At 46.2% G+C, this 93,123-nt stretch carries 115 protein-coding genes; 30 read left to right on the top strand and 85 right to left on the bottom strand.

Annotation, left to right across the window (positions count from 1 at the left end; genetic code table 11):
* Positions 1-254: helix-turn-helix transcriptional regulator (locus R7F67_RS18725; RefSeq protein WP_318057305.1), on the bottom strand; the 254-nt coding region annotated here is incomplete at its 3' end.
* Positions 229-660, bottom strand: a complete 432-nt coding sequence (locus R7F67_RS18720; RefSeq protein WP_161441356.1) for a hypothetical protein — start codon at positions 658-660, stop codon at positions 229-231. The genes R7F67_RS18720 and R7F67_RS18725, both read right to left, overlap by 26 nt.
* A gap of 139 nt (positions 661-799) precedes the next feature.
* On the opposite strand from R7F67_RS18720, the gene R7F67_RS18715 reads away from it, so the two are divergent.
* A complete protein-coding gene (locus R7F67_RS18715) occupies positions 800-1,033 on the top strand; it encodes a hypothetical protein (protein ID WP_206954369.1) in 234 nt (77 codons plus the stop codon).
* Positions 1,034-2,759: 1,726 nt separating this feature from the next.
* On the opposite strand, the gene R7F67_RS18710 is transcribed toward R7F67_RS18715, so the two are convergent.
* Entirely contained in the window at positions 2,760-3,836 is a 1,077-nt protein-coding gene (locus R7F67_RS18710; RefSeq protein WP_054577229.1) for a replication initiation protein, read from the bottom strand.
* An 89-nt stretch (positions 3,837-3,925) separates the two neighbouring features.
* Entirely contained in the window at positions 3,926-4,846 is a 921-nt protein-coding gene (locus R7F67_RS18705) for a hypothetical protein (RefSeq protein WP_206954370.1), read from the bottom strand.
* Positions 4,847-5,385: 539 nt separating this feature from the next.
* On the opposite strand from R7F67_RS18705, the gene R7F67_RS18700 reads away from it, so the two are divergent.
* A complete protein-coding gene (locus R7F67_RS18700; protein ID WP_155604287.1) occupies positions 5,386-5,742 on the top strand; it encodes a hypothetical protein in 357 nt (118 codons plus the stop codon).
* Positions 5,743-5,833: 91 nt separating this feature from the next.
* Here R7F67_RS18700 and R7F67_RS18695 read toward each other — a convergent pair whose 3' ends face one another.
* Together R7F67_RS18695 and R7F67_RS18690 are read right to left on the bottom strand one after the other, a co-directional pair.
* Entirely contained in the window at positions 5,834-6,787 is a 954-nt protein-coding gene (locus R7F67_RS18695) for a head processing protein (RefSeq protein WP_206954268.1), read from the bottom strand.
* Positions 6,788-6,800: 13 nt separating this feature from the next.
* Positions 6,801-8,474 carry a portal protein gene (locus tag R7F67_RS18690; protein WP_206954271.1) on the bottom strand — a complete coding sequence of 558 codons (1,674 nt, stop codon included), beginning with the start codon at positions 8,472-8,474 and terminating at the stop codon, positions 6,801-6,803.
* Positions 8,475-8,855: 381 nt separating this feature from the next.
* On the opposite strand from R7F67_RS18690, the gene R7F67_RS18685 reads away from it, so the two are divergent.
* The 5 genes from R7F67_RS18685 to R7F67_RS18665 all read left to right on the top strand — a co-directional run bounded on the left by R7F67_RS18685 (position 8,856) and on the right by R7F67_RS18665 (position 18,523).
* Positions 8,856-15,575: an SNF2-related protein gene (locus R7F67_RS18685; RefSeq protein WP_206954273.1), complete on the top strand. Its 6,720-nt coding sequence runs from the start codon at positions 8,856-8,858 to the stop codon at positions 15,573-15,575.
* 38 nt (positions 15,576-15,613) lie between these two features.
* Positions 15,614-16,039: a hypothetical protein gene (locus tag R7F67_RS18680; protein WP_206954274.1), complete on the top strand. Its 426-nt coding sequence runs from the start codon at positions 15,614-15,616 to the stop codon at positions 16,037-16,039.
* Between the two features lie 553 nt (positions 16,040-16,592).
* Positions 16,593-16,832: a hypothetical protein gene (locus R7F67_RS18675; protein WP_017634062.1), complete on the top strand. Its 240-nt coding sequence runs from the start codon at positions 16,593-16,595 to the stop codon at positions 16,830-16,832.
* 3 nt (positions 16,833-16,835) lie between these two features.
* On the top strand, positions 16,836-17,609 hold the full coding sequence (locus R7F67_RS18670) for a ParA family protein (protein WP_017634061.1): 774 nt from the start codon (positions 16,836-16,838) through the stop codon (positions 17,607-17,609).
* Positions 17,606-18,523, top strand: a complete 918-nt coding sequence (locus tag R7F67_RS18665; RefSeq protein ID WP_206954275.1) for a ParB/RepB/Spo0J family partition protein — start codon at positions 17,606-17,608, stop codon at positions 18,521-18,523. Before R7F67_RS18670 ends, R7F67_RS18665 begins: the two co-directional genes overlap by 4 nt.
* Positions 18,524-18,544: 21 nt before the next feature.
* Here R7F67_RS18665 and R7F67_RS18660 read toward each other — a convergent pair whose 3' ends face one another.
* The 23 genes from R7F67_RS18660 to R7F67_RS18550 all read right to left on the bottom strand — a co-directional run bounded on the left by R7F67_RS18660 (position 18,545) and on the right by R7F67_RS18550 (position 43,675).
* On the bottom strand, positions 18,545-18,877 hold the full coding sequence (locus tag R7F67_RS18660) for a hypothetical protein (RefSeq protein WP_079878982.1): 333 nt from the start codon (positions 18,875-18,877) through the stop codon (positions 18,545-18,547).
* Positions 18,878-18,969: 92 nt separating this feature from the next.
* Positions 18,970-20,379 (bottom strand): hypothetical protein, encoded by a 1,410-nt coding sequence (locus R7F67_RS18655; RefSeq protein ID WP_238952807.1) that lies wholly within the window; start codon positions 20,377-20,379, stop codon positions 18,970-18,972.
* A gap of 318 nt (positions 20,380-20,697) precedes the next feature.
* Entirely contained in the window at positions 20,698-21,381 is a 684-nt protein-coding gene (locus R7F67_RS18650) for a hypothetical protein (RefSeq protein ID WP_206954276.1), read from the bottom strand.
* Between the two features lie 68 nt (positions 21,382-21,449).
* The gene (locus R7F67_RS18645; RefSeq protein WP_318057304.1) at positions 21,450-26,243 is read right to left on the bottom strand and encodes a hypothetical protein; all 4,794 of its coding nucleotides are present in this window, start codon (positions 26,241-26,243) and stop codon (positions 21,450-21,452) included.
* On the bottom strand, positions 26,240-26,866 hold the full coding sequence (locus R7F67_RS18640; RefSeq protein ID WP_033905426.1) for a hypothetical protein: 627 nt from the start codon (positions 26,864-26,866) through the stop codon (positions 26,240-26,242). Before R7F67_RS18640 ends, R7F67_RS18645 begins: the two co-directional genes overlap by 4 nt.
* On the bottom strand, positions 26,859-27,272 hold the full coding sequence (locus tag R7F67_RS18635) for a hypothetical protein (RefSeq protein WP_206954278.1): 414 nt from the start codon (positions 27,270-27,272) through the stop codon (positions 26,859-26,861). Before R7F67_RS18635 ends, R7F67_RS18640 begins: the two co-directional genes overlap by 8 nt.
* Complete coding sequence (locus tag R7F67_RS18630) at positions 27,269-27,592, bottom strand: hypothetical protein (protein WP_017634052.1); 324 nt, start codon at positions 27,590-27,592, stop codon at positions 27,269-27,271. Before R7F67_RS18630 ends, R7F67_RS18635 begins: the two co-directional genes overlap by 4 nt.
* Positions 27,593-27,992: 400 nt before the next feature.
* The gene (locus R7F67_RS18625; protein WP_206954377.1) at positions 27,993-30,620 is read right to left on the bottom strand and encodes a hypothetical protein; all 2,628 of its coding nucleotides are present in this window, start codon (positions 30,618-30,620) and stop codon (positions 27,993-27,995) included.
* 94 nt (positions 30,621-30,714) lie between these two features.
* Complete coding sequence (locus R7F67_RS18620) at positions 30,715-31,833, bottom strand: hypothetical protein (RefSeq protein ID WP_206954279.1); 1,119 nt, start codon at positions 31,831-31,833, stop codon at positions 30,715-30,717.
* A gap of 71 nt (positions 31,834-31,904) precedes the next feature.
* Positions 31,905-33,164, bottom strand: a complete 1,260-nt coding sequence (locus R7F67_RS18615) for a hypothetical protein (RefSeq protein ID WP_140203103.1) — start codon at positions 33,162-33,164, stop codon at positions 31,905-31,907.
* Positions 33,164-33,625 (bottom strand): hypothetical protein, encoded by a 462-nt coding sequence (locus tag R7F67_RS18610; RefSeq protein WP_033905433.1) that lies wholly within the window; start codon positions 33,623-33,625, stop codon positions 33,164-33,166. Before R7F67_RS18610 ends, R7F67_RS18615 begins: the two co-directional genes overlap by 1 nt.
* 56 nt (positions 33,626-33,681) lie before the next feature.
* Positions 33,682-34,521 (bottom strand): hypothetical protein, encoded by an 840-nt coding sequence (locus tag R7F67_RS18605; RefSeq protein ID WP_054579128.1) that lies wholly within the window; start codon positions 34,519-34,521, stop codon positions 33,682-33,684.
* A gap of 115 nt (positions 34,522-34,636) precedes the next feature.
* A complete protein-coding gene (locus tag R7F67_RS18600; RefSeq protein WP_206954281.1) occupies positions 34,637-36,034 on the bottom strand; it encodes a hypothetical protein in 1,398 nt (465 codons plus the stop codon).
* Positions 36,031-36,378, bottom strand: a complete 348-nt coding sequence (locus tag R7F67_RS18595) for a hypothetical protein (protein ID WP_033905435.1) — start codon at positions 36,376-36,378, stop codon at positions 36,031-36,033. The genes R7F67_RS18600 and R7F67_RS18595 overlap by 4 nt, the downstream gene beginning before the upstream one ends.
* A 3-nt stretch (positions 36,379-36,381) precedes the next feature.
* Entirely contained in the window at positions 36,382-39,054 is a 2,673-nt protein-coding gene (locus tag R7F67_RS18590; RefSeq protein WP_206954282.1) for a hypothetical protein, read from the bottom strand.
* Complete coding sequence (locus tag R7F67_RS18585) at positions 39,029-39,196, bottom strand: hypothetical protein (protein ID WP_206954284.1); 168 nt, start codon at positions 39,194-39,196, stop codon at positions 39,029-39,031. The genes R7F67_RS18590 and R7F67_RS18585 overlap by 26 nt, the downstream gene beginning before the upstream one ends.
* Positions 39,183-39,995 (bottom strand): hypothetical protein, encoded by an 813-nt coding sequence (locus R7F67_RS18580; RefSeq protein ID WP_206954285.1) that lies wholly within the window; start codon positions 39,993-39,995, stop codon positions 39,183-39,185. Before R7F67_RS18580 ends, R7F67_RS18585 begins: the two co-directional genes overlap by 14 nt.
* Positions 39,995-40,510 (bottom strand): hypothetical protein, encoded by a 516-nt coding sequence (locus tag R7F67_RS18575; protein ID WP_170894054.1) that lies wholly within the window; start codon positions 40,508-40,510, stop codon positions 39,995-39,997. Before R7F67_RS18575 ends, R7F67_RS18580 begins: the two co-directional genes overlap by 1 nt.
* Before the next feature lie 11 nt (positions 40,511-40,521).
* On the bottom strand, positions 40,522-41,082 hold the full coding sequence (locus R7F67_RS18570; protein ID WP_206954286.1) for a hypothetical protein: 561 nt from the start codon (positions 41,080-41,082) through the stop codon (positions 40,522-40,524).
* A 263-nt stretch (positions 41,083-41,345) separates the two neighbouring features.
* On the bottom strand, positions 41,346-41,726 hold the full coding sequence (locus R7F67_RS18565; protein WP_158174282.1) for an Hpt domain-containing protein: 381 nt from the start codon (positions 41,724-41,726) through the stop codon (positions 41,346-41,348).
* Between the two features lie 16 nt (positions 41,727-41,742).
* On the bottom strand, positions 41,743-42,138 hold the full coding sequence (locus R7F67_RS18560) for a hypothetical protein (RefSeq protein ID WP_017634038.1): 396 nt from the start codon (positions 42,136-42,138) through the stop codon (positions 41,743-41,745).
* Positions 42,139-42,194: 56 nt separating this feature from the next.
* On the bottom strand, positions 42,195-42,863 hold the full coding sequence (locus tag R7F67_RS18555) for a hypothetical protein (RefSeq protein ID WP_176311772.1): 669 nt from the start codon (positions 42,861-42,863) through the stop codon (positions 42,195-42,197).
* Complete coding sequence (locus R7F67_RS18550) at positions 42,860-43,675, bottom strand: CsgG/HfaB family protein (RefSeq protein ID WP_017634036.1); 816 nt, start codon at positions 43,673-43,675, stop codon at positions 42,860-42,862. The genes R7F67_RS18555 and R7F67_RS18550 overlap by 4 nt, the downstream gene beginning before the upstream one ends.
* Before the next feature lie 732 nt (positions 43,676-44,407).
* Here R7F67_RS18550 and R7F67_RS18545 point away from each other — a divergent pair.
* Both R7F67_RS18545 and R7F67_RS18540 read left to right on the top strand, forming a co-directional pair.
* Positions 44,408-44,656, top strand: coding sequence for a hypothetical protein (locus R7F67_RS18545; protein ID WP_017635630.1), 249 nt, complete (start codon positions 44,408-44,410; stop codon positions 44,654-44,656).
* Positions 44,657-44,898: 242 nt separating this feature from the next.
* Positions 44,899-46,230: a Fic family protein gene (locus R7F67_RS18540; protein ID WP_206954287.1), complete on the top strand. Its 1,332-nt coding sequence runs from the start codon at positions 44,899-44,901 to the stop codon at positions 46,228-46,230.
* 65 nt (positions 46,231-46,295) lie between these two features.
* On the opposite strand, the gene R7F67_RS18535 is transcribed toward R7F67_RS18540, so the two are convergent.
* The 23 genes from R7F67_RS18535 to R7F67_RS18425 all read right to left on the bottom strand — a co-directional run bounded on the left by R7F67_RS18535 (position 46,296) and on the right by R7F67_RS18425 (position 62,605).
* Positions 46,296-46,793: a hypothetical protein gene (locus tag R7F67_RS18535; RefSeq protein WP_042522736.1), complete on the bottom strand. Its 498-nt coding sequence runs from the start codon at positions 46,791-46,793 to the stop codon at positions 46,296-46,298.
* Between the two features lie 13 nt (positions 46,794-46,806).
* Positions 46,807-47,415: a hypothetical protein gene (locus R7F67_RS18530; protein WP_017635635.1), complete on the bottom strand. Its 609-nt coding sequence runs from the start codon at positions 47,413-47,415 to the stop codon at positions 46,807-46,809.
* Between the two features lie 9 nt (positions 47,416-47,424).
* Complete coding sequence (locus tag R7F67_RS18525) at positions 47,425-48,093, bottom strand: hypothetical protein (RefSeq protein ID WP_206954288.1); 669 nt, start codon at positions 48,091-48,093, stop codon at positions 47,425-47,427.
* Positions 48,094-48,115: 22 nt separating this feature from the next.
* Positions 48,116-49,690: a hypothetical protein gene (locus R7F67_RS18520; RefSeq protein ID WP_206954289.1), complete on the bottom strand. Its 1,575-nt coding sequence runs from the start codon at positions 49,688-49,690 to the stop codon at positions 48,116-48,118.
* The gene (locus R7F67_RS18515) at positions 49,683-50,114 is read right to left on the bottom strand and encodes a DNA-directed RNA polymerase subunit alpha C-terminal domain-containing protein (RefSeq protein ID WP_206954290.1); all 432 of its coding nucleotides are present in this window, start codon (positions 50,112-50,114) and stop codon (positions 49,683-49,685) included. Before R7F67_RS18515 ends, R7F67_RS18520 begins: the two co-directional genes overlap by 8 nt.
* A 46-nt stretch (positions 50,115-50,160) precedes the next feature.
* Positions 50,161-51,810: a hypothetical protein gene (locus tag R7F67_RS18510; protein WP_206954291.1), complete on the bottom strand. Its 1,650-nt coding sequence runs from the start codon at positions 51,808-51,810 to the stop codon at positions 50,161-50,163.
* A 282-nt stretch (positions 51,811-52,092) separates the two neighbouring features.
* A complete protein-coding gene (locus R7F67_RS18505) occupies positions 52,093-52,443 on the bottom strand; it encodes a hypothetical protein (protein ID WP_042522741.1) in 351 nt (116 codons plus the stop codon).
* On the bottom strand, positions 52,443-52,994 hold the full coding sequence (locus R7F67_RS18500; protein ID WP_206954293.1) for an N-acetylmuramoyl-L-alanine amidase: 552 nt from the start codon (positions 52,992-52,994) through the stop codon (positions 52,443-52,445). The genes R7F67_RS18505 and R7F67_RS18500 overlap by 1 nt, the downstream gene beginning before the upstream one ends.
* A gap of 233 nt (positions 52,995-53,227) precedes the next feature.
* Positions 53,228-53,389, bottom strand: coding sequence for a hypothetical protein (locus R7F67_RS18495; RefSeq protein ID WP_155396901.1), 162 nt, complete (start codon positions 53,387-53,389; stop codon positions 53,228-53,230).
* Positions 53,390-53,620: 231 nt separating this feature from the next.
* Positions 53,621-54,376, bottom strand: coding sequence for a hypothetical protein (locus R7F67_RS18490; RefSeq protein WP_206954295.1), 756 nt, complete (start codon positions 54,374-54,376; stop codon positions 53,621-53,623).
* Between the two features lie 9 nt (positions 54,377-54,385).
* Positions 54,386-54,670, bottom strand: a complete 285-nt coding sequence (locus R7F67_RS18485) for a PAAR domain-containing protein (protein ID WP_042522745.1) — start codon at positions 54,668-54,670, stop codon at positions 54,386-54,388.
* Between the two features lie 6 nt (positions 54,671-54,676).
* Positions 54,677-55,447, bottom strand: coding sequence for a hypothetical protein (locus tag R7F67_RS18480; RefSeq protein ID WP_206954297.1), 771 nt, complete (start codon positions 55,445-55,447; stop codon positions 54,677-54,679).
* On the bottom strand, positions 55,444-56,421 hold the full coding sequence (locus tag R7F67_RS18475; RefSeq protein ID WP_206954299.1) for a hypothetical protein: 978 nt from the start codon (positions 56,419-56,421) through the stop codon (positions 55,444-55,446). The genes R7F67_RS18480 and R7F67_RS18475 overlap by 4 nt, the downstream gene beginning before the upstream one ends.
* The gene (locus R7F67_RS18470) at positions 56,414-57,175 is read right to left on the bottom strand and encodes a hypothetical protein (protein ID WP_206954301.1); all 762 of its coding nucleotides are present in this window, start codon (positions 57,173-57,175) and stop codon (positions 56,414-56,416) included. The genes R7F67_RS18475 and R7F67_RS18470 overlap by 8 nt, the downstream gene beginning before the upstream one ends.
* 2 nt (positions 57,176-57,177) lie before the next feature.
* Complete coding sequence (locus R7F67_RS18465) at positions 57,178-57,717, bottom strand: hypothetical protein (RefSeq protein ID WP_069497720.1); 540 nt, start codon at positions 57,715-57,717, stop codon at positions 57,178-57,180.
* A gap of 60 nt (positions 57,718-57,777) precedes the next feature.
* Positions 57,778-58,404 carry a hypothetical protein gene (locus R7F67_RS18460; RefSeq protein ID WP_206954303.1) on the bottom strand — a complete coding sequence of 209 codons (627 nt, stop codon included), beginning with the start codon at positions 58,402-58,404 and terminating at the stop codon, positions 57,778-57,780.
* Positions 58,401-59,552, bottom strand: coding sequence for a phage tail protein (locus tag R7F67_RS18455; protein ID WP_206954305.1), 1,152 nt, complete (start codon positions 59,550-59,552; stop codon positions 58,401-58,403). The genes R7F67_RS18460 and R7F67_RS18455 overlap by 4 nt, the downstream gene beginning before the upstream one ends.
* 3 nt (positions 59,553-59,555) lie before the next feature.
* Positions 59,556-59,879, bottom strand: coding sequence for a hypothetical protein (locus R7F67_RS18450; RefSeq protein WP_206954307.1), 324 nt, complete (start codon positions 59,877-59,879; stop codon positions 59,556-59,558).
* On the bottom strand, positions 59,872-60,504 hold the full coding sequence (locus R7F67_RS18445; protein WP_169629031.1) for a hypothetical protein: 633 nt from the start codon (positions 60,502-60,504) through the stop codon (positions 59,872-59,874). Before R7F67_RS18445 ends, R7F67_RS18450 begins: the two co-directional genes overlap by 8 nt.
* Positions 60,505-60,601: 97 nt before the next feature.
* On the bottom strand, positions 60,602-61,267 hold the full coding sequence (locus R7F67_RS18440) for a Ref family recombination enhancement nuclease (protein WP_206954309.1): 666 nt from the start codon (positions 61,265-61,267) through the stop codon (positions 60,602-60,604).
* A 144-nt stretch (positions 61,268-61,411) separates the two neighbouring features.
* Complete coding sequence (locus tag R7F67_RS18435; protein ID WP_104968909.1) at positions 61,412-61,600, bottom strand: hypothetical protein; 189 nt, start codon at positions 61,598-61,600, stop codon at positions 61,412-61,414.
* Positions 61,597-62,130, bottom strand: a complete 534-nt coding sequence (locus R7F67_RS18430) for a PadR family transcriptional regulator (protein ID WP_054866672.1) — start codon at positions 62,128-62,130, stop codon at positions 61,597-61,599. The genes R7F67_RS18435 and R7F67_RS18430 overlap by 4 nt, the downstream gene beginning before the upstream one ends.
* Positions 62,131-62,146: 16 nt before the next feature.
* Positions 62,147-62,605, bottom strand: coding sequence for a hypothetical protein (locus tag R7F67_RS18425; RefSeq protein WP_048626724.1), 459 nt, complete (start codon positions 62,603-62,605; stop codon positions 62,147-62,149).
* Between the two features lie 449 nt (positions 62,606-63,054).
* On the opposite strand from R7F67_RS18425, the gene R7F67_RS18420 reads away from it, so the two are divergent.
* From R7F67_RS18420 to R7F67_RS18335, 18 genes are all read left to right on the top strand, one after another.
* On the top strand, positions 63,055-63,483 hold the full coding sequence (locus R7F67_RS18420) for a hypothetical protein (protein ID WP_206954311.1): 429 nt from the start codon (positions 63,055-63,057) through the stop codon (positions 63,481-63,483).
* Between the two features lie 248 nt (positions 63,484-63,731).
* Entirely contained in the window at positions 63,732-64,172 is a 441-nt protein-coding gene (locus tag R7F67_RS18415; RefSeq protein ID WP_206954313.1) for a hypothetical protein, read from the top strand.
* Positions 64,162-64,605, top strand: coding sequence for a hypothetical protein (locus R7F67_RS18410; RefSeq protein WP_206954315.1), 444 nt, complete (start codon positions 64,162-64,164; stop codon positions 64,603-64,605). Before R7F67_RS18415 ends, R7F67_RS18410 begins: the two co-directional genes overlap by 11 nt.
* Before the next feature lie 53 nt (positions 64,606-64,658).
* Positions 64,659-65,183, top strand: coding sequence for a DUF4262 domain-containing protein (locus R7F67_RS18405; protein WP_206954317.1), 525 nt, complete (start codon positions 64,659-64,661; stop codon positions 65,181-65,183).
* A 29-nt stretch (positions 65,184-65,212) separates the two neighbouring features.
* Positions 65,213-65,479, top strand: a complete 267-nt coding sequence (locus R7F67_RS18400; protein ID WP_206954319.1) for a hypothetical protein — start codon at positions 65,213-65,215, stop codon at positions 65,477-65,479.
* A gap of 469 nt (positions 65,480-65,948) precedes the next feature.
* Positions 65,949-66,488 (top strand): helix-turn-helix transcriptional regulator, encoded by a 540-nt coding sequence (locus R7F67_RS18395; protein WP_169629026.1) that lies wholly within the window; start codon positions 65,949-65,951, stop codon positions 66,486-66,488.
* 118 nt (positions 66,489-66,606) lie between these two features.
* Complete coding sequence (locus R7F67_RS18390) at positions 66,607-66,855, top strand: hypothetical protein (RefSeq protein ID WP_206954321.1); 249 nt, start codon at positions 66,607-66,609, stop codon at positions 66,853-66,855.
* Between the two features lie 13 nt (positions 66,856-66,868).
* Positions 66,869-67,117, top strand: coding sequence for a hypothetical protein (locus R7F67_RS18385; protein WP_206954323.1), 249 nt, complete (start codon positions 66,869-66,871; stop codon positions 67,115-67,117).
* Between the two features lie 219 nt (positions 67,118-67,336).
* The gene (locus tag R7F67_RS18380; protein ID WP_158174315.1) at positions 67,337-67,585 is read left to right on the top strand and encodes a hypothetical protein; all 249 of its coding nucleotides are present in this window, start codon (positions 67,337-67,339) and stop codon (positions 67,583-67,585) included.
* Between the two features lie 184 nt (positions 67,586-67,769).
* A complete protein-coding gene (locus R7F67_RS18375) occupies positions 67,770-68,516 on the top strand; it encodes a hypothetical protein (RefSeq protein ID WP_206954325.1) in 747 nt (248 codons plus the stop codon).
* Positions 68,517-68,553: 37 nt separating this feature from the next.
* Positions 68,554-68,784 carry a hypothetical protein gene (locus R7F67_RS18370; RefSeq protein WP_206954327.1) on the top strand — a complete coding sequence of 77 codons (231 nt, stop codon included), beginning with the start codon at positions 68,554-68,556 and terminating at the stop codon, positions 68,782-68,784.
* On the top strand, positions 68,784-69,023 hold the full coding sequence (locus tag R7F67_RS18365) for a hypothetical protein (protein WP_206954329.1): 240 nt from the start codon (positions 68,784-68,786) through the stop codon (positions 69,021-69,023). The genes R7F67_RS18370 and R7F67_RS18365 overlap by 1 nt, the downstream gene beginning before the upstream one ends.
* Positions 69,017-69,376, top strand: coding sequence for an ASCH domain-containing protein (locus R7F67_RS18360; protein WP_206954331.1), 360 nt, complete (start codon positions 69,017-69,019; stop codon positions 69,374-69,376). The genes R7F67_RS18365 and R7F67_RS18360 overlap by 7 nt, the downstream gene beginning before the upstream one ends.
* Before the next feature lie 10 nt (positions 69,377-69,386).
* The gene (locus R7F67_RS18355) at positions 69,387-69,629 is read left to right on the top strand and encodes a hypothetical protein (protein WP_206954333.1); all 243 of its coding nucleotides are present in this window, start codon (positions 69,387-69,389) and stop codon (positions 69,627-69,629) included.
* 161 nt (positions 69,630-69,790) lie between these two features.
* Positions 69,791-70,288 (top strand): hypothetical protein, encoded by a 498-nt coding sequence (locus R7F67_RS18350; RefSeq protein WP_158174320.1) that lies wholly within the window; start codon positions 69,791-69,793, stop codon positions 70,286-70,288.
* 163 nt (positions 70,289-70,451) lie between these two features.
* Entirely contained in the window at positions 70,452-70,655 is a 204-nt protein-coding gene (locus tag R7F67_RS18345) for a type II toxin-antitoxin system HigA family antitoxin (protein ID WP_242542070.1), read from the top strand.
* Between the two features lie 162 nt (positions 70,656-70,817).
* Positions 70,818-71,240, top strand: a complete 423-nt coding sequence (locus R7F67_RS18340) for a hypothetical protein (RefSeq protein ID WP_140051843.1) — start codon at positions 70,818-70,820, stop codon at positions 71,238-71,240.
* Positions 71,241-71,432: 192 nt separating this feature from the next.
* Positions 71,433-71,927, top strand: coding sequence for a hypothetical protein (locus R7F67_RS18335; protein WP_206954335.1), 495 nt, complete (start codon positions 71,433-71,435; stop codon positions 71,925-71,927).
* A 251-nt stretch (positions 71,928-72,178) separates the two neighbouring features.
* On the opposite strand, the gene R7F67_RS18330 is transcribed toward R7F67_RS18335, so the two are convergent.
* The 13 genes from R7F67_RS18330 to R7F67_RS18275 form a co-directional block, all read right to left on the bottom strand.
* A complete protein-coding gene (locus R7F67_RS18330) occupies positions 72,179-72,586 on the bottom strand; it encodes a hypothetical protein (protein ID WP_206954337.1) in 408 nt (135 codons plus the stop codon).
* Positions 72,574-72,825, bottom strand: coding sequence for a hypothetical protein (locus tag R7F67_RS18325; RefSeq protein WP_206954339.1), 252 nt, complete (start codon positions 72,823-72,825; stop codon positions 72,574-72,576). The genes R7F67_RS18330 and R7F67_RS18325 overlap by 13 nt, the downstream gene beginning before the upstream one ends.
* 77 nt (positions 72,826-72,902) lie before the next feature.
* Entirely contained in the window at positions 72,903-73,244 is a 342-nt protein-coding gene (locus tag R7F67_RS18320) for a hypothetical protein (protein WP_206954340.1), read from the bottom strand.
* On the bottom strand, positions 73,234-73,470 hold the full coding sequence (locus R7F67_RS25170) for a DUF4236 domain-containing protein (protein WP_140203140.1): 237 nt from the start codon (positions 73,468-73,470) through the stop codon (positions 73,234-73,236). The genes R7F67_RS18320 and R7F67_RS25170 overlap by 11 nt, the downstream gene beginning before the upstream one ends.
* Positions 73,416-73,919 (bottom strand): hypothetical protein, encoded by a 504-nt coding sequence (locus R7F67_RS18315; protein ID WP_206954342.1) that lies wholly within the window; start codon positions 73,917-73,919, stop codon positions 73,416-73,418. The genes R7F67_RS25170 and R7F67_RS18315 overlap by 55 nt, the downstream gene beginning before the upstream one ends.
* A 194-nt stretch (positions 73,920-74,113) precedes the next feature.
* Positions 74,114-74,572: a hypothetical protein gene (locus tag R7F67_RS18310; RefSeq protein WP_206954347.1), complete on the bottom strand. Its 459-nt coding sequence runs from the start codon at positions 74,570-74,572 to the stop codon at positions 74,114-74,116.
* Positions 74,569-74,967: a hypothetical protein gene (locus tag R7F67_RS18305; protein WP_206954348.1), complete on the bottom strand. Its 399-nt coding sequence runs from the start codon at positions 74,965-74,967 to the stop codon at positions 74,569-74,571. The genes R7F67_RS18310 and R7F67_RS18305 overlap by 4 nt, the downstream gene beginning before the upstream one ends.
* A gap of 73 nt (positions 74,968-75,040) precedes the next feature.
* The gene (locus R7F67_RS18300) at positions 75,041-75,274 is read right to left on the bottom strand and encodes a hypothetical protein (protein WP_206954350.1); all 234 of its coding nucleotides are present in this window, start codon (positions 75,272-75,274) and stop codon (positions 75,041-75,043) included.
* A gap of 67 nt (positions 75,275-75,341) precedes the next feature.
* Entirely contained in the window at positions 75,342-75,599 is a 258-nt protein-coding gene (locus R7F67_RS18295; protein ID WP_206954352.1) for a hypothetical protein, read from the bottom strand.
* 118 nt (positions 75,600-75,717) lie between these two features.
* Positions 75,718-76,239, bottom strand: a complete 522-nt coding sequence (locus R7F67_RS18290) for a Fe3+-citrate ABC transporter substrate-binding protein (protein ID WP_212668980.1) — start codon at positions 76,237-76,239, stop codon at positions 75,718-75,720.
* A gap of 94 nt (positions 76,240-76,333) precedes the next feature.
* A complete protein-coding gene (locus R7F67_RS18285) occupies positions 76,334-76,534 on the bottom strand; it encodes a hypothetical protein (protein WP_176311803.1) in 201 nt (66 codons plus the stop codon).
* A gap of 14 nt (positions 76,535-76,548) precedes the next feature.
* Positions 76,549-77,178, bottom strand: coding sequence for a tyrosine-type recombinase/integrase (locus R7F67_RS18280; RefSeq protein WP_054866453.1), 630 nt, complete (start codon positions 77,176-77,178; stop codon positions 76,549-76,551).
* On the bottom strand, positions 77,178-77,636 hold the full coding sequence (locus tag R7F67_RS18275) for a hypothetical protein (protein WP_064369724.1): 459 nt from the start codon (positions 77,634-77,636) through the stop codon (positions 77,178-77,180). The genes R7F67_RS18280 and R7F67_RS18275 overlap by 1 nt, the downstream gene beginning before the upstream one ends.
* Positions 77,637-78,681: 1,045 nt before the next feature.
* Between R7F67_RS18275 and R7F67_RS18270 the strand changes: the two genes are divergently transcribed.
* Positions 78,682-79,569, top strand: coding sequence for a hypothetical protein (locus R7F67_RS18270; protein ID WP_017634088.1), 888 nt, complete (start codon positions 78,682-78,684; stop codon positions 79,567-79,569).
* Between the two features lie 108 nt (positions 79,570-79,677).
* Here the strand turns inward: R7F67_RS18270 and R7F67_RS18265 are convergent, their stop codons facing one another.
* Together R7F67_RS18265 and R7F67_RS18260 are read right to left on the bottom strand one after the other, a co-directional pair.
* Complete coding sequence (locus tag R7F67_RS18265) at positions 79,678-81,174, bottom strand: hypothetical protein (protein WP_017634087.1); 1,497 nt, start codon at positions 81,172-81,174, stop codon at positions 79,678-79,680.
* On the bottom strand, positions 81,167-82,561 hold the full coding sequence (locus R7F67_RS18260) for a hypothetical protein (protein ID WP_017634086.1): 1,395 nt from the start codon (positions 82,559-82,561) through the stop codon (positions 81,167-81,169). Before R7F67_RS18260 ends, R7F67_RS18265 begins: the two co-directional genes overlap by 8 nt.
* A gap of 308 nt (positions 82,562-82,869) precedes the next feature.
* Between R7F67_RS18260 and R7F67_RS18255 the strand changes: the two genes are divergently transcribed.
* Together R7F67_RS18255 and R7F67_RS18250 are read left to right on the top strand one after the other, a co-directional pair.
* Positions 82,870-83,265: a hypothetical protein gene (locus R7F67_RS18255; protein WP_206954353.1), complete on the top strand. Its 396-nt coding sequence runs from the start codon at positions 82,870-82,872 to the stop codon at positions 83,263-83,265.
* Positions 83,262-83,777: a hypothetical protein gene (locus R7F67_RS18250; protein ID WP_206954354.1), complete on the top strand. Its 516-nt coding sequence runs from the start codon at positions 83,262-83,264 to the stop codon at positions 83,775-83,777. The genes R7F67_RS18255 and R7F67_RS18250 overlap by 4 nt, the downstream gene beginning before the upstream one ends.
* 414 nt (positions 83,778-84,191) lie before the next feature.
* Here R7F67_RS18250 and R7F67_RS18245 read toward each other — a convergent pair whose 3' ends face one another.
* From R7F67_RS18245 to ssb, 18 genes are all read right to left on the bottom strand, one after another.
* The gene (locus R7F67_RS18245) at positions 84,192-84,380 is read right to left on the bottom strand and encodes a hypothetical protein (protein WP_206954357.1); all 189 of its coding nucleotides are present in this window, start codon (positions 84,378-84,380) and stop codon (positions 84,192-84,194) included.
* Positions 84,381-84,620: 240 nt separating this feature from the next.
* Positions 84,621-84,890 carry a hypothetical protein gene (locus R7F67_RS18240; protein WP_206954359.1) on the bottom strand — a complete coding sequence of 90 codons (270 nt, stop codon included), beginning with the start codon at positions 84,888-84,890 and terminating at the stop codon, positions 84,621-84,623.
* Positions 84,883-85,368 carry a hypothetical protein gene (locus R7F67_RS18235; RefSeq protein ID WP_161607483.1) on the bottom strand — a complete coding sequence of 162 codons (486 nt, stop codon included), beginning with the start codon at positions 85,366-85,368 and terminating at the stop codon, positions 84,883-84,885. Before R7F67_RS18235 ends, R7F67_RS18240 begins: the two co-directional genes overlap by 8 nt.
* A gap of 14 nt (positions 85,369-85,382) precedes the next feature.
* Positions 85,383-86,021, bottom strand: a complete 639-nt coding sequence (locus R7F67_RS18230) for a DNA N-6-adenine-methyltransferase (RefSeq protein WP_025558929.1) — start codon at positions 86,019-86,021, stop codon at positions 85,383-85,385.
* Positions 85,999-86,241, bottom strand: coding sequence for a hypothetical protein (locus R7F67_RS18225; protein ID WP_017634081.1), 243 nt, complete (start codon positions 86,239-86,241; stop codon positions 85,999-86,001). The genes R7F67_RS18230 and R7F67_RS18225 overlap by 23 nt, the downstream gene beginning before the upstream one ends.
* Entirely contained in the window at positions 86,234-86,530 is a 297-nt protein-coding gene (locus R7F67_RS18220; protein WP_158159308.1) for an HU family DNA-binding protein, read from the bottom strand. Before R7F67_RS18220 ends, R7F67_RS18225 begins: the two co-directional genes overlap by 8 nt.
* Positions 86,530-86,853, bottom strand: a complete 324-nt coding sequence (locus tag R7F67_RS18215) for an HU family DNA-binding protein (RefSeq protein ID WP_238952810.1) — start codon at positions 86,851-86,853, stop codon at positions 86,530-86,532. The genes R7F67_RS18220 and R7F67_RS18215 overlap by 1 nt, the downstream gene beginning before the upstream one ends.
* Positions 86,832-87,101, bottom strand: coding sequence for a hypothetical protein (locus tag R7F67_RS18210; protein ID WP_169628924.1), 270 nt, complete (start codon positions 87,099-87,101; stop codon positions 86,832-86,834). The genes R7F67_RS18215 and R7F67_RS18210 overlap by 22 nt, the downstream gene beginning before the upstream one ends.
* Before the next feature lie 119 nt (positions 87,102-87,220).
* Entirely contained in the window at positions 87,221-87,919 is a 699-nt protein-coding gene (locus R7F67_RS18205; protein WP_017634077.1) for a hypothetical protein, read from the bottom strand.
* Between the two features lie 26 nt (positions 87,920-87,945).
* Positions 87,946-88,674 (bottom strand): VRR-NUC domain-containing protein, encoded by a 729-nt coding sequence (locus tag R7F67_RS18200; protein WP_206954361.1) that lies wholly within the window; start codon positions 88,672-88,674, stop codon positions 87,946-87,948.
* A 2-nt stretch (positions 88,675-88,676) separates the two neighbouring features.
* On the bottom strand, positions 88,677-89,141 hold the full coding sequence (locus R7F67_RS18195; protein ID WP_238952809.1) for a hypothetical protein: 465 nt from the start codon (positions 89,139-89,141) through the stop codon (positions 88,677-88,679).
* A 64-nt stretch (positions 89,142-89,205) separates the two neighbouring features.
* On the bottom strand, positions 89,206-89,706 hold the full coding sequence (locus R7F67_RS18190) for a hypothetical protein (protein ID WP_206954363.1): 501 nt from the start codon (positions 89,704-89,706) through the stop codon (positions 89,206-89,208).
* Between the two features lie 4 nt (positions 89,707-89,710).
* Positions 89,711-90,169 (bottom strand): hypothetical protein, encoded by a 459-nt coding sequence (locus R7F67_RS18185; protein WP_169628926.1) that lies wholly within the window; start codon positions 90,167-90,169, stop codon positions 89,711-89,713.
* On the bottom strand, positions 90,169-90,750 hold the full coding sequence (locus R7F67_RS18180; RefSeq protein ID WP_206954365.1) for a hypothetical protein: 582 nt from the start codon (positions 90,748-90,750) through the stop codon (positions 90,169-90,171). Before R7F67_RS18180 ends, R7F67_RS18185 begins: the two co-directional genes overlap by 1 nt.
* A gap of 86 nt (positions 90,751-90,836) precedes the next feature.
* Positions 90,837-91,034 carry a hypothetical protein gene (locus R7F67_RS18175; RefSeq protein ID WP_169628928.1) on the bottom strand — a complete coding sequence of 66 codons (198 nt, stop codon included), beginning with the start codon at positions 91,032-91,034 and terminating at the stop codon, positions 90,837-90,839.
* Positions 91,031-92,434, bottom strand: a complete 1,404-nt coding sequence (locus R7F67_RS18170; RefSeq protein WP_206954366.1) for a hypothetical protein — start codon at positions 92,432-92,434, stop codon at positions 91,031-91,033. Before R7F67_RS18170 ends, R7F67_RS18175 begins: the two co-directional genes overlap by 4 nt.
* A 56-nt stretch (positions 92,435-92,490) precedes the next feature.
* Entirely contained in the window at positions 92,491-92,790 is a 300-nt protein-coding gene (locus R7F67_RS18165; RefSeq protein WP_206954367.1) for a hypothetical protein, read from the bottom strand.
* Positions 92,791-92,793: 3 nt separating this feature from the next.
* The coding region (gene ssb, locus R7F67_RS18160) for a single-stranded DNA-binding protein (protein WP_318057303.1) at positions 92,794-93,123 on the bottom strand (330 nt) is incomplete at its 5' end.

The raw sequence follows: 93,123 nt of genomic DNA, 5'->3' as shown, positions 1-93,123 counted from the left end.
TCACCAAAGAACAAATAACCCACGTCTGTACTTGTGTAGACCGCTATCAGTTCTAGGTTTTGCACCCTTGGGTTCACTTCGCCATTCTCGATTTTTCGATAAGTGTCTGGTGATAACCCGATTAACCTGCTCATTTCGAGTATGGTTAAATCTGCATGCCGTCTCGCTCGCTTGATTCGCGCTGCACGTTGCTGTCGATATTCAAGCGATTGGATTCGAGCGGCCTGTTTAGTCTTTGCGTCTCGCATTTTCATAGAAGCTCTCCACTTCACTTGCTAGTCGTTCTTCCTCGGTTGTGGTCGCCTTAATCAAGGCAACGCGATATTCATGTAACCGATTCTTTGACCAATCGAGGCAGAGCTTTTGCCACTTGATAACGGCAACCGGATCGGAAAGGTCGTAACCCGTCCCAAAACAGCTACAGCACTCCCACTTGCTAAATAACGACTTGGTGTAACCAGTGCCATTGCAAGTCGGGCAGCGATCCGGCTTGTCATCCAATGTCACATCGGCATCTTGTAACCGGTTCGCCAGAGCTTCGCGTTCGTCCGTAAGCTCTATGCCCTCGAATGTATCCAGGATTGATGGTGAGCTTTTGTCTCGCTCTCTTTGCCGTTGTTCCAGTTGAGATCGCTTAATTTCAGAAATTTCCTCACTCATCTTTCATTCCGAACACATCAATTTTATGCGGAGTATAAACCCACTTAAAAAACAATGCAAAAAGTATTGATACAAAAAACGAAACGATGTATTTTTGTCTCAGCAAACAGGCAAACAGACTCATATGAGGAATCAGCAAATGTCAGAGAACAACAGCAAAAAAGTTCACGACCAAATCCAAGCAGACGTTAAAGAGTACATGACCAACACCTCGAACAGCGTCTTAGACTTCGCTTTGGCCAATGCAATTAAGAGCGGTCAGAACAACCTATATGACTTGTGTAAAAAGTGGAAAATCCCAGTAGATAAGCTACTTAGCAAGATAAACACTTCTCTTTTCAAAGTGGATGATGATAAAATCCACCTCGCATAGACGGATACGTTTAGCTATCGGGATAAGAGTAATGAAAAGCTTCGGGGAAACTCGAAGCTTTTTTTCGCTTCAATACTTAATCCGAACGTTCAAGAATTTAAGGCATAAAAAAAGCACCTACTCATAGAGCAAAAGCTTATCGTTCGGAAACCCATTAAAACATCCACCAGCAACAAAAATAAACAAAAACCAACAAAATTAAACAACAACACTGTCGCTTTATAAAAGAAAAATAGAAATTAGAAAGCATCAATCGCGAAAGATAGTTTGAACTGATTCATCAAGAAACCTCGTCCGTAAGGTTCTGTTAGCACGCATTCCATTTAAAATCGCGGTATAGTGAAAAATAAACGCCTTATGTGATACCGGATCGTTTAGCGTCTTATCACCGTCAAATAGTTGTGTTTAATGCTGCTAACGGATAACTTGATGAGAGCCCAAGCTGAGCAACTGAATAGATAATGACCAAATTTGTCTTATGGGACGAGATGATTTCCGGTTTAAATTTAAGGTGTTATATAATCGGCCTAGTTTGAGTATGACGGAGCTATATACACAACGTCGAATCTTTATAGACAAACACAAAGACGTTCATTAACCTCGGTGATGTACAGAAAGCAAACAAACACAAAGCCATCTCAGGGCTATTTTTTACGAGATGCAATAGAATGAATCCATTCGCGGCAAAGAAGGTTTTATACCATTTCGCCGTTTGCAAAATGGGCTAAGAGTCTGAAATACTAAGTTCAGCAAGGATTGGAACAAAACGTTCCCCCACAACCATTGCTGGTGTGAAGAATATAAAAAAAGGCTGGATTCGAAGAACCCAACCTTTAATTAATTAGGAGGTAATTATGTAATCACCAACCAAGCTCGAAGCAGCTAGAAAGCTTCACTTCGTGCATGCGGGTAAACGATGGCGGCCACCATCAAAAACCCTTGTGCGTTGTCTTTAACCATAAGCCTTTGGAGAGGTAGATATGGTCAAGTTAGTTGATCTCTTGATTGCTTTAATCAAGTTAGTCACAGCCATAGTGCAAGCACTATTCGGCTAGACAACGTTGTCGCTCTAGAAGTACATTGTTGCTTCTAGAGCACACTTACAACTATCCAATAATTAATATTTCCTGTCAATTCGTGTTTTTGTCAAGAACTCACACAAATGCGGTCGTTATTCGTTGTAGCATGCCGTTGTCTATAGCTAGGATCATTAACTCATCCAAACAACAAAAACTTGTTGTGTATGTGGGAAACTGTGTAAATCTTTGATTTTCCAGTTATCCACATACGCTATAAAGATCTATATTTAACTATATCAATCTATGAGAACTATAGAACTATAAGATCTATAGGAACCGTAACGTATTGATTTAAATTGGTTTTAACTCGTTTAAAGATCTTTTTTTAGGTCTTTAAGTAACAAGATCTAGGTTTAATTGATCATTTATTAGGTGTTTGTGATCTTCTTACAGGCTTTAGTGCTACATAATCTAGGTGAAAGTGATCATATATCAGGTGATTGGATAACAGGTTTTAGGTGTTTCTGTTCTTAAATGACATATTTTAGGTGTGTGAGATGGTTGTATAGGAGTCTTGTCCGGTTTTTTCTACTTTCGAGTCAATGATCACGTCGAATTCCCTCCCATATACCTAAAATGTGTCACATAGCTCATTTCAACCTAGAAAATGTCATCTATCGAGCCCATGACCTAAAACTTGTTAGCTATCAGTAATCGTGTGTATCGGTTAGTTCTGAAAGGGTATCTATCTTTTCCATTAACGACTCTAATTCATGCATTCCATCATCATGCTTTTGTTGCTCTTTTTCTGAGTGTCGCTTTGACAAGCTAGCTTCAACTTTAAGAGCGTGGTCTTCTTTACCCACATAGCGGTACGCGATGGCAAGTGATTCTAGTTCAGACTCGGTGAGTCTGACTTGGTTTTGAAGCCTTTTCAATTCAAGTTGTCGAATTGTCTTAAGAGCATCGTGTTGATTTAGTTCATCAATTGAACCTAGTTTAACCCACCGGAAGAGAAACTTGATTCCAGTAATGGTTCTACCTTTCTTTACAACCTCAAAACCCTTATCACCTTGGCTGCTTTCTAAAAATAGAAGCTCTTTGCTAATCTGAGGGTGTTCAGAAAGTTCTTTAATGCTTTCCCTGATACAACGTTTCATAAATACGCTGTTGTTTTTGAAGGAACTTTTATCTTTTTTCAGCTTCCCTGATTCGTCCAAAAGCCCAAATATTCCTTTCAGTTCACTAAGCTTTTGCGCATGCATTTCAAAGCCCTTGTCTTTGAAGCGACTAAGCAGTTCGTACAAGCGCTTAGAATACTCCTTTTTCACCTCAAAGAAATTGCGAGTATTAATCAGAGCAAATCCTTGATTATATTCAATATACTCAGGTTTGAGCATATCGTTAGGAACCATCGTAAGTATGCCGTGTTTATAAGCGATATGTTTAAAAAGAGGTCTATAGTCGAATTCAATATCACCTTTCGGGGTTTCCACCTTTATCCCGATTTTTCGACTAGCTAGGCGGTTCGCTACTGGACTTAAGTTGCTACCGATATGTTTAGACTCAACACCTAACCACTCTGATAATTGATGTGAAGTAAACTCATAGTGTGGTGTTTTCTGTTCCCAATCACTTGGTTTCATATGTGCAATCATCAACGCAAACATATCTGCTTCCCTAGCGGATAGATCTTGACGACTAAAGACCAGTTGATGGCCTTTTTTGATATGTTTCGGGAGGTTATCGCTTACCGCAGGGTAGAAATATTCTTCATCACTCATGCAAATGCACATCCATAAATAACAAGATTTAGGTAATTATGACACATTTTAGGTCACGCATGTATAGAAATACTCACATCAAGCAGTGATTACAGATACCTGACTTGTACTCGCCCAACTGCGTCACGATAGTATTCAACTAAGCCTTGAGACTCTTTCTCGGAAATGGTGTTCATGTACTCTGCTAACATGGTGGCTGTATCACGAACCTTGTTCACGCTAGCTTTCACGGCGCTTGCAGCCTTGTTGTGCCAGCTAGCAATTACAAACTTAAGGTATGACATGAACTTAGGCGCTAAAGGCTGTTGGTGCTTGTTGTACAGCTTGATAACACGACGAGCTCCACTAGCTGATAGGCGGCCTTGCTTAGCAGCTAGTTGAAGTTCTTTCACCTCGTTAGCGTCACGTTTGAAGATTTTCAAAAACCAAGAATCAGACGGGATACCGTTATTAATTTTATTTTTACTCTCTGTAGAGAGATCTTTTGTATTTATGCTGCAATTTTTGTTTTTGTCTGATTGCTCGCAAGCCTTGTCAGCACTGGCTTCAAGAGGTTTTTCCACAGAAGCCCCCCCTAAATGCAATTTTTGTCTATTACAAAACTTCTCTGCCGCTTGTAGCGCGTATTTGTATGCACCAGTGAACATGTTTTGGATGCCATCAACGCATAGAGTGATGTGACGTTGACTCTGACCTGTTGCATTGTTTGGCTTTGGCTGGCCATAAGCGATCAGGCCAAGCTCTTTTGCGCTTTTGATGTAGTTATCAATAGTGCGCTTTATGATTGGCTTACAACCGTAACGGTGACAGTTCTCGTTGTAGGTGCGCGCTAAGGTATCGCTTGATGCAAAGCAAGTGTGACCATGCTTAAGGATAAAGCTTGAGATAGTTTCTAGTAGGCAAGCAAGCTTACGTTGTGCCAATGGTTTATTGGCTTTGATATTGGAAGCTTGTGTTCTGAATCCTGACTTCCAGTAACGAGGATTCAGCAAAAGAGGTGTAATTTGCATAAAATTCGCTCAAAAAAAAGACGCAAAAATTTGCCACCGATCTCTTTGAACGTTATACTTACACCTGCTTCAGTGTGGTGTAAGTAACGCTCGCTGAGATTGATGTTCTAAATCGCTTAAAAACATTCAATCTAAATGAGACTTCTTGGCTGCCAACCTCGTTGTCTCACCTGATTAGGCTTCGGTCTAATTCATTACGGCATAATGACTTTCCTTAAGTTCGTTTGTCGTGACGCTTTAAGTTTGCCGCTTAAAGCTCGATTTGAGTAAGAAAGCCCGCTCGCCAAAGCGGGCTTTTTTATTTTCTGTTGCCCGAAATCGAATCACTTTCTCTCTATCACGGTATCGTCATGATCTAATTACAGAAAAACTCCCCTATTATTGATCGTAAATGGTTGATCAAACAAGTCCCTGTATCAAAGTGATTCCGAACAAGGGGCGTTACCATCTGGCGCTAGAGTTTACCAAAAATTTTATCTATTTAAACTCCTTTTGGACGTGTTAATATTCCGAACACACCTAATTTTGTGGATAACTCTGTGATGAAATTTACTCCCCCACCAAGTGCTGAACAGCAATTAGAAACTCAAGTTAACCAATTAAAACAACAATTTAAGCGCCGACAGTTCCCAAAAAAGAACGCCCCAGCGCTACCGTTGGATTTGTTAGTAACAATCTCAGGTTGCACCTTTGGTTTGCATAGCCAAAAAGACGGCAGACTCGTTCTAAAGGCCGATAAGGCGATTAACTTTGATAAGGGTGTCAATGTGTTGCGCTCAGTGTCGTATATTGCTGGCGCGCGAGATAGCGTATCTATCGCTGGTTGGGACTGGCGACCAACGCACTTCAAGAAAGATAAACTCTACTTGCGTCCTGTCGCGCCTAGTGATTTATAAAATTCCGAATTGGCCACCAGAATTTTCGATTTAATTGAGTGTTTTTTGTACTTAATTACTAATCGCTGGTGGCGCTTTTTAATTGATCAACTTATTGGAATTTTCGTGATGAAGATCCGAAGTTGACGAATTGCTGTTTAATTTGAGGCGCAACACTCACTTTTTGCTCTACTGGAACGTAGCTATTTGTCGGTAAAGTTGCCATTTTTCGGGAACCTAGCGACTCAAACATAGCTCGCACCACTTGATGATCTTCCTTGGTGGCCATGTTGGCGATCGCTCTGCGCTGCGCATCGGTTACATAGATAGGTAAAGAGTCCACAACATCAAGCAGCATCGAGGTTGCCTTAGCGTTTTGCTCTACCTTTTCACGCAACTCTGCATTCACGCTTTCTAGGTACATAAGCTGGTTAGTAAGATCACCGACAAGCTCAACATTGGTCTGTTGAGTCATGTTCGCGTAGATATTACGCGCGGATTCCTCATCAAAACCTTGTTCCTGTAGCGATTCGAGGATCATTTGCTTGCTGTTCGCACTTTCCATCATCATGGCCGGATGGTCTAGGCTGATATAGTTCGGCTGCAACACGTAGTCCATACCGTGATATGAAGTCGTGATCGATGCCTCGCGTGTATCTTGGCCACCAGTCGCCCAACTCCAACCACCAGCACGGCTATTGTGCAAACCTAAAGCGATACGGCCTGTATCGGTATCTAAAAACTCTTGAGTGTGTTCAACAATACCGTCATCTGAACAGGTGATAGAGACTGTGCGGTTAGATGGCACGTTTTCTACCACAACCGGACGACCATTAATCATGATCACCTCAGTTTCACCGATTGAGAGCTTATTAGCGCGTTGGCGGGATTGATGGCCATAGTAACCATACGCTTCGCCTAGTCGTAGTAGCTCTTGAGTTCGTGGGCTGTTGATCATCGCTTGCACGGCTTTGATGATGTAATTGCGCTTGTTGGCGCTAAGCTTGCGACCGTCATTGAATAGGCTGAAACGGTCGGATACTTGTTTAAGTGCTTTTGCTGTCACTTTCTTTTCTCCATTAATGGCTTTGGATTTCGGTTAGTAGGTCGAGAACTACGTCTCTAACGAATCGTTCCGCTTCGCTTTGGTCAGTCATGCCAATGGATTCCATCATTTTGTCGTTCTTGGCCACTTGAGCCGCGAGCTCGGAAATGACTTCATTGGCCAGCTCGGAATCGAGGCCAACAACGGACGTGTAAAGATGGTTTTTGAGTTTCGGAGACTTGCCGATTGGGGATTGCTCGATAAGGTCAAGCACGGTAGTCAGCATGGTTGCGTAGTTCGCTTGCGACTCCATTGCGGCCAACTTCTCTTGCTCGATAGCTGTGTTGAGAGAGTTAAATTGGATCTCGAATGGCATATCGTTGTCATTCCACACCTTGCCGTCTCGGTAGATGGTGTGAATGTCGATAGCGCGCTTAACGAACGCCACCACGGCTGCGCGGATTTGGTTGGCGCGTAGTGCAGATTGAATCGAAGTGCGGAAGAAGCCGCCCTCGCCTAGTCCACCAGAAAGAAGATCACCAAACCCAAGCATGGATGGGTCTACGCCAAGCGTTCCGGCTAAGCGTTTAAGGTGAAACATAATGTCTTCGATGTGGGAGATATTCGGGTCAGTGGTAAAGGTATCGATCTGCAAGCCACCTTTAGCGCCGCCCATAAATGGCAATAGCGTGTTGATGACGGTTGGAATGAAACCTAGCTTGCGGGAACGGTCTACCACCTCTTGACGGTCTTGCTTCATCTGGTCAGCGACCATGTTGATGTATTCCGCAGCTCCGGCCGCATCTAAGCCGTCAGTGTTTACCGCTACCATGCGATCGATAAGTGAAGCATTCACACGACTTGCGCCGAGCGCTGCAATGGACTGGCGAAGCATCGACCAAGCCTCAAAACAGGTAAGAAGAATGGATGTGCCGTAGTTCTGCGTCTCGATTGGCATGCGTGAATACGCATCGTCATAAAGTGAGTAGCGCTGGCCAGTGTAGTTAACTGGCGGTATATCCATATCTGGTCGCCAGATTGGCATTTTTAGTGGGATAAGCGCCCAAGGCTCGGCAAGGCGTACCTGTTCGCCGTTCGCTCGGGTTTGTAGATATTCCGCAGTAAATCCCGCTAGCTCGCCCGAACGTTCGTACTCACGAATTTGGTTTGGCAACGTGTAGTAGTTGGCCTCAAAGTGAGTAATACCCACGCCCTCTTTCGTGTATGGGCGAACATAGTTAACCCCATAAACCAGCGTTGAATACGTCCAGTTCATTAGGTTTTCGTTGATTGGAGTTAGCAGCTCTCGGTTAAGACGGCCTACGTACTCGGCGTACTTCTCATCGGTTGGATGAAGATACACAGCCATGCCATTGTCGTTTGATACCGAAAGAGCGTGACCAAGGTGCAGATTGAGCGCGGCATCAATCGTGCTGTCCTCGGCCATTTCCTTGAGTATCGGATATAGCATGAAGCGATCTTTCGGCAGCTTGTGCAGAAAAAAGCGGTCTGAGCTTTTTCGACCGTCATTGGTCAGAGCGCCGTTGCTTTCATCTAATTGGTGTTCGCGATCGTGGAATGGCGATCCCGTGTATCCAGCGCCAGATTCAAAACTTATCCCACTCTCTTTATCGTCATTCTCGTTAAAGAAAGGGAACGCTTGTTTTAAAGCTGCCGCTAGCCCAATTGATGCCTTGTTTTGCGACATGTGCGACCTCGGTAATTTGAGGCGCTTTTTACAGGGATGGGGATGATCTTGGATGATAGCGCATCGCGTCAATGTGACCAATACGCTAATAAATCATTGATTTTCTATGCGTTAATTTTTTTTAGTCAAAGTTCAATTGCTTGCCTTTGAATCTTGGTTACTCACCAAAAACACTAATTTTTACTCTTGATGATAATAACCGTGTTCGGAATAATTCTCTCGTCCCTAAAAATCTACTTCCTTAGATATTTTAGATTATTCATTAACTTAAATTGATATTGATAGTGGCGTTTTTTTGGGATGGGGAATAGGAAAGGAAAAAGTCGGGCGAAAGCTCGACTTTTTTTTTGGCTTTTATCCAAAGAATAAAAGGCACGTTCAATGAACACTGATTTAACCCGCAGTATTGAACAGGCGACAACAATCGATGAACTGGTACGCCAGTTTGAAGCCTTGCTCGCTGTCGATATTAGCGACACTCCAAAAGGCCACCAGCGCCTTAAGGCTAACCAACTAGCCAAAGATATTCTCGCCAAGTACAACGGCGACTACTCCAACGTTTCACCCGAAGATAAAGCAGCTCTGCGCGACTACACAGGTTTTGGCGGTATCGGTGGCTCCACCAACGAATACTACACGCCTAAATGGCTGGCGAGCGCGACTTGGGATGCAGTTCGTTCCTATGACTTTACTGGCGGTAGCGTACTTGAACCAAGTTCGGGCGTGGGCGTATTTAGCGAAACCAAACCTAAAGGCACCCTGACTACATCGGTAGAAATGGATCAGACCTCAGCGGCCATCAACCAAATTCTTCACCCCGAAGACCATGTAATCCAATCGGCATTCGAAGCGGTAGCAACTAATCCTGGCATTGGCGACTTTGACCTAGTGATCGGCAACCCGCCTTATGGTGTTCGAGACGCTAGCGCGATGAAAGACAAAGCGTACAAAGACATTAAGTACGCTGATCAGTATTTCGTTTCTCGTTCTATCGATAAAGCGAAAGCTGGTGGCTTGATTGCCCTAGTGCTGCCAACTCGTATTTGTGATGCGAAAAACCTTGAGAAGTGGCGTACACAACTCGCGCTTAAAGCGGAGTTTTTGGGCGCGCACCGACTACCAACGGGCACGTTCGCTGATACGGGCGTAGTAACTGACCTTGTTATCTGGCGCAAACACAGCGACCAAGCGAAAGCACTGATTGATAGCGCCGACCGCGACACGCTGATTGAATCTAACGTACTTTGGGACACTTGGCTCAAAGGTAAGTGGTTCGAGCGCGAGGGTAAGAAATTCATCAACGGCGAACAGACTGTTGAGGGCGTAGGTAAGTTTGCGCGCAAAGTCGTGAAGCGTGGCAACCGTTCTAACGATGATATTAAAGAGTCGTTAATGCGCCGCTTTGACAGTCGCATTGATTGGATGTTACTCGATGAAGCGGTTAGCGAGCCAGTGAGCGCGAAATACTCCGATGGAGACACGATTTTCCGCAATGGCCAGCAGTACGAAATGATTGATGGCGAATGGGAGCTATCTGAAAGCAATGCGAAAACAGGCGTTATCAGTAAGGCGACCTATGGCGTAGATAACACCGATGAGATCGGTTCTATCACCTACTCTACTGAATCGATGCTTAAGCTATCGGCCAGCCAAGCGCTCAAGCTTTTCGAAGATTACGGTTACTTGTGTCATGACGACTTTAAAGCCCTAATGCGCGAGATTGCCAAGCTGCCAAAAGCAAGCCAAGAACACGCTTACAAAGGCATTCTACTTGGCATGAAAGTTCAAACACTTGCAACGCTGGTTGCTGGTAGCCGAACGACATCCAATAGCGACTTGGCCAACATGGCAATGGGCGCGGAGGACTTCCAGACCGAACAATATCGCGTGAAGTTAAGCGGCGAAGTGTTAGAGCTGAACGCACTAATGGGCGGCTCTAAGGTATCGAAGAAAGCGCTAAGCAACTTAAGCGAGAAGTACGTCTCTGCATGGAATTACTACCACTCATCGATCGATTCTAAGGGCAAACTGTCTGACCTACTCAAAGGCGACCTTAAGCGTGAGCTGACCGTTCAATACCGTTCGTCTCGCATTGGTGACGTGTTCCATCTATGTGACCGTGAACTAGGCATAACCACACTGACACTGCATGACGTTCGCACGTATTACACCGCAAGCGGTATCGATGCGATGAGCGATGAGCAGTTGCTTGATTACCTAGCGAACATGGATGAGGTAGCGGTAAACCCTGACGGCACGGTGACGGCATTCCATAAAGCGACGACTGGCCTAGTCGGTAAGCGCATGGATCAGCTGACCGCACAATTAGTATCGGCCACCAGCGATACCGTGAAAGCTAACATCATGCGCCAAATCCAAGCCATCGAATCTAAGCGAAACAAGATCTCGATTGCCGATGTGAAGATGAAGCTTACCGATAAGTGGATTCCTAAAAACATCATGCTTGAGTTCCTGCATGACCGTGGCTACACGGAATTTATCTTGGGCGACTTTACCGAGGATAAGGACGGCTTTGAGGATTTCGTACAAAGCGAATCCGGCCAATACCTTACTGGCTACCGCTGGCGTGATGGCGAATGGATTGACGGCCTAACTCGTAATGGCGTGAAAGGTAAAGCAGCGAACAGCGATGAGCGATTTGAGCGTCAAATTGAATCGTACATCAACTATGGTGCGGTTCGTGGCGGTAGTAAGAACGAAGATAAATCACTTATCCGTGAACAAATGCGCCGCCTCGATGATGAGTTTTCCACATGGATTGCATCATCTGACCATTCAGAATACTTGGAACAGGTTTACAACAATACGTTTAACGGTTGGATTAAGCCGGAGTTTGATGACTCACCACTAACGCTAAATGGCGTATCTGGTGCGATTGAGTTCCTACCTTACCAAAACTCAACGATTCGCCGTCACAGTGCAGACGGTAACGGCATTATTGCCTTTGGTACTGGCTTGGGTAAAACGCTCACTGGCCTTGGCCTCGTGCAGCACAACCTAGAAACCAAACGCGCTAACCGTGTGGCCATCGTTGTTCCTAAATCCGTGTTAGAGAACTGGTTCTATGAGTCCGACCTGTTCTTTGGTGAAAGCAATCTATCTGACAAGGTATTTATCGGCCTTGAAGTTCACAAAGACGATGACGGAAAAATCATTCGGGAACCGGTATTAGATGAAACGGGCGAACCGAAGTTAGACAAGAAAGGGGATCCTATCTTGCGCGCCAAACTGACCGTAGACACAAACGGCAAGCGCGTAGCAGAACAGCTCCACCAGCTTACACAGTCAACCGCTCGCATCGTGGTAATGACAAAAGACGTGTACAACCGCATTCCATTGAAGCCGGAAACGATTTCGGCCAACGTGCTTGAAATGCGCGATGCTGGTTTGATTGCTGGTTCAAGCAAGCTAGTTAAGGAAGCGGAAAGTCACACAGAGCAAGCGAAGAACGCGCGCTTTGAAGCGAAATATGCTGACGATGGTACGGCCAAAAACGAAGAACTACCGTACTTTGAGGACTTGCTATTCGATTCGGTTATGGTCGATGAGGCGCATGATTTCCGCAACTCGTACAAGGGCGGCTCATACCGAAACAATCTGGCATTCTTGCCTAGCCAAGCGCAAGCCGATCGCGCTATCGATATGCAGCTTAAGAACAACGTCATTAAGGCTCGCAATGACGGTCGAGGCGTTTACTTCCTAACAGCTACGCCAACCGTAAACAGCCCTGTTGATATGTTCAATATGCTGTCCCACATCATTCCGGCAGACACGTTTGCCAAGATGGGGATCTTTGACAGCGACGACTTTATCCGCATGTTTGGTAAGACTGGCGAAGCGCTGGTTACTAAGATCTCGGGCGAAGTTGAACAGCGTGAAGCCCTACTCGGATTCCAAAACCTAGACGCACTTCGAAACATCGTTAACCGCTACATGACGATCGAGGATGCTAAATCCGTTGGTGCCAACGTTCACATTCCTGACCTGATTAGCCAGCAAAGCGTTGTCCAAATGAATAGCGAACAGGAAGCGCTATATGAGGAACTACGCCAGCGCGCTGACGCAATCAGTAATCCAGACAAAGACGAAAACCAAGAGATTGTCGAGCAATACCCTAACGACACGGTTTTCGGCCTAATCCGTAAAATGGACAAGGTAAGTACAGACCTTGATTTGTACTATGAGCGTGTTACCTACCGATTCGCCAAGGACAGCAAGAAAGAGGTAGAGGCGGCAGTCGCTAAGCTACCAAATACCGTCACGGTCGCTTTTGAGGATGTGGCACCAGACGGCACGGTTAAGCTAAGCAAAATCCAAGTTAAGGTTGATAAGAGCGTTAAGGTCGAGGGCGATCACTGCGTGGTTCAGCTCCACCAGCAACTTGATGACCGATTCACAAACATTTGTGACAAGGCCAAGTTGAAATTTACGCACCCTGTCTCCCCTAAGTACGCCAAGTTCCTTGAGAACGCGCGCGAGATTTATCTGGCTGGCGGTAAGCAGCTTGTCTTTACCGAAGAAAAAACACAGCACAAGAAAGTCGCGCGAATCATTGCGGATTTTGTTGGTTGTAAGCTGTCTGAAATCGGTATTTTGAACAGCGATACCGTTGCGGGTAAGAAAGGCTCTAAAGCGACTGAGGACGATGAGGAAGCGGGTTTGGAAGCAATGGCCAATGCTTACAACACCTCGAAATACAAATTCATGATCCTCAATAAAAAAGGCGAAGTCGGCATCAACCTGCATCATGGCACAACCGATATTCACCACTTAACGCTACCTTGGACTCCAATGAGTATCACACAGCGTAATGGCCGTGGCGCGCGTGTTGGCTCTAAACAAAACAGCGTGAACGTTCACTACTACACGTCGAAAGGCTCATTCGATGATTTCCGCTTGGCCACAATCCAACGCAAAGCCACTTGGATTGAGACAATGTTCAAAGGTGATGAAAAGTACATTGCGAACGCCGATGCAGACGCAGCCGACGAAACTGCAATCATGCTGGCAGCAAATCCAGAAGAGGCGAAAGCCCGTATCGAAGCGGCTAAGCGTCAAGCTGAGCGCAAGCGCAAATTAGAGGAACGCCGACTAGCAAGTATTAACGTTAGCAAGTACATCAAAGCCACCCAAATGCTTGCTTTGGATGTGAGTGCGGTTGAGGGCGAGCTGGCCGAGCTACGCGAGAAGTTAGAGCCACTACGCAAAGAGGTGGAAGAAGATCGCCTACGTGCCGAGGGCGAGAAGCGCGGCAGTTGGCAGCACAAAAACTACCAACGCACCAAAGGCAGACTGTTTGCGCTAGAAAGCCAAATCAAAACCTATGAGGCAGCGACCAAAAACCGCGACAAAGCGAGCGATACCATCAAGAAATTGAAACCAGCAATGGAGCTGGCCATCAATGACGGTGTGTTAAAGGATTACCCTGACTTCCTAACTCATCCAGAGTTATACATTGTTCGCAACGGTGTGATTGTGCGTAATGGCTACACCTACAAAGCCGAAGTTAAGAGCCGTTCTTGGAGCGCCGAGTACGATTCAAAAGCAACAATCATGATCACCAACTTCGACCGTAAATCTGGCACGGTGGACGGCTTTATTACTGAAATGGACGGCGAACCAGCGTCACGCAACTATGTCGATCTACCTGTTGAGCGCATCATTGAAATTGCGCCAGTGAATCAGGATAGAGCTGCGCTAGAAGCAAAAGCGCTCCAAGGTGTACCACTAAGTGAAGTCGCTCATACGTTTGACCGTGAGACGTTCTTTGAACTGGTAGCAGAGAAGAAAATGAAAGCCTACGGTAATAGCCGCCGTTGTTTGGTGCGCAATGCTGACGGCTCATTCTCTACGCCGTGGGGGTTGGATGTTGAACCAGACCAAACGCTGATTTATCCAGATGCGAGCGATAAAGCGATCGTGAAAGCCCTACTCGACCAAGTAACCAAGCAATTGGAAGATAAAGGTCGCGTGATGTTGGAACACGACATTCTAAGTTTCTTTATCGGTAGCGATTGGGACAAACAGGCGATGGAAAACGGCAACCAAGTGAGCGAACAGGAAGTTGTTGAACTGGTGACACTTGAGATCAAAGCATTCGAGGAAAAATACCCTGAGCTTTATCAAGAAGCGCTGCTGAAAGCAGAGACGACTTACAAAACGTCTATCACTTTCCTTAAAGAGCTAGATAACCATCTAAGCAATTTGAAATGGACAGGTTACACCAACGCACACGAAGCGCGCCGCCTATCGGCTCGTGAGTTCACTCGTTACACCGATATTCTGACCGAACGCTCTAGCGAATACCGCACAGAGCTGGAAGATAAGCTATTCGCTGACTTCACTAAGCTGGTGGCTAACGACCCTGACCGTGCGAAACGTCTATCACAGATCGCGTACTGGATGACGCAATACAAACCAACGACCGATACTCACCTACTGAAAAAGGTCGATGCGATTTACGGCGAAAACTCACAAGAAACCATGCTTAAGGTATGTGCTGACCTACACGCTATTGGCGAACGTGAGTTCCTATCCGGTGATGGCCTAATCTTCTCGGATGACTGGTCATTGAATCGCATGAAAGGTGCGTATGGTTCGCTATTCACTTATCGCAGCGCACAGCGTGAGGAATTTATCGAGAAGTACCTAAATGCGGATAAGCCGGAAAAGGCCGAGGTTAAAGTGACCGAAACGCAGAAAGTGAAAATCGATAATATCTCTGCCATTAACGTAGAGAGCATCGAGAAGTTTAGCGAACTAATGTCAGGCATTGGCATCGACGTTAAAATGGTGACTTCACCAATTAGCTGGAAGCCTAAGCGCGGTCGCAACCGAAAAGAGATTGTTGTAGAGCCATACGAGCGCATTGGTTTGATGGACAACAATGGCCTTAAAGGTTCGCTTAAAGTGATGTTCGCTGGTGACAAGGAAGCTAAGGCCGAGTACGGCGCTGACTTCGCATCAAACACAAGCAGTGAATTTAATGGCGGCTGGTGGTTTATCTCTGCGAAAGCGGATTTGGAATTGCTAGCGAAATCGCTATTAACCATTCATAACACAATGGCCGAAGCTGCCTAACTCAAATTTTCGCATGCGAAAACTTTTTGGAGACAACAATGATTACCCAAGTGAAATTGCCTACCGTTGAAGATCTACAGCCCTTACTCGATGAGGCGCTAGAAGCAGCGCAAAGCAAAGAAGCATTTATCCAAGCTCAAGTAGATGGCATTTACAAAACACTTAAAGCCAATCCGCTCATGTACCGTCACTATGGCGCTTATTGGTGGGCGGTTAAATCGCTCATGGCCAAGCATGGTTATGACCTTGGCAGCGATTCAGAAGTGATCACAGAGCAACACTTCAATTTCGAAGACCCTGCGATTTTGTTGTGTGCTGCGTGGGCGTACCAGCAAGAGCAAGTTGATAAAGGCTACTGGCAAGCAAACCTACATACCTACTACGTCGATGATGAAGAATTTGAATATTCTATCGAGGACGTAAATCTCGAAGCGTGGAGTGTTAACAGCAAATCGATGCGTTAAGTTTTCGCATGCCCGTCATTTTTGGCGGGTATTTTTTTGCATGAAATTTGGTAAGAAGTTCTCGCATGCGAAACTATACGGAATGGGATGTTTTAAAGTTCTCGCATGCGAAAACTTTTGAGATAGAAAAAATAAACCCCGCCACTGAACAAATGGCGGGGATTGCACGTTGAACAGATAAGCTTTGATGCAATCAATCCTACCCCTAATAGTTTTGTTGCCGCCTATCTGTAATTTAATGTATATGAAATAATTTTCATATTCAACAGGTTTTTCAATATTTTTTATTAAAAACAATGAATTATGCAACTAGGTGCTTTTTCCCTTCTTATGCCTGTTGACGCTGCTCTTTGTAACCTAGTTAAGTAATAGAATTGTCAAAAAGTTTTCGCATGCGAAAACACATGGAATCAATCTCACAATTTATCTAATGTTCTTGCATGCGAAAACTTGTGCAATCGGTTCTGTTTGTTACTTTTTTTTCTTGTGCTGTTGCTACTGGCAACGTATAGTGTGTGCCTGTTGCCAGTGACAACAATCGAGAGGCATTGATATGGCATCCAAGGAACGATGCGAAAGATTAAATCAATTAGTCCAAAAGGCAGGAAGTACCAGAAAAGCCAAGCAGCTCATTGATGGCGTTAAGGGTGTAAGCCCTTGCCACACTGCTATTTACAAAGCAATGCACGGCGGCGGTACAACTGATTACGTAGTTCAGTGCTATATCGAGGATCTTGAGGTAGCACTGAGCAAACCAAAACAGCAAACAAATTCCACCAGCAAAGGAAATTAATTAATGAGCATTATCATGGCGATTGCCAACCAAAAAGGCGGCGTTGGTAAAACAACTTGTACTTACAACTTTGGCATTAGCATCGCTAGCCAAGGCAACAAATGTCTATTCCTGGACTTTGACCCACAAAACAACTTAGGCGGCTCAATCGCACCGGAAATGGTCGAGAATCCAGAGTACACATCTGCGAGCTGCCTACACAACGCTTACAACCTTTTTGAAAATCCAGTAAAGGCTAAACCTTTCGAAGTCAGCGAAAACGTACACGTTATTGGCGGCGATAAGCGCATGGGTAACATTACTCAATCACAAATCTTAAACGTGGCTGAGTCTATCGACCTTATCAAAGACGACTACGACTATATCTTTATCGACTGTCCACCAGCGGCGAACGCGCTACAGCATGCAGCGCTACTTGTGGCCAGTAAGCTACTTATCATTAGCCAAGCACAAAAAATGTCGATCAAAGGCGTTAATGAGCTAGTTAAGACCTCGCGCCAAATCCGTCGAATGAACCCTGACTTGGAAGTATTAGGCATTGTCCTAAACCTTATCGAAGCCAACATTACAAACGACCAGCGCGAACAGGAAGCGGAACTTCGTAAAGAGTACGGCAACCTAGTTTTTGAAAACAAACTGATTAAAACAACGCGCGTAAGTGAAGCTCTAAACCAAGGCAAAGCACTGATTGAAACCAACCCTAAAGCGGCTGAGAAATTCGGCTTTACAGCGGTTTGTGAGGAACTTTGCAAGCGCATGGTAGAGGTGACAGCATGACCAAAAGCTTAAGAGATCGAATCAAGCTTAGCGACTTAGATAATCTCTTGGATGAATCAGCGGTAGAAATCCGCGATGCAGCGAAAGTGCTGGCTATCCCTAAAGACTCTTTGTATTCAGTTGAGCAAGTTCGTGAAGAATTTAACGATGAATCACTACTTGAGTTATGCGAAAGCCTAGAAGAAAACGGCCAAATTCAACCTGTCGTTGTTTACCCGTTCGATGGCAAGGGATACAAAATCCAAGAGGGTGAACGCCGTTGGCGCGCCGCTATGTTGAGCGACAAGCTAACTCACGTTGAATGTATTGTCCGTGAAAAGGGCGATATTTTTGGTCAGCTCATCGAAAACATTCAGCGAGAAGATTTAACGCCAATCGAATTAGGTAAGGCGTTTGACCAAGCAAAGAAAAAGCACAATCTGGATAACCGTGGCTTGGCTAAGCGCCTTGGCAAATCAGACGGCTACATTTCGAAATACCTAAATGTGCTTAAAGCTCCTGACTTTGTTTTGGAAGCATTCCAAAAAGGGATTATTGGTGATGTAGAGTCCATCAACGAACTACGCAAAGCAACCGTCGATAACTCTAAGCGCGTTCGTGAAGCGCTGGAAAGCGGCGAGAAGCTAACACGCCAAGATTGTGTAAAACTGCGCACTGGCGAGCTAGATAGCAAGGTGGAAGTTGCACCTCAACCTAGCAAACCAGAGAAAGCAGAAAAGACCGATAAGACACCAGTAAGCAAAAAGCCTACGGCAAACCAAAAGCCTACCAGCATTTGTGTGATGGTTAATGACCGTCATGGTTTGGTGTTCGCATCTGGTAAGCATAGCGACAAGCTAACGGTACTGTTTGATGATGGCGAACTTGAGCAAGTGCCAGTTGGTGAAGCTCAATTAGTTGGGTATCGTGTGTAAAGTTCTCGCATGCGAAAACTTTTAAAGCGGGTGGCTAATTAGCTGCCCGTTTTTCGTTAGGACGTAATACCCGCCGTCACGGTAGACACCAACCACATAGTGATCGAGCGGCACGTCTTGCCAGCCAAATAGCCCTAGTTCGTCATCGCAATAAGCGACGATATTCACCAGCTTTACCTTTTGGACATGCAGTAGATAGATATTATCTAGCGCCCCTTTAAATGGTCTGTAGATATACTCGCCATCTTTCCTTAAAGCGGGGATCTCATTCCCTGCGACTGAATGGCCATCGGCAACGCCGTCTTCGTTTATGTCGATTAGCCCGTAGTGATAACGATGCCTGATAGTAAACATCCCCTACTCCCAAATGCAAAAACGCCAGATTTGACAATTAAATCTGGCGTTTTTGTGTCTATAAAGGTTGTATAGGCAATATATGCCAAGAACTATTTTATAGCATGCCTCGAAGCGTTTGCAAGTTCGTCCAGTTGCACACTAGACTCGAACATAAAGCCTGTTTGTACCCCCTCATTTTCTAGCTCTTGATTTACACGCCCAAGAATATCAATAAGCGATGCACCGCCGCCGCCAAACATATCCCCGAGCGCTTGGCCTTGGTGAAGCAACTCACTATTGATTGCCTCGGCCATTGCCTTAAATGCCAGTGTCATGCGTTTTGCGCTTCGGTTGTTAGCAGCAATGAATCTCGCCAGCGCTTCGGCCTCGGGATCGTTGTCGCCAAACAAACCGGACTGAGCTAATAGCTCATCGATGTGCTGACCGGAATCTTTGGCCTGTCTCACTAACTCGGTTGCTTGCACCAGTGAGTCAAGTGCTGACTTAGCGAGGTCAGGTTGTGAGGCGTTAATTTCCACGGCTTCTGCCAGCGTTCCAGACGTGTTTTTATGCACCTCTCCGCTAAGGTATTGCATCTCAACAAACGCGCTTGCTGCGCCGTTTAGCGCGCTCAAAATGTTGCGAATTTCGGGATCGGCTTCCTCGGCTACCAGCTTCACCAACTTCTCGTTTTTGTACGCCTTGGCAAACACGGCATTTTGCATGCGCTCAATCAGTTGCTTGGTTGGTCGGCCATCTTCGGTAAGTAGTCCGGCGGTTGAATTATCCCCAATTTCAGTTAAGAAACTGTTTATAAATCCTTGGTTAGACTTGGCCAAAAGGTTGCCTGTTTCGCTCGGTTGGAATAGAGCAATCATGCGGTCATCGATGCGCTCTGCGTCAACCCAAGCCGTCTCGGCGGCGCTCATCTGTTGCAAGTCAGAGAGGTTGGAGTCTCGGGCAAACTTAGCACGGTTAACTTTGGTGACACGTTCTCGAACCAACACTGGCTCGCGCATGCTCTCAACTTTCTCCGGTGATAGGTCGAAGCGCTCCGCATTGTCGATTAGGAACTGGCGGTACTTATCAGCCTTGCCCTCTCGATACGCTTTGATGATAGCGATGGTTCGACCGTTCCCCGACTCCACCACATTATCCGAGCCAACAATCGGTGCGCCGTGGCTAGATAGTCCAGAATCGGTTAATTGTTGTGGACGCAAATCGTTGGCCATCTTTGAGATCTGCAATTTTGAGGATACGCGAGTACGGTCGCGCGGTTGCAGCTCTTGCGGGAAGTTCGGATTGATTCGACCGTCTAAGTCGTTCGATGGAATAAGGTCGCTGGCTTCCACGACTTTAAATCCTGTTTCCACTTCGTCGCCTTTTGCTGTCACAACGTAGCTGGTGCGACCTAGCTTGGGTTTTAGATTGTCTGTTGCGTACAGTTGAACAATCTCGGCTAGGTCATTGATGTTTTTCGCCTCTTTGATTTCGGCGCTAATTGATGTGAGTTGGTTCAATTTGACTGCTCCGGTGGAGTGGCGAGTTTTCGCATGCGAAAACTTTTGGGACAGGGAAAAGGATTAAAGGCTCTTAAGCAATGCGAAAAGCGCCTTGGCGTAGTTATGACGTTCGCTGGCTGCTAGTGCAAGGTTTAAAGATTGCTTGTAGTAATAGTCTGCTCGGATTTTAGTGAAAACATTCATCGTTTTTTCTCAAGTTCTCTGAAAAGTTTTCGCATGCGAAAACTATATCGAACGAGATTCTTTAAAGTTCTCGCATGCGAAAACATCCGTGTCTTTCGCGCTCCATGCAAAAAAGTTCTCGCATGCGAAAACTTAAGCGGCCAGTTTGTCAGGATTGTGCTCGAACCATTCAATCGCTTTTTGCTTGATGCTATCTAGCTTCAAGCCCTCTGAGTGAACGTCTCGCATTACATCAACAAACAACGATGGCTTGGCTGTATTAAACTCCCCTGCAAGGAATCTCGCAACCAGTTCGCTTTGTTCAACTGGACGTTCGCCATTGTCGCGCTCACTCTGCTCAATGTGCTTAGTGATGATCTTGATAGCTTTGCTACGGTCAGCGCGCGACCAGCTACCAAAACCACCATTTTTCTTGGCTGAGCCCGCATCGTTTTTCCAGTAGTCCAAACCGCGCGCAACATGCCCCTTGTAGCCAAACTGGAAGTTTTCGCCATCCTTGTAAACAACGTAGTTATCCCCCTTTTCAACCATTTGGTAGTTAGGGAAAAACGCCATTTCGTATTCGTACCAGTTAGGCAAAAGTAGCACTTCATTGAGCTTTTCAATCTTATCGGAGCGGCCTAACTTGGAAAATTCTTCTACCGATATTGGCTCATCCGAACTTGATACCGGTTCCTGCTCAACCTTTTGGTTAGCGCCTGTCAGTTTATTAAGAATTTCCACCAGCTCACGGTTCTTTTTGATGCGTTCACCAATCGATAGCTGGCCACTCTTAAGCTCTTTCAACAAACCCGCAGCATCGCGGTTGAGCGTCATTTTTTCTCTTAAGCTTAACACTTGATTCTCTCCGGTTTAGGCCGCCGATGTGGCGGCCTTGGTTGTGATTAGATTTGCGCTTGGATCATGCTGGTGATGTTGCTTAGAGCGGCATCCATCAACGCTTCGTTCTCTGCTATTTGGTCGTTAGCTTCGAAGTGGGCGTAAGCCTGTTCTAGTGCGGTTTGGAACTCATCAACCAATTCCGGCGTAGGTTCACCAGTGAAATCTCGGATTTCCTTTAGTTTCTCTACATGTTCCATTTCTTCGTTATTGCCCTCTGTTTCAGATTGAGGCGCCTCACTACTTAGATTGAACGTTTTCACTAATAGCGCTTCCATTTCCGCTGTATCGTCAAATTCACCGATCAAGTCGTTGCCTTGGTATAGCGCGAACTTGTACTCGCCATCTTTAGCGATCGGATAAATGTCAGCGTGGCTTTCATTTAACCATGAACGGGCGATTAGCGGAGCGTACACGTTCGCTGGCACTGAGCCATTTACTGAGTGGATACCTGCCGCAACACTTGGTTGTACCAATGCGCCTTTTTCGTTGTAGTAGGTATCCGCAGATTGCCAGTCCTTAATCGTCTCAAGTTGAGCTTTCGCTTTTTCGCTTAAGTCGGTCGCTAGAATGTCGAATAGAACGTCTAGGCTGTAAGTGAGTCCGTCCTCATCTTTCGCATTAATCGACTTCACTCGGCCTGTTGGGAAAGTCACTTCCTGCTTACCAAGTTTTAGCTCTAGGTTGGTAAAGGCTTCTAGCTGCTCAAGCGCTTTCGCTTCTTCTTCATCTAGGCTTTCACGGAATGAGGTAACGTCTAATACATCATCCTCTGCCTGTTCGCCTTGCTGGTGCATTTCAGTTAGAGACGCGAGCTCTACCACTTTGCGCTCTTTACCAAAATCAAAGTCCACGGTTAGGCGGCCACCAAAGAAATTGCGATCGTGGTAATCGGTCATCGTGTCGCTGTTGTTGTAGTCGTATTGGCCTACATAAGCGTTAACGAACTCGATCAGCTGATCTACTGCTTCGGTATAACGGCTCATACCGTGTGGCGCTGGCGAGTTAGGGTTATCAATCTCGAACTGTAGGTAAGCTGGATTGTAGAGCATGACGTTTCTTGGCAAGTCAGTCAGCGTTAGGTCTAGTGTGCCGTAGCGAGGTTTGCGTACTGAGATTTTAACGTCATTACTGATCTTGCCAGCTTTCTTAAGCTGAGCGATAAAGGCGCGGATTCGCTTAGCGATTTCACCCGTATCTCGAATGCCCTCGCTCTCATAGATTGAGCCAAATGAATATTGAGTTGGGTCTAGTGCGAGAAGTTGTTTTTCTTCCTCGGATGCACCCTTGCTCACTTCATCTGCTGTGTCAGATTCTACGGCGTTCTTAGCACCCAATAGCTCAAGCAGTTTGTTAGCACCGTCAACCGTTAGGTAGCTGCGAGAATTGGTGTTAGCGATAAAGCGTAGCTCTTTACCCTTGTTCGACTTCGCTGAGAAGAAACTGTAGCCAAATGTATTTTCCATTTGGTTCTCTTGTTCTTCGGTTAGCGCAATATCGTTAATCTTGCCGTCAGCGTCCACCTTAGCTAGTAGCTTGTCGGCGTTCTCGCGTAGTGTTGGGCGCGAGTGAAGCGAACCCGAGCCGTTAATGGCTAACGTTGAATACAATGATTCAAAGCCGTTGATTGTGGTGAACATGGCCGGACTGACAGGCTCTAGTGGTGCGCTGTATTCCGTCTCTGCAATTTGCTCAAGCGTTTTGCCGTCCTTAAGCATGCTAAAGATTGCAATAGTGCTTTCTTTCACTGCTTGGTCGTTTAGTTGAGTCGCTTTTTGCTGCGCTGCTGCGCCCTCTAGGCCAGTTTCTAGCACCTTGCCTGTGTACGTATCGATAACGCTAAAATCAGATTGGCCAATAGTGCCAACTGGTGCGTAGCGTTTCTCGCGTGTCGCCTTGAATTGACCTTTATGGTTCAAGTCAGGCAACGCAGCAAGGCTAGGGAAGCCACGGCTTTCGTATTCCGCTTCGATAGCTTTTGTGTACCACAATGGCATGACCGAGTTATGGATAGCGCGCGCCATCTGTTCATTGTCGATCTGCTCATCGTTATCCAAGTATCTAAAACCATGAATTGCCAGGATGTCTTGGTTGGTAACACTTGCCATTGCATAGTGCTGAGCAAAGAGCTCATCTGAACTTAGTTCGGACAGGTCAGGGTAGATACCGTCATCAATCGCCTTAATGAAGCGCTCAACTTTTTGGTAGTCCTCGCCTTGGTCTGCCATTGCTGGAATGACGGTTTCACCTTTTGCCTTGGTGTAAGCTACGTCTCCCTCATGGTAAACCGTAGTCGCGCTAAACGCTTTTTCTACGTCATCCAGTGCTAACGCTTCGCCGTTCTCAAACTTCTCGTATAGGTCGCCACGTAGCGCGCGTAGGTCGAACATTTTCGCCGTTGCACTAAAGAATCCGTCACGGTAGTTCAAGATAGCTTGCAGTAGGTCAGCGCGTTTCGCACGGCGGTTAAATGGAATGCGATGAGCCGTTAGGAAATCAGTGATCTCTTTGCGGTTCTTAAATTGCGCTTCCAGTGACGCTAGGGTTTCACCTTGTAGTGATTCCACTAGGTGCGCTTGTTCTGAAATACGCTTAGCTTGGTCATCCACTTTCTCGCCACGTTTTAGTGTTTTACCAGTACCTAGCGTTAGGTCAGCTAGCATAACAAGACGTTTGCGATCGCTTGGGTTTACTGACTGCATATCCTTAAGTTGGGATAGAGCTGCTTCTTGGAAGCGCATGCGGCCTTGCGTGTGTTTTGCTTGGCGCTGTAATTCAGCATCGCTTTGAACCAGCATTAGGTCTTCGGCAATCTCTTGAATCATGTCCGGCGTCACAAGGTCAATCGATGCGCTCCATAGCTTGTACGCGTTTGGATTTTCCTTGCGGTTCTTCATTTCTGGTTGCTGGCGTAGCTGCTTAGCGAACGCTGCTTTGAAGCCCACTTGTTTTAGGGTATCGAGCGTAGACTGAGGAATTTCATCAACGCCTTTGTCCTCAACCCATTGGTCTAGCGCTTCGGTTGCGATGCGCTCCGCTTCTTTTAGGTCGCCCTCAACCATGCCAAATAGCGGCTCTAGGTCAAAGTTACTTACTAATTCTGGTGGCAGTTTTTGGTCATAAGCGATCGCACCGTGGCGAATGCCATTACCAGCGTCAGCGAATTGCTCTTTGGCCGATTCTGGATCGAGGTACTTAACCACTTGATGTTGTGGCGGCGTCGTACCCAAGCCATAAGGGCGTAGACGTAGGCCATACCAGAATAGGTTATCCGTGGTTTCGTCTTTGTCTTGGTCGTTCGCGTTTGGCTCGTCGTTCTCAATTGGTTGTGGTTCTTCGTTGCTGTTATCGGTATCTTGAAGCAACTTAGATTCGCGATCGTAGTCAGCCAGAATAAGTGATTTAGCAGCTTCCCAACCTTGTAGATCGTCGCCACCAGCAAGCGGTGAACCCTCTCCGTAAGTGACAGCCAAGGTTTGGTTATCGCGCGCGTGGATCATGTACTGGCCAAAGCTATCATCGTCGTTCGCGTCAGGCGATTCGAAGTAGACAAACGGCTCGCTATCTTCGCCTTTATCCATCTTCCAGCCCTTAGCAATGGTCTTGCGACCAATAAGAGCCAATAGCCATTCTTTGCGCTCGATATTTGCTTTTCGTTCCCGTTCTTCGTCTGACAACTGAGGAAAATCGTTTTCAATTGAATCACGGATGTATTCTTTAGCCTCGGCAAGCTCTGATACCGTCATAGCACCTTTATCGAGGTCATAAATCGCATCATTGATATACGACTCTGAATAAGTGCTAGGAACGTTTTGATTTGCTGCACCTGCAAACTCTAATGAGTCTTTAAACTCTTGGCTTAGCTGCCTAACAAAGGCATCAAGATCGCCATTGAAAGCACGGTTAATGATGAAGTCGCGTTTCTCTTGCTTAGTCCATGAAGCGTCCCATTGCTCGATCACTTGAGACGAACTACCACCAGCGTTTACATTTGTCGTTGCTGTATTTGCTGCTGGCCTGATAGCAGCAAGCTGTTTGCGTAGTTCTTCTTGGATTTCGTTCTGCGTAGCGATCTGAGTTTCCAAGCGCTTCTCTTTCTTGGCCAGCTCATCGAGCTTTTGTTCCAAGTCGGTAGCTTCTTCGCCTAGTTGCGCAGCTTGTTCATCAAGTTCTTGTGCCTTTTGTTGCGCTTCTTCCAATGCTTTCTTGTCAGCGTCTTTCTTGGCCTTAGCAGCGACAAATTTCTCGCTGTTGTTTTCAAGCAACTGCGCTAGCTTGTTGGTCACTTCCTTAAGGGATAAATCCATGTTGCCCTTTGGCGCGACTACGTGAGTAATATCGCGCGAGTTCATTAGAAAGCGGAACGCGATTAACGTGTCATCTGGATTGATTTTTAGCGGATCGTTATCCGGCGCATGGAACGCAATAGAAATGCTCTGGCCATCTGAAAACGGGATTTTCACCATTTGGACAGCAACCGCACCAGACTTGCGCGGTTTGCCTACTTCTACGGCTTCTACCGATAGAGTAGGGGTTTTACGTTCCAAGTGCTTACCGAATTGCTGAGCACGAAATTGAAGCCTTGAGGCTTTCGATTTGAACGCCTCTAACATCATTTGTGGCACAGGTTTGCACTGATACAAGTAGGTGTTCTCCAAATCCTCAAGTGACAATGCCTCTAGGATTTGATCGGCGTTTTTACCTTGCAGCACCGCTTCAATCTGCTCCGGCGTGAGTTTCTTGGCCAGATGGTCGATGCGATCCACAATCTTGATTTGATTTTGACTGGTAAACATCATGACTTTGCCGCCTCTAATTGTGCTTCAAGTTCTTTGGTTTCTTGCTTCTCTTGCTCTAATGCAGTTTCGAGATCTGCTATGCGGCGTTGTTCTTCTTCCAACTTAGTGCGAACGCTATCCCGAGCGGCTAGGGCATTGGTGTAATTGGACTGAGCGACTTGTTCAGCCGCTTTGGCTTCTTCAAGTCGCTTAGCAATAGAACGTGTAGCTGGTTGAATGTCTGAGGTGTCTTTAACGGCTTTAGCCGCTTTACGTGCAACTTGCTTGTCAAACTTGCTTTGGTTGCGCTTCATTAGGCGAACCATTTCACGCGCAAGCTCGCGCTCGTTCTTCACGCTAGGGATAGGCTGTTTAGTGCTGTTGAGTGTCATTTGGAAAATATCACCCTCATCACCAATAAACAGCGTCATTGACTGGCCATTATCAAAGAATAACTTGGCGCGTTTAACTGTCTCGCCGTCTCGTCTCGTTCTCTTGTTCGAGGCTTCTACGTCTGTAACAGTCGCACCAGCTTGTTTTAACGCAGTGATCAGACTCTTAAGGCCGCGTTCGGTCACGTTGTCAAAATCGACCACCACATAGTTATGTGACTGGTCTAGTGCAAACTTACTGTTGTTACGCAATTTCAAATTCCTCTGAATATGTCGTACAGGTAGGAAAGATTTTGTACAGCGGATTGATTAGGGAACAGGAGCGCTCAATCTTAACGTCCAGAATCCACTCGCCATGCAGCTTTTCCCCCGCTTCGAGTTCGAGTAACTTGCGTTCGAACGTCAGGTATTCGCTGTTATGTCCGGCGTGTGAAAAGTCGAGCTTACGTGTGCGAGTAATGACGGCTTTTGGTCGTTTTTTACTGCGCAACGAATAGGTTAAAGTCCCACTCGTTATGGCTCGCTGAGATTGATAACCAAGAACGAATCGAATCACATCGGGATCGTCCATCTGGTTTGCATGCAGTATTTTTACTGCGTTTCGTTTAAGCAAAAATCGGTCAGCAATGGCTAGGCCAATTACTGCAAATTCCATCATTTGCCTTGCCCTCCGGTATTAAAAAATCTCGCTAACATTTGGCTAGCCAGCTTGCGGATAAAGTTGATCGAGTCTGCTCCGTTGTTCGACGCAATGAGGACAAGCGCGCTGGTATAACCAGCCTCCACACCCTCGCTTTCACACAAGTAAGCGACTATCAAACCGACCACCAACGCCAGCGTTAGCTCGGTTAAAAAATCAAGGAATCCACCAGCTAGACGTTGCTCGCGTATGCCTTGGAGATATGACCCAACACCACTGAGGACAGATAGAGCCAGTACGCTAATCGCAAAGCTCTCACCAACAACTGACACTGGCATTAAATCCCCCTTTAGTATATTACCTAGCGAGTGTATTCGGAATAGTGGCTTTTGCTCAATAGACGGGCGTTACTTACTTTTGAATGGGTATTAAATAGGGCTGTTTTGCGGAAAAAAGTTAGATTTCAAGAGCCTATATAAAAAAAGCCTCTCACCCAAAAGGCTGGTGAGAGGCTAATCCAAGCGTTTTGTTGCGCGGAAACGCATACAAAACTTCCAATGAGGATAGTCGAGTCGAATCGATATTTGACGAGGAAAATTATATAAATATTGGTTTTCGCATCAATATGCGCCCATGTTTTCGCATGCGAAAACTTTAGGGGATGCCATGTTTTAAAGTTCTCGCATGCGAAAACTTTTGCAAAAAAAAGGGACAGCATCGTGTCCCTTTGGTTGATGGTTATGGCTTGATGTAGCGGATCGAGAAATGCGAACCCTGAATAGGCGTGGATGCACCTCTGTCTAAGAATTGAATAAGCTCACCGTAGTATAATTTTCCTACCCATCGACAAGTCGTTGGCACGGCATCGAAGTCGTTGGAATCACTTTGAGCCTCCGCTATAATTTTATTGCTTTTGGCGATTGCAGAGTACACAGTCGATGAGTTTGAAGCATTGCGGCGTCGTATCGCAGTCCATTCAATTTCGTAATACCCCTCAACACGAACATCAAAACCAGCAACCGGAGCGTTGTAGTTAATCAAATCAAACGGATCGAGGAAGCATCCTATCCAATTCTTGAACTCCCATGTAATGCCATCTATCGTAAGGTTGCCCTCTCTTAGCCCCGCATTACAGCCCAAGGCAACCTCTCCAGCGCGTGATGAAACACCCGCTAGTTTACTATCAACGTAGTCTTTACGTGCGAGAGAGTTACCAGCCGAGCTCTGAGGCGAACCTGCATATACATTGCCGTCCTTAATGTCTACATACTTACTGCGGCGGTTAGTGTAGAAGCGCATCCGACCCTCTGAGTTAGATAGGATCTGAATACCAGAACGGATATTGGTGCCATCATAGTAAGAGGCTAACGCCCAATGCGCACTTGAACTATCTTTACAGTTGATACTGAATCCCGCACGGCCATTCGTCGCCCATGATGAATCCATAAAACTATTATCCATACGAACGGCATCATTCGAACCAGTCCAAGAACCCGCCGTAAACTCACCATCAGTACGAACCAGTGAGCTACCGAAAAAGATACCAGAAGTAAACTTTCCTAAATCATTGATGCGAAGCCAGTTGCCGTCTGTATTACGAAATGCAGCTCGCCCACCTAATGAAATGCTCTGATTGAGCATTACATCAATCCCTTTAGCAAAGGTGAACGAGGAGTAAGAGTAAAAGCCGCTGGTGGCCTCTGTCTCCATGTGGCACCAAGATGAATTACGAGAACCAATCCAAGTTTTCTTTGTAGAGTAATCAAGCTCTAAACCCTTTCCATCAACAGAGTTAATTGCCCCTAAGTCTTTATTGTAAGACGTATAGCTAGTGACCATTCGCCCTTTGACAATACCCGCTGGCTGGCTTGCCCCCTTATTGCTAACGTATGGCGTAATGGTGTGACTACACATGTATCGAATAAGAATGTTCGTACTGTAGGCACTACGTGTTTTTACATAGATGGCGTAATTGTCACCGCTAGTGTTTACCCAACCAAACTCACTAAATGGTAAGCCGCTAGGATGGTCTGTAATAACCTGACCATTTAGACCTTTAGGGTTTCCGTTACTGGCTCGCAGAATCATTTGATGTCGTGACGACTGATAGTGCAAGTCAGTGTTAAAGCCAGCACCACCAAAGAACTCAATAACCGCAGTAGAGCTTGATTGAGGCATCGTTACATTGGCAACCAAACACCAAGAGTTGTCACTACCTAAAGAGGTGCGCACAACCTCTGTACGGTTAAACGCCTCTGTAACGACTTTATTCCCTTGTACTTCGATAGGGACACTGGAACTAAGCTTTGATCGAGTCAGGTCTAACTTGGCGTCCCCTCCATTATGAGCACCACCCACCGCGATTTGAACGTAAGCATCCGACGAATTAGAACCGTTCGTTAAGTAAACCGCCCGACGATTACCAATCAACCCGTACCCGTCCAGCTTAACTTGCTCGCTCGATGGAACGTTATTACCAGCGCGAGTGCCTTGCACTTCAACACTACGATTCGAAGATACCGACTCTGTAGCGTTTAGGGAGCCGTATAGTGTTGATTCACCACCTTTGCGGATCTTTAATCGACTTGAAACGTCACTTTCTACAACCTCAAAGGTGCCATCGGTTTTCGTTTCAATATGAAAGCGCTTACCTGCATGACCTATGTGCAATTGAGAAACATTGGAACTGCCCTCATCAATGAGTAGGCCACCAGTCAATGTACCGCCTGACAGTTTTAGGTAGCGGCCATCGGCTTGCGCTTGCGTCATCTTTGAGGCTGCAAGGTCATACGCTTTCTTAACGGCACCTGCCGCCGCAAATTTCACATCGCTAGCATCATTAACCGCTGCTGTGAATGCGTAGTTCGGCACGTTTGATAGACCAACTTGAGCTTTCGTAACCTTGTGTGGGTTCGAGTAGTCTGATTTGTGTTGAGCAATGTTGGTTGTAATGGCCGCTACCGCATCTTCTTGATCCATGAGCGCGTCACCAAGCTCTTTGATTGTATCGAGCGCTTCTGCTGGCGCACCACCAATCAAAGCACTAATGCGGTTGTCAGTGTGGGTATTTGCGTTAGTCTCTGCTTGTTCTGCGCGGTCATAAGCTGCGTTACCGCGATTTAAACCCTCGATGCCTTTGTCGTATGCCTGTTTAACAGCACCAGCGGTCGCAAGTTTGCTGTTGGACGCATCTGTTACCGAGCTGGTGGCCGGATAGTTTGGTACGTTACCTAAGCCTACTTGTGCCTTTGTGACTCCGTGCGGGTTCGTTTTATTGCTAGCGTGTTCATCCACTTTTGTTGTGATTTCTTCACGCAATTTTCGAGCTGGACTACCACCAACTTGAGTCAATTTTTTTAATGCCATTCAGAAATATGCCTTTCTCAATTCAATGACCAGCAACTCCGACAAAGCGCCGGAGCACATCGTTAATGGGGAAGTAGGAAAGGAAAGGTCATGTTTACTTGAAGCCGATAACCGTCACGATGTCGCCAGCTTGTAGCTGTTCACCGAACGTGATTGTGTTACCAGATAGACTCCATACACCTGCGTTCTGCATTACGCCGCAAACGCTTAGAACAAGGACTGCTGAGACTGTACCCGCTGGCAGAGCCACCGTAGTTGATGCAGATTCGACAGTAATATCCACCGTTCGGATCGCGTCTTTGATTGAGGCGCCTAGACTATCCTTGGTGGCATACTTACCGTCAGATTCCGCTTTGGTGTATGACGCGCCGCTAGCTGCTAGACCGCTACGCGCTTGTGAAATGATTTGCGATTTAGTGGCGTTCTCAAGCTTCGCTGCGTTAACGGCAGTTGCGCCAGCGTCTAGTGCGCCCACGTCTTCTGCGGTTAGCTCGACGTTTGCGCTTAGCGCGTGACCGTTGATGGTGCGAGTCTTTGGCACTGCATTCACAACGCGAGAGTCGTTACCCTGCATCACTGTGTTAGCGCTAGTGCCGAAGTTTTTGTTGAATGCTGTTTTTTTCTCAAACGCTGGTTCCGCGCCAACGTCAGTCGCTTCAAGCACTACGTTACCGCGCTGACCATTAACCGACGAAACGGCGTCAGTCGGTGTTAATAGTTCTTGCCAGTTCGCTAGTGTGCTCGCTGGTTGGCGCATAAGAACGAATGATTTACGCAGATCCGAACGGATTGCCATATCACCCTCTTGCGCTGTAAGAGCAAGCATTTCCGCTTCTGACTTGACAGGGAACGTTTCTTTGATAGCGATAGCTGGCAATTGGCCTTGTGGGATCTTACCAGTGCTATCTAGTGTAGCCACACCCTCTGCAACGCCTTTCTTGTTGTTAGGGATGTAGTCGTGCGTGTGGCTTGCTGGCGCTGCGCCCACATCTGAGTGAGTCAGAGTCACATCGCCCGTTAGTGGTTTGTTATTGATAGTGCGAGAAGTTGGGACAAGATTGGAGCGCGCTTCACTGACAACTTGTGCCTTGGTTTTCCCCTCTAGTTTTGATGAGTCTGTTGCGCGAGCGCCCGCTGGTAATGCACCAACGTCTTGCGCTGAAAGATCAGAAACAAGACGGTTGATGCGAGTTAATTTGTTTTGTGTAGCCATAAAAAATCCAATTTCGTTGTTAGTAAAAAGGGCATTTATGGGGAATAGGGCTAGGGGAATTTGAAAACTGATTAGCCGACCAAGGTGATCTCCGTTCCTGCTGCAATTTCGTCAACAAACTGGATAACATCACCGTCCGGTGAGATGGTGTAAGCAATATCTCTTGATTGCTGCACACCCTGTAGGAACACCAGCTTAATCGCGCGTTCTTCAAAGACTGGTGGAACAGTGAAAGTATTCGACGTACTAGCGAAGTGGCTATGGAATACTTCCATAGGCGCGCCAGCGATACCGCTGTTTATGATGGCTTCAAGGTTATCGATATGCTCTTGAAGCTCGGCAATGATAGAGCTTGAGCTTAGTGATGGGACACCTAGAGTAATCACCACTTCATCACCCGTTTCAAGTGGTTCGGCTACTTCAACCTCATTAGTGTCTTTCAAGAATTGCCAAGCACTGTCTTTGGTCTGCACGATACCTTGGATAGACAATGAATCTACTTCCGGCACTTCGTAAGGCAATGCGATTTTTGTTTCGCCACCAGACGCAATGTACGGCCAATGTTCAACCGACTTGTTGTATGCAGCAGCAGCTTTGTCGTGAACCAACTTAATGGCTCTCGCAGTGGCATAAAGCTGATCGTTATCTACGTTTATCTGACTGGTTGCGTCCCAGTTGTTTACCAAGCTAAGGCCAACTTGCGCTTTGGTTACATGGTGCGGGTTTTCACGGTCTGCGTAGTGCGCATTGGCTTCGGCGCGCATCGCATATTGCTTATGTGGATCGGGATGTGAAACGTGACCTTGTAGGTCATAACCGCCTTGTTCACGATCATCAAAGTTAAGGTGTTCACTTTTGAGTTGGGTAACGCCATCTGGCACGGTAGCGCGACACAATATCAAATGATGTTCTTCAACCGCTTCCTGCGGAAGCACCTTAATTTCGGACGCTTCAATGTCTGACGCTAAATCGACTTGTTTTGTCTTTACGCCAAACTTATAGAACGCTTCGAGCACCACATAAGAAGTGGCACCAGCCGGAATCTCCACATCAACATCGTGTTGTTGTCGAACGGTTAACACATAGTCGTCGCGCTCAACTAACGCCACGCCAAATTGTTCACCACTGCTCACACGCAGTTTCATTCCACCAGCCGGAGCACATTCAAAACCACGGAAAATACCAGCGCGAACGATGCCGTAAAACTTACGGTTTAGGCTGTTACTGGCCAGTGGTTCTAGGTACTGCGTATCGGTGATAAGCGGTAGCGCTTGCCAGTCCGTTAGCAGTGGCGGGATGATGATCGTTTCTTCGAAGTTTGGGCGACTCATTAGGCACCTACCTGCGCCAATTGAGCGCTATCCGTGCGAGCCGTGTTAATCACGATTTCTATCGATAGACCACGGTCAGAGTAGATCCAAACTGGTTGAGTGACAGCCACTAGAATTAGACCGCCGCTCGCATCTTTCACGCCGACGCAAGAGAACTGGTATTGTTCATCTTCTGCTAGCGTACCCGCTGGCAAGTTTGCCGTGATTACGATATTGCCGTTCACATAGGCGTAGTTCGCCTTAGAACGGTAAAACACGTTTTCAACGGTTGTCTTATCCAGTGGGATAGGCATGCAGCTAGGCTTGCCCTCAATTTCTTGGATAAGGTCAAAACCCCATTCAAGATCGCCAAATTGGAAATAAGGCTCAGTACCATTGGTAGGCAACGACGACAAGGCGCGTTCGTCGTAATAACGGTTAAGCAGTTCACACTGCGATAGGACTACTTTTTGTGTAAGCACCTTTACGACCTCGTATAAGTCGTGGCGCTTTAATGGGACGGGGAATAGGAATAGGGTTAATAGTACCGTCTATCAATGGAGATCGCATCTAAGGGGATCGCATCCATTCTAGGTGTACCATACATAGGGCTAACAGGGCGTTCTTCCTGTGTCGTCGTTCCAGTCTGAACGAAATCCTGTTTATAGCTCGGTGTTGATTCTATATCGGTCGTGGTCTGTTTTCCAACCGTAACATGGTCAGAATAGTTAGGTATTTCCACCATATCCATGACTTCAAATTCAATAGAATACAATTGGCCATCTAAAACAATTCGTAATGGGATAAGAGGATGCACCACTCGCTTAATCTTCGCTTCGAATGCTCGAATGGCTTCCTCGGTAATGCCGTCCTCACCTGCAATGTCGTTCAAAGGGATGCGAATAGCACCGCGACTGGTCAGGAAAAAGTCGCTCGGGTTTAGTCCGTTTTGCAGCTCCAACTCTGACTCGGGAACTAAGAACGTGCCGTATGGAAATCGCTCTTGGTCTACTGGCGCGTAGATTCGTTCCCACTTAACACGTAACCCTTTAAATTCACGCGCGAGCGTTGAGATAAGTGGATAAATGGTCTTTTTAAAGTGAATTTCGTCCTTACGCTGCATCACAACGTGTGGCAAGTCCTCATCGGCCACTTCGCCTAGTGGGAAGATTTTTCGCAGCTCTTTAATGTCTTCTAGCAGCGATTCTTTGTCCATTTCGTACAGTGAAGAACGCGCTTTAAGCTTTTCAATGTATGACTCTACGTGAGTTTCAATTGACTCTGCGATCGCGCTTGCTAAATCTACCCAAGCGGTTTCCTTTTGACGCGCCTTGGTTAGCTGGCCAGATAGCCATTTTCTGAAGTCTCCAAATGCCATGTTTTTCGCCTTGTTGGTGTAAAAGTTTTCGCATGCGAAAACTATATAGTATGTTGTGTTTTAAAGTTCTCGCATGCGAAAACATCCGTGTCTTTCTTGCTCCGTGCGAAAACTTCTATGAGTAATCGAAGTTCAGTTGAATGGTTGACGCATTCACATCTAAATAGTGGTAAGTATCAATCGGGATGCGGTCAAGAATCCCAATAACTTCGACCTCAAACTCTTTAATACCCAAAGTCACGTTGAGCTCTTGGATGACATCCCAAATTTGGTTTTTGGTAATGCGCTCATTGCGACTTGTCTGTTTGCCAAATTTCTCATCTAACGCATCGGCCAGTACCTTTGTCGCCCATTCTGGATTTGAACTTGGGTAAAGCTTTCCTTTGACCGTCACGGTAAATGGCACGTCCTTACGCTCCACCAGCTTATAGCGCTCGTTATAGCCCTCTCGGCCAGCGAATAGAACTTGGATTTCCTGATTCAAAATCTCGTCGGTTTTATCGGCAGAGTAAGCACAAATAAAGATCGTATTGATGTTGCGAACGTCCGGCGTTCCTGTGAGTTTTTCCTGCTCCGCTTCACCCCAAATCGACAACCAAGTAACACCAGAAATATTGCGCTTAACAAAGGTCATGTAATCCGAGTCCCACGCTATCTGCTCGTCATAGATTGGCGAGTAAAGGGCGTTGTTTCGGATTGATTCAATGTCTTCCGGCTCTGCACCGCCGATGATGCTGGTGGACGTTTTGATTGAGAGTTGGTCTTTATAGGCGCTTTGAATCCCCATATCGATAAGCTCTAAAGGCTGCGCATCGAGTAGCGTAGTCACACCATTAGTCAGCCATAGCTCAAACTCAATTACATCACCTGTCGCTGGCGCGCGACCGTTATTGTTGTTACCAAAACGAACGCCTAGCTGGTCGGTTGGCTTGTAATACTCCATGTAGGCTTTGGATTTGCCGTCCGTATTACGAAACTTAAAGACGTGCGTCCATTCTTCTCCGTTCACGCGCACGATGATGTTATGAATACGCTTAGTCAGCTCTTGAGGGAACGCCACGGCCAACCAGTTTTTTCCTTCATCGACCGTGTAGGTCATCTTGGACACTTCGAACTGTTGCACCTCTACTGCGGCGCTTTCTTGCGGCATAAGATCAATGGCTTCCATTAGCGTATAGCGCAATTGATTGTCAGCCACGCATTGGCTGTATTTCGGCAAGGTAACGCGCTTTGTTCCGGTATTGGTCACTAGCGCACGGCCTTTCGATGGCGCTGCTTTTCGCCCTACATAGCCCTCAGTTTCAGCACCCGCCAAAATGGAGGTGCGTTTAGTGGCTAGCGTTAGGTAGGATTCTTGCAATGCACGGCTACTGATTGCTGCCATGCGTTCAACAATCTTGGCCACAAATAAGCAAAGGTAGTCAACGAACTGCGAACCAATATGACGTGACCACCAGCTTGAACCAGCAATCGCCTCGTTAAAGGTCTTTTTGACTTCTTCTAACTTGCTCAAAACGTAATACCTCTCTCCAACGTTTGACCGTTCACAACGATCGTCAATTTGTAGGCATCGATACCGTTCACGCTTGGCTCTACGGCAATGCCTTGAACCACCGCGTCTTTCACGTCAATTGGGAGGGTTAATAGGATTGAGTTTTCGATAGCTGCTGCTGTGGTTTCGTTTATTGGTTCATGCTTGTATGCCCCTAATCTGTTGCCCCATTTTGGAGCGCCCCAAACTTGGCCTTGAGGTGTATCGAGCCATTCAGAGACGCGCGCAACGATCGCGTGTTTCTCATCGGCTACTTTTACACCGTCAATATCGACCCGTAGTAAGTAATCAATTTCTTGGCTCATCTATTACTCCATATCAGCGCTTTGACGCTGTAACGAACGGTCATCAAAGTTGAGAGGAATAGAGCCGCTAGCCTTAGTGGCTGACGCTGGCTTGTCTTTGCTTGAGCTGCCGCTAGGCGCTGCAAAGATAGTGGTCGGTTTGTTGTTATCACTGCCGCTAACCGCGCGCCCAATGGCATCCAGTGAATGTTTGCTAAGTTCCACGGTTTGAGGCTTGCCGCTCTCTTTGAGGTCTTTCATTGCTGCCTGTGCTTGCAGCTCGCTAACTCGCTCATTGCGTTGAATGGATGATTGAGTCGCAACCGTCTTATTCGAGGTGTTTTCGGTGTCCACTTTCACCACGGATTGAGTGTCCGTTTTCTGGTTACTTAGCTCGGTATTGATGGATGATTCATGGCTGGCTGTGGTCACGCTGTTGGTTTGCGTGTTGTTTGCAGCCTTGGTTAGTGCGGCTACGGCCTCAGCCTCTTTACGGCGTTTGATCTCCGCATCGACGGCGGCCACTTGTTCAGCTTTCTTATCTGGCGAGTAAACTTGGCCAAGCTCGGGATGCTCGACCATGCCGGACATATCCATGCCTGTTTCATTAGCCACTTGCACACGTTTGTCCTGGCTAATACGTTTTTCTCTTTCTACAGCTAAGTAAGCTTCTTTGTAGCTAATCCCTTGCTCGCTGGCCTTTTGCGATACCTCTTGAGAGGTCACTTGAATTGAGTTTTTCGCATCAAGTTCGCGCATGGCTTGGCTGTCATTGGACGCTTTAGCCGTGTGGTAGGCTTCGGCGTTCTTAAGGTGTTCTTCTTTCTCCGGTTGAGCTTTCTCAGCCTTAGAATCCTTAGCCTCTTTGTCGTCCTCAATCTCACCGCCAAATAGCTTGTAAATGCCTTTGGCCATATCGCCAGAATTAAAGGTCAACGCTTCCTTAGCGCCATCAAAGCCGAACGCCCCAAGCGCCGAACCAAGCAAACCAGCACCGCCACTGACTAGGCCACCCAAATCGAGCGCGTTTGCCAATGCCATTGAGCTCTTCTGGCCAGTTGTCGCTTCTTGGCCATCTTTGAGATTGAACGTCTCTTTTTGTTTGTCTTGGTCAGCGAATCCGCTAAACGCATCGTAGGCCATTAAGGCCGGAGCAAGGAAAGGGATCGCCTTGCCAGCAACAGAGCCGATTTTAGACATACCTTTAAAGGCGGCACCCGCCATCGATACGCCCTTGTTGGCCACGTTTGAGGCTTTGCTGCCAATGCCTGACATTACCGATTTAACTCGGCCACGCTTACCGTCAGCTTTACGACCACGGCGGCGTTCAAACATATCGCCAGCTAGGTCTAATAGGCCACCTTGGCCATCGTTCGCCACTGCTTTGGTTGCCGAAATCAGATCGTCGAGCTTATCTAGTACATCATCGAATTGGCGTTCACGATCAGCACTCGATTCATGGAGCACTTCAAGCATGTTTGCTCGGTAGCTCTGTTCTTTGGTGCTTTTGATCTCACTAGCTGTGCTTATCCGGCTAGAATCACTCCCAACAAGATTGACAGGCACGTTACCCCTAGCACCATCACGGCTAGGTCGATCACTAGACGTAATTTGCGTTGAATGGCTTGTCTCGAACGAATCTTTTGTCGCTGATAATTGTTCATGGCTAACTGTCTCTATGGCTGTGACGGCCTGACTGTCTGCCTCTGGCGCTTGCTTGCCTCGGGTAAAGAGTCGGCCTAGTTTCGATTCTTTTAGCTTGTCCTTGGTTGAGGTGGCCTTTTCGGTCACATCATCCAATGCTTCTTTAGCGTCTTGCCCTAAGTGATAAAGCTCTTTAGCGGAGTAGAAGAACGAACCACCAGCCGCAGCGCCAGCCGCATCGGTCGCGTCGTTTTCTTCCTGTAGGAACTCTTTCACGTTATTGATGGCCAGTTGCTTAAGGCTGGTGGCCACCTTGGCAAAAACGTTCTGGCTTTCCTTTTCCGTGTCGGTTTGCTTTTCAATTTGGCGCTCTAATGCGGTTTGCTGTGCGTTCTTGTAAGCCGATTGCTCTTGCTTACTCGCATAGCGACCATCGGAGCGTCGAAGCTTGCCGTTAGCGTCTTCCCAATAGCCCTCAAACTCTGCCAGTGCGTCAGAGACAGCCTTTTCTAACTTCTCTGGCACATCATCAAGGATTGAGGTATCCAAACGTTCAGAATTGGATTCTGGCGCTTCTACATTCACGACAACGGGCGCTTGTTTTACTGGCTCGCGCGCGTCCTCGCTTTTCAGCGTGTCAGCAATCGACTTTACGCCACTTACAGAGCTGCTTTGCTCGATCGCTTTGGCGTCCGGCTTGGCTTGTGTTTCTGCTGGCTGACTAGGCGCAAATGACAACTCAATCTCACCTGTACGCTTGGTCTTGGTTGCACTTGGTTTAGGTGTGCCGCTTGATTGCTGTTTTAATCCTTTTTGTGGATTAATGCTCGGAATAGTAGAGACGTTAAGAGAGGCATTGGAAACGCCCTTAGTTACCGCCTTTTCGATGCCCTTTGTATCCACTGCAAGGACGGCCTTTTGTTGGCTCGTTGGTAGAGTCTTGCCATCGAGTTTGCGACTAATCTCAGCTAGCACGGTCAGCTCTTTGTCACTGGCTCGCTTCACTGCATCAACAACCAGTGAAAGATCAACCTCTTGTTGGTTTCTGTCCATTTTTCACCTTGTCTTGGAGCGCTTTATCTAGGCTTATGGCCATCGTTTGAGGTGTTTTGAATACCGCATCGATAGGCTGGCCACCGTAGATCGTTAAGTTCTCAATCAGTACGTTCCAACCAACGTAATCAAAACGTTGCAATGAAGTCGTTATGCCGAAAGGGTAAGAGCAACGTTCGAGTTGCTTCACCTCCTTGCTCGATAACTTTCTGGCACTGCGGAATGGTGGCGACTAGGTAGTAACGCCCCTCGTCGTACTTGGTGAGCAATCCGTGACGCGCATTGCGTAGGCACTTTTCAACCTTGGCAAAGGCCACACGAAATTCCGTGTTGAGGTACATCGATTTCAATAGATCGATTTTCCACACTAGGGCATCGTCTTGGTCTTTGGGTTGTTCTTCGAACGTTAGGCAGTAGGCTAGCTCAGTGAGCGCCATGCGGTTAGCTTGTTGCTTCCATTCAGCGCTGTCCGGTTCGTACTGGTCGCGCTCATTGCGAATGTTCTCAAGTTGCTCCGCTTCGTAACCGGTTAGTGGTTTCACGTTCGCTAGGTATGACTTGCCTTTCACGATTAAGGTGATCTCTTGTTTTGGCAATCCATTGAGCGCTTTGGCCGATTCCATTAGCTCGCCCATATTGAGATCGAGATAGTGAGTTTCTTTGCAGTGCTCGCACTCATAGCTAAAGGGAATAGTGCCTAGCTCGCTGGTGGACATAAAAATCCACCACAATGCTGCGCGGCGATCTTCACCAGTCCATAGGCCGCTATCACTCATAGGGCGCTTACTGGTGTCTTGCATGTGGTTCAGATAGCGAGTTGTATTGGCTTCCTCTTGGTACTCGTTGAGGTCGCAGAACAATAGAGCGTCTTCCACGGTTGGGATTCGAAACTCAATCACTTCTGAAATGTTACTTGGTAGTGGAAATGATGGAATGTGCATTACAGTACCTTGTTACCTACAGACATAAATTTTTGGAGAATGAGCGGGAATGACTGGATCTGGTTGCCGTTTTCGCGTGAAAACATCACGTTGCCAATCTTGGTAGGAAAGACTTGATAGCTCTTATAGAGTGACTTTTTGCCGTCCTCATTGAGCGTGAATATGTTGATTTTGAACACGTACTCTTTGGGGATGTTGAGTGTGCCGTCTTGGTTTCTGACTTTCTTTATCCGGCTTTCAAACCATTTAGAAACAGTCAGGTTTTCGTCATCACGAACCGTTAGCGTGATTTCGCCAACACTGCTGTATGTAGGCAGCGCAATAGAGCCTGAACCGACTTGGAATGAATCCGCATCGATAGAGCCAGCACCAAAATCAATATCCTTTACGTAAATATCAAAGTCCGTTGGCGCGTCCGGCGAGTCGATTTCTACCGCCCATTGCCAGCCTTGCAGCCACGGCTTATTCATAAAGTTATTGGTCGAGCGTTTGGCGAGCTGCATGTATGGATTCATGGCGACCTCGCTTAGAGCAACGATACTGGTGGAACAATGGCACGGTTCGCGCGCATTGAGTTTTCAATCTCAGCTTTACGTGCGGCGAGATCAGGTTCGGCAGCAATATCGCTCACATCCAACTTGCCAGCGATGGCAATACGGCGTTGACGCTCTGCGTTCGGGATAGTGATCAGCAACTCCAGATAGTCGCCAAGCAAGCTAATGCACGGCGTTGGAAGCTGGAACGAATCAAACGGTTCATTGAGTACGTTTTGCATGTACATCAATGTCAGTGGGAATATTTCTGCGCTCGTTAACTTCAGTTCAAGAACGTTGCCCCAAACCTCGCTACGTACATAACGACCACGGTCATCTTTGACCACCAGCCTTGCAGCAAAGTCGGACGGCAATTCAAACTGATTATTATCGGCTAAGTCGCTTTGGTGGATGCGGATTTTCGTGGTAAATCCGGCAGTCTCTTGGTACTTGGCCAGCGCTTTACGCAGTAGGCTTAACAGCGCCTTTTCGTCGTCGTGCAGCAAGACAGGGAATCTCGTTTTCACGTCTTCGAGTAGTTCAGTTGGTGTCATGGCCACTCCGGTAGTGGCGGCGCATTTTGAGATAGGGGATAGGCTTGGTGAATCTTAAACTAAACTAATGGGGGAGGCGATAGATTATCTTTCTATAATAGCTCGGCACTTCAGTTACTACTGGTCGTATTTGGGTCGGGTAATACACATTTTTCTACACTGAGGCCACACTTCTCCACTATTAGTAGTGTTCTGAAATGTACGCTACTAACCAAGTGCCTATGTTATATACAGGAAGCCTACTTTGAAAAGTCTGAGGAACATCATATAAAATTATTGCAGCGCATCTGAATTAAAGTATTGAAAGATTTCTGAGCGACTGATGGCAATGCCCTTAGACGTTTTTGAGCTTCTAAATTATTCTCTATCCTTAGACAGTTTTCCGTATCCATAACTATGCGGGCTAAGCGCTTGTTACCAAACGTCAGCGCTATGTTACCCAATGTGTGCAGTTCCAGCTCCAATGTATCTACATCATTGTTGCCAAATGCTAGGTGTATCCTTTCAAGCCTAGTCATCGATTCTTTCAAATAACTGTCGATAGCGAGTTCAACGGTTTCAATATCAGTATCTTTAATTAGCCTCTTGAGCACTTTTTCGTCTAAAAGTGGCTCGTATAGTTCAAGTTCAATTACATTTATCATGACGCCTTCCTCGATCTCATTGCTCATCTGACGATTGTTTGTTTGATAGTGACTCTGAGTTATTACTTACTTGGCTATTTGCTTGGCTGTCACCTGTATTATCTTGGTGAGATTCAGACATGATCATTCCTTCAGAGCCATCACCGAGAGTCATTTCAATCTGCTGCCAGTTGCCTGCTGCAATAGTAGTGTTATTAATAATGACACCAGCGCTCATATCACCACCTAGAACACCGTGGTGTTTGGCTCCAGAATTTCTATTTCTATCTCGATTTTCTTGTAATACCAGAGAGGTTTGAGCATTACGCGCAGGAAAGTCGTAAGGGTGTGGGCCTCTGACAGGGTCTTGAGGTCTAGCGTTGATAGAAACAGAAACTAGAGTCAAAAGAAAAAAAGTGGTCAGCTTATACATAGTAACTCCTTGTAGAGCCGCGAGAAAATTTATCTCGCGGCACCTATCTAGTCAGTTTAGTTGATACCATCTACTTTTACATCTAAGTTGTTACCGACTGAGGTTGCAGAAGAGCTAACAAAAGGGTCTGTACCTGAGTAATCGGTTGTTAATGCAACATCAACAGTGGATAGCGAGTTGATGTTTGCAGAAGATGACTGAACATTATTCGCCAGCATAAATGCATCTTGATCTGATGTGGTGGTCAAATCCATCGACATATTGTTGGCAACAGCGGTAGCAGCGCTATCTACGGAAGCATTAATAGTGCCTAATACAGAAGAGGTAGCACTGATGTTGCCAATAAGGAGTAAGTCGTCCCCGGCAAAGCTTTGACTAGAGTCGATATCCATTTGGACATCTGAACTAATACTTGCGTTGTTACCTACAGCGGTCGCAGTACTTTCTACACTCGTTTGGCCACCAAGTAGTGGGTCGAGCGAGATATTCTCGGCACCGATGATTGAACTTGTAGCTAATACACTACCGACCATATCCTGCTCGTTTTCAACCATTGTAAGCCCTGTCGGTGTCACATCAGTGTTAGCACTAATTGTTTGAGTTACGGTTGTGTCAACGGAAGCATTCCACTCCCAATATACGACATCAAACGCGTTCGCTCCAAAGCTAACAAGACCAAAAAGACCTAAAGATAGTGCTACTTTATTGATTTTTACAGTTTTCATAATATTTCCTTAAATGACTGATTAATCACTTTACAATTGTCGCTCTCGTCCGTTAGTGGAAACTTGAGGCCTTCCACAAGCATGTTGTACACGGCAATTTCTATGACCGAACGTACGCCTAGCTGAAGTGGTTCATTTTTAACGCTGCCAGCGTCAAACTCGACCAACTGGTTGTCGAAGAAACGATAGACCCCAGTTTCTACCTCAAATCCAATAACTTGCTTCTGTAGGCTACTGACATAAATTGTTTGTAACGTCCTTACATCAACCAACCTCAGATCAATGCCTACATTAATGACTGCTCTTCTTACTCCACCTCCGATTAATCCAATATATAACCTTGCTCCATCTGAAAGAATGTTATAATTCAGTTCAGTCAGAGCGCCTAGAACCACAAAGTTAGCGGGGATAGCGGATAACTTTTTGGTTTCACCCTTGAAGGCCCCATTTTCGTATAGCTGCTGTTCCGCTATAGGGACTCTAATGTCTAATCTTTCTGTTAAAACAACGCGCTTTGTTTTGTATAAGGCACTTATTATCATTTCTGATACGCCTTGAGATAAGGCGGTGCTGTCGTTGAATGTTGAATAAGATAGCTGGCCTGTTTTATCAACTACTTGACCAACTGTGAAAACTGGTAACTTATCGGCTTTAATATTAGATAGACTCGATAAGCACTTTGAATATGGTGTTTCATTTGTAAGTACTGGACTACTAAAATAAGGTTCTACTATATCGGATTCATATTTAAGTCCGTTTGAGCATCCAGTAGCTAGTAAAGATAGAATTAAAGTAGATATCGAGTTCTTCATATTAAATCTCCCTTTTACTGTACTTAAGCACTTAGCGTGCCAGTTTTTAAGTCCTTAAATATCAGGTGGATACGTTTATAACTTTTATTATGAGAAATTATTTAATATTTATTTGTTGATATTTGTCATTGTGATTCTCAGAATGAGAAAAATTAGATAGAACACTTAACTGGTCCGATGTTCTAATATTTTTAAATTGATTTTCACGTATTATTCATTAGTAAAGTCAAAATATATATATTATTTTTCTTGGTAATTTTATAAGGGGGGATTTAATATGAAGGGGTTTGATTGTTATCAAGACTTATAGAGGAAATGATGTGAGTGTGGTAAGGAGACAATACATTATTAGTTTAGCAACAGGAAGCTTAGCGTTAGTGCTTAACTTAGAAAGTGTGTATGAGTCGTTGAAGGATTAAGAAAACACTTCTTAAGTGGAATCAAACATAGTACAAGCGTATGAATAGTGATGCTGCCTGAGTTGTTGGCACCCTGGGTAGAAGATACTTCTTGTTTACAATTGTAAAACACCCTTGCAAAATAAATAATTGTGGTAAGCAGTAGCGGACTCATTTGTTGAGCCACTAGCATAGTGGGCTTCTTACAATCAACGGCGAAGCTAAAATCAGAAAAATATAAAACTTAGCACACATGGTGTATCTGTTCGTTGCCATTTGTTACTTGGTGACGTTTTGAGCATCAGAAATAATTTTTTGTAATTAGAGGGTATATATGGCAACTCAACTTGAAGAGTTTGAGCCGTCGGCTTGCTTAGATAAAAAACAGTCTATACAAGCCTATATCGATGAAGCGGCAAACACTGGTGAGCCTGCAATCATTGCAGACGCTTTGGCGGCTGTAGCAAAGCAAAAAGGTATCGAGAACACTTTACACCCACCTGATAATCCATCGTTGTCATCGTTTATTGCATTGGCAAACTTGTTGGGGGTATCTGTTAAATTGGGGATCAATCGTACATGATAGCTTTAAGCTATTCCGGCTTTTCGGCAATTTCTCTGTAAACTCGTATCTGATTAGAGGAGCGGGAAATGCGATAGCTGTTTAATCTGAGGTCGATTGACTATCTACATAGGCTTTTAGTGTTTCAGTTGCCGCACAGCAAAGCATTACACCCCTTGTAACTACCAGATAGATAAGCGATTGACTCCCACTGTCTGTATGCAATACTGGGTGTATTAAACATTTTAAAAAAGTTTCACGGTATGAGCAAAAAGATTGCGGGAGTCAGCATCCCACCAGCAAAACCTACTGATTTTATTAAAGTAGTAGAGCTAATCGACAAGCTAGATCCAATTAAATACGGGTTTGACAGCAGCGGTAACTACTTGCATTGGAATGACTTTCAGTACCGTTCAAAAGAGTTTAAAGGCGACCAAAAGGGTTACGCTTGGCATGCCCTAAAAATTAGACGTGGCCTTAACGACATTTCGCTTGTTGATGAAAATGGCAATCCGTTCCAGCTTAGTGCCGCCAGTCTCGACGCTAAGCTATTCCGCATCGATAAACAGCTTAAACTAGAAGATTTGCCGCTATCTGCTCAAGACAAAAAGGCACACCTAGTGAAAAGCGTGATTATGGAAGAAGCCATTAGCAGCGCTCAATTGGAGGGAGCGGCCACAACGCGCAAGGTGGCCAAGGAAATGCTTGAAACAGAACGTGAGCCTAAAGATGACTCCGAACGGATGATTATCAATAACTGGCGTTTGATCATGATGGCCGATGAACTTAAGGATGTAGAGCTCACACCAGAATTGATTAGCGGGTTTAATGGCATCGCCACCGATGGAGTGTTAGAGAATGAGCACGTTGCTGGCCAATACAGAACGGATGCAGTCATGGTTAGAGACGTGGCCACTGGCGATATTATTCATGAAGCGCCAGAACATGAGCACGTTTTGAAGCTCATCGAGCAACTATGTGACTTCGCCAACACCGACCATACCACCAGCACCAATTTTATTAACCCAATCGTTAAGGCTTGTATTCTGCACTTCATGATTGGCTACATTCACCCATTCATGGACGGCAACGGGAGAACGGCTAGGGCGCTTTTCTACTGGTTTATCCTTAAGCATGGTTATGAGAACTTTAAGTACGTCTCGATCTCTGCGCCACTTAAGAGCGCGCCAACCAAGTACGTTAGAAGCTACGTTTACACCGAAACGGACGACAATGACTTAACGCACTTTGTGGACTACCAGCTAACGGTCATCATCAATGCGATTGAGCGCTTTAACGAGTACATCAAATCTAAGATTGAAGATACGAGAGAGGTGCGCGAGCTGCTAGGCGAGTCCAAGCTTAAGAGCGTGTTGAAACTGCCGCACATTGTGATTCTGGCCAAGGGATTAGAAACAGCCGGACGTGTCTTTTCTGTTAAGGAAATCCAGTCTGATTTTGACGTATCTCATACCTCTGCGCGCAAGTATCTTGAGAAGCTGGTGGAGCTGAAATTGCTGTTCAAATCAAAGGAAGGCAACGAGAATACCTACATTGCACCAGCCGACTTGAAAGATAGGCTAACCAAAGCTTAAGAGCATCAAAAAAGCCGCCAAACTGGCGGCCTTTTTGTAGGGAATAGAATAGGACTGGTTGGCGATTAGAAATCTACCCAGTTGTATTGCAGTGTGATAGCTGGCTTAACAAGTGCTGCTGAATCTTCTGTCGATAGGTCGATCACGTCTGAACGTACTTTTACGTGCTCCAAACGGAATCGATGCGAGGTTGCCCCCTTACCCTTAGTTGATTCAGGCGTAGACTCGATAACGACAGTGACCATTTTCTTTTCACGAACGATCTCACGTAGCATTTCTAGCACTGTACCTGTGATCGTTTCTACACACGTCACCGCGATTTCGCCTTTGTTCTCAAGCGCACCATTTTGGATGTAGCCCAAGCCCATTTGGCCAAAATCTTCTACGTCTGCACGACCCATTGCTGGAAACTGAGTAGAACGTACCAAAACGCTAAGATTAGGGTATTCTTCGATTTTCATCTCGAACTCTGTACCCATCATCTTTTCGCCAGCTTGGACGTTCTTAGTGAATTTCTGTTTTAAGAAATTCATATCGCCTTTTGCGTTAAATGCTCCGGCCATAATTACACCTATTCTATTGGAAGTGGTTTGGAATCTGTGACTGATTAATCATTTGCTTAGGAGCGGCGGTAATAGTTACCGTGTTGTAAGCGAAATTCCCGTCTCGCGTCTTAGGTGCGTTAATGTCATAACTCACCTCGCTAATACGCATGGGTAGATTGAGCGCTTTGCCAATCTTGAATCGCGCATCACTTGGAACACGGCCACCAAGGCCATCGGAACTGACTGGAACAGTATTTTGCAGCTCGGGACTTATCATCTGAGCCAGGTATTTTATGGGATCATTAACCTCTGATTTGGCATTGGTGAACGCGACAAATTTCAGCGTTGCTGTGATTTCTGGCGGTTCGTTTCCTTGCCAAACTTGCTGACTGTTCCATAGTGTTTTACTCGTCTTATCCGACACGGTTTGCGCGACTGAGGACGTTTTATCTAGGGCATTGATGTTACCCACGGAATCGCCCTCAAACGGCGCTTCCCATATCGCTCTAAAGGCAAGCTGACACTCATCAGTCATGTAACCAATGACCGTAACCTCTTGACCGCCTATGACTTGTGTAATGGCGCATTTATTGTGGATAGACACGCCATCATCATTAGGTACGCCGACAATTACAGCCATTGCTTACCCTTACTTGTCCATACCGCGAGAATCGCGCATGCGGTTAGACTTTTTGCGAGCTGCTTTAGCCGCTGAGCTGTGAGCTTTCGCGCGCGCTTTCTTAAGTGCTGCTTTTTGTGCTGCACTCATACGGCGCTTACGGCGATTCGTTTTGATGTAAGTTACCTTGCCATCACGGATCACTTTCTTAAGCGCTTCAAGCATCATGGATTCACGAACGGCGAACTCTGCAATCGCTTCGTCTGAGTCCGCGTTGTCTAGGCCACGCTCTAGGGATTCAAAGATGCGATCTGCTGCTTCTGGATCTTCCAGTGCTTCTAGCATGTCGCCCTCTTTTGGCTGGCCAACTTGAGCAATGAACTCGCTAGCCGCTTCCTGTAGCGATTCGTATAGTGCTGCTTGGCCATCGGTTAGCTCGGTATCGTCATCGCCACCAGCCATGCCAAATAGCATTGCGTCTAGGTTGTCGATTGAGCTGTCACCACCGTTAACCCACTGAACACAAGCCGCTGCTGCGTCTTGGCGAGCCATGATGGTTGATGCACGATTGATGGATTCAAGAAGTTGGTCTTCTGTTACAGACTCAAAAAATGCAGTTTCAGTTTGTTCCTGCTCGGCCACTTGTGGCATCACAAATGGGCGAGCAAGAACAGAACCCTCAGAAAACATTGATTTCATTCTATTCTTGCTCTTATGTTGATTAACGGATTAGTACAGGTTCACCAAGGATTCGACGCGCAGAGCCAGTTGGACAGAACGACCAAGTGACTCTCCAGTAGTCGATTTCGACTTGCTTGATTTCCAGTGTCCAAGCGCTTTCGCCGTCTTGATCTGGATTACGAGGTGTCACTAGCGCACCAACGGCTTCATAGCCCTCTAGGATGCTGGCCACACCGTCAGTTAGACCCTCAAGCGTTGCACCGTCAGGTTGGTGTTTTAGGCGATTACCTAGTGCGTAGAAGTCGCGTGAGATAGCGTCAGCAATAGACACGACTTGCTCAAAACGTAGGTAGTTTTCAGCCGCAGATGACGTTAGAGAGTCATCAATGAACAGGTTGCCGTTTTCGTCTGTGCCTAGTTTGTTTAGACGTGCCTTGTACATTTCTTGGTAGTTAGGCTCGCCAGCACCTTGGATTGGTTTTAGGCCAGTACGCTGAATAACAGCACGTTCAACACCTGCTGGTGTGTAGTGCCAACCGCCGACCGGAGAGGTCTTAGCAACGCCAAGCGCTTTAGCTGCAAAGCCGATACCCGAGCCGCCCCATACCGCCATGTTGCCGTAGAAACGACACTTAGCTTGGTAAGGGATATGCACGAATGAAGCGCGATGGTTGTTGAAGTTCAGACCTTTTTTGAACTCCAATGCCGCTTCGTGCGTTAGGCGAGGATCAATATCGAAGTAGCCAGAAATGCGTTTGTCTTTACAGATTTGCGCAAGGTCAGTGATTACCGCAGTGTCGTAGCAGCCCAAACCACAAACGTAGTTGTAGCTGTAAACGGTAGTGCGTAGTGCTTTCACTGCTTTCTGGTAGTCGTCAGCCGTAATGTCGCTAATATTGCCGTTGGTCGCGCCAGTGAATTTGGTTTTCGCAATTGCAGTAACTTCGCGTTTCGCTGTTTCTGCATCGATGCGACAAGTTAGGTACTGCGAACGTTCTTCAAGAACAGTCTCGATAAACGCAGCGCTACCCATTTGGTCTACTGCTGTAGGCTCTAGGGATACAACCCATTCTTCTAGCACTACAGAGCCACCAGCCGCCTGTTCTTCCTCTAGGGTAAGAGTGAACATGCCAGCGCCGTAAGTCGCTTCGTCTGCTTTCGCAAGCGTGATAGAGCGGTTATCGGATTGCGCACCGTCTTTGATAGCGATCGCTAAAAATTCGCCATCTTCAAGTGACAGGTCAGCCGAGTAGTTGATCGCTTCGTTAGTGATCGTCACTTCGTCTGCTGGTTTGGTTAGCTTGATAGCTGGATAGGTTGCCGTTTTTGGTACGACACGAACCACAAGGCCATTACCGCCGCGCAAGGCTTCATCAAGAACGCGCATGCCGTCAGCCAATTTGCCAAGGCTTGAGTGGTAAGGCTTACCTAGCTTGTCTAGGAAGTTAGCCGCCGTTACCGGAATCACTTCGAACGGCTTACCTTTTTGAGACACAATCACACCGCCAAACACTAGCTGGTTAGAGCCAGTGCCTTGCTTAGTTGTCGAGTCAGCGTTAATTGGCGAAACCGCAACTTGTGAGACGTTATCCATTGAAAATTCAATCTTACTCATTCTCTGTCTCTTTCAGCGTTAGATCCTGTGCTGCAAGCTGGTCTACAATTTCTTGCAAACCCGCTTGAGCAATACCTTTCACCGCAATCACGTTGTCTTTCGTCATTTCGGTTAGTTGCTCAACCGTTGTCACACCGTGGTTAATCAGTGCTTTTTCAACGCTTGCACTAAGCTCAAGCGCGGATAGCGCTGTGCCGTTATCGCTGGTGGCTGTGTCTGGTTGCTTTTGAACTTCTGGTAAAACCGTTGGCTCAAGGCGAACCGAAACGAGGCCGTTTGGATAGGCCGCTTCCACTTCGTGTTTGAAGCGGTTCACGTTGAAAACTGAGAGAGGGAAATCTTTGGCCAGTGGCGGCATAGCGCGACCCTGAACCGTGATTTCCTTTGGTGTGTGGTTGGTGATTAAAACGATCGTTTCTTTCATCGAATCCCCCAAGAGCGGCAGCCCGTAAGACTGCCGCTTACTTGCCTTATGCCGCTGCTGCTAAAGGAGCTTCATCGATAAGTTTCACGCGGTAGAAGTAGTCTTCTCCGTCGAATGGATGGATTTCGCCGTAGGCCAGTTCGTATAGCGTGTTAGACGCTACTAGACCTTTACCGATTGGATGCGTGTACATGGTTGCTGCGATTGCATCACCTGCTACGTAGCCCGCTTCTGAGTGAGAAGAACCGCGACCGTAACAAAGCATGTCGTTCGTACCGATCACTACCGGACACTCGAACACTTTCCACATACCGAACAATTTACCCGCGTAGTGGATAGCGTTTTTCTGTTGGTAGTTAGCCGGAGCAACGAAATACGGAGCACCAAGAGACTTAAGGATTGTTGACGCGCCAGTACCAGCAAAGATACCTGTCATGCCAGTTGTGCGAGTCGCTTGTAGGATCTTCGTAGAAACGTTTAGAAGAACTTCGTTTAGACGTTCACGATGTAGACGCCAATCTTCACCAGCCGCTACGTAGATATTGAATGTTTCTTCGCGCGTACAAGCAAAGTCCATATCTACTAGATGGCGAGTCGCTTTTTCCGATGCCAATGTGTTGCGCATGTGGCTCATCTGTAGAGATTTCAGATCTTGGCCAAACTCGCGTTGCATTGTGAACATCGCTTGGATAGTCGCGTCTGCTGCGATTGCGTTTTGACGTGGGCGTAGCGTGCGAGAGTCCATGTCGTGATCGATAGTTGGGATCAGATCTGGACGTTTCTCAATGTCTACCTCGAACTCGATGTGTAGAACGGTTTCTTCTGGAAGTGCCGATGTTGGAGTAACAGTCACTTTGCCTTTGGCATGGTCAATCTGACAGTTGATCACTACACCGTTGTGAGTACCAGTCATGATTGCACCGCCGTTGCTGTCTAGATCGCGCGCCACTCGCTTGTGGTTTACGAACAGAGAAACGGAAGTCTTAGTGAATGGGATTTCAAACTTGGTGTGTTGTAGGTCAGTCTTAGAGTCAAAGACGTGAGTTGTCTTAGTGCCGTCTGGTTGCTGTTCAGCGACAAACTTGTAGCGCTGACGCATAGACGAGTATTGGCCAACCGTTGCTTGGTCGATTTCAGTACCCGCAGCGAAGTCACCAAAGTTTGAGCCAGTGCGGCGGTACACTTTGAAGATCTCAACTTCGTTCGCACCCGCTGGGATCATGGTTACAGCGTCAAGTGTTGCTGTTTCTAGAAGAACAGGCAGCACTAGGCCAACCATTTTCGCGCGGATTTCAACACCCTCTGATGTTGATAGAGACTGGTTGATAGACTCAAGCATCATTGCGCCTGTTGAGCCATCGCGCTTAGCGCCCTCTAGCGTCATCATGTTACGCATAGTTGCGTGAGCTGATGCCATTAGCTCATCGCTAGGTAGGTGGCCGTAAGTCTTTTCGTATTCACGTACCGCAGACTGCATGCCTGATACGATGCCAACCGCTGTTTCTTGAGACACTGACTCGAACATAGGCTCATTCGCAATGGCTGACAAAATAGCCGCGCCACGAGAATTGTCGTCAGTTAGAAACATGCCTGTTTGTGAATCGAATTGGGATTCGATACACAGATTACGCATTGCTTGAGCGCCTAAATGAATCGCCTCAATGCGTTTGTTGAAGTTAGAACGTTTATCTGCCATGTAAATAAACCTTAGTTATTAAATGAGTGTGTTCGGAATCGTTAAGCCGCAGAAAAGCGGTAAAAATTCGCTCAATTTCGGATAGTAATTAAGATTTATTGTGAAAAAAACAGGGGTAAATTTTCGTTTAACTTATTGTTATATAATGAATTTGTGTCTTTTTGTGCGCTTTTGTGGGAATGGTAACGACAGGGGATTTCTATGTCGTTGATCGTGTGTTTTTGTTGAGAGAAAAGGGGATAGGAAAGGGCATCTAAAAAAAATTTAAAAAATTTTCAGTTGTTATAGGGTTCCTGCCAAAAAGCCGAACACGTTGCTTAGTAGCTCTTGTGTGTCAGTCTCTAAGCTTGGAAGCTCAACCCCATAGAAAACGGCCAAAAAGTCACGAACAATGAGTTGATAAATGACCACCAGCGCGATGCTCCACATCATAGCGGCGCGTCCAGTACGTACCAATGTGTTAGAGCTGGCCGCTTCAAGCTCTGCCAGTTTGTAGGCAAACTCTTTGCGTTCTTCGTCACTGGTAAACACACGATCACCAAACTCGGTCAGTTCGTGGATAATGCCACCTACTTTCTCGCTGGTGGCGCTCTTAAATAGACTACTTGTAAACACTTTTGCTAGTCCCATCATTAGTTGCTCTCTTTAATGTGTTCTGCGAACGCTTCTGCCAGTGCTACGGCTAGCTTTTCGCGCAGTTCCAATCCCTTTTGTAACGACTCGTCGTTAGACAAAAAGAACGGCTCCAAAATCACGGCTGGCATTTTGGTTTTCATCAAGAAACGCCAACCGCGAGTATCAGTACCAGTGTTCGAGATAGGCTTAAGGCCACGATCACGCTGTCCGATAAGTCCAGCCACCGCTTTTTGTAGGCGCTGAGCAAGTGCTTGACTCTTGTCCGACTTATGCCAATGCAATGTCTCTGAACCTTGAACTGACTTATTGGCCACGCTGTTACAATGTAACTCGATGGCATAGTCAGCGCCCGATTCGTTCACATCACTGATCATCCGTGAGTAGGTGTCTCGATACATGATCACTGGAAGAATGTCTCGCTTATGTAGCTCGGCGGCCAATAAGCTGGCTAGGGGATGATTATAGCCATACTCATTCATTCCGAATGTTTCGTTGTAAGCGCCGCCATCTTTAAAACTATGGCCAACAACAATACAGACTTTTTTCATTTTATAAATTCCCAAACTTAGCTTAACTAATATGTACTTAGGTATTGACTATGTTCGGAATAGGAAGTATATTTGCTTTACCAGATCGGCATCCCAATCGACTGGTGTCAACTAACGTTGAAACTTCATTTTTAACCTTTGTAATAGCTTCTTGTGCCGCGAACACTTACCTCGCGGCTTTTTTTTGCCTGCAATTTAGAAAAAAACCAGCGCGAACGCTGGCTTTGCTTGGATTATGGTCGGTTTTGAACGGGCTCTATCTTGTTTGATTTGAAGTAATCAAGAACAGGATTAACTCGATAGGGTTCTACGTGGAAGCTGGCCATCACCTGATCTTTACGCATCAAGTAAAACTGATTTCCGCTGTATCGCACCGCATCAAATATCACGTTCATTCTGCACCCATCGTACATGTATTCTCCCTCAACACTGAGGCTTTTGCGTATCACAAAGGATAGTCGCGCCTTGGTGGATTTAAGCTCGTTTCGAGCTCTAAATAGGTTAATTGCTAGTACGATGATAAGCGACATTAATCCGCATAGTTCATATGCGTTTAAATAAACTGAATAACTCATTTTGTCTTTTTTCTAGTGCGAATAGGAAAGGGTTTAGCAACAAAAAACATTCTACAGTCTAAATACCTCTGCTGTCGCGTATTTGATGCTCGTTTTTTTCGTCTGGTTGCTACAAATGGTAAATGAAATCGCCTTAGTGAAGTAGCCTAACGCTAAGGTGCGTTCCTCTTTCGACGCAATGATCATTGCGTCAATCACCGTGCTTGAGCTGGTCACGCCACCAGCAAGGGGAGCCATGATCTCGTTTAGCGCATTCGCTTGGCTTTCTAGTTCTGGCGGCAAGTCTGGTGGCGGTAAGGTTGCACCGTTATCTGACTCACTGCCGCTTGTTGGCGGCGTTAATGCAGTATTGATTTGCGCCATAAGAGATACGGCTGCATCCACATGGCCAGAAAGACCATTGATCACTGCCTCAAGCGCTTTCAGTTCTTCCTTGCTGGTAATTGGCAAGATACTCGGAGCGGGTACGTTGTCCTCTGTACCATCAACCTTGTGTTTGATGTTCACACCAATAGACACTTGTTCGAGGTCGGTTGGGTCGGTGATCAACACTAGGTGCTCATTCCATTGCGTTAACGTGGCCACCGTTGCGCTCACTGAGTCATTCAAACCCTTAAGCGTTACCACTAACTGCGATGCGCCTTGGTAGTCCTCAATATCCTCGCTCACGCAGCCTGATAGCTTCCCTGACAAGCTTTCACACTTCACCTTAAGGGATTTGCCTCGGGTAAGGTTCTCCGCTTCCTTAAGGCCGCCTACGTCTAAAAACTGGCGAAACTGTTCGATTTGCTCTTGTGTGTCTAACATCAAATTGCCTCAATCAATCGTCATCAAGTCGTTACCGTTTACCAGCGTAGCGCCACACCCAAGGGCATCGCCTACCACGGCGACCGGAACGCCATTAACAGTAAGTTTTGAACTACCAGTTATAACGCCTACGTGCGGCGGGTTATCTGGTTTTACGTGCATGACGGATATATCACCCGTACCTAATACATTGATTCCATTCACGGTCAGTAGTGGCTGGCCAGAAACAAAAACACCTGGACTAAAGCCACCATGACCACTATCCACACTCCCTACAATTCCTACGGCTGGCATAGTGCATTACCCTAATGTAAATGGAGCTGCGGCAGCCTTAACAGCGAACTGGCCACCAGCATCGATATTGACGTTACCACTTGCTTTAATGGTCACTTCATTGCCCTCTAGGTTGGCTTTACCGGAGGCTTTTACGGTTGCATCACCACCCGCTTCGATGTTCGCATCGCCTTTCACTTTGATAGTTAGTGCGCCTCCGATTTGCTCGAATGTGTTCCCTGTTGAGCTGCGAAACGCATTGCCCTCGACGTGAATAACACATTGGCCATCTGGCGTAATTTCAATGGCCGTACCGCTTTGGGTATGCGTTACTGAGTAGCCGCCTTGATGCGTGATGAGCTCACGCAAACCAAATCGCACAAAGAGCGCATCTTTGCGGTCATAGGCTGGTGGCTCGGGTTCTCCATCGGCTCGTTTAGGCTGATAGGCTTCGCCGTTCACCTCGCTTGGTAGGTACGACTCATAGTTAGGCGCGTAGTAAAGCGATCCGGTAATACGGGGATAACGGGTATCGCCATTACGAGGAAAATCCACCCAAACCAGATCCCCTTTTTCCACTGGCACTGCATGGCCACCACTCGGTTTTGCGCCCAATGGCAGTAGAAACTCGGCAAAAGGTAAATCCTTATCGGGGATTGCATCCCAATAACCAAGCAAGCGAACGGATACCATGTACAAGCCTTTCGGATGGACGGTATTTACCACTTCGGCCTGATAGCTACCAAACAAGCGGTTAGTGACGTTGGTGCGTGTTCTGTTCTCTGACGAATCGCTCATAGGTTTCTGACTCCCAACTCGATACGACACTGATACCGGTTCCCACGTTGACAATGGGCGACACGGTTCATGATTTGTTTCTCTGGCATGGACTCATCCAGCTCGGTAGCGGGTAGCCGTTTATGGAATAGCACTGAGCACACCGAAAGAGGCGTAAAGGCAGTATTTCCGGTAAGTTCCACATCCAAAATAGGGATGATGGCCATGTGTTGATTATTCAGCGCCTTGGCTTGTGGAACGCTGACCATGACCATCGCGCCCGAACGTTGGCCACCTTGGAAGCCCTCGACGGTATCCCAAGAGGCATAGTTACGGTTAAGAACGCGCTCAAACAGGGCTTCCTCTCCGATAATGGAGTAGTTCGCAATGCTGTGCTCTGCTTCCTCTGGATTCGACTGTTCCATCTTGAATTGCTCGCTCATATCCATGTTCTTGAGCGACTTAAAGTGCATAACACCACGGCAGATAAACGCCACTGAGCCGTAATCTCTGGCCATTGTTCGAATTAAGCGAGACTTAGTACCACCAGCATTTAAATGGTACGTAGCGCCACGTTCAAAGCTGTCACATTCGATTTTTAGATCGGGTAATAGCTCGGCCAGAATGTCTTTAGGCTGCATTTCAACAAAGAATCGAGGCGTTGTGACTGGCTCTTTAAGTAGGTGCGCATCCTTTTGGAATGCTTGAACGGTAAGCATACCGTCAGCGCTGGTGGACTTGGCCACAATGAATTTTTCAATCCAAACCTGATCGCCTCGCTCGTTCACATCGGCCATCGTGACCTCGATCTCTGAACCGCGCTTAATCCCGTAGTCATCCCGATAAACGGCAGCCTGATCCATGATTTCCATAACCAGCTTGTTGCCGTCCATCGAAGCACACTCAATGTAGGTAAACGAATGAATGTGCTCGATAGGGATGTCATTTTCGTTGGTGACAACTTTTTGGGCGAGAAAGTATTCTTTGTTACTCAATGACTCGGCCTCCCACACCAATCGCACCCTGACGGACAGCGATCGACTCGGCCTCATAAACCTCTGCAATCACTTCAAAAGAGATTGAGGAAGCAAACAGGCGAGTATTTTCATGGTCTACTTCGGCGGGTTCGGTCATCGCATCTTTACGGCCACGTATCTCGATGTTGATTTCCATTTCAGTACCCGCGAGCATGGTTTTCGCTCTGAATACATGTTTACGCTTGCCCTTGGTATGACGTAGCCAAACCATTAAACCTAGCGCTAGGCGGCTAAGGGTAGACTGGTTCCAAGCTAGGGCATTAATGCGGTAGGTAAGCGCGACAAAGGACTTATTAATCACGGCATAAGGCTGGCCTTGTTCATTGGCCAGTTCGCCATAGTCAGCAATATCGACGTACTCCCCGCCATCAACAAACCCAATCACCGGATCGCGCGTGATGTAGCAAACAGGTAAAAGCTCATTACGGTTTGCTTTCACCTTGTCGCCCAATTTTGCCGTTAACTTAGATAGGAATGACACTGGATCGTTAAAGTTGCCGTAGTAAATCTTTCTCGACTTATCACGGCCAACAAAGCGAGAAAACTCACTGTTCTCTCGCCGTTTAGTGTCAGTCACAACTAAGGAATCAAGCACGTTCTGGAAAAAGGCAGCCACCGCACGATCAATGTCGGTTAGCTCTGTGTGTTCCACCTTGCCATCGAATGTCACTACATCGCATGGGATTTCAAAGAACGCATCGTCCAGTTGCATGATTAGTCCTCCAAATCGTCCAGCTCGTAATACTTACGGCCTTTCACGATAGTGATGCACTTATCGCTTCGGTGTAAGGTCACATCGAACTTGTGGAAGTTGCTCGTTAGGATAGGGAGGTAAGCCGATACTGGCTCATTGCGCTGGTAGCCGTCTCGCGTTTTGCGGCCTTTACCGGATCGGTTGCCCTCATAGATTTGAATGACCGCGCAATCAAAATCAATCTTGGCCATATCTGCGATCGCTGCGTCTAGGTCTTTGCACACGTTAAGTACGTTCGCGCATAACATGACGCAAAAACGGCGTTTTGAGCTGTCAATTTCGGCAATATTGTTTACTACGCCTTTCGCTTTCGAGTTCGGGTCATAGTGAGTGACCGTCATGATCTGCTTGTGGTAGTTAGTAAGGTATTCTTCTGTTAGGTCGGGAAACTTACCGCAACCAAAGTTAAGAATGTTGTTCGCGTATGACCAGTTAGGTGCAAGTCTACTAAGGCGCTTGGCACTGGCTGGCACTTGCTTTCGGCTAGTCTGTAATGTCATGCCCACTCCATAATTGGAGCGGCGCTTTAAGGATGGGTTGGAATAGGGCTGATATTAACGTTAAAGCTCGATCACTTCACCGTCTTGTAAGTTTTCTTCCGGTTCTGGTAAGAAATCTTCCTCCGGTTCTGGCTTAGGTTCTGGTTCAATCGAACTATCCGGTAATTCCGGTAAGTTCGCTGGTGGCTGGTTAAAGTCACGCATTGGTATGCAGACATAAATCACGCCCACGTTCGCCGTACCATAGCCAACGGCCTTATGTACGTACCACCACACGGTTCGTAATCCCTCGGCGGTTTCTTCATCCCATTCCAGTACACTACCGATAGGAACATGGTGCGAAGCAATACGCAGCATTAGCGGCTCTAAGGACTCGCCAAGGTTTTCGTCGCCATCATCCATCATGAAAAAGTTCTCTTGCTCATCTGGACAATCCAACAAAGCCACCAGCTCTGGATCGCTATAAGTGAGCGTATCTTGGTTGGTTTCTAGCTCTAATACTGACTCGCTTTGGTAATTATCATCCGTTGGTGCCGATTCTGGCTCAATAGGGCGATACAGGGACGCTTCAAAGTGATCAGGTGATAGTTTGATAGCCTTAATCCAATCTTCCCTTAAAACGCGATTAAAGGGCTCATGGCCTTGGTATCGAACCTTTCTTACTACAGGTTTAACTACGTCACTCACTTGATGATTCTCTCTAATCTGCTTGGTGTTACGTTCATCAATTTTGCGAAATCGGTCAGTGCTTCACTCTTAGTTTTCCCTTGCAGCTTGTAGCCGTCATGGAAGTTCTGGAAGCCGACCTTAATCATATCGATATAACCTTTCTTCTCGTTGGACTCCTTACGCAGTTTGCGCGCTTGGCGCTTGATGGTTTCGCTTTCCCGTTTCTGTTTGGCGATCTGTTTTTCCATTGCTTTCTGAGCGCGTAGATACTTCGCGTGTTCGCGCGTAGCGGCGGCCTTATCCACCACCGTTTTACGGTTACGTGCGGCAGCTTTCTTCTCGTTCTCGTTGAGCAAGTACGTTTTGTTATCTGAGCCAAAACCAACACGGCGCGCTTGCTGTTTCATTTGGTTGGCCAAGATGCGTTGCCATGCCAGCGATTGCAGCATGGTTGTTGCCTTGAGAACGTGTTTACATGCCACACCGGACAATTCAGGGTTTCGGATTTTCGGGAAAGCAAACTCTTTAGGCGGCGCTATGCAGTAGTTACCCATAGTGGCCAAGTATCGATACCAATACTGGTGACGGCCACAGTCGCAATCAAAGGAAATACGGCCAGCACACGCCAATTGCACCGCTTGGTTGTAATCCCCATTAGGCGGTTCGTGTAGTAGCTCATCCCACTGCTCAAAACGCACCTTTACTCGGTGTTCTTCGTGCTTCGACACGCTTGATGCTCGGACACGAATAAGCGCGATATTGTTCTTAATACCGATCAACGTGGCCTTGTGAATGCCTGTACCGTCATCGACACGGTTGTTTGCACGGTCTACGTCGATTTGACGCGAGTTCTTCACCAAAAAGGCGTAGGTGATACCCGCTGTCTTGCTGTCATAGACCTCTTTGTGTCGCTGACGAGCCTTGTCGAACTTGATCAGGTCTTCTTTGGTAAACCGTTGCCCTTTAGCCTTTTCGCCTAGCGCTTTTAATGCCTTATTAGTTGGCTTGGCCAGCGTTGAGGCGGTCAGTGTTCGCTTGGCATTGCGGCGGTTTTTCTTTTGTGCCCGTTCAATCTTGTTGAATAGCTGGTTGAACTGTCTCTCATTGAGGCCAAGGCTGGCAAATGAGCCGTTATCCCGTTTCTCCGCTTCAAACTTCTTCGGCATAAGTTACAGCCCCATTTCGTCCATGAATTGACGCATGGAACGACGCACCCAAGATGCTGGTGGCAGTTTGATGGTTTCGCCAACAGGTAGCGGATTAATTGGGTCGTCTACGTCACAGACCAGACTAACCAACCAATCAAGCTCAACCGTGGCGTAAGCTCTGTAAGAGACGAGATCCGCACGATAAACCTCATCAAGTCGAATGGTGTACTCAAAGAGATCGGTATTGCCCGAACGGTTGACGTATTCCATGACGATGGCAAAGAAATGCGCCCGTAGAATATCGTCCTCGATGTTCTCTGCTGAGAGGCGGGATAACTTACTCATCATCGCCTCCCATTCGATACTTACCGTCTGCGATTAGCCCCGTTTTAGCCTTAAACAGTCCCATTGCGCGCGAGGCCATTTCTGGCTCTTTCTTAGGTTTCCGTAACAGGTCAAACAAACTCTTAAGCGTTACCGTGTCGCCAATACTGTCTTGTGTGGCTGCATAGACCACAAACATGAGCGCGTAGGTGTCAGGGCGCAGTTCTGACCAGTCGATGTTGTACGTTGGCTTACCATCGGTTCCCCGTACTTCTTCTACGATGGATGGCGACACTTCGAAGCGGCCACCAGCGTTAGGCGGGTAAGTGATAGCGTTTAGGGATGTGAGATAGTTATAGGCTTCCATTGCCGACACAATGATCGGTCTGCCTTTTGCGTCCAGTTCGGACAGGCGAACGGCGCGCCCATACTTCGAAAAGTAGGGCGTAACCTCGTCCACCAGCACAATAAAACCGCCTTTTTTGAGCTTTTCTAACTTCTCGGGCAAAGTCAGCTTAAGGCTCATCAATGAGCGCTCTAATTGTTGGCATTCGATGATATGGAGTTGACCATCATCTACACCAGCAAGCATAAGTCGTGGCTGGCCAGATGATAGAGTAAGTACAGCTATGCGCGTTCGTGCCATGTTGTGACCTCTAAGCGCGCTTTTTAAGATGGGGAGTCTTGGTCAGTTTAACACCATTAACTAGGCTTTTTAGCCCTGTTAATGGTGTTTATATTAATTAATGTTCGGAATGTTGTGGGTAAATGTTTTCGAGCAGTTCAAGTGGCAATCCCGCCAGCTTATAGACCTTAAATAACAGCTCTGTCTCTGTACCGTTGTGGATCTTCCATTGCGCTTTGCCGCCGTATTTCCCTTTTGCGTGGATAGGTATCATATCGGGATACTGAGCGCGCTTATCCGCTTCCAGTAGCGTGTCGTGGTGATAACAACACAAGGGTAATACATACGCATGCGCCCGTTCTCCAACACGACCAAACACATGATGCAAGGAAATCACCGGATTCTCTCGGCCATGCAGCCAACACGCAATACACGGTAAGCGACCAATGGCATCCATAATGCGCTTTTCCTCTGCCGTAGGCGTTCGACCTTTCAATCCCTTACTGGCGATCTTTTTGGTCGGTTTCTTCGCTACCGGCTTCGCTTTTTGGCGCTCGATACGCTGTTGTTGTTTGTCACGCTGCTTTTTCTGGTATTCGGGATCATTTAAGCGCTCGATTTGTCGCTGGCGCTGACGTTCTTGTTGCTGTAATTGCTTTTTGAAGCGCTTCTCCCGTTCCTCGGGGTCATTCATCTTGGCGATTTGCTTTGCGCGCGCCCGTTCCATTGATTGTTTTTGCTTCTCTCGTCGTCTTTGAAGTTTCTCTGCTATTGTCAAAGCCATTAAAAACACCTACTATTTGTTTGCTCTTGTTTCACATTTGCTGGTGGAACATGAAAAGGCTGGTAACTCGAATTTGCTGATTCGAACTGTTTGCTAAGGCCAGCCGCAAAAAAACCGCGTTTATTCGCGGTTTTTTTGTACCTATCAAAAGTAACTCTCAATCAAAACCCGATGGCATGGCTTGCCGTCATCGTTACGCATCCGTTGCCCCAAACTGACGATCTTCATGAGCTTGCCCTCGTAGTCCCAAGGCTGATTTCGAGTTAAACACTCTTTGGCTCGTTTAAGCGCTGGCGAGCCAACTAAAAGATAAACGGCTTTGCGAGGTTTCACGCAGCATTCTCCGTAGCAATGTTTGAGGAAGTGATCATAGACAGTGAACGTTCGGCAAACTTAAGCTCTGCTTTGCGCATATCAATGTCGCGCTCTACATGCAGTGTGAAGTTGTCACAGAACACGCCTTTCTCTTTCTGGTGCGCGTTCAGCTTCTCTTTAAGTTGAGTGATTTCTTGATTGAGCTTTTCAATGTACGACTTGAAGTAAGTCTCGCTGCCGATTTCCAGCATCACCGATGCAGGACTACGAATGATAGACAGGTCATCGCATGTAGATTCGTTGCGTAAAAGGTTAAGAACACGCTCGCCATCTTGAGTTAAGCTGTAATTCTTGCGGTCTGGCTTACCGTCTTGCGCTTCAATTTCGTGTGACACTAAACCCTTTTCGGTCATGCGACCGAGTTCGCGGTACACTTGCTGGTGGCTAGCTTGCCATGCGCCAGATTCAGGCATAGTTCGGTTTGTTAGGTCATAGCCTGTTTGTGTTCTCTGTTCAAGAATTGCTAGAAGTAGATTACCCAAAGTCATAGTTAGTTACCTTTTGTTATTGATGCCAAATTTCACCCGTATCCTCGTCAATAAATCCATGACAGAGATACTCTCTACTTGTTGAGTAATGCGTAAGTCTTCCCTTTAACGCCTTTTTGTTGCGGTTGTGCCAGTGCTCGTATCCGGCAGTAAACGCATATTGGTTGTTGTTGTAGTCTGCATAATGCAGATCTGAGCCGTTGCGAGCCTCACTCACTCCCGCCGACCAGCTTGCTAGAAAATCGTCACGCTCATTGAGTTTGATAGCTTGTCGCTCATCATCATGCACCCCAAGTAACGTGATAATTCCTAGCCCTTGCATGCGGTCAATGACGGTCGTATCGAAATAGCCGATGTAGATTTCATCGTGCGGGATAAACTCTACTTGTAGTGGCATTTCGTAGACCGTTCCATCTAGCGGTAGAGCTTCCATAAGCTCTATGAGTAGGCTCAACTGGTTTTTTGGAATTGCCATTGGCCAGTGCCTTGTCTAGTTGTTTAACCACATCTGCACACATGGAAAAGCGAGGCATTTCATTTCGTATCGCTTTTTCGTCTGCGCCCTCAATAAAGGCTTTCGCCTCATCTGCACTTCCTAACACCCAACTCACACACACGTTCGCTACCGCGCCAGCGTTGCGGCTAATGGCCATCGATACTGTTGCTCCGTGGTTAGACAGGACAATAGTGCCTTTGCTGGTATTGAACGTTTTTATGGTCATTTTCTGCAAATGATTGAGCGTGTTCGGAATGCGGAATGAGACTACCACATCAAAATTAAGATATGCAATAGCTAATTTGCCCCTTAATATCAAAAAAATATATATTGATATTAAGTTGTGTGTTCGGAATAAAAAGTTGTTGCCATAATCCAAAAATGGGATTAGATTACGCCACAAGCAAACAGTCGGAGCCGTTTAAGAAATGAATCTAATTCACGGATTTTGCAGCACTAACCCACTAATTAACCCTGATATGGTGCTAATGCAGAGAGGTACATACGCCCACCAGCTAAAACGACTTTTCACTGACAGCAAACTACGTGTTGGCCATCTTTATGAGATGAAAACGACAGCAAGTAGCAGTGTTAAGTTTTGGGATTCACTCTCTGCTTATTTTGATGAGATTACTTACAAAGCCAAAGAAAGCTACACAGAGATTGATTCTCAATATCAATTTTTAACCTATCTAGCTGATGCAGTTTACTTGATTGAAAAAAAGGGCATTGATTGGGATGTCACCATCCAGTCATTGATTTTGGACGATGACCAAACGCAAGAAACCCACGATCAACAGCTACGCAACATTAGCCACCTTTTGAAGATGACAAAGCAGTACGCAGAACAGTTTTAACGATGCTGACGATCTACCCATTGGACGAATTTATTAAGGCTAATTTCCGAAGCAATTCGGAGTTTGCCAGGATACATGGCGTTGTCTTAAACACGGTTTACAAGATGAACGCCAACGGAGTTCATGCCAGCGGTGATAGAAACAATTACACCCTCTGGTATGGCAAGAAAAGCGGCAGTGAACAACAGCAATTGTTCTAGTTCCACCAGCAACGAAATAAACATCAAGAGATATAGAGCATGTTGAATATGACTTTATTTGAACTTATTAACCCTAGCGACCCACTCACTTTCTACGCCCCGAACCTTGAAGTGGCGGCGGTCGTCGCTTACTCGCTATCAAGCCACTACGGCGCGGTTTCAGTCGATAATCCCGAAGAACGTTCACCGATCCTTTTGGGTTGGGGAGACTGGTTTGAGGAAAGAAACATCGATGGCGAATGGATGAAAGCAAACCATCTTGTTTTAGCCGATGCCTTTGATTCATTAGTGATTGGTCAGCCGGAGAAACGCGCACAGTTCGACGCGACACTGGCTGCACTATCTGACAGCCAGAAAGAGGCATTTAAGAAAGAGCATCACGATAAGAACCGCTCAAGCTTAAAAGATATTGTCAGCTTTGCTCACAAATACGCCGAGAAGTGCCGAGAACTACACAAACAAGAACAGGGGAAAGCCAATGCAATTTAAACAACTAACTAAAGGCGATGTGGTTTATGTCAGACGTACCGTTAATGTTAACTCCGGTTGGTGTACTCGAACATTAGGCACGTTCTTTATTCCTGCCGAGGTAACAGCGGTTACTAAGGCACGTTTTAAGGCAATGGTACTACGGGACGTTTTAAGCCCTATTGAAATGACGTTTAGACGCGATGATGGCGTAGAACATCGAAGCGGTAGCCAACGTCTAATCGCATTCAATCTAGGCCAAGAGACGAGCGATGGCGTTGTTACTGACCAGCTTAAAGAATGGCAAGAATGCTGCAAATTGGCTCGGGATATTCGTGACGTTCGCCACCTAGTGAACGTTAACGATATTGACCCTATGCAGATGACCCAAGCGCTATGTGACGAAGTGTTGGCGGTGATTGCCAAGCTACCACGAAAAGCAAACGGCTATTAACTTTCCATTGGCTGCCAGTTCGCTGGTGGCCATCCCTATCCTGATTTACGACTATGAACACATTCGAATCATTCCTTTGTGATCTACACGACCACATTAAGCGGGAGGACTTCTTAGCAAGTCTATACGGCGATATTCGTCGCTGCATTAAGAGCCACGGCGTTTTCGTGCTGGCTACACCAGATTTTACCTATAGTGTCGGGCATGCTTATCACGATTGGCCTGACATTGTTATCAATCATCCAGCGCACACAACGGCGCACATGATCATCATGCAGCTTCACCACCACTGGAAAGAGCACGGCTTTGCGCTTGGACGCAATGATCATGTTATCCAGACAAAGAACGGGCAGAGATTACCTGTTTATATCGAGGAAATATCGAATCTCGAAGCGCTGGTGGATGAATACACGGTACAGGCGAATAACTTCTACTGTAGCCATCCCGAATATGTTAAAACCACGCCCAAGTTCGTACAGGTCTATTTCCCCGATGAAAAGGGTAAGTTGCCTTTTGAGGATGGATTTAATGATGTGTTCGCACAGCCATCATTAAACGAACTGAATAACCAAAAATAGAAACATCAAAATAATAGGTATCAATAGAAATGCGTAAAATTGTTTGTCTACTCCCGCTGTTGCTGTCTGGTTGTGTCGCTGTTTGGGGACAGTCTTATAACATCGACATTGCAAATGAGGACTATGTACAGGTCAACTATGATTCAGCAGTGATCAACTATAAGGCGATGCTAAGCGAGGTTGCCGCGCATTGTGCCAAGTACGACAAAGATTACGTCAATGACAGCACGATTATGAACGGTTGGGGGATCACAATGGCCGTTTATCGCTGCGTTGAGAAGAAAGAGAGCAACTAACCATGAAGCCACCAGCACGGTGGCTTTTTTGTGCATGGAAAATAAAAATAGGCACAATTGTTGACATTTAAATCTAAATAGGTACAATTGTGGATGTTGGGAGTGAGTTTATTCCCACGTTCTTTAAAAATCTGAGACTTAACAATTACTTTATGAGGTGATCTATCGGCAAGTACCATACAGATAAAGACATTAGTAAGGCAATCAGCGAAGCAGTTAAAGCTGGTTGGATTTGGGAGTTAAGCAAAGGGCATCCAGCAGGGATTCTCAAATGCACCCACAAAAACAAATGTCACCGAATGTCAGTACCGTCTACCCCTATCCCAAGCAAACGACTTTGGTGGGCTAAGCGGATTAGAAAAGCTGTAAAACAGTGTAAGTAATATCAATCCCCTTGACTGCTCAAGGGGATTTTAAAAGTCTCGATTTTTTATTTAATTAAGTATCAGTGATACGGAGAGAGAGTTCGATGAGTATCTATGAGTTCACTCTAAACATCGGCAATATCAACATCACGAACGACAACGATTTACTCGACGTATCGTGCAAACTGTATGAGGGCGCTTGCTCTGACGCTGCGGTTATGTCTGTTGATGAAATGCTATATATCGAATTTGAGCGAGAGGCAGATTCCTTTGCTCAAGCTGTAACACAAGCAATCAAGGATGTGGAGTCGGTAGATGGCTACAACTTGCAGGTTATCTCTATTGAGGGCGACCTTGTGAGTTTGGGCGAAGCTGCGGAGTTCACCGGAGTTAAGAAAAGCACACTAGCAAAATACAAAAAGGGCACATTTGGCGGCGGCGGCTTCCCTGTGCCAGTACGCAAAGCTTCAAAGAAAGATCCTCTTTGGAGGCTTAGCGACATAGCAGATTGGCTATACCAAAAGGGCAAAGTTACTAGCGAGCTAGTAGAACGCGCTCGCATGATGGATGTAATTAACCATCACCTAGAAACCAGATTGATGAAGAATAGCGATAAGTACGCAAACCTACTCATCAATATCTAAACTAACCTAATAATACCCATAAAGTAATAAAGTCTCAGTTGCCACCAGCGTATCGCTGGTGGCTTTTTTTATGGTTGAAGCTAAAATGCCACTAATTGCTTAAAAAGAGGATTGATGATTGAAAGAGTTTGATTTCGCACTGGTGGCCAAGTTCCAAGGCGACATGAACGCAGACACGCTTTGCGAGCTATCTAATGCGCTGTTTGAGGTTGGTGCTAATGATTGCACTGTATCGGCATCTGGCAGCGATATTCGTATCGAGTTCGACCGAGAAGCTAACTCATACAGTGAAGCCGTTCAAAGCGCAATGCAGCAAGCTAATCAGGTTAGCGGCCTTACCGCGCTCAGTGTGGCCAATAGCCAATAACGAGGTTGATCTTATGACGACTCAATTAAAAGAGTTTGACGCATCCGACTACCTAACCGACCAACAGACAATCCAAGCCTATATTGATGAAGCGTCAAGCACTGGTGAACCCGAGATTATTGCAGAAGCTTTAGCTACCGCTGCCAAGGCCAAAGGTATGGATAATACCTTACAGCCACCTAATGACCCATCTTTATCCTCGCTTATCTCGCTGGCGAACGTGTTAGGCGTATCAATTAAGTTAGGTATTAACGGGGAATAATATATTCCACTTTTTCGGTCTAACCGAACTACTCATTGGTTATCCTGTTCGGAATTTATTCAATTTAGTTTCATTTCTCCATAGAACTGAAACTAACCCACCAAATTTTGATTTTTAAGGCACTTTTGACCAGTGCTGGACACTTTTTTTCAACTATTTTTGCTTGGCCATTGACGCGCGTATTTCGATTTTCTAACTTTAGATTAAAGAAAGAAAAGCATGATAACTATATCAAGTCTTATCGCGATGGCCATTGCGGTTTATAAGTTGGCCACACCAGAACGCATTGAAAGAATTAAACTTTCTATCGAAGCATTCAAAACCTCCAAAGAACTGGTTAGTGATCTGACCAAGCTAACCAAACAACTGCGAAAGCTGGTGTTATACGTTGATCTTGGCCTGTTCCTAATGCTTCTAAGTGACTACGCCGAGCTAATAATCCCAATCGTGGTCAACTTCCCAACCTAACCCACACGGCGCGCCTTAATGGTGCGCCTTTTTTGGCTCAAAAATAGACAGAGATTTATGAAATGATCATATTTTATGTCTCTTTGTGATAAATGTGTTCGGAATTTAAAGTTGAAGTGGTATATTAATTTCGTTCCTAATCCCTTTGTAGTTAAAGGGGATGTTTAGAAACGGGAGTTACCTAATGATTGTCTATAAAGTTGGACGTTACACATTTTCTGCTGACCTACGCCGATACTCCAAACAAGTCGGCCAAGAGGGCAACTACACACTAGGCTTTTGCACGGTCGAGTACCTACCTAAAGGCAACAGCCTTTACCATCCAGAGCCGAAGTTAATCGACAGCAATAAACCATATGACATTATCGAGTTTGACCCTAAAGCTAAGATCAACGGCAGCCTGGCAATTCAGTGCAAAGCAGACAAGCACAACGCGACACAAGCCGAGGAAATTAGCTGGATTGCTATTCAAATTGACGCACCAGATGGCGACTTAGACGGGCTAATCCGAAGAATCGCAGCGGAGGGCGGTGTAGAGCTTAATGAGCAAATCTTGAATCAGACCCGAGAAAACATATACATGCGCTACTCAACACCTACTCAAAGCGATCCTGCAACGGTTGGCGCGCTTATTCGCAACACATCAACCCTTAAGGCCGACTTCTATTACAAAACCCGTATCGAGTCGCTAGCGAAGCATTTCAACACCACCAGCCGACAAGCGGAATGGTTGGTGTTTATCGATAACGGCTCAAAGATGGCTAAACGTGACGATGGCTGGCACCCAACATTACTCGACCTAGACGAACCCGCTACAGAGAAAGAGCTTAATGAGCTGGTGGACGCTGGCGCAATCGCCTTTGATGCAGAGAGCAACACGTACACCAATACCGAAAAAACAACCTTAGCACTGAGAGAGAACTACCTGTAATCCTCCACCAGCAAATGTGAACAATTAGGAGCAGATTATGACATTAGATGATTTGGTTTTTCTTGTTTGGAAAGACGCAACCATTGACGGCAACGAACTACACGGCGTAGTGACGTTAAACGAAATAGAATTACTTGGCCTTGTTCGTGAGGCATTCGAGCGCAAAACTGGCCTTAAGGCTCAACACATCGAGCTACGCGCCATCACTAGCGAACCAGACGAGTTTTACGCTGACTTACCACGCATCAAAGTGGGAGAGGACGAGTAATGGCGAAAATCATTATCGAAATCACGCAGCCAAAAGACCATAGCGGCGTTTACGTGTTTAACAATGCCATTGGCACGTCATTGAACCTTGAGCTGAATGTAGAAACGGAGGCGCACGAAAAGCTGGCCTCCGCCGTAGCCAATAAGGTAGCAGACGTTCTTGAGTTAACCATTAGCGATGGCGTTAAAGCGGCCACTCAAGCCGTTATCAATGAAAGCATTCAAGACAAAACATGTTAATCAACGGAATTGAAGTTACACGCGCATTAATCATCCGTAAGCCGTGGATTCACCTTATCCTCGCTGGCTTAAAGGTTTGGGAAATGCGCTCTACCAAAACCAAAATCCGAGGCACCATTGCCCTAATTGAACAGGGCACTGGTTTAATCGTTGGCCTAGCGAACTTAACCGACTCTTTAGAGCCTCTATCGCATGCAGAATTGATGGCCAACTTTGATAAACACAAGGTGGACTATGACGCTATGCCTGAGCTGGCTAAATGGCGTTGCCCTTGGGTTTTGGAGGACGTACAGCGCATTGAACCAATCCCTTATGAGCACAAGGTAGGCGCTGTAATTTGGGTAAATATCTAGGAGTAATCAAATGGCTCGCTGGTGGAAGAAATGCAAATACACGATCGAGTACAAAGGCTATGTGTTTGAGTACGACACAGCCGAGGAACTAGGGCGAATGGTGGCGCAATCTGGCTGCGGTATGGAAAACCCTTTCGACCCTAACACCGTGGAATTTGACCAGTTCTATGACAGCTACGCGACAACTAAGGAAGAAATGGCCAAGGCGGCGAAAATAGCAAGAAACGGCGAAGTGTCGATCGCCTTGCTTTGATAAACAGTGCCGTCCATTAAGAATCGTTTCATATATAGCTCAAATCATTTACAAGAGCATTAATAGGTAATATTAGTTTCTTGATTGACGGCAAGTAAATGCATAATATTTCGGGCGGCAATTGCCAATAAAAATTCTAAATAACAAAGAGTAAGAATCGAATGTTTGTCATAAAACTTATCATAACATTATTCGTTATAACGCCAGTGGTGGCTTATTATTCATTTCAGGCTGGAGGTCATATCATCCCTAGTGATGGTGATTTCAATTATTGGGGAGCCATCATTACGTCAATCATCACCACGATTACAGTGATCTGGTATTTAGGGAAGTACGAGGATTCACGCCTTATAAAGCGAGCTAATAGTTTAGGTGTTAATTCAGAATATGTATCGCTGTATGGTGATAATGGCCTAATAATCGATAACGCCAACAAAAAGATATTTGCTGGAACCAAAAAGAACGGAAAGGTCTTCAATTATGATGATGTTTCTAGCATTGAACGAGAGGACGTTCCATTTGGTAGAATGATAAAGTGTGTAATTCACATTAACACTCTAGACTTCGACACGCCAAGAGTAACCGTAGGATATTCTGATTCTAGCGCCCAGCGAGATCGAGCATTCTCCAAGCTAAGAGCGGCATTAAAGATTAGTTAATGCTAACCAAATAAAAAGACACCGCCCATCGTGGCGGTGTTTTTGTATCTACAATAATTGACTATTCGGATCAAAAAATTCCCTTTTTGGGGAAAGAATGATTGACTATACGCATGCTGAGTACGACTAAGTAGATGCAGCAACCGTTTAGATTGAGGTGAATATGAACATTAAACCTATCAAAACTGAGGAAGATAACCGCGCTGCACTGGCGCGTATCTCTGAGATTTTCGATGCTGAACCAAATACGCCAGAGGGCGATGAATTGGAAGCGCTAGCAACGTTAGTCGAGGCGTTTGAAGAAGCTCATTATCCAATTGCTCCACCTGATCCAATTGAAGCTATTAAGTTTCGCATGGAGCAGTAAGGCTATAGAAGATAGAGATCTTGTGCCGTTCCTTAGTCAGCGTAGTCGCGTTAATCCACACCCCCAACCATTACACCCTATAACATTGATTCAACAACTACTTTTACCCGCCAATTGCTGTTAATGTGTAGCTCAAACAACACCACCAGCAAGGAAAACAACGTGAACGATAAGATTGATTTGGACAAGGTACTCGACAAGCTAACCAATATGAGCCCTGACCGCTTAGAGAAAACCATGCAGAAGTTCAACCTAGCCCAAGAAAGACAACGGGCAGCCCAAGAAGATAGAGAGGCCAAGGAATCAGGCATCGAGCGCATTACTCTGTTCTTTGCTGGTGGCCATAAGGCACTACTGGTGAAGCCTAACCCATTAACAGGAACATGGCTGCTGAATCTATACGGAGCTGGCACAGTTACCGCGCCGCAGGATGTGAACGTAGAATTTGAGGTAACAGACCACTTTACTGAGCTGTTTCGTTTCTCGATGACGTTCAATGGATTTACCTATTGGCACGACCTTATAGACGAGTCGATGGCGCAAGAGTTGGCATCATTTCTGAACGTTCCTTTGCAGGTGCAGTGAGTCTCACTGGTAAAAGTTGGTCAAAATGCGCCTTTAAGAGTGATGATTCACGACCTAATCACATCATATAGTCATATTTGGGGTTGGTTTTCTGTTTCGGCGTGATTGCGTCAGGGAAAACAAAACCCCAACGTGAACCCACTTTGAAAAATAAAGTAAAATGTCCCAATCGAAAAAGATAAAGGATAAAAGATGACTTGGACAGGCTTTACTATTGATGGCAATTTCTACGACCTTTCTCACCTACAAAGCTCTGAGCACTATGTCATGGTTGATGGCCAAGAAGTAAAGCTGCACGTTAGCTACTCTAACCACTGCTTTACTGACCAAAAAGAAAATGGAGCGATGCTTTTTAAAAAGGAGCAACGCTATTGGTGTCATGAGCGCTACGCCAGAAGCAAAGAGCTGCCCAACCTAATTCAGAACAACCTTATAGAACACTATGCAGTGCCATATCTCTCCAAGAAAGGAGAGTCCTATCACTACATGGAAGCTTATGACTATGCGATTTTCTTTAGTTTGACGAAGCCGCACGGAACAACTGGCGAATTAAAGATGAAGGTCAATTCTGCGTATGAGCTTGATGCGTGGGGACGCGACACATTACCCAAAGGCAAGCCAAAGAGGGTTAGCTGGATACTTTCGCAAAGGCTGCAAGGCAAGTCGATTCTGAATAGAAAGCGTTAGATATGAAAAAAGCGCCTAAATGGCGCTCTTTCATACGGAAATATAAATCTGGTCTGGTCTTTGTTTATTAGATTATCCTGTTCACTGACTAGGGGAGTCACCTCCGACACCAACACCCTCTAAAAGAGTTCCAGTATGTGTTAGCAAGTTAATTATCACGATACTCCGTATCATTTTCCAATAGTTTATACCTATCAATTATCATAATTAACAATTCTCGGATAGTTACAACCTATATAAGATAGGGAGAATTAAACACAAACTCGTTGAGATACGTTACCGGAGCTGGTGGTCACTCGGCCACGAACGCGACCACACACCACATCGCCCGCACCTGTACGAACATCCCCGCCAACGTCTCCGCATTTCACGTTACCCGAGCCAGTGTTAATTGACCTTGCCTCATTGCATTGGACACTACCCGAACCAGCGTCAATATCGCCCACATCGCCGTTGATATGGATGTTGATATTCACGCTCTTAATATCTTCTTGTAGCTTGCCGTCCACAAACACACGGCCATCATTATCGATCGAGATAGAGTTGCCCTTATAGACCTTGCCGTTGATTCTGATTTCGCTACCAGCGCTAATACTTGAGATAGATGCAGCTACGTTTGAAAATCGCAGCTTGCCAAACAGTTTACTTAACCAAGACATATCAATCCCCCTTTAACGTTTCGATTGGCCTCAAGCCTTTCGATAAGATCTCTCTGATACGGTTTTAGTTCGAACTGGCCACACGCTTCGACAAAGGCCGTTAAGCTCGGTATCTCGCGCTTAAAGCTGGCGTATTGGCGCATGACTTGGCGTGAATACGTCTTACCGCTCCGGCCATCGGATAGGCCACCAGCAAAGGCGGCCTTTTGGTTTAATGCACTGGCTACACTGACGGGCAAAAACGACTTTCTTTAAATAGCCAGCTCGCTATCGTAATCGTCACAAATCAGGATGGTTGCTTGTCGTCCTCTCATACTTACATTGCTCGCATTTTCTCGAACTCGATCAATCTTTGAATGGTGGCCATTTCCTCTAGGCATACCGCTTCTTTGTGTATGACCTTGCTAATATCGCGCTTCTCGTACTTGGCTTGTTCTATTTTCAGTTCGGCCAGTTTCTTATTGGATTGGCGCACATAGTTGGAAAAGGCGCGTGTTCCAGCATCAAGCGTTGGTAGCTTTTCTTGGATTTCCTTTCGCAGCTCAAAGAACGCTAACAAAGGCATTTCTTGTTGCGCCCTATATCGTGCTGCTTTCTTCTCAAGTCGCTTGTATTCAGCCTCAAGCGCATCGATGACGAGTTGTGTTCTACTTCTCATAGTTCTTTTGTGCTTCTTTCTGGCGCGTAGGCTTCCATATCCAGCGTTTTGCGCCCAAACCAGTACCAAACAATGACCCTTGGACATAAACGCCTCTACGGCCAATATTGAGCGTTAACCAGCGCCCACCAATTGAGACGCTAGTAAAGCCAGTTTTGCCAAAGTTAACCCTTATAAGGCCAGATATTCGGAATGACTTGCGGAAAGTAATGTTCGTTTTTCGCATGGTATGTACTCAAAGTGGTTTGCATTCTTGGTGCCAGTCGCCCCTGTCACTATCAGGGCGTTATCATCATTGGTTATTGTGGCCATTAGCACCTGTTTGGCCTTATCGGTTAAGTAGGATTCGTTAACGATGATCTTAAAGTTATGTAGACACCAACCCGCCAGCGCTTCCTCTCGACCACTACGGTAGTGTTGAAACATGATCGATGGTCGGCCACATGTGTCGGCGTTCTTAAGGTAAACCTCGCCACTGTGTTCAACGATTTTCTCTACCATTAGGCAATCTTCAATCAGGGATAGATATTCGTGCTTATCCTGGACTGAACATACAAACAGAACGCGACGTTTGGGATTGTGCTTAATACAGGCCATCGCAAAACGCATGGCATCAATCTTTGAGTTACTTGCTACCGTGGCAAAGTGGTTCTCTGTACTGGTGATTAGGTTCATCAAGACACCGCCTTAAATATAAAATCCGACATGAGGACGACCAGAACAAGGCCGATCACAATGCGCGGGAACTCGGGCAACTTGAGCATATGGAACACGCATTCCAGCACAAAGAAAAACGCAACGGCCAACCAGAACGCTGGCCAGTTAATCATGTTCATTACCATCATCATCCGATAAAGGGATTAGTCGTTTCAAACCCGCGAACGCAGTAGAAAGAGCGATCGCATCCAGTGAGCGAGGTTTATGGACAGTCCATTGGCCTTTGCCGTAATGGCCACCAGCTCGCGCTTAATATCATGGCCAGTATCACTCGCCACCAGTCCCGCCAACTCAAATAAGAGATTCACACGCGCGCTAGCAAAGCGGCTTGTTTCGCCTTGTGGGATAAATACGTTTTGCGTCTTAACCTTGCTGCGTAGGAACTCGTAAATGAAGCAGCCGCAACCATGACTGGACACTACTGCATGATCATTGCCAATTAGTGCTAGCAAGTTCGCTTTCCAGTCATCGTTAAAGACCTTGGAAGCATCCAGAAAACGGAATCCATCTACAATAGGGCGTTCCTGTTCGTCCTTGTGGCACTGAATTTCACATAGATAAGGTTGGTTCTTATGAAATCCAACCGATACAACTCGTATTAGATCACTCATCTGGTTAACTCTCTTAGTGTTGTCATTGCCGCTTCTACTTCTTCTTCGTTGGTAGCATTCATTAGGTCGTATGCTGCCTTTTTAATGCGAATCAGTGTGGCTGTTGGTGTTTGGCCGCTCTCTTTCTGGATGACGATCGAGAATTGCTGATTGAGCGCGCTATCCACGTAATCAAGGAATTGGTAGTTGTTCGCTTTCTTGTGTTTGAAGTAACCCACGAACGCTGCTGCAAGGTTATGAAGTAGTGAGCGTTTAAGTTCCTCATCGACGCTTTCATCTTCCATTATTTGGCAGTATTTCGCTGCCGTACCAGCGTTTAATTGATGCACTAGGGCATTAAGTCGTTTGATTTCGCTTTGTTGTCTTTTGATGGTCGAGAATGGCCAAATACACATAGTTTCTGCTCTCTCTGGCTCGGGCAAGGCAGCGCATCAACGCTACCAAGCGCCATAGGTTTGTTATCGTTGGTTATTTGTTTAGCTGACGCTCTGTATTGCGGCGTAGTACCCAATATTGGGAATCTGAGACGGTCATCGCCCAAGCGTGGTAATGCGCGTTAATACGCTCAACTCGGCGGCGTTCTTTGATGCGGCGAACTTTCTCGCTTAAGGCAAGGTGGAGCACCCAAGCGGATAGGATGAATATGGTGATTGCGCTGATCCAAAACGCAATAGATATGAATGTGCTAAATGAAATGCTCATGTTTCTTTTACTGTGTGCTGGTGGTTTTGTATCGAGATACCGGCTTTTGCTGTAGCCGGTATGTGGTTTACTGAAAGTGGCGCACTTCAAACCGCCTAACCTTGGATTCTTCAAGGATTGCTGCTAGTCGGTCTAATCGCCATTCTCTTGGTTTATCGTCGCGCGTGTAGCGCACTGAGTAGGCTTTTATGTCATCGGTAGTGTTATCGATGGCAATAAGAGAAAAACCGCCGCTTGCTTGCTGCTGAGCGACGATATTGAGCTGGTGGCCATGTTCCACCAGCCGTTTGAACTCACATAATTTAATCGGTGTAATCTGTGCCATGATGCAAACTCGTCGTTTTTGTATGTTTAAAACGTCACGTTTTACATTAGGAGTAGATTATAACCATAGAGTTTAGATTTACAAGGTGTGTTCGGAATGTATGTAGGCGGCAGCAAAACTATTTAAGTTGTACGCTGCTGACCTTTTCAATGTGTAACAATACGTCCATCACATCGCTGTGAGCTTTGAGTAACTTTCTCTTAGCAAGAGTCCATGCCGCCAATTTCCCATGAGCGCTCACACTTACCTTAATGAAATGCTCGCGCTTCTGGTCGTTCTCATCGTACTTGGTGTACCGTGCCACATAGTATTGCTTACCATCAATGGTAGTTAACCGTGGGTCGAGACTTTTCGGCAACCGCGCCAGTAAGTTGAATTGCTTGCGAACGCGATCCCAACAACGCCCCCATAGTTCCTTGCCGATTTGGTTGCGTATTTTGGTTGCCTTGCGTAGTCCTTTCTTTTCACCAATGCGAACAAACCCGACAGAACGACGAATATAACCACCCTCCGGCTTAGGTACACTAACGGCGTAGCAAGTCTTTTTCTTGGTGATAAATCGATAGCCTGTGTTAGATACGAAATAAGCATAAGCGTTACGACACTCTGACACTCTATAACCCTCAAAAAAACAAAACATGCGATTCCTTTCGGTTGGATTTAACTGGCCATTGCTGCCCTTTCTTGGCCAAATGAATAACGTTACAGCGTAACTATGTTTTTTATATTCCTAATTAATGCGACAGATTGATAGTCTTTAAGTCATCATAGCTGCAACCAAGCACTAGCTTGATTGCCTTTTTGCTGAACCCTTGCTTCATTAATTCTCTTACCTTTGGTTTGAGCTCATTCGGAATCGGGGTTCGGGAAAGTTCCTGTTGTCGAAGCTTAAATTCGTTCACTCGCAAGTTCGCGTTCATCAAAGCTTTACACATAATTTCCCCTCCCTTTATTCTGCCTTTGGTTTTAATGAAATACCTGTTGTGTACTCTTTCGCTTCATCGTGGAACGTTCTTAAGTAGTGGTCAGTCACAGCAACACTAGAATGACCAAGCGCGTCCTTAATCACTTTCAAAGAGGCTTTCTTTTCAAGCAGTAGCATGGCGTACATTTTTCGCATCGAGTGTGTTGATAGCTGGTATGGCAACCTCAACTCCATTGCTATGCGCTTATACGCTCGGTTGATGTACTGGATGCTGATCGCATTGCCCTTTTTGGCCAAGTGGTGATTGGATTGAAACATCAACTCATTATGGCCATTGTGTAGGTAGATACGCTTAATCAGTTCTTCCAGTTCGGCGTTAACGTGGATGGTGATTCGGGCGGCTTCTTTAGCGGCCTTTTCACTCTTACCTCGGGTCATACGGCCTTTGAAGCCTTTAGACTGCACAATGGTAAATGACGACCTAATCACGCCATTTATCATCACATCGCTGAATTTTAGCTTCGAAATGTCGCAATAACGTAAACCTGTACGCACTTCCATTTCAATCATCATCGAGATAAGCGGGTTTATGTCATCCATTAAACGGATGATTTTTTCCAATTCGTCTAAGTCACGCGCAGGGAAAGCAGCCATTAGATCAACTCCACTTCATTAGCATTAACCGTCTTAAACTCACCACCAACGAACACCTGAATTTGTAGGGTTCGAGATAGCAAGCCAAAACCCAAGAACAAGCCGAGTTCCCCATCGACACACACAAAATCGTGGTGAACAGGTAGGCGGCCAAAGTGGTTAATCATCTTGGTTTGTGCTTGAACACTTTGAGGCTCTTTAATGGTATTGATAGCAAAGCGAAGCTGAGAGCGAATCTTTAGGGCATTGGCGCCTTTTCGCGCCTTGCTGATCGTGCCTTGCACACAAGGCAAGCCGTAGAAGTTGCGAATGACAGCGGCGGCTTGCTCTTGGCCTCCACATTCATTGATTAGCTCATCCAGAGAGATAAGAATAAGGTCATGATGACGCTCTTGGATGGCACTGCGTTTGCTCGCCCATTCATCCGAAAGCGACACCAATTCATTTTTTTTAAACATTTTTGCTGATCCTTTTTTGGCAAAATGCCAGTGTTTGCTCGGAACACAATATATTCCAACGGAATATCTTTTGCAACCCTGTTCGGAATACTTCTATTGAAAGTACAAAGAGTTCCAAAAGCGGGAAATTAATCAACTTTTGATAAATAACGCAATAGTGCTCAAAACACCACCAGCAAGAAGCCATTTTTTATTAATATTCCTATGGAATATTTAGGCTCATTCACACAAAATGCCAGGATTAGAAAGCAATCTTAGATATTTGATAAGTTGTTGTTTTTATTGGATTTTATGTCTTTTTGCGTCGATGACCAGCGACAAAGCATTGGTTAAGTTAGTTTCAGTTCTGTGTAGAACTGAAACTAAAAGAGGTTTTTTTGAAACTCACTACGACAATAACCCGTCTGTGGCAATATAATGACGGTGTTACGCCGTCACGCGACACGAACAAACATGCATATCCTCAATTATTATGCGGTATAGGTCACGTTCTCAAAACCTAACTGCTAGTAACGATATGTTTGCATTATTTTGCATATCTAGACAATCAAAGATCACAGTCTCATAATACTCCGCGAACATCAGCTCGGTTGGCGAGAATCCCCTAAACTCTTTCCAAATCAGAGCTATATACGTATTGGCTATCCAGTCAATTGGCTTAAGAGATATAGATATGCACTGCACGTTGAATCAATTAATTCCAGTCGAAATACTAGATAAATGTGACCTGTCCCTAGATGTATTTAGCAGCTCGTTCCTCGATGACGCGACCGACATTTGCATGATGCATCTTATCCAATCGCATCCGAACGCACTATGCAATTCATCCATTAATCGTGATGACGTATTAAACTTCGTTCGAGATCACTTCTCCGCTTAAAAAGCAACACTTATAACGTTCTTCTGTTCGTTTTTTATTTAATTCCGAACACAAAAACGGTATGCTACGCATCAAGGATAAAGGTAGGGTTTTTCGTTACTCGCGTACGCTCAGGGATGGAGTGTAACCTTTATCCTCCAATGTAATTTGGAGCAACCGTTCACCATGATTAATAAAAAAAATACTGAAATTAAAGATTTAAAAGCTATTGATATAGAAACACTTAATCAATTACTTGCAAACAAACAAACGGCAGATGCGCGCCTAAAACGTGCCTTGAAGCACCGCGCGACTTTTTCCGAACAAATAGATGGCAAGGAAGATAGTGGACTATTCAATGATCGCATCGTAGCTGTAGTAAAACGTGGTAATCCGACCACTCGTTTACTTGAGTATATTGAGGCCGCGAAATCAGCCAATAAAGAGCTTTTAGAGCGCGCACCTCAATACTTCAACAGCTCATCTAACTCATTTAAAGAGACGACCGTAATTGAGAACGTCCGTCGCGTTAACATCACAATTAATAAAGCAGCTAGCAGCCAGAAAGTCACTGGTGCACGTCTAGCCAAAAGACTTGAAGCATACCTACGCGACCTAGACCGTAAACTCTCCTACGATCTTCCAGAAGATGAGAAAGAACAGCTCACTAACAATAAAAACACTGCATTGAATGAATTGAAATACTTCAAAGACAATGCAGACGTTGAGTTTAGAAAGCGCGGTCAAGAACACAATGACATTGTCGCTATTATCCATACCTATGATGGCAACAATGGCGGCATTTCTCGCGTAGCTAAAAAGGTTCACGTTAACGCTGGTGGCCTTGTTCTAATTAGGCATCGCTCTTGTAAAGATCACGATGTGCTAATCACAAACAACACCACTGAGGGACGTTCGATATTCGATGAAGCGAATGCTTTTAAGTCGGTACTGTACCCTAACGCTAATATGTATATAGAAAGCGAAGTTGACGCTATTCGTGAAGCCAGAAAAGAGCTTAGAAGCAAGAACGAAAGCAAAGCACGTTCGCAGTTCGATGGATTAGTGAACTAAGGTTTTAAGCTAAATTATTGTTGTTCCGCTTTGATTGGTGATTTGGTGGCGATATTTAGCGGTATCGCCACCTTTTCATATTACTTTTATATGTTGGCACCAACGGAATTAAGCATCGTCCGATTCAAGCGCTTCCAGTACCCATTGTTCTACGGAACTGCGAGACTCTAGCATGCTCTCTGTTACTTCCATTTCGTGCGGCACATAATCTACCAATTGAGAAAAGCAGTATGTATCCCAACGGTCAGGTGATGGGATGTTCATTTTCTCTTTCATCATAGGTTTTGGCATCATTACCCATTGGCCTGACTCGTTGATTGCACAAGGTATTTTACTGCCTTGTTCTGCCGTCTTGACGTTCTTATCTATCTGCATGCGGCCTTGGTTTATCGCATCCCGAGCCATAACATTGGCATACGCACGCTGGTTAAAGAAACGCTGCTTGTCGCTGGTGGAGTGCATCTTCTTACCCCAACGAATGCGCTGTACGCGCCGTCCGTAGCGTTCTAAGCAAGTCGCCGTGTCATAACCTACACCGTCACTATCCACTGCTATCGTGATGTTTGGGTACAAGTCCTCACTACACTCTGCATGGATAATGTCAGCGAACCGAACCGGATCGACCGTGCTTGGTTGTTCAAGCAATTTCACGCTCTTAACGATGCGCTCCATGCGTTGACCCCAAACCTTGCAGATATTGAGTATCGAGCGGTCACGACCATTACCCACGTCCACCAGCGCAGCCCAACCCCAACCATCGGGCATATCGAGATTGAGCCTTGCGCTTTTGTCCAGTGCATCCCGACTAAGCAGCATGCCAGCAATGGAACTTGGGAACTCCCCACGTACTTTAATCAGGTATTCCGGTGCCTCTCGACCGCCATACTCCAATCGCTTATCGAGGATAAATTCCACGGTTACGAACGGCGATTCCTCGGAGTTAAGCCGGATGGCTCGCCATCGACCACTAGGCTCGGCTAATCGGTGATGCGTATCGTAGAAATAGCCGCTAGGGCGCGTTGGCTGGCTCAATAGCAGCATTCGGTTATCTTTCTCGGTCAATGCACCCGCTAACACACCAAAAGCCTTGTCAGAGACGCCTGACGCCTCATCGACAATGACAAACAAGTGTTTAGCGTGTTCACCCGCTAGCGCTTCCTCGTTACCAATACGGCACGATTTAGCACTGGTTTGCCAGATACCTTTTGCTGAGTTTTCAAAAAAGGCTGTCTCGGTAATGGTGAAGTATTGCTGTAACCAACCATGCTTTTGTAAGAGCGTGTTCCAGTTGGATTTTAGGTACTTCCATACACCGATTTGTACCTGTCTCGCGTTGTTCGCCACCAGCACAACACGCGCATTGGGGAAGCAGAGCATGAAAGCAATGATCATGATACTGGTCATGTCTGACTTGCCTGTACCGTGGCCAGAGCTGACAGTCGTTCGCGCACCAATACGCTGAGCACTATCAATGATTTTGCGCTGCTGCCAGCTCGGCTTCTTACCGACTAGCTCAACAGCGAGGCGTTTCCAGTCATAGCGATACCGCTTAACTAGGGCAGGGTAACGGGGATCTTGTGTTACGCTCTTTATTCGTCTAGCCACCAAGTACCTCGAAGCTGTCTACATCGTCAAACCCCGACACTCCCTCGTTATCGAGGTCATCATAGGCTTGCTCTTTAGCGGCTTCGTTTTGTATTTGGGATGGGGATAGGGTAGGTTCTACGCCGTTCTCTAGGTCTTCGGCTTCTTTGATTCGTCGGTTTACTTCTTCTTTGCGCGCAGGTAGCCAGTTATCTTGCTGCTCAATCTGCTCTAACGTGTAGTCATCAAACAGTTCATCCAGCTCTTGCTCACTGATACCAGTGTCGTCTACTTCTGGCTCTAGGTTCGCTAGTTCAACCTTAGCTTCATGCAATAGCGTTGCTGGTGGACGTGCGCCTAACTTCTCGATTTGCTGACACGTCTCTAAGGCTGTCCAGTTGTTCTTAGTGCGCAGAGAAAGCATTTCTATTACTAGGCTGGTTTCTTCCGCTGGCAGTAAGTGTGGCATCATCAATTCAGCGTATTCCTGTTTACGCAAATCGATGTAGCGCTTGGCCTCTTGTTTGGCCATCGTGGAAATACTTAATTCCAGTTCACGCAATCTGGTGCCATAGCCAAAGATGAGACGGTCACGCATGGCGTTTATGTCTACTGGCTGGTTTTCGTCATCGAGCGGAATGTCTCCGCTTTCTTCCATTTCATCGATCTCTTTAAGGCGTTTAGCTAACGTCTCATTCATTCGGTAATACTGCGAACGGGCAATAATCAGTTCGTTGCAAACCGAAAGCGGATCGGTATCCATGAGAATATCCATGATTTCGCCAGTAATACCCGCACTACGGGCATAACCACCATGCACAACAGGGCGACCCACTTGAGCACTGGAATACTGCGAAAGTCCCTCAACTGATCGCGGCTTGCGCAGTGATCCAATACCCCCTGTTTTCGCGCGATCGCCTTGCGCACTTTGCGCTTGCGCAGTTGCCCCCGCTTCTTTGGACTTTGATTTATCAGCCCTTTTTTTCTTCTTGTCGTTTTTCGCTTCTTGAAATTTCGCTAATTGCTCATCGTAAAGATCAAATAATCGATCAAACTCGGGCAGCGATCGCATGGAATTAAACTGGCGGCGCAATGTCGCACCGTTCACCCCTTTATCTTTCGCAAAAGCGGCCATCGTGAGCGTTGGGTTTTGAGCGCCACGCACGAGAAATTCTTTCAAAAGGGAATGCCAGTCATTGCCCTGACTGGTCTTTTTCGCTTTGATTTTTGGCATAACGGACGGTTGGAACTTGCCGCCCGTTTTGGCTGGCCGTTTTATATATCGCTTAGCGGTGCCGTACTTCAATCCGTTGGCTTCGCAATACTCGGCCAGCGTCAAAGTCGGCTGCTTCTCTAACTGCTCCCAAAACTGCTGTTGGTGAGCCTGATAGTCAATCTTGCCGGACACGGTTAAACCCCATTCATTTTGTTACGTTCGGAATAATACAGAGTTTAAACAGGTAACAACAATACGAACGAGGTCAGTTAAAACAATCATTTGATTGTCAATAAGGTTTTAAAGACAAAATTTGATAACGCGACATTAAATAGTGTTTACAGTAACGATTTTCTGCATATAATCATGGCCAGCTAGTGAGTAACGCTACTCATGTACAATTGATTCTGCGGCACGATATAGTAATTGGCTGCGTTATCTCACTAGCCACCTTTCCCCCATACCCAAGACAACGCGCTACGTGACGAAAGGAATACCCCTTGAAAGCACCCGAGCGCATCAAATTCAGACACAAAGCCAAAACCAAAGCACGACAAGCCATGTTTAGAACCCGCCAACGGGAAAAGGGATTAGCGCTACTTCAAGTGCGAATTTCACACCTTGCTCACGCAAAAGCATGCGAACAATGTGAACAGAACGGGATTACCCTGACCGAGCTGTATCAGTTGGCCATCAACAACACCGATCCAAACCAACTACCAGAAAAGCACCCCGAAGTAATCGAGGGCGACCTAGTAGGGACACGCCAAATCAGTCCTTGGATTGACCCCGAAGTGGCAAAGACGTTTGAGAAATTGGCCACCAACTACCGCAATCGAACCATAGCGATGAGTGCTATCGTCTATGCCTATTGCGCTCGATGCGAAGCTGAATGAACCGAACTGGACACGCTTGGGGCGCACTGTGCTTTGCGCCCGTTCCTCTCGCCTTAATGGCAGACACAACACCACTGCATTCAATCCTGGCATTTCTTGGTTGCTTAAGCGGTTCGAGCGCACCGGACTGGCTTGAATTTGACAGAATCCCGCACCGAACTTACACCCACATCCTTTCAATATGGCTCGCTGTAACGGCTTATGGCTATCATTTGGCAATAGGGGATACATTCGTACTCATTGAGGCGTTAAAAGCCACCAGCACGATTCTAGGTGCAATTCTGTGTGGATTTGGATGCGGTTGTATCTCGCATTGGCTTGGGGATGTGCTAAACCGCCAGCCAGTGCCGATTTTTACCCCATTTGATAGGTACTGTTTGAATCTATTCGCTTCGGGGAGCCACCAGCGAATCACATGCGTATTCATTTTCTCGGTAGCATGTATTTTAGTTGGCTTTTTACGGCCTTTGTCATTCCGAATAGACTTGCTGAAAATGACGTTTTTGACATAAAAAAGGCCACGTTTTACCGTGGCCTTTTGATTTTGAGGAGTTGTCAATAACAGGTAATTCAATAACCAATCAATTGGCCATCTATATTTTGGAGTATCCACGTCCATTTTCTTGCGAGCGAGGTAAATATAGGACACTCAAAACGCCTTTTCAATAGGTTGAAACGCGACATATAAAAAAAGAGCCAGTATTTCTACCAGCTCTTTAACTCTCTTTTGCAAACCTTCTTTGAATCACTCGCCGAAGCTGTACGCTTCACACGAAAACAAGGCAATTATATTGATACTTACCTCGAAAAATCAAGAAAAAAGCGCCAATGGAATAACCAAAGGCGCTTGAGCACAGTTGTCTAAGATTTTTAAAGGAAAACACGGTCGTCACAATGGCAACTATGTAACTCGCGTATGAATAAATTTAGCTGTTCGGAATTATCAGTTCAAGTATTTTTTCGCTTTCAGTTTGCTTTAGATGATTGTTTGTCTCGTGAATCATCTTGCGTAGGGCGTTATCCAGCTCTTTGGTGTACAGCTTATCCTTGGCCAGCTCTCGCTTAAGGATGCGATCGTGTTTGCGATACCAGAATAGTTCGTGAACTTTTCTCATAGTGCCTACTCTCATAGGCGTTCTTTGGTAGGGGATAGATAGAACAAAGGGCTGACCCTCTTTCGAAGATCAACCCTTTGCCCTCTTTGGGAGCCTGTAGGTTTTACCCTACAACGCTTGCACAACCTTATTAAACAAGCGCACCGTATAGGAAGTCGTATCCGTCACTGTCCTATGGAAACAATACTAAACTCATTCCGAACACATCACAATATAAGTTTGTATTTCATTTTGTGACTTTTACCCATTTAAAGATTTTTTCTGTCGCTTTTTGCTGGTGGCTTTCTTGAGCGTTTCATAGTAGCCAATCTTTATCAAAAACAAGTACCAGAGCGCATTAAAAGTCGTGATTTGCCTAAACTGTAGGTCAGCAAACCAGAATCGCTTTTTCAGATGCTTGATGGCCATGTAGGCTAACCATTGATGTTTGAATCTAAGCACCGTCACTAGGCGAGCTTTCTTCACCTTAAGCGTGAATACATAGGCTCTTGTCTTTCCTGTCTTACTCATTGCTTGCTTTCCCCTCTAACTGGTATCGAAGCGGAGCAGTGAGCCATCCCCAACGTTTATGTCGCCATATGTCGCTAATCGTGGACTGGTGTACGCCGTATTCCTCGGCTAACGTGTGTTGGCATACCTGTTTAGTGAATAACAGCTCATAGATGCGTAGAACTTCACTAGGGGATAACTTGGATGCGCAGTTCTTTCCTCGGCGGTCTACGTTGTCCTTTACGGCCTTTTCAGCGGGTACACCAGCCTTAAGGCGTCTTAGCACTCTGCGGTAACTGGTATCGGTAGCGGCGCATAGCTGTCTTGCGGTCATTACCTTGCCTTGGTAGGTCACAAGGTGCTTGGTAGCCTCGGCCAGTAGTTCCTCTCCGGTTCGTAGTCCTTTGTGATACGCGCGATAGAGGGAGGTCATTGGATAGCCAGTTAACTGAGCGAGACGGTACACGCTCATTGGTTGACCCTGATATTGAATACTCATAGCGGCTCACTCCCTTAAGCCACTTTTGCGATTTGCTCATAGATACCAGTAAGGTGCGTTCTGCCTACCTTACGGTTAAAGCGCATGGATGGTGTTTGTAGACCTTTCTCGGTAAAGAGCACTAAGGCACTGCCGAAGTTCACGCCTTGCTTTTTGGTGTGTCCGTCTGTCTCATAGAACGGGTAACGGCCATCCGGCTTGTAAATCATCGTGGCGTAGCCCTCAACCAAGTCCAGCCACCACGTTGTGAGTTCTTCATGTGGTAACAGCATCATGCCGTCACGGCCTTTTCTGGCTTGTTCTAGCGCCTTTTCCAGAAACTCAAACTTAAGGTCGAACGGAGGATTGCACCACCAGCCATCTTCCCATTCGCCTTGTAGGCCATCGAACCCAACACAAACAGGGTTTAGAAGCTGAGCTGCTTTGTGTTTTGGTTTAAGGCTTGGGAATCCACTCGGCTGTTCGTTAATCCAGTCAGGAGCCACGTAGAAGCGGTTTACCTTGGCGGTTTGTGGCTCGGCGGCCACGTCTAAAACAAACTCTTTTCCGGTATCACGTCGAAAGAGGAATTGAGCATCAAAGAAACAGTCCCAACGAGTCGCCCATTTGTTCTTTGCGCCCTCGACGGTTTTACTTTTGACTAGGTGCGCCATTCTCTGACTTCTCCCCACTCTTGGCCGCTACCGTAATGCGCTCGATACGTTCTGCGTCCAAATCAATCTTCACTCGCTCTATCTTTGGATAGACCACCAATCCATAAAAGCTGTATGTGCCAATACCGACAACAGCCACCAGCGCTAACACAATGGTTATGGCCAGTAGTCGAACAGAGCCGATAAAGACACGTAGCCCAATTGCCTTGCTATCATTCATGGACGCGTACCATGCCCTTGTAAGCAGAGAACAATACGCTGTGCTCGGTTTTGACACCTAAGCGCTCTTTCGTCGCCGGATTAATGGTTGTGCGTTCACGCTCTATGTGACGGAAACGGCCAAAGCCTCGAATTTGCACCTCACGGCCTTTCGCAATCTCAACCAGAATGTGATTGATCATTGCGTCCAGACAATCGCCCACCAGCTCTGCATCATCACCAGTAAGCTTTAAGCCAAGGCGTTTAGAAATGTTTCTTTCAATGTCAGTTCGGTTTAAGCGTGTGCTCATTAATGTGCCCCCTTGATCTCGTTTACCTTGTTTGCCAGCTCATCGCGGAATACATCCGATGCACTAAAAGTCAGCTTGTCTCGCGCAGCTACAATCGCTGGTGTTCCCGTTTTTGGATTACGGCCAGCTCGGGCTTTCTTAAGGCGAGGTGCGAACGTACCGAAACCACTAAGCAATACAGCATTGCCCTCAATCATGGTTTGAGTTGAGATTTCTTCGATAAAGGCATCAAAAACCAGCTCGCATTCTTCACGTAATGCGCCCGTTTCTTTTTTCATTGCTGAGATCAGTTCGTGCTTACCTACGGCTTTTTGTTTAGACACGCTAAGTCCTCTTGAATATCTTTCAGATAAATTCCGTGCTGTTGGCCTAGAAGATTAATGGCGTAAAGAACCAGTTCTTCTCGACTGCTACAGCCAAGTTCTATTTGGAGTCGCCTAATTTGCTCTCGTTGTGTCGCGCTGGCGCGATAGTATTGACGTTTAATGTCGAACCTAGCCATTTTGGCCAGATGACGATTCCAGCGCTGTTGAGGCGTCAAGGCGTCTTTTTTGGGTTTACGTCCTGCCATGCGACGATTATAACCATTCCGAACACGCCGTAAATATTCCGAACACGATTTCTGTTTTTAATACAAAAAAATACCGCCCATATAGGCGGTATTTGTGGAAAGATGATCAAGGATTGGCGTTAAGCTCGTTTGAACTCCGAAAAGTGGCTGCGCATGCCATCACGAACTTTGAGAGGCGTTTTGCGCAGCTTGGCGCGTGTCGCTGTGTCGTATAAGTATTGTTCCCATTCCCAATAGGACATATCACGTAGTCGGCCTACTGGCTCACCAACACTATTCATGAATATGTAGGTGTTCTTGGCTTGGCCGTTCGGGATTGAGTTGCCATTACCATCCAATATCTCAAAGACACCTCTCGCACCGACAAACGTCACGGTCAGACCATATTGCGCCGCTGTAGCATCAATCATTGCGCTAGTGAGGTAAACATTCTCGCCAAAGATTTTAGTACGGAGGATTTCACGACGATATTTCTTAATGTCTCGAACCCATTCAAAGATAACGCAGCGAGTATGTGGCGTTCGGATGTTGGTTTTTACTTTGATTAGACCAGCATCGAATAGCATTCTAATGACTCGATAGTTGATCTTCTCTCTTGGTGCAATTGTGTCGCCAGTAGCATCGTAGTCACAAATATGACCACCAGTAAGCCAGCGATACGCTTGAGCGCTACCAAATTCCCCTGCGGGAGCATAGCTTAGCAACAACTTGTCATAGTAAAGGTAATCGCATAGGAAGTTACGGACTACCTTTGTTGCTTCTAACACGTCTAAATCAACTGGCTTTTGGCCAATGCTGTGATATTCACTCGCTAACATGAGATAACTAAGCCCTTTTTATATACTTATGCGGCTAGTCTAGTTTTGTTATCAAATGTTGGCAATTGGAGATAGCTATTAATTTGACAAATGCACTCATCAAACCCCTTGGCCACAACCACGTAATACCCTAGATTTTGGAACATTTTTATCTTTTCCTGTTGTTCCTTACTTGGGCGACCTTTTTCCGTTTTTACCTCCAAAAAGAACCCGTGATACACCCCTCTCGGGATAGGAAAAAATATATCTGGCACACCTTTCTTTTGTCCCTCATAGCTCATCATCGAAGCCGCTTTAGGTGTTCGATAGCCACCGTTCGGGATTGAGAAAACCAGTGGGTAAATGTCCTTGTACTGCGTCTCTAACGTGTAGAACAAACGCACCTGTAACCAGTGTTCGGCCAGTTTCGTGTCGTTAAACTCTTTCGGGCGCTTAATCCCTTGTGCAAGGCGCGTTTTGTGTGGTGAATCCAGTTCCACTTTCTTCTGTGTTGCAGCGCGCGCAACGTCATTGTCTTTCTCAAGAATACGGATAAGCCAAGCTGGTAGTTCCGACTTATCCACCAGCGCGGTATTAGGGACGTTTATCGATACCGGATTGATGATGTGATTAACAGAACGGTTAATCTCGTTAAGTGCTGCATCGATATTGAAGTCGCCACCGTGGCCAGCTTTCAGGCCTTTGCTTTTCCACTTCTTGCGCTTAGCGACTTGGTTTGCGAGGAAAGAGTGATCGAATCGTGGTGCCTTGGCCATAACTAGATAAGCCCTTGTGTTACTAAAATCTCTTGTTCCTTACGGCGGTTAAAGTAGGCAAATACCTCGTCCTTGGTGAATTGCTTAGCTACCACTTTGCGGCAGCCACCTTGCGAGAAAACACGCTTAGCAATGTCCTCAGATAGCGTCCAACAAAGTGCGGTTTCGATTTCGGATTCGTCATTGATAGCTCGGTAGGCCGTGATCACCTTGGGTAGCTTGGCGAACGCCTTGCGCTCTGACGATTTCATCACCTTGTGCTTGTTGCGTCTCGGGCACGTCAACAGGGACGACCACACACATTGATGTTGGTGCGAGCCTTGCGCTTTCCATAGCGTTCCTAGCGTGTCCCAATAGGTTGAGTCGTCTTGGATAGCTGGCGCACTGCGAACAAAGAAATCGAGCTGATAACACTCAGGAATGGATAACAAACGGGAAATGATATTGGAGTCGTTAACGTTAGCCACTTTGTACCTCTTTTTTGCCGCCTCACACTGCTTGGCAAGGCGGCCTAACGTTATGATCTTTCGATTAGTGTATTGTGCTTATTTCGGGGTTATGTACTTTGCGAGCTTTTGAGCGCATCGATTCCAGCACCATCGCTATCAGCTCAATTGGGGATGGCTGCCCCTCAAGGCTTGCGTTTTTCGATTTTAAAATGTCATTTTCAGCTCTTAGCACCTTGGCCACTTGCTTGTTACATTGATTGGCCAGCTCGCTAGCAATGTTTCCCATTTGTTGACGCGCATCCTCACGGCTCTCACAAGGCTTACTCAATACTTCGGAGCACTTTTGAGAGAATGTCATCAAACGCTCGTCAGCCAATACACTATTAAAGAGCTTTGGAAAGCTCTTAAGCACCGAATCTGGCGCACCCGACATTCGTTCATCAAGCTTGCGCCTCATCGATTCACGAACATTTCTTAAATGGTCAAAATAAAAACTTGGACTTAAGTGAACACGCTTGTTTTCCTCGTCAAATTTAAAAGACAGCCCTTTAACAAGTCTTGTTCCGCAATGTTGCTCAGTCATTGTTTTACTCACTCTTAAAAAATACGTGTTTATACTCAGGTTTGATTGGTTGTAAGCCCTCTACAGACTCCACTCGGTCGCACTCTCGAAAGAACGACAAGATAGGGCAATACGATGAATTGATGCCTCTCGTTACCTTGCACACCTCTTGGAATACCAAGGCGCTCTCATACTGCTCTGTCGAGCAAGCCGTAAAGAACATCGGATTGACCACCAGCGAGCCGCTAGAATCGGTTTGTGCCGCAGAACTGTTAGCAACAATCATTGGCACGGTCATCATTAAAGCAGCATTCGCCGCCGTGCTTGTTGTGCTGGTGGATGCTTTGATTGGCGTTGCCGGACGAACAGGCGCAGGAGCAACACGAACTGGCATAGGTGCAACTCGAACAGGGGTTACTACTGGCGCTGAATGCGCTTGAAAAGCGGCCAGCAAGGCCGCCGCTAGTGTAAATTTTCTCAGCATCAGTGAATAGTCTCCCCGTCAGCTACAACTCGTTGAACGTTCTTAACTTCTACGGTTGAATCCGGCTTGGTTTCCACTTTCAGCATGTCAAGCATATCCATAACAAGGCTAAGCATCTGCTTAGTTTCTTCTGACGTACCACCAGGGCGATCATCTGCCGATTTAATGTTGTCTTTGAGCTCGTTCGTCAGGTAATCGCAAGCTTGTTGAGATAGGTTCGTTAACACCAAAGGCAAGTGCATTTCGGGATCAAATTCTTCCTCCCCCTTGTACACATATTCCAATTCATTAGCGGCACTCATCGCCAATTGGAATAGCTTGCTGTCCATAAGTAGCGTTTCAGCAATCTTGGTCGCCACTCCCACGACTACTTGAGGCGGTACTGCATCTTTGTCGTTCTCGTCATACTCGTACACCTTGCTTACGTGCATTGGAATTGCTTGAAGAACCACATCACGCACAGCGCGGTAATGGTCGTAATAATAGGGAGCCATCAAAACCACTCCGCCTGTTTCGGGATTAAAACCGACCATCATTGTGTTAACTTCGCAGGATGTTTCGAACTGTTCTTGAGTGTTCATGCTCATGCCTCTCGCTTTCTGGCTTAAACAATTTATTAGGGGTAGGAAAAGCAAGGGAGCGTATCCCTTGCGGGTTTAAATTCATCTCAGTATTTGTGGCTTTGGTGCGCCAAGTGTGGGTATTCCTTTTCCAGCATGTACCCTTTGCTGCATTTCTCGCATCGATGCGCAAACTCATTATCGACGCGCACCTTACCTAATCGAACTACATTGCCTTTACACTGCTCGTCATCGCATTGGTACGTCACTAGCACGGCTGAAAATGGCTTGTATGTCTCGCTCACTTACGCTTACCTCGTTTCTGGTTACGTTTAGGCTTGCTTGGTTTCTTTGGTGAATCTGGAATACGGCCACCAGCGGAATGCAGCGCGTACTCTGTATTGAATCGTTTGTTGATGCGCTTAATTAGGCTTACGCTGCGTGGTGCAAGCTCTTTCGCAAGTTCAATGTGTGTTAGCGCTCGGTTTAGCTCATGTTGAGGCACGTAATCACTTAAGCGCTGCGCAATCTCTACTAGGTTCACTTGGGTACACCAATCCAAATCGAGGACTTTGGCCACACTCACGACTTTCTTTGTGCGCTTAACTGCACGGTCTAAAGCTCGCTCAATTTGGTCTACTGGCACTTGCTTAGCGGCCTCGGTAAATTCTTCCCAATACTCTTGTGGCAGTACGCACGATTCGTGTAGCAGCTTAGACATACATAGGGAACCATCTTCACCAATGTAAGCCGTGTGGCCAGCTCCGGTATGCGTGTTCATTAGGTAAATCAGACCAAAACGCTGATCCGGTTTGCCTAGACCCTCTTGAGGCTGAATCGCTGTCGCCTTGCAAAGCATGTAGGCTTGCCAGTTACCGCCTTTCCAAACGGATTTAAGATCGTGGTATTGAACCGCTTCACCTAGATATAGGTTGTCGTTGCGCAGTTCTTCGTTTTCGTGAGCAATGATCGCTGCGTAGGCCAACACCTCATCAATGTTGTGCATCACGTAGTGATAGTTCTCGTCAGCGTTCTTCAATCCCTCGCTCATGCTGTTGATTTGCTCGGTTTGAGTCGCCACCAGCTCACTTAGCATTTCGATGTGCTCTTTGCTCTTGGTGAGCTCTGATTCAGTGGCCTTGTATGCCTCATCCAATGTCGCGTTCTTAGCGGCGGTTGCTTTGCGTTTATCCTCGGCAATGCGTAGTTGCTCTTGAACACTCTCAAGTTGCTGATTAAGCGATTCCAGTTCACCAGATGATGCCACTTGGTTAGCCAATGCAGCGGCTACCTTGTTCTCCACCAGCTTAGGAATGCCGTCCAGTTCTTGTTGAGCGTGACGCAACTCAGTGGTAAGGCGTTTGATCTCTGCTTCTAGGCGTTGGTTGTCCTTACCTAGACGCTCGTTTTCTTCGCGTAGCTCGGCTGCGATCTGCTCGGCCTCATTACGCTTTTTACGCATCACCTCAGTACCAGCCATTGCGCGGTCACGCGCTGCAAGGATTTCGGTACGTTCATCAAGCATTGCCTGATATTTTTGCTTTAGCGCCTCGTCGGCCTTGGCCGTGCGTTGGGATAGTTTGAATTGCAAGTCATCGATGATGTGCTGCATCAAACCAACAAGCGGGATCTCAAATTCTTTGATTTCAATTGGCGAATTTTCAGGAAGTCCCCACGGAAGCTCTACAGTAAAAACATCGCTCATAGGAAAATTTCTCTACTACTCAAAAATTGGGATAAGGGAATAGGGTTAAAGTTTGCTTATTCTTGGTTAGCAAAGCGCTCAAGGCGTTCTTCTAAGTCATCCAGCCAAACCAGTATTTCGCTACCTTTGTGAACGTAGTCGAGATCACTTTCTTGGATTAGATTGGCCACCTCTCGCGAACACCCGTTTACCTCTGCCGCGATTGCGCGGTTACTGAAATAGAAAGCATTCGGTGTGTCAGTAAAGTCCGTTTCGCCTGTCGCTTCGCGCATTTCCATAAGCGCTTTAGTGGTCATTCGACGCAGTACAATCAGTAAGTCGTCTTGAGTTGCTAACGCTAAATTTTGTTTACTCATGGTTTAAGCCGCCACGTAACTCAACATCTTGTAATGACGGAACTCGTTCTGGAACGGCATGTCATCGTCAAAGTCCATTGGTGGCTCGCCGTATTGCTGTTGAGATTGATCCCAACCACCCTGTTGCTGTGGTGAATGCTGTGGTTGTTGAGGTTGACCCCAACCGCCTTGTTGTTGCTGGCCACCAGCTCGGTTATTGCCAAGCATTTGCATCACGCCATTAAAGCCTTGAACTACTACCTCTGTGCTGTAACGGTCTTGGCCTTGCTGGTCTTTCCATTTGCGAGTCTGCAATTGACCCTCGATGTAAACTTGTGACCCTTTGCGTAGGAA

The organism is Vibrio sp. YT-17, assembly GCF_033337375.1.
GTDB lineage: Bacteria > Pseudomonadota > Gammaproteobacteria > Enterobacterales > Vibrionaceae > Vibrio > Vibrio alginolyticus.
This window is presented reverse-complemented; position numbering and strand designations above follow the sequence as displayed.

What these genes read in the sequence shown, in the direction of transcription:
- R7F67_RS18720 (WP_161441356.1), bottom strand. Translation starts at nt 660, where the DNA reads ATGAGTGAGGAAATTTCTGAAATTAAGCGATCTCAACTGGAACAACGG.
- R7F67_RS18715 (WP_206954369.1), top strand. Translation starts at nt 800, where the DNA reads ATGTCAGAGAACAACAGCAAAAAAGTTCACGACCAAATCCAAGCAGAC.
- R7F67_RS18710 (WP_054577229.1), bottom strand. Translation starts at nt 3,836, where the DNA reads ATGAGTGATGAAGAATATTTCTACCCTGCGGTAAGCGATAACCTCCCG.
- R7F67_RS18705 (WP_206954370.1), bottom strand. Translation starts at nt 4,846, where the DNA reads ATGCAAATTACACCTCTTTTGCTGAATCCTCGTTACTGGAAGTCAGGA.
- R7F67_RS18690 (WP_206954271.1), bottom strand. Translation starts at nt 8,474, where the DNA reads ATGTCGCAAAACAAGGCATCAATTGGGCTAGCGGCAGCTTTAAAACAA.
- R7F67_RS18685 (WP_206954273.1), top strand. Translation starts at nt 8,856, where the DNA reads ATGAACACTGATTTAACCCGCAGTATTGAACAGGCGACAACAATCGAT.
- R7F67_RS18680 (WP_206954274.1), top strand. Translation starts at nt 15,614, where the DNA reads ATGATTACCCAAGTGAAATTGCCTACCGTTGAAGATCTACAGCCCTTA.
- R7F67_RS18675 (WP_017634062.1), top strand. Translation starts at nt 16,593, where the DNA reads ATGGCATCCAAGGAACGATGCGAAAGATTAAATCAATTAGTCCAAAAG.
- R7F67_RS18670 (WP_017634061.1), top strand. Translation starts at nt 16,836, where the DNA reads ATGAGCATTATCATGGCGATTGCCAACCAAAAAGGCGGCGTTGGTAAA.
- R7F67_RS18665 (WP_206954275.1), top strand. Translation starts at nt 17,606, where the DNA reads ATGACCAAAAGCTTAAGAGATCGAATCAAGCTTAGCGACTTAGATAAT.
- R7F67_RS18660 (WP_079878982.1), bottom strand. Translation starts at nt 18,877, where the DNA reads ATGTTTACTATCAGGCATCGTTATCACTACGGGCTAATCGACATAAAC.
- R7F67_RS18650 (WP_206954276.1), bottom strand. Translation starts at nt 21,381, where the DNA reads ATGACGCTCAACCGCGATGCTGCGGGTTTGTTGAAAGAGCTTAAGAGT.
- R7F67_RS18645 (WP_318057304.1), bottom strand. Translation starts at nt 26,243, where the DNA reads ATGATGTTTACCAGTCAAAATCAAATCAAGATTGTGGATCGCATCGAC.
- R7F67_RS18635 (WP_206954278.1), bottom strand. Translation starts at nt 27,272, where the DNA reads ATGATGGAATTTGCAGTAATTGGCCTAGCCATTGCTGACCGATTTTTG.
- R7F67_RS18630 (WP_017634052.1), bottom strand. Translation starts at nt 27,592, where the DNA reads ATGCCAGTGTCAGTTGTTGGTGAGAGCTTTGCGATTAGCGTACTGGCT.
- R7F67_RS18625 (WP_206954377.1), bottom strand. Translation starts at nt 30,620, where the DNA reads ATGGCATTAAAAAAATTGACTCAAGTTGGTGGTAGTCCAGCTCGAAAA.
- R7F67_RS18620 (WP_206954279.1), bottom strand. Translation starts at nt 31,833, where the DNA reads ATGGCTACACAAAACAAATTAACTCGCATCAACCGTCTTGTTTCTGAT.
- R7F67_RS18615 (WP_140203103.1), bottom strand. Translation starts at nt 33,164, where the DNA reads ATGAGTCGCCCAAACTTCGAAGAAACGATCATCATCCCGCCACTGCTA.
- R7F67_RS18605 (WP_054579128.1), bottom strand. Translation starts at nt 34,521, where the DNA reads ATGGCATTTGGAGACTTCAGAAAATGGCTATCTGGCCAGCTAACCAAG.
- R7F67_RS18595 (WP_033905435.1), bottom strand. Translation starts at nt 36,378, where the DNA reads ATGAGCCAAGAAATTGATTACTTACTACGGGTCGATATTGACGGTGTA.
- R7F67_RS18590 (WP_206954282.1), bottom strand. Translation starts at nt 39,054, where the DNA reads ATGGACAGAAACCAACAAGAGGTTGATCTTTCACTGGTTGTTGATGCA.
- R7F67_RS18580 (WP_206954285.1), bottom strand. Translation starts at nt 39,995, where the DNA reads ATGCACATTCCATCATTTCCACTACCAAGTAACATTTCAGAAGTGATT.
- R7F67_RS18575 (WP_170894054.1), bottom strand. Translation starts at nt 40,510, where the DNA reads ATGAATCCATACATGCAGCTCGCCAAACGCTCGACCAATAACTTTATG.
- R7F67_RS18570 (WP_206954286.1), bottom strand. Translation starts at nt 41,082, where the DNA reads ATGACACCAACTGAACTACTCGAAGACGTGAAAACGAGATTCCCTGTC.
- R7F67_RS18565 (WP_158174282.1), bottom strand. Translation starts at nt 41,726, where the DNA reads ATGATAAATGTAATTGAACTTGAACTATACGAGCCACTTTTAGACGAA.
- R7F67_RS18560 (WP_017634038.1), bottom strand. Translation starts at nt 42,138, where the DNA reads ATGTATAAGCTGACCACTTTTTTTCTTTTGACTCTAGTTTCTGTTTCT.
- R7F67_RS18555 (WP_176311772.1), bottom strand. Translation starts at nt 42,863, where the DNA reads ATGAAAACTGTAAAAATCAATAAAGTAGCACTATCTTTAGGTCTTTTT.
- R7F67_RS18550 (WP_017634036.1), bottom strand. Translation starts at nt 43,675, where the DNA reads ATGAAGAACTCGATATCTACTTTAATTCTATCTTTACTAGCTACTGGA.
- R7F67_RS18545 (WP_017635630.1), top strand. Translation starts at nt 44,408, where the DNA reads ATGGCAACTCAACTTGAAGAGTTTGAGCCGTCGGCTTGCTTAGATAAA.
- R7F67_RS18540 (WP_206954287.1), top strand. Translation starts at nt 44,899, where the DNA reads ATGAGCAAAAAGATTGCGGGAGTCAGCATCCCACCAGCAAAACCTACT.
- R7F67_RS18535 (WP_042522736.1), bottom strand. Translation starts at nt 46,793, where the DNA reads ATGGCCGGAGCATTTAACGCAAAAGGCGATATGAATTTCTTAAAACAG.
- R7F67_RS18530 (WP_017635635.1), bottom strand. Translation starts at nt 47,415, where the DNA reads ATGGCTGTAATTGTCGGCGTACCTAATGATGATGGCGTGTCTATCCAC.
- R7F67_RS18525 (WP_206954288.1), bottom strand. Translation starts at nt 48,093, where the DNA reads ATGAAATCAATGTTTTCTGAGGGTTCTGTTCTTGCTCGCCCATTTGTG.
- R7F67_RS18520 (WP_206954289.1), bottom strand. Translation starts at nt 49,690, where the DNA reads ATGAGTAAGATTGAATTTTCAATGGATAACGTCTCACAAGTTGCGGTT.
- R7F67_RS18515 (WP_206954290.1), bottom strand. Translation starts at nt 50,114, where the DNA reads ATGAAAGAAACGATCGTTTTAATCACCAACCACACACCAAAGGAAATC.
- R7F67_RS18510 (WP_206954291.1), bottom strand. Translation starts at nt 51,810, where the DNA reads ATGGCAGATAAACGTTCTAACTTCAACAAACGCATTGAGGCGATTCAT.
- R7F67_RS18505 (WP_042522741.1), bottom strand. Translation starts at nt 52,443, where the DNA reads ATGATGGGACTAGCAAAAGTGTTTACAAGTAGTCTATTTAAGAGCGCC.
- R7F67_RS18500 (WP_206954293.1), bottom strand. Translation starts at nt 52,994, where the DNA reads ATGAAAAAAGTCTGTATTGTTGTTGGCCATAGTTTTAAAGATGGCGGC.
- R7F67_RS18495 (WP_155396901.1), bottom strand. Translation starts at nt 53,389, where the DNA reads ATGAACGTGATATTTGATGCGGTGCGATACAGCGGAAATCAGTTTTAC.
- R7F67_RS18490 (WP_206954295.1), bottom strand. Translation starts at nt 54,376, where the DNA reads ATGTTAGACACACAAGAGCAAATCGAACAGTTTCGCCAGTTTTTAGAC.
- R7F67_RS18485 (WP_042522745.1), bottom strand. Translation starts at nt 54,670, where the DNA reads ATGCCAGCCGTAGGAATTGTAGGGAGTGTGGATAGTGGTCATGGTGGC.
- R7F67_RS18480 (WP_206954297.1), bottom strand. Translation starts at nt 55,447, where the DNA reads ATGAGCGATTCGTCAGAGAACAGAACACGCACCAACGTCACTAACCGC.
- R7F67_RS18470 (WP_206954301.1), bottom strand. Translation starts at nt 57,175, where the DNA reads ATGCAACTGGACGATGCGTTCTTTGAAATCCCATGCGATGTAGTGACA.
- R7F67_RS18465 (WP_069497720.1), bottom strand. Translation starts at nt 57,717, where the DNA reads ATGACATTACAGACTAGCCGAAAGCAAGTGCCAGCCAGTGCCAAGCGC.
- R7F67_RS18455 (WP_206954305.1), bottom strand. Translation starts at nt 59,552, where the DNA reads ATGCCGAAGAAGTTTGAAGCGGAGAAACGGGATAACGGCTCATTTGCC.
- R7F67_RS18450 (WP_206954307.1), bottom strand. Translation starts at nt 59,879, where the DNA reads ATGAGTAAGTTATCCCGCCTCTCAGCAGAGAACATCGAGGACGATATT.
- R7F67_RS18445 (WP_169629031.1), bottom strand. Translation starts at nt 60,504, where the DNA reads ATGGCACGAACGCGCATAGCTGTACTTACTCTATCATCTGGCCAGCCA.
- R7F67_RS18440 (WP_206954309.1), bottom strand. Translation starts at nt 61,267, where the DNA reads ATGGCTTTGACAATAGCAGAGAAACTTCAAAGACGACGAGAGAAGCAA.
- R7F67_RS18430 (WP_054866672.1), bottom strand. Translation starts at nt 62,130, where the DNA reads ATGACTTTGGGTAATCTACTTCTAGCAATTCTTGAACAGAGAACACAA.
- R7F67_RS18425 (WP_048626724.1), bottom strand. Translation starts at nt 62,605, where the DNA reads ATGGCAATTCCAAAAAACCAGTTGAGCCTACTCATAGAGCTTATGGAA.
- R7F67_RS18420 (WP_206954311.1), top strand. Translation starts at nt 63,055, where the DNA reads ATGAATCTAATTCACGGATTTTGCAGCACTAACCCACTAATTAACCCT.
- R7F67_RS18415 (WP_206954313.1), top strand. Translation starts at nt 63,732, where the DNA reads ATGACTTTATTTGAACTTATTAACCCTAGCGACCCACTCACTTTCTAC.
- R7F67_RS18410 (WP_206954315.1), top strand. Translation starts at nt 64,162, where the DNA reads ATGCAATTTAAACAACTAACTAAAGGCGATGTGGTTTATGTCAGACGT.
- R7F67_RS18405 (WP_206954317.1), top strand. Translation starts at nt 64,659, where the DNA reads ATGAACACATTCGAATCATTCCTTTGTGATCTACACGACCACATTAAG.
- R7F67_RS18400 (WP_206954319.1), top strand. Translation starts at nt 65,213, where the DNA reads ATGCGTAAAATTGTTTGTCTACTCCCGCTGTTGCTGTCTGGTTGTGTC.
- R7F67_RS18395 (WP_169629026.1), top strand. Translation starts at nt 65,949, where the DNA reads ATGAGTATCTATGAGTTCACTCTAAACATCGGCAATATCAACATCACG.
- R7F67_RS18385 (WP_206954323.1), top strand. Translation starts at nt 66,869, where the DNA reads ATGACGACTCAATTAAAAGAGTTTGACGCATCCGACTACCTAACCGAC.
- R7F67_RS18380 (WP_158174315.1), top strand. Translation starts at nt 67,337, where the DNA reads ATGATAACTATATCAAGTCTTATCGCGATGGCCATTGCGGTTTATAAG.
- R7F67_RS18375 (WP_206954325.1), top strand. Translation starts at nt 67,770, where the DNA reads ATGATTGTCTATAAAGTTGGACGTTACACATTTTCTGCTGACCTACGC.
- R7F67_RS18370 (WP_206954327.1), top strand. Translation starts at nt 68,554, where the DNA reads ATGACATTAGATGATTTGGTTTTTCTTGTTTGGAAAGACGCAACCATT.
- R7F67_RS18365 (WP_206954329.1), top strand. Translation starts at nt 68,784, where the DNA reads ATGGCGAAAATCATTATCGAAATCACGCAGCCAAAAGACCATAGCGGC.
- R7F67_RS18360 (WP_206954331.1), top strand. Translation starts at nt 69,017, where the DNA reads ATGTTAATCAACGGAATTGAAGTTACACGCGCATTAATCATCCGTAAG.
- R7F67_RS18355 (WP_206954333.1), top strand. Translation starts at nt 69,387, where the DNA reads ATGGCTCGCTGGTGGAAGAAATGCAAATACACGATCGAGTACAAAGGC.
- R7F67_RS18350 (WP_158174320.1), top strand. Translation starts at nt 69,791, where the DNA reads ATGTTTGTCATAAAACTTATCATAACATTATTCGTTATAACGCCAGTG.
- R7F67_RS18345 (WP_242542070.1), top strand. Translation starts at nt 70,452, where the DNA reads ATGAACATTAAACCTATCAAAACTGAGGAAGATAACCGCGCTGCACTG.
- R7F67_RS18335 (WP_206954335.1), top strand. Translation starts at nt 71,433, where the DNA reads ATGACTTGGACAGGCTTTACTATTGATGGCAATTTCTACGACCTTTCT.
- R7F67_RS18330 (WP_206954337.1), bottom strand. Translation starts at nt 72,586, where the DNA reads ATGTCTTGGTTAAGTAAACTGTTTGGCAAGCTGCGATTTTCAAACGTA.
- R7F67_RS18320 (WP_206954340.1), bottom strand. Translation starts at nt 73,244, where the DNA reads ATGAGAAGTAGAACACAACTCGTCATCGATGCGCTTGAGGCTGAATAC.
- R7F67_RS25170 (WP_140203140.1), bottom strand. Translation starts at nt 73,470, where the DNA reads ATGCGAAAAACGAACATTACTTTCCGCAAGTCATTCCGAATATCTGGC.
- R7F67_RS18315 (WP_206954342.1), bottom strand. Translation starts at nt 73,919, where the DNA reads ATGAACCTAATCACCAGTACAGAGAACCACTTTGCCACGGTAGCAAGT.
- R7F67_RS18310 (WP_206954347.1), bottom strand. Translation starts at nt 74,572, where the DNA reads ATGAGTGATCTAATACGAGTTGTATCGGTTGGATTTCATAAGAACCAA.
- R7F67_RS18305 (WP_206954348.1), bottom strand. Translation starts at nt 74,967, where the DNA reads ATGTGTATTTGGCCATTCTCGACCATCAAAAGACAACAAAGCGAAATC.
- R7F67_RS18300 (WP_206954350.1), bottom strand. Translation starts at nt 75,274, where the DNA reads ATGAGCATTTCATTTAGCACATTCATATCTATTGCGTTTTGGATCAGC.
- R7F67_RS18295 (WP_206954352.1), bottom strand. Translation starts at nt 75,599, where the DNA reads ATGGCACAGATTACACCGATTAAATTATGTGAGTTCAAACGGCTGGTG.
- R7F67_RS18290 (WP_212668980.1), bottom strand. Translation starts at nt 76,239, where the DNA reads ATGTTTTGTTTTTTTGAGGGTTATAGAGTGTCAGAGTGTCGTAACGCT.
- R7F67_RS18285 (WP_176311803.1), bottom strand. Translation starts at nt 76,534, where the DNA reads ATGTGTAAAGCTTTGATGAACGCGAACTTGCGAGTGAACGAATTTAAG.
- R7F67_RS18280 (WP_054866453.1), bottom strand. Translation starts at nt 77,178, where the DNA reads ATGGCTGCTTTCCCTGCGCGTGACTTAGACGAATTGGAAAAAATCATC.
- R7F67_RS18275 (WP_064369724.1), bottom strand. Translation starts at nt 77,636, where the DNA reads ATGTTTAAAAAAAATGAATTGGTGTCGCTTTCGGATGAATGGGCGAGC.
- R7F67_RS18270 (WP_017634088.1), top strand. Translation starts at nt 78,682, where the DNA reads ATGATTAATAAAAAAAATACTGAAATTAAAGATTTAAAAGCTATTGAT.
- R7F67_RS18250 (WP_206954354.1), top strand. Translation starts at nt 83,262, where the DNA reads ATGAACCGAACTGGACACGCTTGGGGCGCACTGTGCTTTGCGCCCGTT.
- R7F67_RS18245 (WP_206954357.1), bottom strand. Translation starts at nt 84,380, where the DNA reads ATGAGAAAAGTTCACGAACTATTCTGGTATCGCAAACACGATCGCATC.
- R7F67_RS18240 (WP_206954359.1), bottom strand. Translation starts at nt 84,890, where the DNA reads ATGAGTAAGACAGGAAAGACAAGAGCCTATGTATTCACGCTTAAGGTG.
- R7F67_RS18235 (WP_161607483.1), bottom strand. Translation starts at nt 85,368, where the DNA reads ATGAGTATTCAATATCAGGGTCAACCAATGAGCGTGTACCGTCTCGCT.
- R7F67_RS18230 (WP_025558929.1), bottom strand. Translation starts at nt 86,021, where the DNA reads ATGGCGCACCTAGTCAAAAGTAAAACCGTCGAGGGCGCAAAGAACAAA.
- R7F67_RS18225 (WP_017634081.1), bottom strand. Translation starts at nt 86,241, where the DNA reads ATGAATGATAGCAAGGCAATTGGGCTACGTGTCTTTATCGGCTCTGTT.
- R7F67_RS18220 (WP_158159308.1), bottom strand. Translation starts at nt 86,530, where the DNA reads ATGAGCACACGCTTAAACCGAACTGACATTGAAAGAAACATTTCTAAA.
- R7F67_RS18210 (WP_169628924.1), bottom strand. Translation starts at nt 87,101, where the DNA reads ATGGCAGGACGTAAACCCAAAAAAGACGCCTTGACGCCTCAACAGCGC.
- R7F67_RS18205 (WP_017634077.1), bottom strand. Translation starts at nt 87,919, where the DNA reads ATGTTAGCGAGTGAATATCACAGCATTGGCCAAAAGCCAGTTGATTTA.
- R7F67_RS18200 (WP_206954361.1), bottom strand. Translation starts at nt 88,674, where the DNA reads ATGGCCAAGGCACCACGATTCGATCACTCTTTCCTCGCAAACCAAGTC.
- R7F67_RS18190 (WP_206954363.1), bottom strand. Translation starts at nt 89,706, where the DNA reads ATGACTGAGCAACATTGCGGAACAAGACTTGTTAAAGGGCTGTCTTTT.
- R7F67_RS18185 (WP_169628926.1), bottom strand. Translation starts at nt 90,169, where the DNA reads ATGCTGAGAAAATTTACACTAGCGGCGGCCTTGCTGGCCGCTTTTCAA.
- R7F67_RS18180 (WP_206954365.1), bottom strand. Translation starts at nt 90,750, where the DNA reads ATGAACACTCAAGAACAGTTCGAAACATCCTGCGAAGTTAACACAATG.
- R7F67_RS18170 (WP_206954366.1), bottom strand. Translation starts at nt 92,434, where the DNA reads ATGAGCGATGTTTTTACTGTAGAGCTTCCGTGGGGACTTCCTGAAAAT.
- R7F67_RS18165 (WP_206954367.1), bottom strand. Translation starts at nt 92,790, where the DNA reads ATGAGTAAACAAAATTTAGCGTTAGCAACTCAAGACGACTTACTGATT.